Origin of the sequence: Lacticaseibacillus rhamnosus (assembly GCF_900636965.1) — a bacterium.
Lineage (GTDB): Bacteria > Bacillota > Bacilli > Lactobacillales > Lactobacillaceae > Lacticaseibacillus > Lacticaseibacillus rhamnosus.
Genome location: NZ_LR134331.1, coordinates 1,786,953 through 1,902,295, shown reverse-complemented (window position 1 = coordinate 1,902,295; position 115,343 = coordinate 1,786,953). Strand labels below are relative to the sequence as shown.

Annotated in this window: 89 protein-coding genes, 7 tRNA genes, 3 rRNA genes, 1 pseudogene and 1 riboswitch (2 of these 101 cut by a window edge); of the genes and pseudogenes, 75 read left to right on the top strand and 25 right to left on the bottom strand. The window is 47.4% G+C overall.

Translation table 11 applies throughout. The annotated features are described in order from the left end of the window. On the bottom strand, nucleotides 1–712 hold the 5' end (the start) of the coding sequence (locus tag EL173_RS09670; protein ID WP_005693027.1) for a helix-turn-helix domain-containing protein. The gene continues 815 nt to the left of window position 1, outside the view; 712 of the gene's 1,527 nt are visible here — the first part of the coding sequence; it begins with the start codon at nucleotides 710–712; its stop codon lies off the left edge, out of view. Between the two features lie 378 nt (nucleotides 713–1,090). Between EL173_RS09670 and EL173_RS09665 the strand changes: the two genes are divergently transcribed. The 9 genes from EL173_RS09665 (at nucleotide 1,091) to EL173_RS09620 (ending at nucleotide 10,828) form a co-directional block, all read left to right on the top strand. Then, nucleotides 1,091–2,668, top strand: a complete 1,578-nt coding sequence (locus EL173_RS09665; RefSeq protein ID WP_014571417.1) for a helix-turn-helix domain-containing protein — start codon at nucleotides 1,091–1,093, stop codon at nucleotides 2,666–2,668. Nucleotides 2,669–3,110: 442 nt separating this feature from the next. Continuing rightward, nucleotides 3,111–4,394 (top strand): serine--tRNA ligase, encoded by a 1,284-nt coding sequence (serS, locus tag EL173_RS09655; RefSeq protein WP_005693031.1) that lies wholly within the window; start codon nucleotides 3,111–3,113, stop codon nucleotides 4,392–4,394. A 384-nt stretch (nucleotides 4,395–4,778) separates the two neighbouring features. Then, nucleotides 4,779–6,348 (top strand): 16S ribosomal RNA (locus EL173_RS09650). 89 nt (nucleotides 6,349–6,437) lie between these two features. Next, nucleotides 6,438–6,511 (top strand) — tRNA-Ile (locus EL173_RS09645). Between the two features lie 34 nt (nucleotides 6,512–6,545). Next, nucleotides 6,546–6,618, top strand: a tRNA-Ala gene (locus tag EL173_RS09640). A gap of 163 nt (nucleotides 6,619–6,781) precedes the next feature. Then, nucleotides 6,782–9,699, top strand: a 23S ribosomal RNA gene (locus EL173_RS09635). Between the two features lie 196 nt (nucleotides 9,700–9,895). Further along, a 5S ribosomal RNA gene (gene rrf / locus EL173_RS09630) occupies nucleotides 9,896–10,012 on the top strand. The 16S, 23S and 5S rRNA genes sit together here with 3 tRNA genes alongside, the layout of an rRNA operon. Nucleotides 10,013–10,019: 7 nt before the next feature. Then, a tRNA-Asn gene (locus EL173_RS09625) sits at nucleotides 10,020–10,092 on the top strand. A gap of 211 nt (nucleotides 10,093–10,303) precedes the next feature. Continuing rightward, nucleotides 10,304–10,828 carry a hypothetical protein gene (locus EL173_RS09620; RefSeq protein ID WP_005687690.1) on the top strand — a complete coding sequence of 175 codons (525 nt, stop codon included), beginning with the start codon at nucleotides 10,304–10,306 and terminating at the stop codon, nucleotides 10,826–10,828. A gap of 66 nt (nucleotides 10,829–10,894) precedes the next feature. Here the strand turns inward: EL173_RS09620 and EL173_RS09615 are convergent, their stop codons facing one another. The 5 genes from EL173_RS09615 to EL173_RS09595 form a co-directional block, all read right to left on the bottom strand. Further along, nucleotides 10,895–11,383, bottom strand: coding sequence for a MucBP domain-containing protein (locus tag EL173_RS09615; protein WP_015764546.1), 489 nt, complete (start codon nucleotides 11,381–11,383; stop codon nucleotides 10,895–10,897). 36 nt (nucleotides 11,384–11,419) lie between these two features. Further along, nucleotides 11,420–12,058 carry an NAD(P)-dependent oxidoreductase gene (locus EL173_RS09610; RefSeq protein WP_005687692.1) on the bottom strand — a complete coding sequence of 213 codons (639 nt, stop codon included), beginning with the start codon at nucleotides 12,056–12,058 and terminating at the stop codon, nucleotides 11,420–11,422. 365 nt (nucleotides 12,059–12,423) lie between these two features. After that, nucleotides 12,424–12,496: transfer RNA gene (locus EL173_RS09605), tRNA-Thr, on the bottom strand. Nucleotides 12,497–12,500: 4 nt separating this feature from the next. Further along, nucleotides 12,501–12,572: transfer RNA gene (locus EL173_RS09600), tRNA-Glu, on the bottom strand. A 201-nt stretch (nucleotides 12,573–12,773) separates the two neighbouring features. Beyond that, nucleotides 12,774–13,292, bottom strand: a complete 519-nt coding sequence (locus EL173_RS09595) for an AAA family ATPase (protein WP_005689944.1) — start codon at nucleotides 13,290–13,292, stop codon at nucleotides 12,774–12,776. Nucleotides 13,293–13,586: 294 nt separating this feature from the next. On the opposite strand from EL173_RS09595, the gene EL173_RS09590 reads away from it, so the two are divergent. From EL173_RS09590 to EL173_RS09560, 6 genes and pseudogenes are all read left to right on the top strand, one after another. Beyond that, nucleotides 13,587–14,285: an SGNH/GDSL hydrolase family protein gene (locus EL173_RS09590; protein WP_223390971.1), complete on the top strand. Its 699-nt coding sequence runs from the start codon at nucleotides 13,587–13,589 to the stop codon at nucleotides 14,283–14,285. 209 nt (nucleotides 14,286–14,494) lie between these two features. After that, entirely contained in the window at nucleotides 14,495–14,986 is a 492-nt protein-coding gene (locus EL173_RS09580) for a FeoA family protein (RefSeq protein WP_005689941.1), read from the top strand. Further along, a pseudogene (feoB, locus tag EL173_RS09575) lies at nucleotides 14,973–17,082 on the top strand (ferrous iron transport protein B). Before EL173_RS09580 ends, feoB begins: the two are co-directional and overlap by 14 nt. Before the next feature lie 54 nt (nucleotides 17,083–17,136). Next, on the top strand, nucleotides 17,137–17,307 hold the full coding sequence (locus tag EL173_RS09570; protein ID WP_005689935.1) for a FeoB-associated Cys-rich membrane protein: 171 nt from the start codon (nucleotides 17,137–17,139) through the stop codon (nucleotides 17,305–17,307). A gap of 205 nt (nucleotides 17,308–17,512) precedes the next feature. Beyond that, complete coding sequence (locus EL173_RS09565) at nucleotides 17,513–19,165, top strand: phosphoenolpyruvate carboxykinase (ATP) (protein ID WP_005689934.1); 1,653 nt, start codon at nucleotides 17,513–17,515, stop codon at nucleotides 19,163–19,165. A 237-nt stretch (nucleotides 19,166–19,402) separates the two neighbouring features. Beyond that, nucleotides 19,403–19,720, top strand: a complete 318-nt coding sequence (locus tag EL173_RS09560; RefSeq protein ID WP_005687704.1) for a thioredoxin domain-containing protein — start codon at nucleotides 19,403–19,405, stop codon at nucleotides 19,718–19,720. A gap of 167 nt (nucleotides 19,721–19,887) precedes the next feature. Here EL173_RS09560 and EL173_RS09555 read toward each other — a convergent pair whose 3' ends face one another. Continuing rightward, the gene (locus EL173_RS09555) at nucleotides 19,888–21,024 is read right to left on the bottom strand and encodes an alpha-L-fucosidase (protein ID WP_005689930.1); all 1,137 of its coding nucleotides are present in this window, start codon (nucleotides 21,022–21,024) and stop codon (nucleotides 19,888–19,890) included. 217 nt (nucleotides 21,025–21,241) lie between these two features. After that, on the bottom strand, nucleotides 21,242–22,672 hold the full coding sequence (locus tag EL173_RS09550; RefSeq protein WP_014571416.1) for an MFS transporter: 1,431 nt from the start codon (nucleotides 22,670–22,672) through the stop codon (nucleotides 21,242–21,244). A 576-nt stretch (nucleotides 22,673–23,248) separates the two neighbouring features. Here EL173_RS09550 and EL173_RS09545 point away from each other — a divergent pair. From EL173_RS09545 to EL173_RS09520, 6 genes are all read left to right on the top strand, one after another. Then, nucleotides 23,249–23,671: a hypothetical protein gene (locus EL173_RS09545; RefSeq protein ID WP_005689926.1), complete on the top strand. Its 423-nt coding sequence runs from the start codon at nucleotides 23,249–23,251 to the stop codon at nucleotides 23,669–23,671. Between the two features lie 49 nt (nucleotides 23,672–23,720). Next, on the top strand, nucleotides 23,721–24,095 hold the full coding sequence (locus tag EL173_RS09540) for a hypothetical protein (RefSeq protein ID WP_005687711.1): 375 nt from the start codon (nucleotides 23,721–23,723) through the stop codon (nucleotides 24,093–24,095). A gap of 206 nt (nucleotides 24,096–24,301) precedes the next feature. Continuing rightward, complete coding sequence (locus tag EL173_RS09535; protein ID WP_014571415.1) at nucleotides 24,302–26,620, top strand: ABC transporter ATP-binding protein/permease; 2,319 nt, start codon at nucleotides 24,302–24,304, stop codon at nucleotides 26,618–26,620. A 288-nt stretch (nucleotides 26,621–26,908) separates the two neighbouring features. Continuing rightward, nucleotides 26,909–28,375, top strand: coding sequence for a peptide MFS transporter (locus EL173_RS09530; protein WP_020752256.1), 1,467 nt, complete (start codon nucleotides 26,909–26,911; stop codon nucleotides 28,373–28,375). A 47-nt stretch (nucleotides 28,376–28,422) separates the two neighbouring features. Continuing rightward, nucleotides 28,423–29,256, top strand: coding sequence for a metallophosphoesterase (locus EL173_RS09525; RefSeq protein WP_005689921.1), 834 nt, complete (start codon nucleotides 28,423–28,425; stop codon nucleotides 29,254–29,256). A 101-nt stretch (nucleotides 29,257–29,357) separates the two neighbouring features. Next, a tRNA-Tyr gene (locus EL173_RS09520) sits at nucleotides 29,358–29,438 on the top strand. A gap of 115 nt (nucleotides 29,439–29,553) precedes the next feature. Here the strand turns inward: EL173_RS09520 and EL173_RS09515 are convergent. Then, nucleotides 29,554–31,044, bottom strand: coding sequence for an AcpB/EbpR/MafR family transcriptional regulator (locus tag EL173_RS09515; RefSeq protein WP_019728381.1), 1,491 nt, complete (start codon nucleotides 31,042–31,044; stop codon nucleotides 29,554–29,556). A 275-nt stretch (nucleotides 31,045–31,319) separates the two neighbouring features. Here EL173_RS09515 and EL173_RS09510 point away from each other — a divergent pair, with 275 nt between their 5' ends. The 15 genes from EL173_RS09510 to EL173_RS09435 all read left to right on the top strand — a co-directional run bounded on the left by EL173_RS09510 (nucleotide 31,320) and on the right by EL173_RS09435 (nucleotide 55,745). Then, complete coding sequence (locus EL173_RS09510; RefSeq protein WP_015764543.1) at nucleotides 31,320–38,093, top strand: DUF1542 domain-containing protein; 6,774 nt, start codon at nucleotides 31,320–31,322, stop codon at nucleotides 38,091–38,093. Between the two features lie 255 nt (nucleotides 38,094–38,348). Continuing rightward, nucleotides 38,349–40,334 (top strand): S9 family peptidase, encoded by a 1,986-nt coding sequence (locus EL173_RS09505; protein WP_005689918.1) that lies wholly within the window; start codon nucleotides 38,349–38,351, stop codon nucleotides 40,332–40,334. A 2-nt stretch (nucleotides 40,335–40,336) separates the two neighbouring features. Then, a complete protein-coding gene (proC, locus tag EL173_RS09500; protein ID WP_005689917.1) occupies nucleotides 40,337–41,134 on the top strand; it encodes a pyrroline-5-carboxylate reductase in 798 nt (265 codons plus the stop codon). Nucleotides 41,135–41,231: 97 nt separating this feature from the next. After that, nucleotides 41,232–42,377: an N-acetylglucosamine-6-phosphate deacetylase gene (gene nagA / locus EL173_RS09495; protein WP_005685381.1), complete on the top strand. Its 1,146-nt coding sequence runs from the start codon at nucleotides 41,232–41,234 to the stop codon at nucleotides 42,375–42,377. 25 nt (nucleotides 42,378–42,402) lie between these two features. Continuing rightward, complete coding sequence (locus tag EL173_RS09490) at nucleotides 42,403–43,104, top strand: GntR family transcriptional regulator (RefSeq protein ID WP_005685382.1); 702 nt, start codon at nucleotides 42,403–42,405, stop codon at nucleotides 43,102–43,104. 471 nt (nucleotides 43,105–43,575) lie between these two features. Further along, the gene (locus EL173_RS09485) at nucleotides 43,576–45,039 is read left to right on the top strand and encodes a nicotinate phosphoribosyltransferase (protein WP_024305650.1); all 1,464 of its coding nucleotides are present in this window, start codon (nucleotides 43,576–43,578) and stop codon (nucleotides 45,037–45,039) included. Nucleotides 45,040–45,052: 13 nt separating this feature from the next. Further along, a complete protein-coding gene (locus tag EL173_RS09480; RefSeq protein ID WP_005689912.1) occupies nucleotides 45,053–46,249 on the top strand; it encodes a serine hydrolase domain-containing protein in 1,197 nt (398 codons plus the stop codon). Beyond that, a complete protein-coding gene (nadE, locus tag EL173_RS09475; protein ID WP_005689910.1) occupies nucleotides 46,249–47,076 on the top strand; it encodes an ammonia-dependent NAD(+) synthetase in 828 nt (275 codons plus the stop codon). Before EL173_RS09480 ends, nadE begins: the two co-directional genes overlap by 1 nt. 111 nt (nucleotides 47,077–47,187) lie before the next feature. Continuing rightward, a complete protein-coding gene (locus EL173_RS09470; RefSeq protein WP_014571411.1) occupies nucleotides 47,188–48,348 on the top strand; it encodes a serine hydrolase domain-containing protein in 1,161 nt (386 codons plus the stop codon). A 514-nt stretch (nucleotides 48,349–48,862) separates the two neighbouring features. Next, on the top strand, nucleotides 48,863–51,526 hold the full coding sequence (locus tag EL173_RS09460) for a cation-translocating P-type ATPase (RefSeq protein WP_014571409.1): 2,664 nt from the start codon (nucleotides 48,863–48,865) through the stop codon (nucleotides 51,524–51,526). Between the two features lie 60 nt (nucleotides 51,527–51,586). Next, nucleotides 51,587–52,024, top strand: a complete 438-nt coding sequence (locus tag EL173_RS09455; protein ID WP_005689905.1) for a hypothetical protein — start codon at nucleotides 51,587–51,589, stop codon at nucleotides 52,022–52,024. A 384-nt stretch (nucleotides 52,025–52,408) separates the two neighbouring features. Beyond that, on the top strand, nucleotides 52,409–53,404 hold the full coding sequence (gene trpX, locus EL173_RS09450) for a tryptophan ABC transporter substrate-binding protein (protein WP_005689903.1): 996 nt from the start codon (nucleotides 52,409–52,411) through the stop codon (nucleotides 53,402–53,404). Then, entirely contained in the window at nucleotides 53,401–54,300 is a 900-nt protein-coding gene (locus tag EL173_RS09445) for an ABC transporter permease (protein ID WP_005689902.1), read from the top strand. The genes trpX and EL173_RS09445 overlap by 4 nt, the downstream gene beginning before the upstream one ends. Continuing rightward, nucleotides 54,293–55,045 carry an ABC transporter ATP-binding protein gene (locus EL173_RS09440; RefSeq protein ID WP_005689900.1) on the top strand — a complete coding sequence of 251 codons (753 nt, stop codon included), beginning with the start codon at nucleotides 54,293–54,295 and terminating at the stop codon, nucleotides 55,043–55,045. The genes EL173_RS09445 and EL173_RS09440 overlap by 8 nt, the downstream gene beginning before the upstream one ends. 247 nt (nucleotides 55,046–55,292) lie before the next feature. Continuing rightward, nucleotides 55,293–55,745 carry a SprT family protein gene (locus EL173_RS09435; RefSeq protein ID WP_015764538.1) on the top strand — a complete coding sequence of 151 codons (453 nt, stop codon included), beginning with the start codon at nucleotides 55,293–55,295 and terminating at the stop codon, nucleotides 55,743–55,745. On the opposite strand, the gene EL173_RS09430 is transcribed toward EL173_RS09435, so the two are convergent. Beyond that, on the bottom strand, nucleotides 55,742–56,206 hold the full coding sequence (locus EL173_RS09430; RefSeq protein WP_005685396.1) for a GNAT family N-acetyltransferase: 465 nt from the start codon (nucleotides 56,204–56,206) through the stop codon (nucleotides 55,742–55,744). The two genes, EL173_RS09435 and EL173_RS09430, sit on opposite strands and share 4 nt — an antisense overlap. Before the next feature lie 112 nt (nucleotides 56,207–56,318). Next, nucleotides 56,319–56,404: transfer RNA gene (locus tag EL173_RS09425), tRNA-Leu, on the bottom strand. 502 nt (nucleotides 56,405–56,906) lie between these two features. Here EL173_RS09425 and EL173_RS09410 point away from each other — a divergent pair. Beyond that, nucleotides 56,907–57,512: an ECF transporter S component gene (locus EL173_RS09410; protein ID WP_005689892.1), complete on the top strand. Its 606-nt coding sequence runs from the start codon at nucleotides 56,907–56,909 to the stop codon at nucleotides 57,510–57,512. Nucleotides 57,513–57,616: 104 nt separating this feature from the next. Continuing rightward, nucleotides 57,617–58,786 (top strand): M20 family metallopeptidase, encoded by a 1,170-nt coding sequence (locus tag EL173_RS09405; protein ID WP_046783046.1) that lies wholly within the window; start codon nucleotides 57,617–57,619, stop codon nucleotides 58,784–58,786. Nucleotides 58,787–58,882: 96 nt separating this feature from the next. Here the strand turns inward: EL173_RS09405 and EL173_RS09400 are convergent, their stop codons facing one another. Beyond that, complete coding sequence (locus tag EL173_RS09400; RefSeq protein WP_005689888.1) at nucleotides 58,883–59,716, bottom strand: aldose epimerase family protein; 834 nt, start codon at nucleotides 59,714–59,716, stop codon at nucleotides 58,883–58,885. A gap of 453 nt (nucleotides 59,717–60,169) precedes the next feature. On the opposite strand from EL173_RS09400, the gene EL173_RS09395 reads away from it, so the two are divergent. Together EL173_RS09395 and EL173_RS09390 are read left to right on the top strand one after the other, a co-directional pair. Further along, nucleotides 60,170–60,733 carry a restriction endonuclease gene (locus tag EL173_RS09395; RefSeq protein WP_005685400.1) on the top strand — a complete coding sequence of 188 codons (564 nt, stop codon included), beginning with the start codon at nucleotides 60,170–60,172 and terminating at the stop codon, nucleotides 60,731–60,733. A 33-nt stretch (nucleotides 60,734–60,766) separates the two neighbouring features. After that, complete coding sequence (locus EL173_RS09390; protein WP_005689886.1) at nucleotides 60,767–61,597, top strand: sugar phosphate isomerase/epimerase family protein; 831 nt, start codon at nucleotides 60,767–60,769, stop codon at nucleotides 61,595–61,597. Here the strand turns inward: EL173_RS09390 and EL173_RS09385 are convergent. Continuing rightward, the gene (locus EL173_RS09385; RefSeq protein ID WP_005689885.1) at nucleotides 61,594–61,893 is read right to left on the bottom strand and encodes a hypothetical protein; all 300 of its coding nucleotides are present in this window, start codon (nucleotides 61,891–61,893) and stop codon (nucleotides 61,594–61,596) included. The genes EL173_RS09390 and EL173_RS09385 overlap by 4 nt on opposite strands. A gap of 593 nt (nucleotides 61,894–62,486) precedes the next feature. On the opposite strand from EL173_RS09385, the gene EL173_RS09370 reads away from it, so the two are divergent. The 4 genes from EL173_RS09370 (at nucleotide 62,487) to spxB (ending at nucleotide 68,484) form a co-directional block, all read left to right on the top strand. Further along, entirely contained in the window at nucleotides 62,487–63,668 is a 1,182-nt protein-coding gene (locus EL173_RS09370) for a thiolase family protein (RefSeq protein ID WP_005689883.1), read from the top strand. A 12-nt stretch (nucleotides 63,669–63,680) separates the two neighbouring features. Continuing rightward, complete coding sequence (locus EL173_RS09365; RefSeq protein ID WP_005689881.1) at nucleotides 63,681–64,925, top strand: hydroxymethylglutaryl-CoA reductase, degradative; 1,245 nt, start codon at nucleotides 63,681–63,683, stop codon at nucleotides 64,923–64,925. A gap of 19 nt (nucleotides 64,926–64,944) precedes the next feature. Next, complete coding sequence (locus tag EL173_RS09360) at nucleotides 64,945–66,117, top strand: hydroxymethylglutaryl-CoA synthase (RefSeq protein WP_005689879.1); 1,173 nt, start codon at nucleotides 64,945–64,947, stop codon at nucleotides 66,115–66,117. Between the two features lie 612 nt (nucleotides 66,118–66,729). Continuing rightward, the gene (spxB, locus tag EL173_RS09350; protein ID WP_014571406.1) at nucleotides 66,730–68,484 is read left to right on the top strand and encodes a pyruvate oxidase; all 1,755 of its coding nucleotides are present in this window, start codon (nucleotides 66,730–66,732) and stop codon (nucleotides 68,482–68,484) included. A gap of 61 nt (nucleotides 68,485–68,545) precedes the next feature. Here spxB and EL173_RS09345 read toward each other — a convergent pair whose 3' ends face one another. Continuing rightward, nucleotides 68,546–69,025, bottom strand: coding sequence for a nucleoside 2-deoxyribosyltransferase (locus EL173_RS09345; protein ID WP_019728578.1), 480 nt, complete (start codon nucleotides 69,023–69,025; stop codon nucleotides 68,546–68,548). Between the two features lie 110 nt (nucleotides 69,026–69,135). Continuing rightward, nucleotides 69,136–70,503 (bottom strand): 23S rRNA (uracil(1939)-C(5))-methyltransferase RlmD, encoded by a 1,368-nt coding sequence (gene rlmD / locus EL173_RS09340; protein ID WP_005689872.1) that lies wholly within the window; start codon nucleotides 70,501–70,503, stop codon nucleotides 69,136–69,138. A 77-nt stretch (nucleotides 70,504–70,580) separates the two neighbouring features. Here rlmD and EL173_RS09335 point away from each other — a divergent pair, with 77 nt between their 5' ends. Then, a complete protein-coding gene (locus tag EL173_RS09335; RefSeq protein WP_005685411.1) occupies nucleotides 70,581–70,961 on the top strand; it encodes a hypothetical protein in 381 nt (126 codons plus the stop codon). 6 nt (nucleotides 70,962–70,967) lie between these two features. On the opposite strand, the gene EL173_RS09330 is transcribed toward EL173_RS09335, so the two are convergent. Further along, nucleotides 70,968–72,488: a helix-turn-helix domain-containing protein gene (locus EL173_RS09330; protein WP_014571405.1), complete on the bottom strand. Its 1,521-nt coding sequence runs from the start codon at nucleotides 72,486–72,488 to the stop codon at nucleotides 70,968–70,970. 71 nt (nucleotides 72,489–72,559) lie between these two features. On the opposite strand from EL173_RS09330, the gene recX reads away from it, so the two are divergent. The 3 genes from recX (at nucleotide 72,560) to EL173_RS09315 (ending at nucleotide 74,913) form a co-directional block, all read left to right on the top strand. Further along, a complete protein-coding gene (recX, locus tag EL173_RS09325; RefSeq protein ID WP_005689870.1) occupies nucleotides 72,560–73,357 on the top strand; it encodes a recombination regulator RecX in 798 nt (265 codons plus the stop codon). A gap of 477 nt (nucleotides 73,358–73,834) precedes the next feature. Continuing rightward, nucleotides 73,835–74,371, top strand: coding sequence for a nucleoside tri-diphosphate phosphatase (ntdP, locus tag EL173_RS09320; RefSeq protein ID WP_015764536.1), 537 nt, complete (start codon nucleotides 73,835–73,837; stop codon nucleotides 74,369–74,371). 23 nt (nucleotides 74,372–74,394) lie between these two features. Then, the gene (locus tag EL173_RS09315; protein WP_005689868.1) at nucleotides 74,395–74,913 is read left to right on the top strand and encodes a hypothetical protein; all 519 of its coding nucleotides are present in this window, start codon (nucleotides 74,395–74,397) and stop codon (nucleotides 74,911–74,913) included. 107 nt (nucleotides 74,914–75,020) lie between these two features. Here the strand turns inward: EL173_RS09315 and EL173_RS09310 are convergent, their stop codons facing one another. Then, nucleotides 75,021–75,455 carry a GNAT family N-acetyltransferase gene (locus tag EL173_RS09310; protein ID WP_005714043.1) on the bottom strand — a complete coding sequence of 145 codons (435 nt, stop codon included), beginning with the start codon at nucleotides 75,453–75,455 and terminating at the stop codon, nucleotides 75,021–75,023. 76 nt (nucleotides 75,456–75,531) lie between these two features. On the opposite strand from EL173_RS09310, the gene EL173_RS09305 reads away from it, so the two are divergent. From EL173_RS09305 to EL173_RS09295, 3 genes are all read left to right on the top strand, one after another. Continuing rightward, complete coding sequence (locus tag EL173_RS09305; protein ID WP_005685419.1) at nucleotides 75,532–76,710, top strand: AI-2E family transporter; 1,179 nt, start codon at nucleotides 75,532–75,534, stop codon at nucleotides 76,708–76,710. Between the two features lie 74 nt (nucleotides 76,711–76,784). Beyond that, nucleotides 76,785–78,131: a hemolysin family protein gene (locus tag EL173_RS09300; RefSeq protein WP_019728515.1), complete on the top strand. Its 1,347-nt coding sequence runs from the start codon at nucleotides 76,785–76,787 to the stop codon at nucleotides 78,129–78,131. A gap of 67 nt (nucleotides 78,132–78,198) precedes the next feature. Beyond that, nucleotides 78,199–79,773 carry a peptide chain release factor 3 gene (locus EL173_RS09295; RefSeq protein ID WP_005689866.1) on the top strand — a complete coding sequence of 525 codons (1,575 nt, stop codon included), beginning with the start codon at nucleotides 78,199–78,201 and terminating at the stop codon, nucleotides 79,771–79,773. 166 nt (nucleotides 79,774–79,939) lie between these two features. Here the strand turns inward: EL173_RS09295 and EL173_RS09290 are convergent, their stop codons facing one another. Together EL173_RS09290 and EL173_RS09285 are read right to left on the bottom strand one after the other, a co-directional pair. After that, nucleotides 79,940–80,233, bottom strand: coding sequence for a DUF1827 family protein (locus tag EL173_RS09290; protein WP_005685422.1), 294 nt, complete (start codon nucleotides 80,231–80,233; stop codon nucleotides 79,940–79,942). A gap of 346 nt (nucleotides 80,234–80,579) precedes the next feature. After that, complete coding sequence (locus tag EL173_RS09285; protein ID WP_015764535.1) at nucleotides 80,580–82,808, bottom strand: ATP-dependent Clp protease ATP-binding subunit; 2,229 nt, start codon at nucleotides 82,806–82,808, stop codon at nucleotides 80,580–80,582. A 219-nt stretch (nucleotides 82,809–83,027) separates the two neighbouring features. Between EL173_RS09285 and EL173_RS09280 the strand changes: the two genes are divergently transcribed. From EL173_RS09280 to nrdG, 19 genes are all read left to right on the top strand, one after another. Further along, nucleotides 83,028–83,219 (top strand): hypothetical protein, encoded by a 192-nt coding sequence (locus tag EL173_RS09280; protein WP_005685424.1) that lies wholly within the window; start codon nucleotides 83,028–83,030, stop codon nucleotides 83,217–83,219. A 144-nt stretch (nucleotides 83,220–83,363) separates the two neighbouring features. Further along, the gene (locus EL173_RS09275) at nucleotides 83,364–83,630 is read left to right on the top strand and encodes a phosphocarrier protein HPr (protein WP_003566007.1); all 267 of its coding nucleotides are present in this window, start codon (nucleotides 83,364–83,366) and stop codon (nucleotides 83,628–83,630) included. Next, entirely contained in the window at nucleotides 83,630–85,354 is a 1,725-nt protein-coding gene (gene ptsP, locus EL173_RS09270) for a phosphoenolpyruvate--protein phosphotransferase (RefSeq protein WP_005685430.1), read from the top strand. The genes EL173_RS09275 and ptsP overlap by 1 nt, the downstream gene beginning before the upstream one ends. A gap of 598 nt (nucleotides 85,355–85,952) precedes the next feature. Next, nucleotides 85,953–87,374, top strand: coding sequence for a sugar porter family MFS transporter (locus EL173_RS09265; RefSeq protein ID WP_014571401.1), 1,422 nt, complete (start codon nucleotides 85,953–85,955; stop codon nucleotides 87,372–87,374). Nucleotides 87,375–87,894: 520 nt separating this feature from the next. Then, nucleotides 87,895–87,992: riboswitch (TPP riboswitch) on the top strand. Between the two features lie 41 nt (nucleotides 87,993–88,033). Next, on the top strand, nucleotides 88,034–88,639 hold the full coding sequence (thiT, locus tag EL173_RS09255) for an energy-coupled thiamine transporter ThiT (protein WP_014569766.1): 606 nt from the start codon (nucleotides 88,034–88,036) through the stop codon (nucleotides 88,637–88,639). A gap of 238 nt (nucleotides 88,640–88,877) precedes the next feature. After that, on the top strand, nucleotides 88,878–89,366 hold the full coding sequence (gene purE, locus EL173_RS09250; RefSeq protein ID WP_005685433.1) for a 5-(carboxyamino)imidazole ribonucleotide mutase: 489 nt from the start codon (nucleotides 88,878–88,880) through the stop codon (nucleotides 89,364–89,366). Next, nucleotides 89,359–90,474: a 5-(carboxyamino)imidazole ribonucleotide synthase gene (gene purK / locus EL173_RS09245; protein ID WP_005689860.1), complete on the top strand. Its 1,116-nt coding sequence runs from the start codon at nucleotides 89,359–89,361 to the stop codon at nucleotides 90,472–90,474. Before purE ends, purK begins: the two co-directional genes overlap by 8 nt. Then, complete coding sequence (gene purC / locus EL173_RS09240; protein ID WP_005689858.1) at nucleotides 90,468–91,196, top strand: phosphoribosylaminoimidazolesuccinocarboxamide synthase; 729 nt, start codon at nucleotides 90,468–90,470, stop codon at nucleotides 91,194–91,196. Before purK ends, purC begins: the two co-directional genes overlap by 7 nt. Continuing rightward, nucleotides 91,189–91,449, top strand: coding sequence for a phosphoribosylformylglycinamidine synthase subunit PurS (gene purS, locus EL173_RS09235; protein ID WP_005685436.1), 261 nt, complete (start codon nucleotides 91,189–91,191; stop codon nucleotides 91,447–91,449). Before purC ends, purS begins: the two co-directional genes overlap by 8 nt. Beyond that, a complete protein-coding gene (gene purQ, locus EL173_RS09230) occupies nucleotides 91,446–92,132 on the top strand; it encodes a phosphoribosylformylglycinamidine synthase subunit PurQ (RefSeq protein WP_005689854.1) in 687 nt (228 codons plus the stop codon). Before purS ends, purQ begins: the two co-directional genes overlap by 4 nt. Continuing rightward, complete coding sequence (gene purL / locus EL173_RS09225; protein WP_014571399.1) at nucleotides 92,119–94,335, top strand: phosphoribosylformylglycinamidine synthase subunit PurL; 2,217 nt, start codon at nucleotides 92,119–92,121, stop codon at nucleotides 94,333–94,335. The genes purQ and purL overlap by 14 nt, the downstream gene beginning before the upstream one ends. Beyond that, entirely contained in the window at nucleotides 94,311–95,765 is a 1,455-nt protein-coding gene (gene purF, locus EL173_RS09220; protein ID WP_005689851.1) for an amidophosphoribosyltransferase, read from the top strand. The genes purL and purF overlap by 25 nt, the downstream gene beginning before the upstream one ends. After that, nucleotides 95,762–96,772 carry a phosphoribosylformylglycinamidine cyclo-ligase gene (gene purM / locus EL173_RS09215; protein WP_005689849.1) on the top strand — a complete coding sequence of 337 codons (1,011 nt, stop codon included), beginning with the start codon at nucleotides 95,762–95,764 and terminating at the stop codon, nucleotides 96,770–96,772. The genes purF and purM overlap by 4 nt, the downstream gene beginning before the upstream one ends. After that, a complete protein-coding gene (purN, locus tag EL173_RS09210) occupies nucleotides 96,769–97,338 on the top strand; it encodes a phosphoribosylglycinamide formyltransferase (protein WP_005685443.1) in 570 nt (189 codons plus the stop codon). Before purM ends, purN begins: the two co-directional genes overlap by 4 nt. After that, nucleotides 97,339–98,862, top strand: a complete 1,524-nt coding sequence (gene purH, locus EL173_RS09205; protein ID WP_005689845.1) for a bifunctional phosphoribosylaminoimidazolecarboxamide formyltransferase/IMP cyclohydrolase — start codon at nucleotides 97,339–97,341, stop codon at nucleotides 98,860–98,862. A 164-nt stretch (nucleotides 98,863–99,026) separates the two neighbouring features. Next, the gene (gene purD / locus EL173_RS09200; protein WP_005689843.1) at nucleotides 99,027–100,268 is read left to right on the top strand and encodes a phosphoribosylamine--glycine ligase; all 1,242 of its coding nucleotides are present in this window, start codon (nucleotides 99,027–99,029) and stop codon (nucleotides 100,266–100,268) included. Nucleotides 100,269–100,484: 216 nt separating this feature from the next. Next, complete coding sequence (locus EL173_RS09195) at nucleotides 100,485–100,931, top strand: CopY/TcrY family copper transport repressor (protein WP_005689841.1); 447 nt, start codon at nucleotides 100,485–100,487, stop codon at nucleotides 100,929–100,931. A 1-nt stretch (nucleotide 100,932) separates the two neighbouring features. Further along, nucleotides 100,933–103,143: a heavy metal translocating P-type ATPase gene (locus tag EL173_RS09190; protein WP_369904482.1), complete on the top strand. Its 2,211-nt coding sequence runs from the start codon at nucleotides 100,933–100,935 to the stop codon at nucleotides 103,141–103,143. A 220-nt stretch (nucleotides 103,144–103,363) separates the two neighbouring features. Then, nucleotides 103,364–103,942, top strand: a complete 579-nt coding sequence (gene nrdG, locus EL173_RS09185; protein WP_005714022.1) for an anaerobic ribonucleoside-triphosphate reductase activating protein — start codon at nucleotides 103,364–103,366, stop codon at nucleotides 103,940–103,942. 150 nt (nucleotides 103,943–104,092) lie between these two features. Here the strand turns inward: nrdG and EL173_RS09180 are convergent, their stop codons facing one another. Beyond that, nucleotides 104,093–105,196 (bottom strand): sensor histidine kinase, encoded by a 1,104-nt coding sequence (locus tag EL173_RS09180; protein ID WP_005689837.1) that lies wholly within the window; start codon nucleotides 105,194–105,196, stop codon nucleotides 104,093–104,095. 9 nt (nucleotides 105,197–105,205) lie between these two features. Further along, entirely contained in the window at nucleotides 105,206–105,880 is a 675-nt protein-coding gene (locus tag EL173_RS09175; protein ID WP_005685451.1) for a response regulator transcription factor, read from the bottom strand. Between the two features lie 466 nt (nucleotides 105,881–106,346). On the opposite strand from EL173_RS09175, the gene EL173_RS09165 reads away from it, so the two are divergent. Together EL173_RS09165 and EL173_RS09160 are read left to right on the top strand one after the other, a co-directional pair. Further along, complete coding sequence (locus tag EL173_RS09165) at nucleotides 106,347–107,117, top strand: ABC transporter ATP-binding protein (protein ID WP_005689833.1); 771 nt, start codon at nucleotides 106,347–106,349, stop codon at nucleotides 107,115–107,117. Next, nucleotides 107,101–109,176, top strand: a complete 2,076-nt coding sequence (locus tag EL173_RS09160; protein ID WP_126298226.1) for an ABC transporter permease — start codon at nucleotides 107,101–107,103, stop codon at nucleotides 109,174–109,176. Before EL173_RS09165 ends, EL173_RS09160 begins: the two co-directional genes overlap by 17 nt. Nucleotides 109,177–109,349: 173 nt before the next feature. Here EL173_RS09160 and EL173_RS09155 read toward each other — a convergent pair whose 3' ends face one another. Then, on the bottom strand, nucleotides 109,350–109,853 hold the full coding sequence (locus tag EL173_RS09155; RefSeq protein ID WP_005685455.1) for a hypothetical protein: 504 nt from the start codon (nucleotides 109,851–109,853) through the stop codon (nucleotides 109,350–109,352). 68 nt (nucleotides 109,854–109,921) lie between these two features. On the opposite strand from EL173_RS09155, the gene EL173_RS09150 reads away from it, so the two are divergent. The 3 genes from EL173_RS09150 (at nucleotide 109,922) to EL173_RS09140 (ending at nucleotide 112,273) form a co-directional block, all read left to right on the top strand. Further along, entirely contained in the window at nucleotides 109,922–110,659 is a 738-nt protein-coding gene (locus EL173_RS09150; protein ID WP_005689829.1) for an MBL fold metallo-hydrolase, read from the top strand. Between the two features lie 250 nt (nucleotides 110,660–110,909). Next, entirely contained in the window at nucleotides 110,910–111,308 is a 399-nt protein-coding gene (gene spxA, locus EL173_RS09145; protein ID WP_005685459.1) for a transcriptional regulator SpxA, read from the top strand. Between the two features lie 281 nt (nucleotides 111,309–111,589). Continuing rightward, nucleotides 111,590–112,273 (top strand): adaptor protein MecA, encoded by a 684-nt coding sequence (locus tag EL173_RS09140; RefSeq protein ID WP_005685460.1) that lies wholly within the window; start codon nucleotides 111,590–111,592, stop codon nucleotides 112,271–112,273. An 83-nt stretch (nucleotides 112,274–112,356) separates the two neighbouring features. Here the strand turns inward: EL173_RS09140 and EL173_RS09135 are convergent, their stop codons facing one another. The 3 genes from EL173_RS09135 to EL173_RS09125 form a co-directional block, all read right to left on the bottom strand. After that, nucleotides 112,357–114,174 carry a glycerophosphoryl diester phosphodiesterase membrane domain-containing protein gene (locus tag EL173_RS09135; protein ID WP_005689824.1) on the bottom strand — a complete coding sequence of 606 codons (1,818 nt, stop codon included), beginning with the start codon at nucleotides 114,172–114,174 and terminating at the stop codon, nucleotides 112,357–112,359. After that, complete coding sequence (locus tag EL173_RS09130) at nucleotides 114,171–115,112, bottom strand: dihydroorotate oxidase (RefSeq protein ID WP_005685462.1); 942 nt, start codon at nucleotides 115,110–115,112, stop codon at nucleotides 114,171–114,173. Before EL173_RS09130 ends, EL173_RS09135 begins: the two co-directional genes overlap by 4 nt. 165 nt (nucleotides 115,113–115,277) lie before the next feature. Beyond that, nucleotides 115,278–115,343: the final stretch of a hypothetical protein gene (locus EL173_RS09125; RefSeq protein WP_005689820.1), read on the bottom strand. The gene runs 117 nt beyond the window's last position; only the last 66 of its 183 coding nucleotides appear in the window; its start codon lies beyond the right edge, outside the window; its stop codon occupies nucleotides 115,278–115,280.

Sequence of the window (115,343 nt, the reverse complement as noted above, 5' to 3'; positions counted from 1 at the left end):
GTTGAAAAGGCGGATAGTCGTTAAAGATCCGATCAAATGCCTCATTACCGGTGACAAAATGATTACCGCTGATACGGACGCGGCAGATAGCCCAAAAAAGGATTTCTTCAAGAATATCAACCGGATTCGTTTTGGCGTTCGGCAGGGCCATGTATTCCTGCACAATCTGATGTTCATCCAGAACCTTAAACGGCCAATCGACGCCATGATAGCCAAGCCAATAAAAGTCAAACAGGAAAAGCCGGATGCGGCTCTCCTGGCCAATAAAGCCTAAATCGCTAAAAGAAAGTTTTAGTTGAAATCGTTTGAGTAATTTGCGTAAGGCAGCGGTTTTACGGACCAAAGTCGAGCGACTGATAAAATGGGCTTGGCAAAACTTTTCGGTTGATGGGTGATTGGCTTGCACGATATAGTCCACAAACTGAAAAGCGATAGCATGTTTCAGCAGGTAAAGATGATAATCGTCGACAGTGACATCAATTTCCATTAAAAGATTAATTTGACGGCGCTTTAACTTTTCCGGATGGACCGTTAAACCAGCCATATCCCGAAACAGTTCCTGTAAAATGTTATAGCCTTGCTGATATGAAAGGTCTAGGTGGCGACTGAGGGTATTGATGGTATAGGTCTGGACGGTGCTGTCCTTGATAGCCGAAAACATTTGAAACTTCTGCAAGTCAGCGCGGTCAAGAAAAGTTTGCTCATAAAGCATCGCGTACCCTCCAATCTGTAGCAATTAAAACCCCTTCACCTCTAATTATACCAAAGAATGACAAAAGCGATGCGACTCTCGTGAATGATTGAGCTTTCGTAACCTTAAGTAAGTGAATCAAATGACCGGCAGATTCACAAGTTGGTATAGCAATAAGCCAGACAGGGGTAAGAAGCTGATTATGCGTCTTCAGTGAAGTATAATCGAGATATCTAGAAATTCCTATTAAATTTACGCCTGATTCAGACTTACAGGCGTAGTATCACGCGTGCTGGTCTAAGAAGACGAGGACTCATGGGCTGCTACTTCAAGTCTTTATACCACGCGTTTCCAAATGAATGGATTACCCAACACAGAAGTCTACGCGAAGGAGATTTTATGAAAGACAATCATGACATTTTCTTATCAATGTCCGATGCTGAAAAGCTGAGTTTGTTTCGGACCATTATTGACGTCAGAGAAGCCCAGACACCGGTTAAAAAGCGGGTGAAAGCGTATCGGGATCACCGGCTATTGGTTAGTGAAGTTAACCTTAAACAAGTTGCGGCAATTACCAATCGTAATTATGGCAGCGTCTATAACACGTATAATGGCCTGATGCATTCGCTGGAAGCAATGATTGGCCGCGAACATGCGTCGGTCAAAACATTGCTGGGAATACCGGTTGATGAGTTTCGCTATTATTTGGTTAAACAGTCAAATCCGTATCATTTTTTGGATGCGGTTTTGTATCAGCGATATGAAGACTTTGATGACTTTTTAAGAGCCTGTGACAGTTCTAAAGCGACCGTGTTAAGACATTTGAAAGTCATTCGCGGTTACGCCCGGCAAAGTGGCGTCCAATTTTCTTACGAGACACTTTCCTTCGTGGGAGCCGAATTGAATGTCAGATTGTTCATCACCATTGCTTACTGGTTGGCAACGAACGGTGTCGCTTGGCCATTTGAAAACTTATCCCATGACCGTGCAGGCGAAATTTTAGATGATTTGTTGGTTGTGTTTGACAGTGGCAAGGTCAACAAGATTACGCGAGAATTGTTGATGTATTATATTGCGGTGGCTCACCAGCGTATTTTAAGCGGCCATGTTTTGTCACATGAAGCCGGTTCAAAAGTTTTGCAATATCCTGTCCCGAATCTCTTTAGTGATGCTGCTTTGAGCCTGCTGGATAAGTCGAAGCGGTTGCAGCACCTGACAACGCAGCAGCAACAAAGTGAAAGTGATGCCTTGTATTTCCTTTTTAATTTTGCCCCGCTGTATATTATTACGGATGGTCAGGTAGAACAACGAATCATTGCCCGCTACAATGACTATAATCCGGAAATCTATCAACTTATTAACGGTTTCTTTACGCGTTTTCCGTATAACTTTAAGCTTGATATCCATTTGCCGGATGATACTTATAATTTGTTATTTGCCAATATGCTAAGCGTGACCGTCAGCGTGTTAGCGTTCAACAAAGACTTCACGACCAGCTTGTTGGCGGAGTTTAGTGCCAATATGCAGCAAACCAAAGATGACCCGGACTTTTATCAGCAGGTTAAAGTAACCCTCAATGAGGTGATTGATAGTCAGCAGCTGACATCATTTGTTGGCTGCCGCGATGTTTTGGCAGAAGCGTTTTATCGCAATCTGCATCAACTACTGGTTCAATTTCAGCCCCAACAAAAAGTATTGGTTGCGCCGGTCATTGAACAAACGGTGACGGGATACATTGATTTATTGGCTTTTTTACATGCTGTGCCGTTTGTTGAGTTGGCTTCACCGGATGCCGACCTTAAAGATGTTGACCTGATTATTACGACTTCGGTTGGTGCCATTAAGGATGCAGCAGGACAAACCCAGATCTTCCCATGGCACATCAATGTCACGAACGATCATTATGGGCATCTTTATAGCCTTTTGCGGGAACTATGGGACGGGAAAACCCTCAAAGATGCGCGATTTATCTATTGAAAATGACGCATCGTTTTGCTAATTCTTTTAATGAAAACTGCTCTCGATGCTTGTCTAAACACGAAAGATGCGGTAATCTAACAACGTATAGTAAACACGTCTGAAGCGCCTAATGGATGTTTTAGAGAGTTAGCGGGTGGTGCAAGCTGACATATCATCCTCATTCCAGCGCCTTAGTGGGCAGTGATGAACTGCACGGTGACAACCGTTATCAGCCTCAAGAGGGTGGCGTTATGCGCCAAACTTGGGTGGTACCGCGGAAAAAGCCTTTCGTCCCATTAGAGATGAAGGGCTTTTTGTGTGCACTGAGCACTCAGACGGGTTTTCGATTAGAAATAAGTATAGCAGTCCAAAGTTGGCCAAAGAGGCGCACCCTAGCGATGGCAAGCACTGGGAAAGTCGGCCTTTTGTGAACTGCCTGATACTTTTGAAGGAGGATAATATGTTAGATCTCAAGTTGATTCGGCAAAAGCCGGAGTGGGCAAAAAAGAAGTTGGCTGCTCGCGCGATCAAGGGTGAGGAAATCGATGAATTAATCGCCCTTGATGAGAAACGACGTAAGGTAACAGTTCAAACCGAGGAGTTAAAGGCAAAGCGTAATGAAGTTTCCGGCCAGATCGCGGTGATGAAACGGAACAAAGAAAACGCTGACGAGCAAATCGCGGCTATGCGTGAAGTTGGTCAAAAAATCAGCCAGTTAGATAAAGAATTAGCAGAACTGAATGAAAAAGTCACCTATATTCTGGTTCGGTTACCTAACTTTCCGGCTGATGATGTCCCGATGTCACTAAATGAAGACGACTCGCGTGAAGAATATAAATGGGGCAACATTCCTCATTTCGATTTTCAACCGAAACATCACTGGGATATCGGCGAGAAACTAGGTATTTTGGACTTTGAACGGGCGGCCAAAGTATCAGGTAGCCGCTTTGTCTACTATAAAGGTGCAGGTGCGCGACTAGAGCGAGCCGTTTATAACTTCTTCTTGGATGAACACCAAAAAGAAGGCTATGAAGAAATTATTCCACCATATTTGGTTAACAACGATTCAATGTTTGGCACGGGTCAATTTCCTAAGTTTACTGATGCAACGTACACCATCACAAACGATGGGGAGCCATTAACCATGATTCCAACCGCAGAAGTGCCGCTGGTCAATTATTATCGCGGGGATATTATGGATGCTGCCAAATTGCCGGTTAACTTCACCGCACTGACACCAGCCTTTCGTTCCGAAGCAGGAAGCGCAGGCCGGGATACTCGTGGATTAATCCGGATGCATCAATTTAACAAGGTCGAAATGGTCAAGTTTTGCAAACCCGAAGATTCCTGGAAAGAATTAAAAAACTTGATTCACGATGCAGAGGACCTGTTACGCAAGTTGGGCCTTCCGTATCACGTCATCACCTTAGCCAGCAACGATGCCAGCTTTACGAGTGCTAAAACAAACGATCTTGAAGTGTGGTTCCCGGCACAGGATCGCTATCGTGAAATTTCGAGTTGCAGTAATTGCACGGATTTCCAGGCACGTCGAGCACAAATCCGTTATCGCGATGATGATGGCAAGCTGCAATTTGTTCATACACTCAACGGCTCAGGCCTTGCAGTGGGACGGACCGTCGCTGCCATTCTTGAAAATTATCAGCAAGCCGATGGAACGGTTAAGATTCCTGACGTTCTGGTTCCCTACATGCACGGCCAAACTGCAATCAAGCAGGAAGATTAATAGCAAAAAGTGCATCTTTATGCAGCGAATTGTTAATAATTCGCTGCATTTTTCTTTGAACGTTCGGCTTAGAAATTCTTATTAAAACCTCATTTAAAAAGTGTTGACGCGGCTTGGCAAAGTTGCTATCATATTCTTCGTTGTCAAATTGTTAATTGCTTATCGCATTCATCAACTGCATGTTTATTCAAAAAAGATGTTGACATGCATTGGTGATCATGATAATCTATAAAAGTTGTTTTTTGACAAGGTAGTCCTTTGAAAACTGAACAAAGTTTCGTTTAAATGTGCAGGGTCCTTGATACTTCGGTATCGAGGCAAAAAGTAACATTTGCGAAGTCAATTCGCTAGAACAACAAATCGAGCTATTCGAACAGCTCATATTTATATGAGAGTTTGATCCTGGCTCAGGATGAACGCTGGCGGCGTGCCTAATACATGCAAGTCGAACGAGTTCTGATTATTGAAAGGTGCTTGCATCTTGATTTAATTTTGAACGAGTGGCGGACGGGTGAGTAACACGTGGGTAACCTGCCCTTAAGTGGGGGATAACATTTGGAAACAGATGCTAATACCGCATAAATCCAAGAACCGCATGGTTCTTGGCTGAAAGATGGCGTAAGCTATCGCTTTTGGATGGACCCGCGGCGTATTAGCTAGTTGGTGAGGTAACGGCTCACCAAGGCAATGATACGTAGCCGAACTGAGAGGTTGATCGGCCACATTGGGACTGAGACACGGCCCAAACTCCTACGGGAGGCAGCAGTAGGGAATCTTCCACAATGGACGCAAGTCTGATGGAGCAACGCCGCGTGAGTGAAGAAGGCTTTCGGGTCGTAAAACTCTGTTGTTGGAGAAGAATGGTCGGCAGAGTAACTGTTGTCGGCGTGACGGTATCCAACCAGAAAGCCACGGCTAACTACGTGCCAGCAGCCGCGGTAATACGTAGGTGGCAAGCGTTATCCGGATTTATTGGGCGTAAAGCGAGCGCAGGCGGTTTTTTAAGTCTGATGTGAAAGCCCTCGGCTTAACCGAGGAAGTGCATCGGAAACTGGGAAACTTGAGTACAGAAGAGGACAGTGGAACTCCATGTGTAGCGGTGAAATGCGTAGATATATGGAAGAACACCAGTGGCGAAGGCGGCTGTCTGGTCTGTAACTGACGCTGAGGCTCGAAAGCATGGGTAGCGAACAGGATTAGATACCCTGGTAGTCCATGCCGTAAACGATGAATGCTAGGTGTTGGAGGGTTTCCGCCCTTCAGTGCCGCAGCTAACGCATTAAGCATTCCGCCTGGGGAGTACGACCGCAAGGTTGAAACTCAAAGGAATTGACGGGGGCCCGCACAAGCGGTGGAGCATGTGGTTTAATTCGAAGCAACGCGAAGAACCTTACCAGGTCTTGACATCTTTTGATCACCTGAGAGATCAGGTTTCCCCTTCGGGGGCAAAATGACAGGTGGTGCATGGTTGTCGTCAGCTCGTGTCGTGAGATGTTGGGTTAAGTCCCGCAACGAGCGCAACCCTTATGACTAGTTGCCAGCATTTAGTTGGGCACTCTAGTAAGACTGCCGGTGACAAACCGGAGGAAGGTGGGGATGACGTCAAATCATCATGCCCCTTATGACCTGGGCTACACATGTGCTACAATGGATGGTACAACGAGTTGCGAGACCGCGAGGTCAAGCTAATCTCTTAAAGCCATTCTCAGTTCGGACTGTAGGCTGCAACTCGCCTACACGAAGTCGGAATCGCTAGTAATCGCGGATCAGCACGCCGCGGTGAATACGTTCCCGGGCCTTGTACACACCGCCCGTCACACCATGAGAGTTTGTAACACCCGAAGCCGGTGGCGTAACCCTTTTAGGGAGCGAGCCGTCTAAGGTGGGACAAATGATTAGGGTGAAGTCGTAACAAGGTAGCCGTAGGAGAACCTGCGGCTGGATCACCTCCTTTCTAAGGAAACAGACTGAAAGTCTGACGGAAACCTGCACACACGAAACTTTGTTTAGTTTTGAGGGGATTACCCTTTCTACACGCCTATCGGGCCTATAGCTCAGTTGGTTAGAGCGCACGCTTGATAAGCGTGAGGTCGATGGTTCAAGTCCATCTAGGCCCATCAAGCGTTCGCTTGTTAATTGAACAACCCTTATGGGGGATTAGCTCAGCTGGGAGAGCGCCTGCTTTGCAAGCAGGAGGTCATCGGTTCGATCCCGTTATCCTCCATTGGCCGTCAGGCCGATCGTTGACGTTAGTTGGCGATTCTTTGTTCTTTGAAAACTGGATATCATTGTTGTAAATGTTTTAAATTGCCGAGAACACAGCGTATTTGTATGAGTTTCTAATAATAGAAATTCGCATCGCATAACCGCTGACGTAAGTCAGTACAGGTTAAGTTACAAAGGGCGCACGGTGGATGCCTTGGCACTAGGAGCCGATGAAGGACGGAACTAATACCGATATGCTTCGGGGAGCTATAAGTAAGCTTTGATCCGGAGATTTCCGAATGGGGGAACCCAGTACACATCAGTGTATTGCCTGCAAGTGAATACATAGCTTGTTGGCGGCAGACGCGGGGAACTGAAACATCTCAGTACCCGCAGGAAGAGAAAGAAAACTCGATTCCCATAGTAGCGGCGAGCGAAGTGGGAAGAGCCCAAACCGAGAAGCTTGCTTCTCGGGGTTGTAGGACTGGACATTGGAGTTACCAAAGTTCGACGTAGTCGAAGTCAGCTGGAAAGCTGCGCCATAGAAGGTGAAAGCCCTGTAAACGAAACGGCGGACTCTCCGTCCAGGATCCTGAGTACGGCGGAACACGTGAAATTCCGTCGGAATCCGGGAGGACCATCTCCCAAGGCTAAATACTCCCTAGTGACCGATAGTGAACCAGTACCGTGAGGGAAAGGTGAAAAGCACCCCGGAAGGGGAGTGAAACAGTTCCTGAAACCGTGTGCCTACAATTAGTCAAAGCCCGTTAACGGGTAATGGCGTGCCTTTTGTAGAATGAACCGGCGAGTTACGTTTGCCTGCGAGGTTAAGATGAAAAGTCGGAGCCGGAGCGAAAGCGAGTCTGAACAGGGCGCTTCAGTAGGTAGATGTAGACCCGAAACCAAGTGACCTACCCATGACCAGGTTGAAGGTGTGGTGAAACACACTGGAGGACCGAACCCATGTATGTTGAAAAATGCTGGGATGAGTTGTGGGTAGCGGTGAAATTCCAAACGAACTTGGAGATAGCTGGTTCTCTCCGAAATAGCTTTAGGGTTAGCCTCGGAGGATGGATCATGGAGGTAGAGCACTGTTTGAACTAGGGGCCCGTCAAGGGTTACTGAATTCAGATAAACTCCGAATACCATTGATCTTACTCCGGGAGTCAGACAATGAGCGATAAGGTCCATTGTCGAAAGGGGAACAGCCCAGATCACCAGTTAAGGTCCCTAAATTTATGCTAAGTGGAAAAGGATGTGGCGTTGCACAGACAACTAGGATGTTGGCTCAGAAGCAGCCACCATTTAAAGAGTGCGTAATAGCTCACTAGTCGAGTGGCACTGCGCCGAAAATATACCGGGGCTAAGCATAATACCGAAACTGTGGGTGCACCCGTCAGGGTGCGCGGTAGGAGAGCGTTCTAAGGGCGTTGAAGGTCGATCGTGAGGACGGCTGGAGCGCTTAGAAGTGAGAATGCCGGCATGAGTAGCGAAAGATCAGTGAGAATCTGATCCACCGTATGACTAAGGTTTCCTGGGGAAGGCTCGTCCTCCCAGGGTTAGTCGGGATCTAAGGCGAGGCCGCAAGGCGTAGTCGATGACAAGCAGGTTGAGATTCCTGCACTAGTTTATTTTGTTTAAGCGATGGAGGGACGCAGGAGGCTAAGGAAAGCGCACGGCTGGAAAAGTGCGTCCAAGCAGTAAGTCCGGTAGCGAGTGAAATGCTTGCCGCCTTAAGGACAAGCTGTGATGGGGAGCGAAATTAAAGTAGCGAAGTTCCTGATGTCACACTGCCAAGAAAAGCTTCTAGTGAGAAATAAACTACCCGTACCGCAAACCGACACAGGTAGTCGAGGAGAGTATCCTCAGGTGAGCGAGCGAACTCTCGTTAAGGAACTCGGCAAAATGACCCCGTAACTTCGGAAGAAGGGGTGCTGACCGCAAGGTCAGCCGCAGTGAATAGGCCCAAACAACTGTTTATCAAAAACACAGGTCTCTGCTAAATCGTAAGATGATGTATAGGGGCTGACGCCTGCCCGGTGCTGGAAGGTTAAGAGGATGAGTTAGCGCAAGCGAAGCCCAGAATTGAAGCCCCAGTAAACGGCGGCCGTAACTATAACGGTCCTAAGGTAGCGAAATTCCTTGTCGGGTAAGTTCCGACCCGCACGAAAGGCGTAATGATTTGGGCACTGTCTCAACGAGAGACTCGGTGAAATTATAGTACCCGTGAAGATGCGGGTTACCCGCGACAGGACGGAAAGACCCCATGGAGCTTTACTGTAGCTTGATATTGAGTGTTGGTACCGCTTGTACAGGATAGGTAGGAGCCGTAGAGATCGGAACGCTAGTTTCGATGGAGGCATTGGTGGGATACTACCCTAGCTGTATGAACACTCTAACCCGCGCCACTAATCGTGGCGGGAGACAGTGTCAGGTAGGCAGTTTGACTGGGGCGGTCGCCTCCTAAAATGTAACGGAGGCGCCCAAAGGTTCCCTCAGAATGGTTGGAAATCATTCGCAGAGTGTAAAGGTAGAAGGGAGCTTGACTGCGAGACTGACAAGTCGAGCAGGGACGAAAGTCGGGCTTAGTGATCCGGTGGTTCCGTATGGAAGGGCCATCGCTCAACGGATAAAAGCTACCCTGGGGATAACAGGCTTATCTCCCCCAAGAGTCCACATCGACGGGGAGGTTTGGCACCTCGATGTCGGCTCATCGCATCCTGGGGCTGTAGTCGGTCCCAAGGGTTGGGCTGTTCGCCCATTAAAGCGGTACGCGAGCTGGGTTCAGAACGTCGTGAGACAGTTCGGTCCCTATCCGTCGCGGGCGCAGGAAATTTGAGAGGAGCTGTCCTTAGTACGAGAGGACCGGGATGGACGTTCCGCTGGTGTACCAGTTGTGCCGCTAGGCGCATCGCTGGGTAGCTATGAACGGAAGGGATAAACGCTGAAAGCATCTAAGTGTGAAGCCCCCCTCGAGATGAGATTTCCCATTCCTATATGGAAGTAAGACCCCTGAAAGATGATCAGGTAGATAGGCTGGAAGTGGAAGTGCAGCGATGCATGGAGCGGACCAGTACTAATCGGTCGAGGACTTAACCAAGTAAGAGCGCGAGCAGTCGCGATTAGAAACCGGAGCATAAGCGGGCCTGAGCGTGATGGCCGTTCTTTGGCCATTGCGGTCAGGGTCCTTATGCGGAGGTTTCTGCGACTGGGAGCGCGTTTCGATGAAATACGTTAAGTTCCGGCAAAAACAACAACAATGATAGCCAGTTTTGAGAGCGCAAAGTTCTCATAAGTGTGGTGGCGATAGCAAGAAGGATACACCTGTTCCCATGCCGAACACAGAAGTTAAGCTTCTTCACGCCGAGAGTAGTTGGTGGGAAACTGCCTGCGAGGGTAGGAAGCTGCCACGCTGTTTATTCCGGTTTAGCTCAGTTGGTAGAGCACCTGACTGTTAATCAGGTTGTCGTCAGTTCGAGCCTGACAACCGGAGCTCATAAAGGCATCCATCAATGAGTGGATGCCTTTTTTCTATATTATTTTCAGAAGGGTAAATGGTCTCGTAACTTTGGCTTGTATTAACCTATGATTCCGAGTCGGGAAATTTAACAACGAGTGGCTACTAAAGTTCACTAGCTTGACCGCCTCTGTGTGAATTGGCATCATGTTAATATGAGTCCTTGTAAGTGAAGGGAGTGTCATTTTTGGATAAACGATTGCAAATACGTCAGCAGAAAAAGCATCGTCATCGTGGCTTGAAAATTTTTTCGATTGTCGCGGGTCTTATTGTACTAATGGCTGTGTGCGGGATCTTTTTCTTTCCGCAGATTAATAACACGATTCGCAATGTCACTGGTAACGACACACCAGCTGACAGTGCAGTTAAAGCACGGATTGTGTCAGGTATTACTGCTCAAAAAACCGGCAACCCGGCAACAGATGCTGTTTTACAGCGAGCAGCTGATACGATAAAAGAAACGAAAATGAGTACGATTATGAAAGCTGCGCAGGATCAGGACCAGGCAGCTACATTGCTGCAAAAGGCGACGGGTGTTAATCAGGATCAAGCAAAGTTAGCTGCAACTGTTCTCTTTAAAGAACAGTCGGTGACACCGATTCGCCAGGCAATTGCTTCTGGTGATTATTATCAGGCCTATCAAGATGCCAAGTCATTGCAACAACAAGGTGATACGAGTTCATTGCAGAGTATCTTAACGGGCCAGCAATAACATAAAATAGCTTCGATCATGACAGATTAACAGTCAGATCGAAGCTATTTTATTGGAATTGTTGCCTTAGGTTGGCTGGTACGTAAAAATCAGCTCGTTATGTGATCGGATTAATCGTCCTGTGACAGTTTTATCGGACATCACCATGCCCCCGGGAAGCAATGCGTGGTGATAATGAAACCCTGAAAAGTTCGGTGCGGTAAGCTTGAATTGATGACCGGTTTTGGTGTGTAGAACTTGCACATCACGAAGCGGTTTTTGGTGACTATCAAGGTATTTAATCACAAGTGTGGCTGGCTTAGGTTGGTGGATGAGCGAGTCGGCAGTTGTATAGACAAAGGTAAGCTCCGGGGTTTCGCCGCTCATGGTGCCAGCCACAGTCGGATCCTTAACATGTTGTCCATTAGGAAGGATTGCTTTTTGAAAATCATAGCCAATCAATGGCGGTGCGGTTAGGCGAAAATGATGGTCTCTCGAGTTCATTAAGTGATTATCCGGACCTAGTGCTTTACCGTTTTCATCAACATAATGAACAGTTAGTCTGACTTGTATCAATTGATCCTCATCCTTTTTGAACTTGAAAATCACTTATCAAGCATTGCGGGCAGTAAAGCGTGCTTGCTTAATCGTTGGCTGCTCTAATTCATCCAGCAGTGCTACTGCTAATGTGCCGCTATTTAATACCGACTTTCCCTGACTGTCTTTTAAAAGGGTATTGTCGCCGCGCACGTATTCGGTTGCCGGACCATGTTGAAAAATCATACTTGGTGAAATACCAAGCCAGTTAACGTTGTCAGTCCATTGCAACAACTGATATTCTCTGAGCTGATTCTTGGGCGTGTTGATGAAGGAAGGAGCGTGGGGGTCTTTCTTTAACAAGTCATAGAGACGTCCTCCGTCAGTTTCTAGGCTGCCAGCACCGAGAATAAAAACGATGCGTGGGGAAGTAGTCTCGCGCAGTTCATGAATCAGGTGGTCGGCTAAGTCGATGTGCAGATAGGCTTGGTCCACGGTGGTGCCAAAAGCATCGACGACAACATCATAATTTTGTAATTCGTTGTGCGTAAGTGTAAACGCGTCTTGCTGTATTAATTCCGCGTCTGGTGGTAAAATGCCAACTCCCTTGTCTGGGTGGCGAACATAGCCAGTCACCTGATGGCCGCGTTTCAAGGCTTCTTTAAAAATAGCCGACCCCGCATTGCCGGTAGCACCAATAATCGCAATTTTCATGTATCACAACATCCTTTCGTGGCGAGTCGTTTCAATGTTTATGATACACTTACTAAAAGTAGATAGACAATTAAACAAGTCTAAAGTTAGTCATCTTTTTCCGCAAATTTGTTTAAATACTAGAAAGTTAACAATACAACGGTAAGGACAATTGACATCAACATATAGAACTAATCCACATTCAGAGTGATTTGTTTTTGTGAAATTGGTGATGACTCATACCACCTTGTAAGCCCTTAATAGTGGCCTTTTTGAAAACTAAACGGCCATTGGCGCAAAAATGATGGTTTTCCGGACCAGAACTTGATTAAAAAAATCGCAGACGTACTGGTTTTACCAGTGCATCTGCGATTTAAGTTGTATGATGCCGGCTAGGTGACTCGAACACCTGACCCTCGGTTTACGATACCGATGCTCTACCAACTGAGCTAAGCCGGCATAATGACCCGTACGGGATTTGAACCCATGTTACCGCCGTGAAAGGGCGGTGTCTTAACCACTTGACCAACGGGCCATCGCTGAACAACAAGTAAGATTATACAGGAGCAGTATTGCGCTGTAAAGACTTTTTGTGCGACAAAATTATTTTAGATTTTTTAGATTCTACAGAGACGTTTGTGAATTTAGAAAAGATTCTAAAATGCCACAAAAGTTTTGTACAAGGCTATAAATCAGTTTGACCTTACATTCGGCGATCACTACAGCAGGAATCAGCTTAATGGGATAGTTTGCTGATCATTGCCGCAGTTTGGGCGGGGACAAGAGCCGTTGTATCCAACTTAGTGCTATTGACGGTTGTATACTTTGGCAATCGCGCAATGGCCTTCGGAATAGCATCCGCCGTTCGAATGCCAGCGTGAATATCAGCAGTAATATTTCGCTTTAATTTCTCTGCACTGGGCATCAGCGATACATTTACCACTTGAACATTTTTCAGCATTAAACCACCCAAAACATCATCAATGATTTCTTGTTCGTCCATTACCCAGCAAAACACAATATTAATCAAGTCCGGTGCTTGAATAAACGCGTTCAGTAAATGGTGGATATTATCCATTACCATCGCTTTGGTCGCATCATTCACCACAAATGGATCCATTGCCCAACACCAGTCACCGTCTAGCATCACCGCTTGAGGCAACCGCTTAACCAGTTGTTCGCTAACGGCTGTCTTACCGGCTCCCATAGGTCCGCCAATCAAATATAGTGTTTTTGTCACGCTGGTCATCTCCATTTTTAAAAAAGAGTGCTAACTGTTAACCAGCTAGTTGCTTTTTAGTATATCAGTTCTTAAGGTAAAACGTGCCAAAAAAATCGTAGATAGCTGCTTCTATTTGAGACGTTAAATGTAGCCGAATTCTAAAAGTGCCAGAGTCTAAAAGTCCTTTTTTCGATACAATTTTCGACCCTGTTAGGCGCTTATATATGCTATGATCAAACGGTAACAAAATGATCGAAGGGGTGCGAGATGCATAGACAAAGAACGCATTTAACAAAAGGGTGGCTTTGACCGGTTGTCTTACTAGCTGTGGTCTTGATCGCTGGAGGTATCTGGTTTGGACTTAACCAGCAGGCTCAAGCAAGGGCGCAGCAGGCAGCCTCATCATCGCGGGTTAAAGCGCGTTCGGTTGCGCGTTCACGCTCGGCTGCCAAAGCCAGTCAAGCCGAGGCGTCATCCCGAAAGGCAGAAGACCCGGTTTATAAAGATTTTGCTGATGAAGGGCTTAGTTATCATCAGGTTCAAGTCGCTAAAAAGATGCCGATCACAGCAGTCGGGGATTCAGTGATGCTGGGTAGCGCTTATCTGTATAAAGAAATCTTCCCCAAGGTTGATCTGGATGCAACGGTTAGTCGTCAAATTTATCAGGCGCCAGAGCTTTTTAAGTCACTCGCGGCGTCTGGTAGATTAGCCGATACGGTTATTATTGGGTTGGGGACGAATGGAACCTTTACAGATGAAGCTTTTCAGTCGATTATGACCAGTATTGGCAGTAAGCGACAGGTGTATTGGATCAATGTTCGTTCTGATGCCGAGTGGACAAATGAAGTTAATCGTGATCTTGTGAAAATGGCAAAACGTTATTCGAATTTACATATTGTCGATTGGTATGCTGCTTCGGCGGAACACGATAATTGGCTTACAGCGGATAAAACCCATCCGACAACTGAGGGGCAGCTGCATTACGTTGCGACAGTTGCTAAAGCGGTTTTAGCGAAGTCAAAGTAAGGATATAAACGAGTTCGGTTGGCGAAAATGTTGGCTTTGTATGACGATGAGGTTTGTTGATGGTCGTTTGATTCTGGAACAGGTGGAACAGGTTTCCGGACGCAGGAGTTTGCGTGGAAGGCCTCGCACGCAATGGTCAAAGGCGGCCGCTTACATTCCGATCCCTAACCGCGCTGGGTCGCGCTCACTCATTTTTGGAGGTGGTTTATATGCAGGCTTTGCTCGATATTAATCAGCCTGGTGCTTATCTATTGATGAGTGTCGGGGGAAGTGCTGCTTTGCGGCGCCATCTTGCTGAAATGGGACTTGTGATTGGTAAGAAGCTGACGGTGGTGCAGCCGGCAAATAAAGCTACCGGGTTGGTTATTTTTTTCCAAGGACAGCGATTGGCGATTAGTGATGAGATTGCCGGTTTACTCGTGGTGCAGCCGTTTGCCATGGATGACCATCAGCCTGCTGTTGCGTTGGGGGAGTTAGCTTTGAATCAAGTGGGCCTGATTCGCACGATTAAGGGTGATCCCCCGTTGCGTCATCGCTTGATGGATATGGGATTGACAAAGGGAACACTGGTTAAGATTCACCAAATTGCGCCTTTAGGTGATCCGATTGAGCTTGCGGTTCGCGGTTATAAGCTGAGTATTCGCAAGCAAGATGCAGCTCATGTGTTCGTAACGGAGGTGGGTGCCGATGGACATGCATGAAACTTTAGCACTCGTAGGAAATCCTAACAGTGGTAAAACAACTTTGTTTAATGCGCTGACCGGTTCTAAACAGCATATTGGTAATTGGCCCGGAGTAACCGTCGAACGCAAATCAGGCCGGCTAAAAGCCAATCATGCCTTGGTGCTAGAGGACTTACCAGGTACGTATTCTTTGTCGCCATACAGCAGCGAAGAAATTGTGACCCGCGATTTTTTGCTCGACAATCAACCGGATCTGGTGATAAATGTCGTTGATGCCACCAATCTTGAACGTAACCTGTATTTAACGTTGCAAGTGATGGAGACTGGTCGGCCGTTGATTGTGGCGCTGAACATGATGGATGTGCTGGAAAAAAACGGCCATCGCAGCATTAATTTGAAAAAATTAAGTTATGCACTCCAAGTACCCGTTATTGGCACGAATGCAACTAAAACTGCCGCATTGCAGGAACTGGTTCAGACCATCCAAGCACCGCTACCGAAGCCGTATACTTTTCCCGAGTATGATCCGCGACTCGAATCAGCCTTGACGATGCTGGCAGAAGTTATTGGCGATCGTGTTCCCCAAGAACGGGTGCGGTGGTATGCAATCAAGATTTTTGAAAACGATCCGCAAGTCATGGAAAAATTGGCTTTTTCACCTGCAGAGCAAAAACAGGTCACGGAGATTTTACATACGGCGGAGCATATTTTTGAAGACGCCAGTGACAGCATCATTGTCAACGCACGATATGACTTCATTGCGCGGGTGATTGCCATGTGTGGTCGATCAAGATGATTTTGTGATGTCGATGAGTGATCGGATTGATCGGATTGTGACGAATCGCTATCTGGCTTTACCGATCTTTGTTGTCGTCATGTGGGCGGTTTATTATCTTTCAATTCAGACGATTGGAACCATAGGCAGCGATTATCTGAATGATACGGTGTTTGGCAGCTGGCTTCCGAGTGTGGTCGGCGGGACGTTGAAAAGCTGGGCAGTTGCACCATGGTTATCCGGTTTAATCGTGGATGGTTTAATCGGTGGCATTGGGTCGGTTTTAGGTTTTCTTCCTCAGATTATCATGTTGTTTTTGTGTCTGGGCATCCTTGAAGACTGTGGCTATATGGCGCGCATTGCTTTTGTGATGGATCGGTTGTTCCGACGTTTCAATTTAAGCGGAAAGAGTTTTATTCCGATCCTGATTGCGACTGGCTGCGGCGTTCCGGGAATTATGGCGACCAGAACTATTGAAAGTGAAAAGGATCGACGCATGAGTATCATGTTGACCACGTTTATGCCATGTTCGGCAAAATTAACCGTGATCGCATTGGTGAGCGGCACATTTTTCCCCAACAATAGCTGGGGGGCGCCGTCAGCGTACTTTATGGGGATTGTCGCGGTTGTTTGTTCCGGCATCTTCTTGAAGAAAACCGCCTTGTTTGCTGGACCGCCTGCACCATTTGTGATGGAGTTACCAGCGTATCATTTGCCCCGGCTGACCAACCTTTATCGCAGTGTGATGTCGCGCGCACGGGCATTTGTGCATAAGGCTGGAACGATTATTTTTCTGTCATGTGTTTTGTTGTGGTTTTTGTCGAACTTTAATTTCACTTTGCAGATGGTTCCGGAAAATCACAGTATGCTACGTGCAATCGGCGGCATATTGGCACCGCTGTTTGCGCCATTGGGTTTTGGTGATTGGCATGCAACGGTCGCTACATTAGCCGGCTTGATTGCAAAAGAAAATTGCGTCGGAACCTTGCACATTAGTTTTGGTGCTAGTGGTTCCGGGAGCTTTGCCCAGACGTTACGCGCGACTTATCCAGCGATGGCAGGGTATGCATTTTTGATGTTTAACCTGTTGTGCGCGCCATGTTTTGCGGCTATTGGAACGATGTATAAAGAATTTGGCGATGCGCGGTGGACATGGCGGGCTGTTGGCTATCAAACCGGGGTGGCGTACTTGTTGACCATGTTGGTTTATCAAAGCAGCCTGATTTTCACTGGCCAAGCAGGTGGGTTGAGCATCGTATTAGTAGGGCTTGCAGCAGGACTCATCATTTACGGTTTGTGGCTCAAGCGCCCAGTACCGGCAATGGCTGCGAGCTATTGAACCAGTCATGATAGAAAACTTGGTTGTAATTTAAATATACGAGGAGTCTTGAACATGGCAACATGGATAATTGGTAGCTTAGTTGTGTTGACGATTGCAGTGGTTTTGTACCGGACCTTTTTCCGTAAAAATAGAGCGGGCGGCTGCAGCCAGTGTGAAGATATTGGCTGTCCTTTAATTGATCATGCTAAAGTGATGCAGGCCAACAAGCAGCGTAAAGCTTAGGCGACGGGATTTATCCAACCCTACCCGTAACGGTTGTTGGGTGATGCTTACGGCTTAATTTTTAGCTGCAGCGGCTATTTTAAAATTCGCGTTGTTTACGACAAGTCTGTATAATCAGGTTGTGAAAGCCTTTTCAAATGGATGAAGTTCGGGTTTTCTTTTGGTGAATTTTGAGGAGAATCCGAGCGGTTAGGGGGATGCAACCATGACGAGTAAGCAGAAGTTTCCAGTCAGTGATGTGACAGCAACAAGCGGCTATTTTTCCGCGCTCAAGGCAACGGTCGAAACAGCTTTTTATGGTAACAATGTTCAGGCGGTGACGACGATTGCGGCAGCCTATGCATTGGCTAAAAAAGCACCTGGTGTCATCGTAACCGATTTGCCGGTTCAACATGCCAGTGAGCTTGGATTGCCTGAAGATGCCCGCGTTCTGGTTGCAAATGACGGACAGGTGGTGGGGCGCACGGCAGCCGCACGTCGTATCATCGGCCAGCCCGGGGTTGATACTGCTGAGCTGACGAAAATTGCACGCGAGGCGGTCTTTGCAGGTACACGCAAATCATTTTTGAGTGGACATGTGGTTGTTGGCTTGTCGGCTGATTTCGCAGTTGAGGCGCATTTGATGGTGCCGGAAACCTACGCCAACAACCTTTACACTTATTTGCTGAACTTTCAGATTAAAACGCCTGAAGCAACGCAGCAATATGAGCAGTCGCGGCCGCTTCCGGAAGATGATCTTTATCTTTATGCTGATCCTGACTGGCATCATCCGGATTATCCGGACGGCTTGGCAATTTTTGATCCGTTGCATAATGCCGCCATTATTTTAGGCTTGCGGTATTTTGGCGAATTGAAGAAGGGAACGCTGACACTGGCTTGGGCAACCGCGCATCGAAACGGTTTTGTTGCCTGTCATGGCGGGATGAAGCAGTATCAGCGACAAGATGGTACCTTCACGATGGCAGCGTTTGGCTTGTCAGGCTCCGGCAAGTCCACCATCACCCTGACCAGTCATGGTGACCGGTATCCGGTTAAGGTGTTACACGATGATGCGTTTGTCATTGATCGGCAGACCGGTGCGACCACCGCGCTTGAACCGGCATATTTTGATAAAACCCAGGATTATCCAATGAGCGACCCGAATACGCGTTATTTTCTAACGGTTCAAAATGTTGGCGTTACGCTGGATGATCACGGTAAGAAGACGTTGGTGACCCAAGATATTCGTAACGGGAATGGTCGGACCGTTAAATCGCGTTATGTGACGCCTAATCGGGTGGATCATTTGGTGGAGAGCGTTGACGCTATTTTCTGGATCATGAAAGACGATGCTTTACCACCGGTTGTCAAAGTGGAGGATCCAAGCTTAGCCGCAGCCTTTGGGGCAACTTTGGCCACTAAACGCTCCACAGCCGAAAATGTGCGTGCCGATGTCGATCGGGAACAGTTGGTCATTGAACCGTTTGCCAATCCTTTTCGTAGTTATCCGCTGGGAGAGGATTATCAGGATTTCTATGATTTGTTCCAGCAACGCGGCACGGCTTGTTACATTCTTAATACCGGTTTTTTTCAGGGACAAAAAGTCAAACCAAGCGATACATTGGATGCGATTGCTGCGATTGTGGATGGGACGGCGGCGTTTAAACCATTTGGCCCATTGCCTGCCATGCGCTATTTGAGCCTGCCGAATTTTGCGGTGGACTTTAGCAATTCGGCTTATCGGGCCTTATTACGGCAACGATTGGATGATCGCTTGACGTTTTTAGCCGATAAAGCAACCGTCGCTGACGGGTATGATCGCTTACCGCTTGCGGCAACTCAGGCTTTGGAAAAAGTCGCGGCTGCCTTAGTTGAATGATCATAATCAGATGCCTATAAAAGTGGCTCGCCCAGGAGCAACGAACGGCGTATCAAGGGGAACCTGCTTGCCATTCTTGAAAATGCTGGTACGGTTGGTTTCCAAACAGCCATGTGCGCACTGAATTTGATGAGTTGACATTGCAAAAATAGGCGGAATAAGGGATAGTAGAAACAAAATGAGACATGCGCTTTAGACCCAGATCGAGGATAAGCATGAGTAAGGGAGGAAATGCGTATGGCTATTCACTTTGTGGTATATGAAAAGCCCCAGTGCGAATCGTGCCGCTTGACGAAACGCTGGTTGCTGGCTCATCATCAGCATTTTCGCACTACGAATCAGCGCGGTGAATCGAACTTGGTGGATACGAGTGCGGAAGATCCGTTGAAACGTGCTTGGAGTGCCCAGAAAGTCGTTAAGTTTCGAGCGGATGGTTATGATCGGTTTCCGGTTGTCCGTGTGCGTGACGATGAGACCGGGGATGTGCTGGCTACTTGGAGCGGCTTTCATCCAGAAGCATTGGCAAGCTGGGCGGCGATTAATCAGCTGAGTTAACTGGTTTTAACGCCATGATCAAGCGCACACTGCTGAAGGGCTGGTTCAATAATCTGAATTAAAAAACGCTAGGAATCGCATCGTCTGACTGTGGCCGATGTTCCTAGCGTTTTTTGTTGTGGTGATGACTGAACATAGCTCGGTTTAATCCGTTTTGGATTGGAGCGTTAACGATCGCTAAGTTGCTGCAGTATTTTCATCTGGTACGGTGGAATGTTGCCATAGCGATCGGGGCCGACGTTAAGTAGTAAGCGGCCACGTTTAGGATGGAGTGTTGCGATCAGCTTTTTGACTGCGGCGGTTGTGATGTAGTCTTTAGATTGGCTGAATTGGTTGTAGCCAAAACTTTTATCCATACCGCGAGTCATTTCGAAGTAGCGCTTATTTTCCTTCCAGTCACTGTTATATTCCAGTGTCCGATAATCGTAATATTTGAGCTCGCCGACATCACCGGGATGTTTGCGTTCTTGGTTCATGACGTACTTTGCGGCGATATTAAAAACCGCCCGCCCTGGCTTATTGCGCAGCCAGTTGGGAAATTGGCGCCAGCGGTCATTGACTAAGCCGTCAGGAACCTGATCGTAGTAATACCTGAATAAATCAGGCAAACCCGGATCGTCAGGATAGCCGATGTCACTCCACAAAATATCCGAGTGATAGCGGTCAATCAGTTCATGCCAGTGCGCCCGTGCGTACTGGTTATAAATTTTTGATCGGTCATTTCCTAACATCAGTGAACCGTAATCAGCGATGGGCACGTGCGGGAAGGTCCAGTCTAACAATGAAGAATAATAAGTACCGAAATGCATGCCGCGGGCGCGAACTGCCTGTGCTAATTGGCCAACGAAATCAAAGTCAAGGTGATAATCAGGTTGATACGGATTCGCTACGTCGGTGTCATACAGCACAAATCCGTCATGATGCTTTGTCACAATGACCACATACTTCGCGCCGGCATTGGCAAAGGCATCCGCCCAGGCATCAACATCGACTTGCTGGGCACTTTGCTTAAACGTTTTGGCAAAGTCCGAGTAAGGCGCATTGCCATAATGTTCACGATGGTAACGGGCAGCGGGGCTGTCAGGAAACAAGATACTGTTGGCATACCATTCCGCATACGGTTGATTAGCAAAAAAGAACTTCAGCGGCTTACTTTTGATGAAAGTATCATAATCCGGCACATTGGTCGGTGCAAAAGCCGGGACACTATAAAGCCCCCAGTGAATCATAATGCCGAAATCTGCTTGTTTAAACCAAGCAGGGGGATCGTCGCGGTGAATGTTGACAGGTGATGGTTTAACCATAAACTATACCTCCAGTGAGCGCGAGCCGACTTCTGCGCCGGGGAGCGCGTTATGATGTGAGCGTGAGCCAGCGCGGGAGAAAACGGAGTGTAAGCGGCCTTGGACGTGATGGCCGGGCTTTGGCCATTGCGCCCAAGGTCCTTACACGCAGGTTTCTGCGCTGGCGAACGCGTTAATGTGAGCGTGTAATAGCATGCTCAATTCAAGTAACTAACAATTAGACCCGCTTATTTTTCTGACTTGCAGCTGCAGTTTTGGCGGCCAATTCCGCATACATCTGGGTCCGTGCCTCACCTTGCAATGGGTATTGCTTCGTTAAAAGATAAGCTACAAGCGAAAAGACTGCAGGTAAACCGAATAAAACCACCCCCAGGCTTTTAAGCAAACTGTCGGGAATGCGGGTGGCTTTTTCCAGTATTTGCGCATTATAGCCAACTAACAATAAGGCTAATCCAACGCCAATTGTTGCCAAACCCGACTGCAGCTTTTGGAGAAACATGTTAACCGCATTGATCGTTGCTTCCATTCCCGAATTGAGTTTAAGTCGATTATAATCCATGGTTTCCATGATGATGAGGTTAGCTGGCACAAATTGGGCGCCGGCTAGGGTCATGACAATTCCGATAAGAAGATAGAAAAGCCAAGGATTATGAATGACCTGAAATTCGTTGATCGCAAACATGATTAGCAGAAACGGAACCATTCCCAAATAGCAGATTTGAACGCCTCGAAGTGCTGACATATATTTCATGGCTTTTTGGGAAATTAACGTACCGCCGATTAGGGTGACTAAGGTCAGGAGCCCGAAGTACATGGACTGAATACCTAAGTTGGCAACGCCGAATGCGTACTTAATGTAGTAAAGCGATGTTGCCGTCAGTAACGCCCAGACAAAGCCGCCAACAAAAGTGAAATAGAGATTGACGCGAAATGGCTTATTGATTTTTACCATCCGGCCGACATCACGTAACTTTGGCGGCTTGGTTCCTTCCGCAACAGGCCCTTCTTTGACCATGAAGCCGCCAATTAACGAGATGATTAAAAATGGAATGATGATCAAATCTACGGTCAATGGAATATTTGGACTTTTTTTAGTTCCCAAGAAGCTGGCAATCGCCATAAAAAACGCGAAGACCACACCGACAACATTGCTGGTAATTCGTGGCCAGGAAATTAATTTAGCCCGAATTTCCTGATCAGCGGACATGGTGCTGGTCAGCGGAACCGTGACGATAATGGTTGCTGAAAACATAAATAAGAAATAGGTGATGTAGAGGTAGACTTCTTTGCCGAAATCACTTAAGTTTTGGGGAATGTGAAACAACATCATTCCCAAAATGCCGGTAAAAAAGGTGCCAATCAGAACATACGGTTTAAATTTCCCCCAACGAGTTCGGGGTGAAATGTCAATCAAATAGCCAGTCCAAAGGTCATTGATGGCATCCCAGAGCCGTCCGACGAATAATAGCGTGGTGGCGACTGCCGCTGCTTTGCCAGGGACGTTGGTGTAAATCCCGGAGTAATCGGTAATAAACATCATCAAAACAGCAGTATAAAGATAATACGCGGTTGTGCTGATCAACCCCATGGCATTAACGCCGAAGAAAGTCCGTGAATCTAAGGGGTAATTCTTTGGATAACCCTTCAATGTAAAATCCTCCCAAGAATCAAATAAGTGCGGTGACAAATTAAAAAGGTTTTCGCAACTCGATTTTTGAGTTTTGACCATAAGATTTTTAACTTGCAGGCTTCTTGACTCGATTATAGGTGATGTTTTTAAAACATGCTATTAACTGCCTCGAATTGTAAACATCTTCGTTTTATAACCGACCCTGCAATTAGAATCTTTATGGCTGGGATTTGCACGGTTGTTGGAAAATATTAAAATATAAATGCAAAATATCCAAAAAATATTTTCGTTATCTTATTTTTAATGCAAGTAGATACTAAATGGCTGCCTTCAAGAAATCACCCTGTCAAGACAGGGTGATAAGGCATAGATAAAACAAGTTTTCACAAATAGATACATTGCGTGCAATGTCAGGGAAAACGGTTTTCACAGACTGGTGTCATGTCTGCAAATCCCAATAATAATGGCCTTTGTAGCGGTTATATAACGTTAGGTATTTAAATATTAGCATATAATTATATTGATTATAAGCCATTAACAAGTATAATTAAGTCTGTAAGTTGATGAACTCACAAGATTAGGAGGGACTTTTAAATGTATGCAGTAAGCAATGAACCTAGTTATGTTGAAGTAATTAATCAAAATCTGGAACGCCTTCTCGTGTTTGAGACTGTTTTTAAAGAGTACGTCCACACATGCAAGAACATCGAGAAAGGAAATTGCTATGCAAGCGAAAGTCTCGACCGCTTGCGACTTTATTTCACCAAAAATGTCATTAAGTTCTGTAATTTCGTAGATAGTGTCAATGCCGAGTCAGCACCATGCAACTATGCTGCCTTTCATAAGGTACTGGTAAGTGGTCTTTGCGGTATTCGCAGCGGCGTTTTGAATATGTTGCAGGCGATCGACACGGATCAGGTAGATCATGAACGATTTGCGGCCGGATTAGCGGAACAGCAAGCAGCTCGGGCTCAAATCGATTCGGCTTTTTCCAAGATTCTTGATCCGATCTTTTAGTCCGCGTTCTTGCGTCAATGTGGCATAATTGAGGCAAGGGGGTGACGACTTGGCAATTTGGCGCATGATGTTTGCACGGCCGCAGTTTAAGCATCAGGAAATTAAACGAATGGTCGATGAACTCAATCAAGACGGTAACTTTGGCGGATTACCCATTCATCGGATCAGCCTCACGCGACAAACAAAAGAGCTGATTTACGTTGACTTGGATTTTGAGCTAACAACCGGGTTGACCCAACCCCTATTTGAGCAGATGGCCAAGTACATTCTTGTTTCAGTTGCTGGATTGGCGCATGCACCGCAACCCATTTACTTAATGGCAATGGCAAATCCTTTTTCAAAATTAAATATCAGTTATTACATCTATCCGGATCATAGCTTGGACTTAATCTATTGGCAGCCGCTGATGAAAGTCCAATCCTGAACCAGACGGATGGCGTGACTGAATTGACCGAATCGGCAAGGTATTGTGTGATGATTCGGTCTTTTTTTCGCCAAAATGGTTGCCAAGTCGGGACTGATTTTCATTTTGGGCTTTAGACCGATTATCAAGTGCTGGGTAAGTATGCTAAGATATGGCAAGTTATTTCATTTCGGCGCGTTGTCACTTGTTGTAGAGGAGAATGGTCTTTGCTAGAGCTAAAGCATATAAAAAAATATTACCAAACCGGTGATTACACCACGAAAGCACTTGATGATGTTTCGGTGCAGTTTCGGGAGCAGGAGTTTGTGGCCATCCTTGGTCCCAGCGGCTCCGGTAAAACAACGCTACTGAACGTGATCGGTGGCCTTGATCGTTATGATTCAGGCGACTTATTGTTACATGGCCGGTCAACTAAAAACTTCAAAGAATCTGATTGGGATGCTTATCGTAACAACTCGGTTGGCTTCATTTTTCAGAGCTATAACTTAATCATGCACCTTAGTATTTTGGAAAATGTTGAGTTGGGACTCACGTTGAGCGGGGTTTCTGCCAGTGAGCGGCGCAAAAAGGCTGAGGCAGCGCTGGTTAAGGTTGGTTTGAAAGAACACATGGGGAAACAACCCAACCAACTGTCCGGTGGGCAAATGCAGCGGGTTGCGATTGCGCGGGCGATTGTTTCGGAACCGTCAATCTTGTTGGCCGATGAACCGACTGGCGCGTTGGATACCGAAACCAGTCAGGAAATCATGCAGTTGATTGCCGATTTGTCGCGGGAACGTTTAGTCGTTATGGTCACCCACAATCCGCAGCTGGCGCATGATTATGCCCAACGGATTATTGAATTTAAAGACGGTAAAATTCTATCTGATTCAAAGCCATATGATGTTGAGGAGCAAACCGGACACTTTGATTTACGCCGCACTAAAATGAGCTATCTGACGGCTCTGAAGTTATCTTTTACCAATATCATGACGAAGAAGGGTCGTACTTTTCTGACGGCATTCGCATCAAGTATCGGGATTATCGGGATAGCAGTGGTCCTGGCCCTTTCTTCGGGTTTTCAAAAGCAAATCGACAACACGCAGTCAGAGACGTTGGCGCAATTTCCTATTACCATTTCGTCTACTGCCGTGAACTTGACAGCAGGGGCGGAAGATAATACGAAAACGTCCACCTTTAAGACGACTAAAACGGTGGAAGCCAAGCAAAGTGCCAGTGATAAAGCACAGCACACCAACAAACTTAATCAAAAGTATATCGACTATGTGAATGGCATCAGCAAGCGATTGACGAATAATATCGGTTATACGTATGGCACCGGAATGAATTTGTTGCGTAATGTCAACGGAACGGTGAAGCCGGTTCAATTTTCAACTGCCAAACCGACGAGCAATCAAGCGCAGCGGAGTTTTTCCAGCGCAAGTTCATCTGTTTATCCCGTAGATCGTGAAGGCAAGACAAGCTACCTCAAGAAGAACTATGAGGTTGTCGCCGGTAGCTATCCGAAATCCGACAATGACGTCATTTTAATTGTTGATCGGGACAATTCGACTAATATCAATGCGCTGAAAAACCTTGGCTTCTCAGTTAAAAATGGTCAAAAAATCAAATTTGGCGACATTGTCGGGACGAAGCTAAAGGCGATTGCCAATGACCATTATTATCAAAATGTGGGCGGCAGCGTCTATGTACCAACTAAAAATTACGCTGATGCCTATAATCAAAATGGTAATCGGGAGCTGACCGTAACCGGTGTTTTGCGAACCCGTTCCAAGACGAGCGATGGTCTTTTGAGCCAAGGTTTTGCTTATTCTGATCGGTTGACCAAAGATTTAGTGGCAATGAATAAGAATTCGGCAGTTGTCAAAGCGCAACGAAATAGTGACGTTAATATTTTCACCAATCAAAGTATTGATGATGCCACCAAGGATCAACTGATTACCGGATTGGGCGGATCGGAAACGCCTACGCAGATCACGATTTATCCAACTAGTTTCAAGGATAAGGACAAGATCTTGAGTTATCTCGACAAGTTCAACCATGGTAAGAAAAAGGCCGATCAGGTGGTTTACACTGACTTGGCTGGCACTATTTCGAGCATGACAGGCGGGATCATGTCAGCCATTACCATTGTCCTGGTTGCTTTTGCAGGGATTTCACTGGTAACTTCGATGATCATGATTGCGATTCTAACCTATACGTCAGTACTTGAGCGAACCAAAGAAATCGGCGTCTTGAAGGCATTAGGTGCGCGTCGAAAAGATATCACCCGGGTTTTTGATGCTGAAACCATCATTCTAGGGGTCAGTTCAGGGATACTGGGCATTATCATTGCCTGGTTGCTGACGTTCCCGATCAATGCGATTTTGTACGGCATGACCGAACTGCCGAATGTTGCGCAGTTGAATCCCGTGCATGCGGTGATTCTGATTCTAATCAGCACGATCCTGACCGTCCTCGGCGGCCACATTCCAGCGCGTATGGCAGCAAACAAAGATGCAGCGATTGCCTTACGAGCTGACTGATGTCTATAAAGATTAACAATTGATCGTTTATCAAAAAAGCAGTGGTGTCTGCAGTGGGCACCTCTGCTTTTTGCTTTACCGAGGAAGAAGATCTCCTTTGAGCGTCAAAAGCTGGGGAGCCTAGGTTTAAAAATGCTATGAAGGCATAGAAGCCTCAGTCATGTTTACGGTTTCATTTGTCTTCATGCCAAAATACCTCTATAATGATTACTTATCAATTGGCATTTTGAGGGAAGTGTCATGAGAGCAGCTAGGAGGATCATTTCCTAGCGAGAGGATGTATTTCAATTGGATAATTCAAAGAACCGCACGTTTATGGGTCATCCCCGCGGGCTATTAACGCTGTCGATGACCGAATTCTGGGAGCGGTTCAGCTATTACGGTATGCGGGCGATCTTAATCTACTACATGTACTATGCGGTAGAAAAAGGCGGTCTGGGATTCGACCAGCCCACAGCCTTATCGATTATGTCGATTTATGGATCACTGGTTTATTTAAGTGCCACAATTGGCGGGTTTATCAGCGATCGCTTGCTCGGGTCGCGGCGAACTGTCTTTTGGGGCGGTGTCCTCATCATGCTCGGACATATTGTGTTGTCTTTGCCAATTGGCGCGGTGGGGTTATTTGGCTCCATTGTGCTGATTGTTTTAGGGACGGGACTACTTAAACCAAATGTCTCGGAAATGGTTGGCAGTTTGTATCCTGAAGAAGATTTGCGCCGAGACTCCGGTTTCAGTATCTTCGTCATGGGGATTAACTTCGGGTCGTTGATTGCACCGATCTTTGTGCCGTGGATGGCTGACAAGTTTAACTTCCACGCTGGTTTTTCGTTGGCAGCGATCGGTATGTTTATTGGCCTGATCTTTTATGTCATTGATGGGCGTAAATATATTAATCCGGCTGACAATACGGCGCCTGACCCGTTAAAGCCGGAAGATATTCGGCCGCTGGTGATGCGCGTCGTGGGTGCGTTGGTGGTTGTCGCGGTTATTTTAGCCGTGATGGCAAGCCTAGGTGCTTTGACGATTGCAAACGTTATTAGTTTGATCACCATCGTTGCGATCGGCTTGCCGGTTTGGTACTTTATTTTGATGATCCGCAGCAAAAAGGTGACCAAGACTGAGCGTTCACGTGTCATTGCGTATATCCCGCTGTTCTTAGCCGCGATGATCTTTTGGGCGATTGAGGAACAAGGCTCGGTTGTTTTGGCTTTGTTTGCCGCCCAACAGACTAAATTGGACTTTGGATTCTTTAAAATCCTGCCTGGGAATTTTCAGACGTTGAATCCGTTATTCATTCTGTTATATGGTCCATTGTTTGCCTGGTTATGGATGAAACTCGGTAAACGCCAACCGACCTCGCCCAAGAAATTTTATCTGGGCTTGATTTTTGCCGGCGCGTCGTACTTATGGATGGTCATTCCGGTCCTGTTATTTGGCAGCAGTGCTAAGGTTTCACCTTTGTGGCTGGTGATGAGCTGGGCAATTGTGGAAATTGGCGAAATGCTGATTTCACCGGTTGGACTTTCAGTTACGACTAAATTGGCACCTAAAGCTTATTCATCGCAAATGATGAGCATGTGGTTCTTAGCTGATGCATCGGCGCAGGCCGTGAATGCGCAAATTGTGCGTTTCTATACACCAAGCCATGAAGTTGCCTATTTTGCTGTCGTTGGCCTGGTTTCAGTTATCTTTGCGATTGTACTGGTCTTTTTCACGCCGCGCATTGAAAAGCTGATGCAAGGGGTTAATTAAGCGGGTGATAGACTGGCGCGCACCGGTAAATTAACGGAGGTGTGGTGATGGTAAAAGTTGCGATCAGTGTGGATAACCATTTTGATGTTAATCATGTTGATGGTTTCGAAATGTTGAAACACCAAGCAGCCTATCTCGTTGAACATGGCTATCAAGTCTACGTCAATGCCGGTGATACGTATAACGATTTCACGAAAACGCTGGCGTACTATCAGGCATTGCAACGGGAAGTCGGCGATCAAGTGATTATCCGCTTTTTAGCTGGTAATCACGACATGGTTAAGGGTGCGACCTATGCTGAAATTCAGTCAGATGTTGACCCGCTTTATTTACACGAAAAGGTTTTGTCAGTCCCGGGAACGAATGCGGTTATCGTTGGAAACAACGGTTGGTATGATTATTCACTTGCGCAACTTGGAAAGTCGAAAACGTCGGCTGAATATGCGCAGTGGAAGCGAGCGTTTTGGATCGACAGCGCCATTGACTCACCGATAAGTGACTTAGAGCGGATGCAGCGGGTGCTTGATACCACCAAAGCGGCTTTGGTGGCCAATCGCGGCAAACGGATCATTTATGCCACGCATTTTGTGCCGATTCTCGGTGCGATGGTGTACGCAGTTGATCGCCTGTCATGGCAGATGGCTACCGCGTTAATGGGATCGGCAAAACTAGGCGATCTGCTGACAAATCGGGCCAGTGCCGTGGTGTTTGGCCACGAGCATTTTCGCGATGCCCCTAAGCTGCTAGGCAAGACAACTTATTATCATCAACCGCTGGGCTATGGTCTTAAACGCCTTTTTGAATGGCAAAGTACCGACTGGCTGACGGAATGGCGCGACACATTAGTCACATTGGAAGTGCCCGCAGCTTTGACAGATTAAGCAAAAAATTAAGTATCGGAGGTTATAAAAACCACCTGAAAATGGTTGATTTTTATAACCTCTTTTTGTACACTATTAAAGTTGATTTATATCAATCGCATGGAGGAGTAGCGAAGAGGCTAAACGCGGCGGACTGTAAATCCGCTCCTTCGGGTTCATAGGTTCGAATCCTATCTCCTCCATTTCATAAATATCGGATTGACATCGGACCGATCAGAAGCAAAAGGCCGTTTGACATAGCGATTTTGTCAAACGGCTTTTTGTATGCGCTCGGTTCCGTGAAAAGTCGTTGGGAGCTTACGATACGGAACTTTCCAGACTTTTGGCATTAATAATCCGATTATAAGCAGCCAAAATATTATCGAAGTCTTCCGGCGTGGGATGAGGCTGAATGGCGACCACCTGGCAATTTGGCAAATTGAGTAAAGGGAGATTGGTAATGATCAGGTCAAATTGGCGGGCAACGGTTTTTAACTCTGCTAAGGTACTGGCCGGAACAAGCTCGAGTTTGAGGTTTGAACGTAAATGGTAATTGAGTTCATTCAGCAAAAAGTGACTATGCTCAAAACTCGTATTGAAGAAGAGCCCAGTTCGGACTTTCGGGGCTTTTTGCTCTAATTGCAGCGGCAGTGTTTCCCATGATGTCACCAAAGTAAATAACAGCTTGGTGATGAAAGCATCATCGATTCGAACGTTGACTTTTTCATTTCTCAGTGCAGTAACCAGTGTCTGTCTGGCGTGACGAATAAAAGTCTTGCTAAATTGATTCATGCTCGCAAAGAAAGCCTCGCTCGGACTGTACAGGATTTTTGGCGGGCCCCACGTATATTCGATGGCGTTATACAAGCGCAGTAGAACTTGTTCGCGATTTGGCAACGATAAATGTTCAGTTGCAACGATCATGTCAAGAAAATGCGTAAGTGCGCGATGGATCGCGCGAATTTCAGCATCCTGATGTGTTTTAGTGAGCAGATCGGCGTAAGACCAAGCATTTCGCGGATTAAAAAAGAGATAAAACAGATGCGAGAAAACTAATGAGGAGCAGTCAATCTTATAGCAGCGTGCAATTGATTGGCGTAGTTCTGGCGAGAAGGTTGCATTTTCAATTGCCGGGGTCGCATTTTCAAACGTGTGCCCGCGACTGTTGCGTTTGAGGCAAACGAAGATCGTCGCGCGTAACTTGTTGATAAAGGAAAAAGACTGATATCTGGGGGTTGTCAGTGTCGGATAATGTGCGAAAAACTCTGAGATGATGGCATCAATCAGTTTTAATTCATCCTGTGGCAGAAAATCATCGATAAACCAATACCTTTCTAGAAAATAGGTGTAATAAAAAAAGTGGATCTTCTTTTCGTCGCCAATAATGTCCAGAGATTGCGTGTCAATATGAAAGCCATAGTGCGGTAGAATCTGGTTCAAAACTTGGATATGGCGCTTTAATGTTGATTCACTAATATAAAGTGCTTCAGAAAATTGAGCGATCGATAAAAAGTGTTGTAGAAAAATTTGCTCTAATATCAGAAAACGCGTGGACTGACGATAAATAGCTGAATAGATATATAAGGGATTGTGTGCTGAGTCATAAGTCAATCGAATTCCATACCGTTGGCTACTTTCGATTTTTGCCGGTGCAATATATTGATTAATAGTACCGATGTTTTGGGGGATCGTCCGGGCAGGAATCCGCGTTTCCTCAGCCACCCGATTAATGGTCATCCAATCCTTGTCAAGCAGAAAACTAATGATGTCGTAATGCTTGAGTAGGCTACTTTCTAACAGCTCTTCCATAACCCTACCTCCCCAAGTAGTTTGTTGCCGTCAAAATTTGCCTAACGTTAGGCAAGTTTTGAACTAGAACCAATCATTGATTTATTTATACTAATGTCATATTGCATAAGCATTGTTGGGTTCACTATAAATTATAGAGAGATAATGCTTGTTGTTTCAATTATTAAGCACCAGCCACTCAAAATATAATAATTTATATCAAACATTTTGAGAATAGGCAGGGATTACGTTAATTGTTTGCTGTTTTGGGTTTAATAAAGGGGAGGCATGTTGAAGTGAAAAAGGGGAGACTGATATTACTATTAGCCACGGGACTGATTTCAATGGGTCTTTGGGATTCAAGCGGTGTCGTATTGGCAGCGAATAAGCCCCAGGCTGGTGATATCCATTTGGGTGGTGCCGATGGTTCGAGCTATAGGAAGCTTATAAATAGCATCACATTCCAATATAGCAACGACGCCGTGGTATATGACGAAGGTACGGATACCTTCAAAATTCCAATTCGGTTCGGCTCGCTTGAATCAGACGGTTTGGATCGATACTTGGAGTTTGGGTATTCGTTTAACGATGCCTTAGAAGGAAAAATTAAGCGGGTTGTGATTTCACCTGATGGGCTGGTCCCAGCGGTTATTACAAGTCTTAACGCGAACAGAGAATTTGCACGGCGCTGGGATGGTAGTGATGGTAAAAGCGTTAGTCACCAACTAGGTGGACGAGCAGATGCCGTCATCTACATGCAGGCGCATAAGATTATGCCTGAGGATTGGATTGCCGTTCGGATGGAAACTAATCGAGTGGAAGGGAAGCACCCTGTTCACCCGGCATTTCGATCCACTCGCATTCTTGAGTACAACGATTTCGGCCCTGCGCTCAATGCCAAACTTTTAGAAGCCATGAAGAAAAAGGCGATTGATGACACGGCCAAGGATCCTAAACCGGTTCAAGAAGAAGTTAAAGAAAAAGTCGACCCCATCACGGTTGACGAGGACTTTGACAAGCTCATTCAGGAAATCGTTTTAAACGCGCATAAGGAACAGGCTAAACGAGATATTGATGCCGAAGCCGCCAAAGTCAGCGCTGAAATTGAGCAGGATCCGACCTTAACGGCAACGGAAAAGGCAAAGCAAAAAGATGGCGTTGCAGCCGAAGCAACCAAGGCCAAGGCGGCAATCGACCAAGCGCAAACCGAAACAGGGGTTCAGCAGGCGCGAGATGCCGGCATTGCAGCAATCGATGCCCAACATCAGCCTGGAACCGGACTCAACGTGCGCCGAGAAGAAGCTAAGCAGGCGATTGATGCCGAAGCGGCTAAAGTGACTGCTGAGATTGAGCAGGATTCAACCTTAGCTACTAGCGAAAAAGCGGCCCAAAAGCAAGGAGTTGCTGATGAAGCCGCGAAAGCCAAGACGGCGATTGATCAGGCCCAAACGATTGAAGCCATCGATAAAGCTAAAGATGATGGGATTAAAGCAATTGATGCCCAACACAAGCAAGGCGCTGACTTCGATACGCGTAAAGCTCAAGCCAAAGACGCCATCGATGACGAAGCGGCCAAAGTCAAGGATGCTATTGATCAAGACCCAACTCTGACGAGCAAAGACAAAACGGCCCAGAAGCAAGACGTTGGCGATGAAGCTACCAAGGCTAAGACCGCCATTGATCAAGCGAAGACCATTGATGGGGTGATCCAAGCGAAAGATGATGGCATCAAGGCAATTGATGCCCAACATCAGGCAGGTACCGATTTGGCGACCCGTAAAGATAGTGCTAAACAAGCGATCGATGATGAAGCGGCCAAAATAACTGATGCCATCAACCAAGATGACACGCTAACCAGTGCCGAAAAGGAGACCCAGAAGCAGGCAGTAGCTGACGAAGCGGCTAAAGCCAAAGCAGCGATTGACCAGGCTCAAAACGCAGATACCATTCTTCAGGCCCAAGCTGACGGGATTAAAGCCATTGATGCGCAACATCAAACTGGCACAGAGTTAGATACCCAGAAAACCAAGGCTAAGCAGGCAATTGACAAGGAAGCAACCAAAGTTTTAACGGCGATTGATCAAGACCCGACTTTGACCAGTGCTGAAAAAAAGGCGCAAAAGCAAGGCGTTGCCGATGAAACTGCTAAAGCCAAGACCGCAATTGATGCGGCGCGGAATGCTGATGAAATCGCCAAAGCGCAAGAAGATGGGATTAAAGCCATCGATGGGCAACATCAGCTGGGCGTGGACTTAGCGAAGCGCAAAGCCGATGCACAAGCGGCCATTGACGCAGAAGCTACCAAAGTTGGCGAAGCGATTGATCAAGATCCTACTTTAGCGAGCCAAGAAAAGGCGGCCCAAAAGCAGACCGTTACTGCTGCAGCAAGCAAGGCTAAAGATGCCATCGCCAAGGCGCAGGATGCCGATGGTGTAATTCAGGCTGAAAAAGCAGGCATTCAAGCCATTGACGATGCGCATCAGTCAGGCACCCTTTTAGATACGCGCAAGGCTGATGCAAAAAAAGCCATTGATGCCGAAGTTACTAAAATTAATGAGGTCATTGACCAAGATGTCACGTTAACCAGCGCCGAGAAAGCCACTCAGAAGCAAACGGTTGCAGATGAAGCAGCCAAAGCCAAGACGGCGATTGATGCAGCTAAGAATGCGGACACTATTGATCAGGCCAAAGCATCCGGCATCCAAGCCATTGATGCCGTCCATCAAAGTGGCACCCTTTTAGACACCCGCAAGGAAGATGCCAAAAAGGCGATTGACGCGGAAGCAGCTAAAGTGATTGCGGCTATTGGCCAAGATGTGACCTTGACGCAAGCGGAAAAACTAACGCAACAGCAAGCAGTCGCTGATGCAGCAACGCAAGCTAAGGCTGCCATTGACGCCGCTAAGAATGCCGACGCGGTGGACCAAGCCAAAGCGGATGGTATCAAGGCCATTGATGCCCAACACCAAGCCGGGTTGGCGTTGAACGAACGCAAAGAAGCAGCCAAAAAGCTAATTGCGGAAACCGCTGATAAGGTGCAGGCCGCGATTGATCAGGATGTGACGCTGACCGCGACCCAGAAAGCAGCGCAAAAACAGGCGATTACCGCGGAAGTCACTAAAGCCAATCAAGCCATTGATGCGGCTGGCAATGCTGACGCGGTCGATCAAGCTAAAAATGCGGGAGTTAAAGCAATTTATGACCAGCATCAATCCGGTCAGGCACTCGCCGATCGGAAGCGTGATGCCAAGCAGGCGATTGATGCCGAGGCGGCAAAAGAAACAGCTGCCATCGATCAGGATGCAACTTTAACCGCGAACGAAAAAGCAAGCCAGAAACAGGCGGTTGCGGATGAAGCAACTAAAGCTAAAGCAGCGATTGATGCGGCTAAACAGGCTGATACAGTCGACCAGGCCAAAACTGGCGGGGTTAAAGCGATTGACGCCCAACATCACGCTGGCCAAGCAGTTGCCGATCGTAAAGCCGCTGCCAAGCAAGCCATTGATGCCGAAGCGGCTAAAGTAACGGGCAACATTGATCAAGATGAAACCCTCACAGCGGCAGAAAAAGCGGCGCAAAAACAGGCAGTTGCAACCGAAGCCGATAACGCAAAGCAAGCGATCGACAAAGGGCAAAATGCTGACGCCGTTGACAAAGCTAAAACAGACGGCATCAAAGCGATTGACGCTCAGCACCAGTCTGGGCAAGCAATTAAAGCGCGCCAAAATGACGCCAAGCAGGCTATTGATGCTGAAGCCGCAAAAGTAACCAAAGCGATTGACCAAGATCCAACTTTAACCGCCGCTGAAAAAAAGGCACAGAAACAAGCAGTCACAGATGCGGCAACTAAAGCTAAAGCTGCTATTGATGCTGCGTTAGTGGCCGATGCGATTGATCAAGCACTGGCAGATGGGATTAAGACGATTGATGCCCAACACCAGTCTGGTATAGCATTGGATAAGCAAAAGGCGGTGGCCAAACAAACAATTGATGCCGAAGCGGCCAAGGTTAGTGAAGCGATTGATCAGGATGTCACTTTGACAGCCGACCAAAAGGCTACACAAAAGCAGACCGTGGCAGATGAAGCAACGAAAGCAAAAGCGGCCATTGACCAAGCCTCTGACGCCGATGGAGTGATTCAAGCAACAACTGCTGGCGTTAAAGCCATTGACGCGCAACACCAGTCCGCAACGCCATTTGATACGCAAAAGCAGCAAGCCAAACAGGCCATTGATGCTGAAGCGGCCAAAGTAAGTAAGGCGATCGATCAAGATGTGACGTTAACGGCAACGCAAAAAGCTGACCAGAAGCAGGCTGTGATCGCTGAGGCAGACAAAGCCAAAAAGGCCATTGACGCAGCTGGTAATGCTGATGGCATCAAGCAAGCTGAAAGTGATGGTATCAAAGCAATCGACGCTCAGCATCAGTCCGGTCAGGCACTCGCAGATCGGAAAGGTGATGCTAAAGCTGCCATTGATACCGAGGCGGCAAAGGAAACAGCTGCTATTAATCACGATGCAACTTTAACCGCGAATGAAAAGGCAAGCCAGAAACAGGCGGTTGCCGATGAAGCGACTAAAGCCAAAGAAGCGATTGATGCGGCTAAGCAGGCTGATGCAGTCGACCAGGCCAAGAATGACGGGATCAAAGTGATTGACGCCCAACATCACTCCGGGCAATCTCTTGACAATCGGAAAGCCGATGCCAAGCAGGCCATTGATGCTGAAGCAGCCAAGGTGACGGCAGCGATTGATCAGGATAACACGTTGACCAAAGCCCAAAAAGCTGCCCAGAAACAAGGGGTTGCGACAGAAGCCGACAAAGCTAAGCAAGCCATTGATGCTGCCGGGGATGCCGATGCTGTCGATCAAGCAAAGACAGCCGGGATTCAAGCCATCGATGCTCAGCACAAAGCCGGTAAAACCATTGATAGCCGTCATGATGACGCTAAGCAAGCGATTGATGACGAAGCGGCTAAGGTGATTAAAGCGATTGACCAGGATCCAACTCTGACCGCTGCCCAAAAAGAAGCACAAAAGCAAGCGGTAGCAACTGAAGCCGATAAAGCTAAAAAAGCAATTGACGCTGCAGGCGATGCGGATGCTGTAGATCAGGCAAAAACAGCCGGCATCAAGGCTATCGATGAGCAACACAAGTCAGGACAAACAGTTGATGCACGAAAAGATGACACCAAAAAGGCCATTGATGCTGAAGCCGGTAAAGTTACTGATGCAATTGATCACGACGCCACTTTGACGGCTGCTCAAAAAGAAGCGCAGAAGCAGGCAGTTGCTGATGAGGCTGATAAAGCTAAAAAAGCGATTGATGCAGCTGGAAATGCGGATGCTATTGATCAGGCAAAATCTGCTGGTATCAAGGCAATTGACGAACAACACAAGTCAGGACAAAGCATCGAGACTCGTAAAGATGACGCTAAGAAAGCTATTGATGGAGAAGTTGCTAAGATAACTGATGCGATCGATCATGACCCAACACTGACCGATGCTGAAAAGGCAGCACAAAAGCAGGCCGTCATCGCTGAAGCTGACAAGGCCAAGAAGGCAATTGATGCAGCCGGTGATGCTGATGCCGTTGACCAGGCACAAAAGGCTGGCATCAAGGCGATCGACCAGCAACACAAATCCGGGCAAGCACTAGCAACCCGGAAAGATGCTGCTAAGAAAGCCATTGATGAAGAAGCTGCTAAAGTAAGCGAAGCCATTGACCATGATGTAACGTTGACGGACAGCGAAAAGGGCACTCAGAAGCAAGCTGTTGCTGACGAGGCCAAGAAAGCTAAGCAGGCGATTGATACTGCCGACAATGCTGATGGCGTTGATCAAGCAGTGACCAAAGGCATTCAGATCATTGACGCGCAGCACCAGTCCGGCCAAGCGCTCACCGATCGTAAGGCTGCTGCGAAAAAAGCCATCGATGCCGAAGCTGCAAAGGTAGGCCAAGCTATTGAGCAGGATCCAACACTGACAGCAACAGAAAAGAAGCGTCAAAAACAAGCCGTTGCAGACGAAGCAACAAAGGCCAAAGCGGCGATTGATACTGCTGCTAATGCTTCAGCGGTTGACCAAGCAAAAAATGCCGGTATTAAGGCCATTGATGCTCAACACGTCTCTGGTAAAGCTTTTGACCTAAGCAAAGACGAAGCTAAGAAAGCGATTGATGCTGAAGCTACCAAAGTTCAAGGTGAAATTGATCAGGACCCGACTTTGACCGCTACTGCCAAGAAACAGCAAAAAGAGGCAGTGACGACAGAAGCCGGTAAAGCAAAACAGGCAATTGATCAGGCTAAAAATATCGAGGAGGTTACGACCGCCAAAGACGCCGGTATCAAAGCAATTGACGCGCAACATCAATCAGGTACAGCAGTTGCAACCCGTAAAGATGACGCTAAGAAAGCCATTGATGAAGAAGCTGCTAAAGTCATCAAGGCAATTGATCAAGATCCAACATTGACTGACGCAGAAAAAACGGCGCAAAAGCAAGCAGTTGCAACAGAAGCTGACAAAGCGAAAAAAGCCATTGATGCGGCAAAAGGTGCCGATGCAGTAGACAAAGCCAAAGCAGCTGGTATCAAGGCCATTGATGCCCAGCACCGCTCCGGTCAAACCATCGCGGCGCAAAAAGATGCGGCCAAAAAGGCAATTGACGACGAAGCTGCTAAAGTCATCAAGGCAATTGATCAAGATCCAACATTGACTGATGCAGAAAAGGCAGCGCAAAAGCAAGCAGTTGCCGCAGAAGCTGATAAAGCAAAGAAAGCGATTGACGCAGCTGGTAACGCTGATGCGGTGAACCAAGCCAAAGCAGCCGGTATTAAGGCGATTAACGATCAACATCGTGCCGGCAAGGGACAAAAAGTCACCAAAGCAACACCTTTGCCAACGACTAAGGCACCTGAGAAGCCTGCAGCACCTAAAACAAAAGTTATCACTTCAACAGAAGGCAACCTTCCGAAAACAGGGGAGCAACAATCTCTGTGGATGGTGATCCTAGGTGCGTTGCTGAGTCTGTTCTCAGGATTGTTGTTCGCCAAAAAGAAAGCATCACATTAGGCGTTGAGATCAAGGTTCTTAAGCTCAAGAAGTTGCAGTTATGAATGATAGGGAAACCTCATCATAGAAAGTTGATTTTCGGAAACTGACAGCCGGCAAGTGAGACGTTTTGTCTCATTTGTCGGCTGTTTTGCTGGCTATACCTGTTGATGATTTTTAAATATTTGATTCATTTTTAAATTCAGCGGTCCAGTTGATTGACATGGTATAGCCCAACCGCTACGCTTAAAGCATGACAAAGAAGGGTGTGAGTGTATGGCAATTGCAGCAACGGATCTTTTTAAATTGGTATCGCTGTCGTATCCAATTGCAACAAATCGCGGTTTTTTTGTTCAGGAGAATCGAATTTCAGAAGAAGATAATACTTATTATCAACGCATTTATTTGGTCAATCGCCGCGGCCAAAAAACGACTTACGGGTTTGATCAGAAGCACGATCGTCATCCGCAAGTCAGTCCGGATCAGCAATGGCTGGCTTTTCTTAGTCAGGCAGCTGACAAAACAACGCAAGTCTTCCTTCAGCGGATTGACGGGGGTGGCGCGCAGCAGTTTTCCAATGAAAAGGAAGGCGTGACCAATTTTGGCTGGCAACCTGACAGCAAGGCACTCTTGCTGCAGACAACGGTAGGCGCTAAACCGCAAATATCCGAGTCGGATGCGAAAAAACCGCAACCGGTAACGGTCACTCGCGCCCCGTATAAGCTGAATGGTGTCGGTTTGCTAAAGGAAAATGTCACTTATGAACTGCGAATTCAGCAACGGCGGCAAAAGACCAGCCACCTGATTATGAAGCGGCAACATGATTTTGACTTGGGAGCGATTTCGCCTGATGGGCAAAAAATTGCTTTTGCAGCCGAGCGGTTACCGGATGATCCTAATGATTTTAGTCAGGCGACTTATTTGTTCGATTTGACGAGTCAAAAAATCACAATGGTCAATGAACATTTACCACAAGCGGCACTGTCTCCTGAGGCGTTTTCGGCTGATGGGCAGCAGCTGCTGTTGGTGGGATCGGATAATCATTTGCCAAATGTCTCGCAGGATCATCTGTGGCACTATGATTTAACCAATCATGAATTGCAAGACGTTGCCGATGATGTAGATTTTGACATTCCCGGTTATGTTAATAGTGATTTTCAGCAGGATCTGTCCGGTAAAGTGGCCGACTTTGTGACGGCAGATTATTATCTGGCTCGTGGTTTCGATCATGGCAAAATGAGTCTGTATGCTGGCGGGCCTGACGAGCGGTTGACGCCTTTGATTGATGGTCGGCGTCACGTGACGGACTTTGCATTGACACCTGATCATCGTGGCGTGATTTTCACTGAGAGTACGATGACCATTCCGAGTCGGCTGGTTTATTTTGATTTGGCATCGGAAGAAGAGCAGGTTCTGTATGACCCGAATCGTCAGGTAACACGTCACTTGGGCTTAGTTAACCCTCAGACGTTTAATTTTCAACGAGACGGTTTTGAGATTGAGGGCTGGTATTTTCCACCGCAACAGGCGTCATCCTCGCATCCGGCAATTTTGTATGTCCATGGCGGCCCAGCAGTCGGATATGGCTATACCTTTTTCCATGAAATGCAATATTTGGCAGCAAAAGGCTATGGCGTGATTTGTCCGAATCCGCGTGGAGGGTTAGGTTACGGCGAGGCATTTACGGCCGCTGTCATTAAACATTACGGGCAAGGCGATTATGAAGATTGCTTGGCTGCGGTTGATGAAGCGCTAAAGCTCGATACAACAATTGATCCGCAACGTCTATTTGTCACTGGCGGTTCTTATGGCGGGTTTATGACTAACTGGATTGTGACCCATACGCATCGTTTTAAAGCAGCGGTAACCCAGCGTTCGATTTCCAATTGGCTGAGTATGTATGGTACCAGTGACATCGGTTATTACTTTACACCGTGGGAACTAGAGGGAAAGTGGACTGGCGATTTGTCAGATGTGCAAGGGCTTTGGGATTTTTCACCATTAGCTCACATTGATCATGCCAGAACACCGACGCTTGTGATGCACAGTGAAAATGATGAACGCTGCCCCATCGGCCAAGGCGAAGAGTTCTACATTGGCCTGAAACTGCATGGTGTTGAAACCAAGTTCATGCGTTTCCCAAAGTCAAATCATGATTTGTCCCGCAGCGGGTTGCCGAATTTGCGAGTGGCACGATTGCAGGCAATTGTGGATTGGTTTGACGCCCATCAAGCACAACCGCAGATGGCTAAAGGAGAATAAGAATGACAATTGGATTTATCGGTGCCGGTAATATGGCGCGGGCAATGATAAGTGGTTTATTGGCTAAAAAGGCAGTTGCACCAACAGATATTGTCTTACATGGCGGCCAGCCGCTTCATTATGAACCATATGCCGCCAAAATCGGTGCAAAAGCATTGGCTAGTAATCAGGCAGTTGCGGAGACTGCAGATATTGTTTTTCTGGCAGTATCGCCAAAATTAGGCGAACCGATTTTACAAGCGATTGGATCAACGTTAAAAAAACGGCATGTTCCGGTTGTCTCGATGCTAACCGGTGTTTCCGTGGCGACACTCGAGGAGGCATTAGGCAGTCACGATCAACCGGTTTTGCGGATTATGCCGAATGTTAATGTTGCGATTAATGCCGGGATGATTGCTTATGCGGCTAACGATGCGGTGGCTGGTCAATTAGATGGCCTTTTGGATTTGTTGAATGTTTTAGGAAAGACCGTGTCCTTGCCTGAGGAACAGTTTTCAACGTTTGTCGCTTTAGCTGGTTCATCTCCGGCGTTTATCTATTTGTTTATTGATAGCCTGGCGCGCGCGGGGGTCAAATATGGTCTGGAGAAGGATCAGGCAACGGCCATCGCTGCTCAGGCGGTGATGGGCAGTGCCAAAAATGTTCTCGCCAGCGATCAATCGCCCTTTGATTTGATCGATCAAGTGTCTAGTCCGGGTGGGACCACAGTTGCCGGGTTGTTGGCGATGGAAGAGGCTGGACTCATGACTGCGGTTGTCAAAGGCGTTGATGCAACGATTGCCAAAGATCGTCACGGTTGATAAAGGTGGCCGACCGGTTGGCTAGCTTGCAAGTCTGGTCTATACCGGTTATACTAATTGGTGATATTCGGGACTTTAAATAATTAGGAGTGGTATTGTGACGGTTACGGTATTGAAACACGCAACGATTTATACAGGATTAGAACGGATTGAAGACGGGTACATCCGCTTTGATGACAAGATTTTGGCAGTCGGCGATATGTTTGATTATCAAGCACAGGCTGGCGAACAGGTCGTTGACGTTCAAGGTAAAACTTTGATACCAGGATTCATTGATGTTCACGCACACGGCGGCTATGGGTTTGATGCCATGGATGGCGATGCTGATCAGATCGATCAAATGGCAACTAAAATGATGACTCATGAAGGGGTCACCACCCTTTTTGCCACCACCATGACGCAATCGACTGAAAACATTGATAAGGCGATGCGTGGGGTCAAGCAAGCAGCGGAACGCAATCGCATTATTCAAGGCGTTCATTTGGAAGGCCCGTTCATCAGTAAGGTCTTCAAAGGGGCACAACCAGAAGAATATATTAAGAATCCTAATATTGATCTTGTCAAACAGTGGCAGGAATTGTCTGGCGGCTTGGTTAAGCTGATTACGTACGCACCTGAAGATGAAGGCTCGCGTGAATTCGAAGACTACCTTTTGGCGCATAACATTGTCCCATCAGTTGGGCATAGCAATGCGACGCGGGAACAAATGCTAGCAAGTAAGGCGACCCACGTCACTCATTTGTACAATGCTCAGCGTGGTTTACGGCATCGTGAACCCGGCGTTACTGGCCATGCAATGCTGGAAGATAACATGTATTGTGAACTCATTTGCGACGGCTTCCACATTGTTCCGGATATGTTACGGCTCGCCTTTGATCAAAAGGGACCGGAACGCATCGAACTGGTAACGGATTCCATGCGTAGTAAAGGCATGCCAGAAGGTAAGAGCGAATTAGGCGGCCAAACCGTTTATGTTAAAGATAAGCAGGCTCGCTTAGCCGATGGGACACTTGCTGGTTCCGTTTTGATGTATAAGGATGCGTTTAAAAATGCCATGAGTTTCATGGACGCTTCCTTATTCGATGCAGTTGAAATGTCCTCTGTCAATCAAGCACGCGAATTTAACCTCACTTCAAAGGGAACACTTGAAGTTGGTAAAGATGCAGATATTAATATGTTGGATCGCAATCATGATTTGATCGCGACCTACAGTTATGGTGAGAAACACGATACGGAAGCTTAAACCATAAAAAGAGGAGGCGATGAGGATGGATGTGCCAGTTTATATTCAAATTCATAACGCCATTCGTGCTGATATCGAAGCCGGTAAATGGCGGGTAGGCGATCGAATTCCGTCTGAACGCGATTTAGCCGTCACGTTTAAGGTATCGCGAATGACATTGCGGCAGGCCATTCAAACGCTGGTGGATGAAGGCATTCTGGAACGACGGGTTGGCTCAGGGACGTATGTGGCTAATCAGAAGGTCCAGGAAAAAATGTCCGGTGTGACTAGCTTTACGGATCTGATGCAGGCCCAAGGCAAGGTGCCTTCCAGCAAAACGGTCTCATATCATGTCGCCCAGCCGACAAGTTCCGAGGTAGAGAAACTAAAACTGGCGCCTGCTGAACAGGTGTTGCGGATGGAACGAATTCGGTATGCCGATAAGGTACCGATCAGTTTCGAAACCGCAGCGGTGCCTTACGATCTTGTGAAAGGTTTTACCAAAAAAGAAATGACAGCCAGCTTTTACCATACACTGGAGAAAAAAGGCGGTTATGTTCTTGGCGGCGCACAACAAACGGTCAGTGCGATGTTGGCTAGCGAACGAATTTCTGAATACTTAGCCATCAAACGCGGCGATGCCATTTTACGGTTGCGTCAAGTTTCATTTCTCAAGGATGGAACACCGTTTGAATATGTACGTACTCAGTATGTTGGCGAAAGGTTTGAATTTTATTTAGAGCGTTAAAGTAATAAGGTGATCTGAGGTCAGAAAGCAGAAGCGATTTTGTTTTCTGGCTTTTTTGGGTTGGAGGGTGGAAGAAAAGCCTGCTTGCTGTAATGTTATTGCCAGCTTAGAAGCCGTGTGTAAGCGCCGTTCACGCTTTTACAATAACGCGTTCGCAGGCGCAGAGATCCGCGTATACGGACCTTGGACGCAATGACCAAAGCCCGGCCATCTCGCCCAAGGCCACTTGTGTTCTAGCTTACGCCCATAACGCGCTCACCGGCGCAGAAACCTGCGTGTAAGGACCTTAAGCGCAATGGCCAAAGCCCAGCCATCACGCTTAAGGCCACTTACACTCCGGTTTCTAACCGCGCCGGTTCGCGCTCTGCAATTATTGCCCACTTAGTATATAATCAATAGCTATATTATTAAATTAAATGCTCAATGCTTAACGATGGCTCCCATTAGTATGTCTCTGGAAGGGGAAAGATGATGACCACACAATTGGGTGAAGGATTGACACTCCACACCGATTTTTATGAATTGAATATGATGAACACTTTTTTTGAACGTGGAATCAGTGAACGTCATGCTGTTTTTGAAGTTTTCTTTCGTGAGTTGCCTTTTGGTTCGGGATTTGCGGTTTTTGCCGGGTTAGAGCATGTGATTGATTACTTGAATCATCTCAAGTTCTCGGAAACCGACTTGGCTTATCTTCAGTCCCAGACCGATTATTCGGATGCGTTTATTGATTATTTACGTCATTTTGAATTTACCTGTACCGTTCGTTCGGCGCTGGAAGGCGATTTGGTTTTTAATAATGAGCCGATTTGGCAGATTGAAGGTCCGCTGGCACAGGCGCAGTTGGTCGAGACCGCGGTTTTGAATATGATTAATTATCAAACGCTTGTGGCAACGAAAGCAGCGCGGATTCGTAGTGTGGCCGGTGCTGATCCGCTCATGGAATTCGGGACGCGGCGGGCACAGGAGACGGCGGCAGCTTTGTGGGGCACACGGGCGGCGTATATTGGCGGGTTTAATGCTACAAGTAACGTGTTAGCAGGTAAGGAATTTGGCATTCCGATCAGTGGCACGCATGCGCACTCATTGGTCCAGGCATATGGTAATGACTATGAGGCTTTTAAGGCCTATGCCGAAAGTAATCGCGACGTGGTCTTTTTAGTTGACACTTATGATACGTTGCGATCAGGCGTGCCTGCTGCGATCAAAGTCGCTAATGAGTTTAAAGATCGAATCAATTTTCTCGGCGTGCGCATCGACAGTGGTGATATGGCGTTTATTTCCAAGCGTGTTCGGCAGCAGTTAGATGATGCCGGTTATACTTCTGCCAAAATATACGCTTCAAACGACCTTGATGAAAACACCATCCAAAATCTGAAGATGCAAGGCGCCAAAATCGACATTTGGGGAGTCGGAACTCGCCTCATTACGGCTTATGATCAACCAGCGTTGGGTGCTGTGTTTAAGCTGGTATCGATTGAAGACAGCACTGGGCAGATGCACGATACGATCAAACTGTCTAATAATGCAGAAAAAGTCTCGACGCCTGGCAAAAAACAAGTCTGGCGAATTACGCGGCGTGATGATGGCAAGTCTGAAGGTGATTATGTGGCACTGGCAGACGAAGTGATTGATCCAGAGCGTAGTTTGTATATGTTTCATCCGAATTTTCCATATATCAATAAGACGGTTAAGAATTTTGAGGCCAAGCCGTTACTTCAACTTATTTATGATCAGGGAAAGCAGGTTTATCAAACCCCGCCGCTAGCCGACGTTCAGGCTTATGCAACGCGCAGTACCAACGCGCTGTGGGATGAGTATCGGCGAATTTTGAATCCACAAGATTATCCGGTTGATCTATCGCAGCGGGTTTGGGATAACAAGATGGATTTGATTAAAAAAGTGAAGTCTGCAGTGGCTGATCGCGAAGAATAATCGAGGAAATAGCGTGAGACAGACAAAAAAGCGGCGTTGGGGCCGGTGGCTGTTGTTAGGCCTTGTTATCGGGGTCATCGCCGGCATTGCGATTTATGGCAGTTATGATTATTTGTATGTTCGTCCGCAGATAGCCGCCAAGGAAGAGCGTGCGCGGCGTCAATATGAAACCGAGCTGAATCGCCATCGCGCAATTGAGCAGCGGCTGCAAAACCAGGCAAAAGCCGATACCGGTACCACTAATAAATTGATGCAACCAGTTGACTCGCCGGATGCTAAGCCGCTATTGGCAAAATTGCAGGCGGCGCATTTTAGCGGGACGGTTTTGATGATGCGCAAGGGTAAGGTCATACTTAATACCGGTCTGGGTTATGCGGATGTAGACTCGGGGCGCTTAAACGGTCCCGAGACACTGTATCAAATTGGTTCAATCCAAAAAGGACTGACGGCAGTGCTTTTGATGAAACTGGTTGAACAAGGCAAGGTGCGACTATCCGATCCGATCGGTCACTATTTTACCGGGATTCGTACTGGCAAGAAGGTGACATTGCGAATGATGCTGGATATGCGCAGCGGGCTAACGCTACCTCGTGCGCAACCGGCAAAACTTTCCGATGCCGGCATTGTTCGCTGGTCAATTGCCAACTTGAATTACGAAACACCTCGGTATGATTATCAACCGGTTAATTTTGTGTTATTAGCGGGTGTCATTGAAAAAGTTACCGGCCGCTTATATGCTGATTTGATTCAACAGGAAATTTTTAAGCGGCTAGCCTTGACTCATTCAGGATTCATGCCTGAATTATATCGTGAACAAAATCAGGCTTTTGGCTATAATGGTCCCAAGGCTGATCCGTATTCAAAGCGTTATATCGAGCCAGCATTGAGTTATAACCGCGAGTTGGGCACCGGTAATATTTATGCTAGTGCCGGTGACTTATATCAGATTATGGCCGGAATTAACCAAGGTAAAATTATTAGTCGATCCGCCGTCATGCAATTACGCGATTTAAGTCAAGGTCAATATACAGCCGGGGTTTATAATTTTGGCAGCTACACATTGACGCATGGCGTTGTGGCAGCACACTCGGCGGCAACGGTGATGGATAGTAGCGGGCAGAATGCAGTGGTTCTCATGGCTAATGCCGGTCAGATAACGCGAGATCTCGCACAAAGTCTATTTCTTGATATGATTAAAGGAGTGAAATAATGCGTCCATTACAAGCAGAAATTATTAAAGCATTAGGTGTCAAGCCAACGATTGATCCGGAAAAAGAGATTCGCCGGAGTGTCGATTTTTTAAAAGCCTATCTTAAGAAGAATACCTTTTTAAAAACTTATGTCCTTGGCATTTCCGGTGGGCAGGATTCGACGCTTGCCGGAACGTTAACCGAAAAGGCGATGCAGGAGATGCGGGCAGAAACCGGTGACGATACTTATCAGTTTGTAGCAGTGCGCCTGCCTTATGGTGAACAAGCCGATGAAGCGGATGCGATGGCGGCCATCGAGTTTATGCAAGCCGATGTGGTTAAACGGGTTAATATCAAACCAAGTGTTGATGCGATGGTAAGTGCTGTTGAAGCCAATGGTGCGGCTATTTCTGATTTCAACAAGGGCAATATTAAAGCCCGGATGCGCATGATTGCTCAGTATGCGATTGCCGGCAACATGGCAGGGGCCGTGATCGGAACCGATCATGCAGCTGAGGCCGTCACTGGTTTTTATACCAAGTTCGGTGATGGCGGTGCGGATCTGACCCCACTTTACCGGTTAGACAAACGGCAAGGCGCGGCATTGTTGAAGACGCTAGGGGCACCTGCTCATTTGTATCAAAAGGCGCCAACAGCCGACCTTGAAGACAATCGCCCGGCCTTGCCAGATGAAGTGGCGCTTGGGGTTAAGTATCACGATATTGATGACTATCTTGAAGGCAAACAAGTTAGCGACCAAGCTGCTGAAACCATCGAGCGTTGGTACCAGAAGACTGCTCACAAACGACATTTGCCAATCACTGTTTTCGATACATTTTGGAAATAACCCAAAAAACAGCTAACTTCAATGAAATTTTTGCTTTTATTGAGGGTCGTGGCTGTTTTTTTGTCTGCTTTTAAGGTATCTTTGATGAGCAATAAATGGGAGGATGAAAACGTGTTGCATCGTCGAAAAATGATTTGGGTGGGCGTTGTTTTGGGGTTGGCTGCATTGCTATTAGGTGGGACTGTTCTTGGCTGGCAGCAAGATCATTCAGCTTCACAACGTCAGGCACGGGTCAAGCCATCAAAGTATCGTGAAAAAGTAACGCGCAAAGATACGGCCAAGACACAAGCAGCGTTATTTGACGAAAAATTGGATCGTTCGGTTAAAACCAAAGCAGGCCAATCTTTTTCAGAGGCCTTGACCAATGACAAATTTATCGGCAGTGCTTTGGTGATTCAACATGGTAAGGTCATCTTCAACGGTGGTGTGGGTTACGCCGATCAAGCATCGCAGCGGCTTAATGGACCGACGACTTTGTTTCAAATTGGCTCGATTCAAAAAGCAATTACCGCAGTTGCCGTGATGCAGCTGGTTGAAGCTGGCAAGTTACGATTAGACGATCCGGTTAGCAAGTATTTGTCAGGCATCCAAACTGGCGATCAAGTAACATTGCGGATGATGATTGACATGCGCAGCGGTTTTGCCCTTAAGAAGTATCAACCTGCCGTGATGGGTGATATGGATATTATCCGTTGGGCCATTGCCAACATGACCTATTTGCCACAACAAAACTATGCCTATCAACCGGTGAACTATCTTTTACTAGCCGGTGTGATCGAGAAAGTCGCCGGGCGATCCTATGAACAACAAGTAAAAAACGATATTATTGAACGCCTAAAGCTTAAGCACACCGGCTTTTTACCGGCGATGCTGACAGATTCAAACCGTTCTTTAACGTATACAGGTCCCGTCACCAATCCTTATCAGACTTTTATCGGCGAACCGGAGTTATGGTATAACCGCGAGCTCGGTACCGGCAACATGTATACGACGACTGGTGATCTTTATCGGCTATTGCGCGGGATAGACAGCGGCAAAGTGATTACTTTGTCCGCTTTGAAGACGTTGCGCAACCGTGACGATGGCGTTTATACAGCCGGCATCTATAATCATCAAGATTTTTATTCAACTCATGGCGTTGTCGCTGGTCAAATGGCATCGACTGCAATCAGTCACGATGGTCAAAATGCGATCATCCTGTTAAGTAATTACAATTCACATGCGCTAAATTTGCATGATCTGGCAGTGCATTTATTTCAAACGTTGGGGTGAGTGAGCTTGATTAAAATCGAAAGGATCTTAGCTACAGTGGCTAAAGTCCGGCAATCATGCTTGAGGCCACTTTGTTCTGTTTTATGCCCATAACGCGCTCACCGGCGCAGAAACTTGCGTGTAAGGACCTCAAGCGCAATGGTCAAAGCCCGGCCATCACGTTTGAGGCCGTTTTGTTCTGTTTTATGCCCATAACGCGCTCACCGGCGCAGAAGTCTGCGTGTAAGGACCTTAAACGCAATGGCCAAACCCGGGCCATCACGTTTAAGGCCACTTACACTCCGACTTCTAACCGCGCCGGTTCGCGCTCACTACTCAGGAACTTGCGTAAGCCTGCCTAGACCTGATATACTTTACTCAACCTAGGGGAGTAACTAGCAGAGCATATCTGCGACAACGTCACCAACAAGGCTATGTCTGGTGTTGTCTTAAATAGTGAGACTTATGGATCTACTGCTGGTAGGCCATAAGTCTCTTTTTGGCTACCGGCCCAAAGAAAGAAGGAGGCACTATTTTGGCAAAGAAACCGCCATATGCATTAAGCAGTCAAGAAGTTTTGCAAGAAGAAAAAACGCAATTGACTGGACTATCTAAGGAAACCGCTCAGACTCGGTTAAATGAAAATGGGCCAAATGAACTCGCCCAGGCTGAAAAGAAGAGCATGTTGGCGCGCTTTTTGGATCAGTTTAAGGACTTTATGATTATTGTCCTGTTAGCTGCTGCTTTGATTGCCGGGTTCTTATTAAGTGAATGGGCCGATGCGGGTATTATTCTCGCGGTCGTCTTATTGAACGCGGTTTTCGGTGTTTTCCAAGAAAGCAAGGCTGAAGAGGCCATTGATGCGCTTAAAGAAATGTCCACTCCTAACGCGCATGTTCGTCGGGGTGATCAAGTACTCACGATCCCTAGCAGCCAGCTGGTTTTAGGTGATATTGTGTTGTTGGAAGCAGGGGATGTGGTACCTGCTGATTTACGGTTAGTGGAAAGTGCTAACTTAAAGATCGAAGAAAGCGCGCTAACCGGTGAAAGCGTACCGGTCGATAAGACCAGCGAACCGTTGACGGGTGCGGATGTTGGTATTGGTGACCGGACCAACATGGCCTTCATGAACAGTAACATCACCTATGGCCGCGGGGTTGGCGTTGTAGTCGCAACCGGGATGCAAACCGAAGTCGGCCGGATTGCCGGTATGATTAATTCTGCCGAGGAAACAACCACCCCGCTGCAAGAAAATCTCAAGAGTCTTGGGAAGACGCTGACGGTGATGATTCTTGTTATTGCTGTCATTGTGTTTGCAGTCGGGATTTGGCGTAATGCCGCCAGTTTACCGGAGATGTTCCTGACCGCGGTTTCGCTGGCTGTTGCCGCTATTCCGGAAGGGTTGCCGGCTATTGTCACGATCATTTTGGCATTGGGCACTCAAAAAATGGCAAAGCGGCATGCATTAGTGCGTAAACTGCCAGCAGTTGAGACTTTGGGTAGTACCGACATCATTGCCAGTGATAAAACCGGAACACTGACCCAAAACAAAATGACGGTTGAAAAAGTTTATTATGATGGCCAGTTGAACGCTGCCAGCGCAGGTATCCACGGTGGCAATCCTTTGATGACCATCATGAATTTTGCCAACGATACGCAGGTTCAAGATGATGGTCAATTATTAGGCGATCCGACTGAAACAGCGCTAGTTGCTTATGGTAAAACCCAGTCCTTTGATCTTACTAAGGAACTTGCTGCAGAACCGCGGATTGCTGAAGTACCGTTTGATTCCGAACGTAAATTGATGACGACGCTTCATCGCCGCCCGGATGGTAAAATCTTGGTTGCCACGAAAGGCGCACCGGACGAATTGCTTAAGCGGGTGACGAATTTAGCCACCGGTGATAACGTTGCGCCTCTGTCTGACAGTGAACGCGATGCCATTTTGAAAGCAAATAAAGACATGGCCACCCAGGCTTTGCGAGTACTGGGGATGGCTTATAAGGTAATCGATGCGGTTCCGGATACGGTTAACTCAGAAACTGTTGAACAACATCTGACTTTTGCAGGGCTCGTCGGGATGATTGATCCGGAGCGGCCAGAAGCACAAGCAGCGGTTGCGGAAGCTAAATCGGCTGGTATTCGGCCAATGATGATTACCGGTGATCACCGCGACACGGCCGAAGCGATTGCGGTCCGCCTTGGCATTATTGATCAAGGTGATGATGCTGCCGTTATTACCGGTGCCGAACTTGATCAACAAAGCGATGAAGAATTTGCTAAGAATGTCGGCAAATACAGCGTGTACGCACGGGTTGCACCAGAGCATAAGGTTCGAATTGTGAATGCTTGGCAGAAAAAAGGCAAAGTGGTTGCCATGACCGGCGATGGGGTTAACGATGCCCCTGCGTTAAAAGCAGCTGATATCGGTATTGGCATGGGTATCACCGGGACAGAAGTTTCAAAAGGTGCTTCGGACATGGTGTTGGCCGATGACAATTTTGCAACGATTGTGGTCGCGGTTGAAGAAGGCCGAAAAGTCTTTTCCAACATTCAAAAAGCGATTCAATATCTCTTATCGGCTAACCTTGGTGAAGTTTTGACCTTGTTCATGATGACAATGTTAGGCTGGGATATTTTAGCGCCGGTTCACATTCTTTGGATTAATCTGGTGACGGATACCTTCCCAGCGATTGCACTTGGGGTGGAACCGACTGAGCCAGGGATTATGAAGCAAAAACCGCGCGGGCGGAAGTCCAACTTCTTCTCTGGCGGCGTGGGCCCGGCCGTGATTTGGCAAGGGATTCTTGAAGGCTTGTTGACATTGGGCGTTTACTGGATTGCTATCACTTATCCGGTCCATAGCGGTGAAGCGGCGATGCATGCGGATGCTTTGACCATGGCTTATGCAACTTTAGGCTTGATCCAACTCTTCCATGCTTTTAACGTTAAGAGTATCCATCAAAGCCTGTTTACAGTGGGTGCATTCCGGAATAAAGCATTCAACTGGGCGATTCTGGCATCCTTCCTGTTGCTGGCAGTGACGATTCTGGTTCCGGGCTTTAACGGGCTTTTCCATGTCACCACCCTTGATTGGCATCAGTGGATAACGGTTCTTGGCGCGGGCGTGACGATGATTGTGATCGTCGAGATCGTGAAGGTGTTTGAACGCGCTCGGCGTCGACGTTTGGCTAAATAAAAAACAAAGTGGCAGGTCAGCACTGACAACCACGTGCTTAAGAGAGGATTCGTGCTTTTCATGAATAAGCAACAAATGAAGTTGGCGCATTATGGTTCGACCATTAATGATGTGGTGGAACAGATTCAGGCTAATCAAGATAAAATGGCACCATTGTTCGAACCGTTGCGAAAAGCAATTGATGCAGATCAGTTAGCTGAATATGATCGGGAGACCTATGAGGATACTCAGGTCGTTTTTCGTGAAGGAACCGCTCAGTACCAAAAGTTATTAACTCGGTTGCAACAAGTGGCAGTTCCGGCGCGACTGGCTGGGCCGCATCGTACGTTGGTTCATGACTTTGCGGCTTTTACCGCAGCGTGTGAAGCAATGACTGCCAGCTTAAAACCTGACTTAGAAGTAGATGTGCCCGCCTTTAATGCTTCCGAAAAGGCGCAGGATGAGACGATTCAGAAATTTACCAAGCAGATTCAAAAAATCTCGCTCATCTTGCAATGATTTTTCTTGACATGAAATGTTTACTCATGTACCTTTAATCTAACATCTCATCAAGTATAAACGAATGGAGGAAACCCACATGACAGCATTGCTTACCTTAAAGAACTGGCAAAGCCAACTTTAGGTAGGTTGCGGATGCAGCCTGCCAGACGCGCAGGTTGTGTCTATGTTGGCTTCCGATTTACTGTCCGCATAGATACCCAATCACGGGGCTATGCGGTTTTTTTATTGCCGCGACGGCCTGAACCTGTCGCGGTATTTTTATTGATACAAAAAAGGAAAGGTTAACCGCAAAGTAGCTTTAACCACGCGGAATATGTCGATATCACATTAAAGGATCGACATCACCAAAGCTATTGGAATATTCAAAATGGAGGCAAGCGCATGAAACGAATGCTTGGATTTATGATCATCATCTTTGGCTTTTTGGGTATTGCTTATTTTCAAAGTGGCACAACCGCGCAACAGACGCAGACAAAGCCGACTGTCGGCATTTTGCAGCTGACAACCCATCCGGCGCTTGATGCGATTCATAAGGGCATTATCGCCGGATTGAAAGATAAAGGCTACGTGGCGGGCAAGAATATCAAGATTGATTTTCAAAACGCGGAAAATGATCAGAGCAATCTGAAGTCAATGTCAGAACGCTTTACTGAGGAACATGCCGCTGCAACAGTCGGTATTGCTACGCCTGCAGCTCAAGCACTAGCCAATGTGAATCAAAAGACGCCGATCATCTTGGGGGCAATTACGGATCCAGTCGCAGCAAAGTTGGTTAAAAATGTTAAAAAACCAGGCGGCAATATTACCGGGGTTTCCGATCAAGCCCCGATTGCAGCTCAATTGAAACTTATCCGGCAGATCATGCCTGATGCGAAAACACTTGGCGTCATTGCGACTTCCAGTGATGATTCCGCACAAACCCAAGCCAAGATGGTGGCTAAACTAGGCCCCAAAGAAGGGTTCACGGTTAAACGGTATGCGATTAGCTCGACCAACGATCTTAACCAAGTGGCGACGCAAATGGTAAGCCAGGTGGACGCGGTGTTTGTGCCGACTGATAATACGGTGGCGAGCGCCATGCAAACTTTAGTGGCAGCGGCTAACGCACGAAAGGTTCCGATTTTTCCAACTGTGGATACCATGGTTAAACAAGGCGGGGTGGCAACGATCGGACTTAATCAATTTGATTTAGGTGTTGAAACCGGGCATATGCTGGCGGATGTTTTAAAAGGCAAAGCCAAACCGGCCACGACGCCGATCCACTTTGAAAAAACCGGCCGACTTATTTTAAATGAAAAACAAGCGCAGCAGTTGGGGATAACATTGCCGAGTTCGTTAGTGAAACAGGCAGACGCGAAAGGAACGGTGATCAAATGAGTTTAGGGGTTTCTGCAATTGGGCAAGGATTGTTATACGGTTTAATCGGACTAGGTCTCTTTTTAACATTTCGGGTGTTGGACTTTCCAGATATGACGGTTGAAGGAACATTTCCCTTTGGCGCAGCAGTGGCCGTCAGTGCGATTACTCACGGTATTTCCCCGATTATCGCAACCTTGCTCGCAACGGTAGCAGGGATGCTTGCCGGGCTGGTGACGGGGTTGTTAACTACCAAAGGCCGAATTCCGGTGCTACTTGCCGGGATCCTGGTCATGACCGGCTTATTCTCGATTAATTTACGGATTATGGGACGGGCCAATTTATCTTTGCTACATCAGGCTAATCTTTTCCAAGGATCGTTCTTAAAAGACTTGCCGCCTTACTTTAATAGCGTGGTTGTTGGTTTAATTGTTGTCGTCATCGTCGTCGGATTGTTGATGTTATTTCTGAACACCCAGTTAGGTCAAGGGTTCATTGCGGCGGGTGATAATCCGAATATGGCGCGGAGTCTGGGGATTAATCCTGATCATCAAATGGTTCTGGGCTTAATGGTTGGCAATGGGCTGGTTGGGCTTGCAGGTGGGTTGCTCGCTCAAAATAATGGCTATGCGGACGTGAACATGGGCATCGGGATCATTGTTATCGGGTTAGCTGCTATTATCATCGGCGAAGTTGTTTTCGGTGAGTTGACTTTGTCGCAGCGGTTGGTGGCAGTCATCTTAGGGAGCATTATTTACCGCTTTGTCTTGCTGGTTGTCTTGGCGCTAGGCTTCAATGCCGATGATTTGAAACTGATCTCGGCGGTCGTGTTAGCCATTGCCATCATGGTGCCGCAAATTGATCATCAATTACGATTACGACGTGTGTTGCAGAAAGGGGTGCAGATCCATGGCTGAATTAAAGTTGGATCACGTGACGGTTAATGTGCCAGTTGCAACTCAAGTCAAGACCTTGTTGCAAGATGTGACGCTGACGGTTAAGACAGGTGAATTCGTCACCGTTTTGGGTCATAATGGTGCCGGTAAATCGACCTTATTCAATGCGATTACCGGTGATCTACCAGTTAGCGGCGGCACGGTCACTTTGGCTGGCCAAACACTCAACGGGCGCCGTCCTGAGCAACGTGCTCGACACATTGCCAGAGTTTTCCAGGATCCGAAAATGGGAACCGCCCCGCGAATGACGGTTGCTGAGAATTTATTACTAGCCAGCCATCGTGGTCAGCGCCTAGGGTTACGTTCCCGGGGGTTGAATGCACAAAAAGCCCAGCTAAAGGCTTTGGCCGCAAAAACCGGTAATGGTCTGGCTGAGGCGCTTGATAAGCCAACGGAGCAGCTTTCAGGTGGACAACGGCAGGCCTTGAGCTTGTTAATGGCCACCATGCGCAAACCGGATTTACTGTTGCTTGATGAACACACAGCAGCCTTAGATCCCCACACCAGTCAGGCAATTATGGCGTTAACGAACGCGATCGTTTCGGAGCAACAGTTAACCTGTCTGATGATCACCCATCAAGTTGAAGACGCGTTACGCTATGGCAACCGGCTCATTGTGCTAGATGCCGGCCAGATTGTGGCAGACTTCGATCAAAAACGAAAAGCAGCATTGAAGCGTGCCGATGTCTTAGCCTTTTTCAATTAAGCGAGTGTGAAAAAGGTAGGCAAATTTGCTTGTGATGGCTCATTTGCTTGGTCAATGCGCAAGTTTCATGGTTAGAAAAAAGGAACGGTTCAGGTGGACGTCTGAACCGTTCCTTTTTGTAGTCTGATGAATAGTGAGATGAACATACTCAACAGGTATCGGATAGTCTCGCAAAGTAGCCTGATACAAATGGTGCAATTGGTGACGTGCTGATGTACACTATTGGCTCGGAGGTAACGATGAGACAATGACAAACCAAGAATTACAAGCACGTGTGGAAGCCATTTCTATGAGCGCATTTCACCAACCGTTCAACCACCAAGCCGTGTTTAATGCGCGATTGCGAACTACTGGCGGCCGGTTTTATCCTGCGACGATGAATCTGGATTTTAACCCCAAAATTTTTGCGCTTTATCCATCTGATGTCACGGATGGCATCATCAAGCATGAATTGGTGCACTACCATTTGTTCGCCCAGCATCGCGGCTATCAACATCGCGATCATGACTTCAAACAGTTACTGGCAGCAGTTGGCGGCTCGCGTTTTGCTCCGTCATTGCCGATGAACGGCCGACACTATGTTTATCAATGTACAAGGTGTGGCCGGCAATTTGTTCGGCGCCGACGGATTAATGTCAACCGGTACGCGTGCGGTGTCTGCCGTGGCAAATTACGACTGCAGGCAACACGAAATAACTAATTGAGCGGCTTTTGCAGGATTAAATTGACTGGCTGAAACCCGGCGCGGGCATAGACTTCTCGTGCGGTTTGATTACCGCTGAGGACGTTCAGTTGAATAAAAGAGGCTTGATGACTGGCAGCGAATGCCTCGACCGCTGTCATGAGGGTTTTGGCTAGGCCGTGATGACGATGATCCGGCGTGACAAACAAGTCAATCAACTGCGCAAAGTGTTGTGGAACGAATTCGGGGCTGTCCCCGGTTCGAGCTAAAACGACCAATGCAAAGCCGGTAAGTGTGCCTTGGCTTTCCGTGACGAATAGGCGAGCCAGATCATTCTGCAAGTAATCAGCAAAATACTGCCGATTGTCGGTGGTTAAGGGCCGGTAAGTATCCGGCGCCAATGCAGCCATCTCTTGAGTAAGCTGCTGATAAAGATGAACAATCGCCGGCAGATCGACAAATTGGGCTTCACGAAGCATCGAATGGGACTCCTTTCAGAGGCTTAATATTTTTCAAGCCGGGCCATGATCAGGTATAAAATAAAAAAGATCCGATCAACAGTAATACCTTGTTGATCGGATCTTGCTATGATGCGGGCAAGAAGACTCGAACTTCCATGAGCAAAAATGCTCACAAGATCCTTAATCTTGCGCGTCTACCAATTCCGCCATGCCCGCATGACTAATTAAGCACAAGAAATATTATAGGAAAACGTGAGATTAAAGTCAATAGAAATTTACTAAGCGCGAACCGGCGCGCTTAGAAACCGGAGTGTAAGTGGCCTTAAGCGTAATGGCCGGGCTTGGGCCATTACGCTTAAGGTACTTACACGCAGGTTTCTGCGCCGGTGAGCGCGTTATGGGCGTAAACTAGAACACAAGTGGCCTCAGGCGTGATGGCCGGGCTTTGGCCATTGCGACTGAGGTCCTTACACGCAGACTTCTGCGCCGGTAAGCGCGTTAAAAGGGCGTAAGCCAGAACACAAGCGGCCTCAGCGGTAGCTAACACTGGCGACCGCAAGCAATATTGTCAAATCAGGGACTATTGCCCCAACATGAGCCATACCTGAAGGCAATGGTCTGCTTTGATTGAATCAGCAACAGCAGAAAACACAATATAAACAAACGTAAACGTCTATAATTTGATAAAATTAGCTATAAACGATTAGGAGGTGTCAGCATGACACGTCGCGGAAAAGCTTATAACATTGCGATCATTGGTATTTTGGGAGCTTTGATTATTTTGCAAGCCTATATTCCAATGGTTGGTTATGTTCAGATTTTTCCCGCTTGGCCGGCTATTTCGACTATTCACTTGACCGTCATCATTGGCGGGATCGTATTGGGCTATGGCGGAGGTGCCAGCCTTGGCTTATTATGGGGATTAACGAGTCTGATTCGCGCTTATACATCAGCGGCTGACCCGGTAACTTTACTGCTTTTTCGCAATCCAATTATCGCGTTGGTGCCGCGAGTCATGGTTGGTTTGGTTGCAGCTTTTGTTTTTCATCAATTATTCAAACGCCACCAGAGTACGCTGGCTCAAACTATTAAAATGGTCATCGCCGGGGTTGCAGGCGCTTTAACCAACACATTGCTGGTGATCGGCTTTACCTGGTTGTTGTTTGCCAGCAAAGCCGCGCAAATCGTTCCAGGGGCCAATGCAACGAATTTAGGTTGGCTGTTGATTACTGCCTTGGCCATTAATGCGGTGGCAGAGGCGGTGCTCGGCGGGATTGTCACCCCAATCTTAGGTCAGGCATTGTTGCGCTTTAGAAGAAAATAAGGCTGCGTTAAAAGACTGGGTTGCGTGTTCGGAATAATGGTGTTGATAGCACCTGATGTGACTAGATGAACTCAGTCATGGTGGCGATTTGGATCGTTAAGATGATGTATTTTAAAAGTGGAGGCGGTAGTTTGACAGACGAGGAACAACAAGTTACTGATCTATTGCAGGCGATGGTTAGAATCCCCAGTGTGGCAGCAAAAGAAGGCCAAGTGGCGGACTTGATCGAAGCCTTTTTGGCCCCGGAACTAAGCGCAGGGTTGATTAAGCGTGAACGTATCAGTTATGCGCCGGGACGCGACAATTTAGTTTTGACGATTGGTGATTCTAATGCGCAGCGCTGGTTAGGGGTTGACGGGCACATGGATGTCGTGGATGCAGGCGATCCCAACAAGTGGCAGTTTCCTCCGTTCTCAGCCCAGATTGAAGATGGTAAATTGTATGGCCGCGGGGCGACGGATATGAAATCCGGACTTGCCGCTGCTGTGGTTGCGTTTAAGCAAATCGCGCATGAAGAGCTTGATCATGGCGTTCAGTTGATGGCAACCGTGGGCGAAGAAATCGATAACTACGGTGCCCGCCAACTTGCGGCTGCCGGTTATGGTGATCGGTTGACCGGTCTTTTGGTCGCAGAACCGGGAAACAGCAATGTGGATGCGGCTGAACGTGGCATTATTGACTATACGTTAACGGCTCAGGGCAAGGCGGCGCATTCTTCACGTCCAGATCTTGGGGCTAATGCCATTCACGGCTTATTTGCTTTTGCCAATGCCGCATTAACTGCCACCGCGCCGCTTCAAGCTAAAGATGATCCGATTCTGGGTCACGCTACCCACAACATCGATATTATCCATGGCGGGAATCAGATTAATTCATTACCGGAGTCTGCTTATTTACGCGGCAACATCCGAACAACCATGATTGCTGATAATGATGCGTTTATTGCCGCTTTGAAGCAGGCTGCTAAAACATCAGTACCAAAAGGGGTTCACCTATCACTTTCGATTGATTCGGTTTTAAGTGCCGCAGCGGCTGCACCCGATAATGCGTTAATTCAAAAAGTCCAGCAGGCACGGCAGCGGATCGGTTTGCAGCGCGGGGCTGTGGCCTATCGAACCGGCATAACCGATGCGGCCTTATTTTTCCACGATGGTTTGGACTTGGCTATTTACGGGCCAGGTAATGACACTTCGCACGAAACCGATGAATATGTTGACCTCCAAGACGTGTTCGACAGTATTAAGGTTTACAAAGATGTCTTTAAAAATTATTAGTGTCAACTAATACCAGTAGAAAAAGCCTTGTGACGGTGAGCAGCTCATTCAACGTCCAAGGCTTTTTGTAGCGATTAGTTTGGTTAGCTGATTGGATTAACGGTCTGGCGTACTGGCCTTAATCCTGCTCAACTGATATTCAGCGTGGTGTTGCCAAGTTGCGCCGGCAGCAAGTGTCCACGCGTTGCCGGTTAAATTGTTTTCGGGAGAAAATCCGATTGCAACATGAGGTTGTCCCAGAATGCCGTTAAAGTTGTTATCGGGTCCGATGTTAGCAAACGAGTCAATGCGGGTGGCCGGCGCATCGGTGGCATAGTGCAGTTGCCAGTCACCGGTGGCTAAGGAGAATCTATGTGCAGGCGAGATTTCTGGCTGTTGCTTGATGGTACTTTGCTGGTGGTCAATGGTTAACTGAGCGTGTAACATTGTTTGGGCGGGATCGGCTGTCAATAACCATGGCAATATCAATCGTGGATGAAGTCGGATTTCGGCAGTGGTTTTAACGGCCATATCGATGGTCCAGACATTGTCATTATTCAGTCGGTGCGTAACCATAAGGGAGCGCTCGCCCGGTTGTCCATCAGCGTTTTCAGGTAAATTTAGAGAAAAGGTAATGGCTAAGTCAGCCGTTTGACTGGTTTTCACCGCCCAATTCCAATTCTGCCAAGCTCCGGGGATCGTTTTAGGGTCATCTGGTGCAAGCGGACCGGTCATGGCGCCGAAAAGACCGGGTTGATGCAGATAGTCTTCTAAAGTGACGAATCCAAGCAATAAGTTAGGATCCAACCCAGTCGTAGTGGGCAACCGGACTTGCTGAACACGAGCGCCGAAAGTTAAAAATCGCAGCGTCATTTGCTGATCGTTAACTAATGTGTATTGCGTAATGCGCTCACTGCCAACTTTGGCAAAAATTTTGGCGCTTAGTTTCATGACGAAAACGCTTCCCTTCTCAATAAATTAAGCCTACAGAAAAATTACCTGAGTTTCAATGCAAACATGGCGTGAATCTGCTAGGCTTGATAAGGATCATGTATTTGATGGTGTGAAGATCGCGTGTGTCGCGGCGGCTTGCGGTCACCATAACGCGCTCCCCGGCGCAGAAGTCGGATCACGCTCACCATAACGCGTTCACCGGCGCAGGGATCGGAGTGTAAGGACCTCAGCCGCAATGGCCAAGCCCAGGCGCCATCACGCCCAAGGCCACTTACACTCCGATCCCTAAGCGCGCCGGTTCACGCTCATAACGCGTTCGCCAGCCCAGAAACCTGCACATAAGGACCTTGGGCGCAATGACCAAAGCCCGGTCATCACGCCCAAGGCCACTTATGCGCCGGTTTCTAACCGGGCTGGCTCACGCTCACTTAACTAGAAGGGTTTAGAAGCATGAGAATTTTACTTAAAAAGGCCTACCATTTGTTGTGGGGGTTGTTTGTATTGGCCCTTATTTATAGTTTTTGGGCCCGCACTATTTTGCCTCGGCAGTTGCGACCTTATGGCGATCCTGCCAGTTTTACTATTATTAGTTTATTTGTGGTGATCAATGCGTTGTTGCTGTACCATCATCATTTTCGGTTTCGAGATTTGAAGATGGAGAGCGTGGACATCATGGAAGGTGAGAAGTTTGAGGAATTTTGTGCCTATTTATTAAAACGCAATGGCTTCAAGCGTATTCAACTTACTCAGGCTTCGGGTGATCAAGGCATTGACATTATTGCACAAAAAAAAGGCCAGTCATTCGGCTTTCAATGTAAGCGATACACTGGCTTTGTTGGGAATAAGGCGGTTCAGGAAGTTTGGGCAGGGCATCATTATTATCAACTTGATCAAGCTGCGGTCATCACCAACAGTGAGTTTTCCGACTCCGCGATTGCCTTAGCTGACGACCTGGGGGTGATGTTAATTGATCGCAAGAAGCTTAAACGCTTGATGCGCAGATTACCGAGCTAGAATGGTCATTGCTTTTAAGGAGGTTGGCAATTCATGTTGTTGGGTTTAAAAGCCAGTACCGATGAGCGCCAGATTCGTGATCGATTGCAGTATCATCCTGACGTTTTTGAGTTTCACTTGACGGAAGCAGATTTTACGGCGAGTGGCTGGCAACATTTTTTGAAAATGGTTGCCTGGGTTCAAAGTCAGGTGCCGACTGTTGTTTTTCACCACCCGATGCGATTTCGTGGTCAGCGCAATGAGTTAGCGATGAATCCGACTAAATATCCAGCCAGGTATGACTTTCTGATGACCAGTTCCGTTAAGCTTATGACACTGGCTAAAAAAGTGAATGCCACGGCACTGATTCACGGTGGTTACCGCGTGGACACCCCCGGAGATTATGCCGGATGGCGTGACGTTGCAAAAGCACAAGATGTGGCATTGGCTCGCATGATTGCGTTTGCTCAAGAGGCGCCGGGACATGTGGTATTTGAAAACTCGATGTCGCCAATCTTTAGGTATGGCGATCCTGCGTTTGAGGCGCGTTTACTGCGCTGGCGGCTACCATTGGCTTATGATACTAGCCATACTTTTATCACGTTACGCGGGGATAATGAGCGACTTATCGCCAGTCTGCGCAACCTAAAACCATTAGTACGGCATTATCATTTGGTTGACTCAATGGGGCAGACGCATGACAGTTTACCTTTGGGAGAAGGTCGAATTGATTGGTACCGCGTTTTACCCCAGCTCAATCCTAACGCCAGCCGGATTTACGAAATCGGTTTGAAAAATCAGTTTGATTGCCAAGAAATGATAGCCAGTCACCATTATCTGGAAAAGGTTGCAGCAAAGTTGGCGGCGGCAAAACATCCGGCCTAGTTAAGCAAAAGACCAACTGGCCGGTGGATAAAGCCAAAAAGTGCACGGGTGCCGCCTGCATCTGCAAGATAAAGAAAACGTGATTGTAAGTCAGGCTGATTTAACAAAAGTTGTAATTCCCACACGCGTAATGGCGATTTTCGATCAGGTTTGGGCTTAAAGATTAATTGTGGCTGATCATTTTGGGTTTTCAAAATAAAATCATCAAAACGACTTGGTGCTGGTGTTGTATTTAACAGTACTGGGGCGTTTTTACTTTGGTCAGCGAGTAAGGCGAGCAAATCAATGACGCGCATCAACGGCACCTACTTTCTATGGCTAAAAGTTAAGGATTGGTGAAGACGGGTGTTACTTCCGAAAAGAATCGCATACAATTTAAACAGTTTAACATGAACTTATGTAGCTAGACATAAATGCAATCTCGGCTAAAGGGACCGGAATCTGGGCGATTAACGGTGCAAGCCACGATTTAGATGTTTTGTTTTTCGGACTGTGATAAACTATAACGGTTTTTCTGAGCGGGCATTGGTGTTATGTAGCGGTTGCTCAGGTCAGCGATGGGATCTTCTTCGATGTATTATAACGCATGTTTGAATTGGGTTCTTGACTGGGCGGCTCGCGCTCACCATAACGCGTTCGCCAGCCCAGAAACCTGCACATAAGGACCTTGGACGCAATGACCAAAGCCCGGTCATCACGCCCAAGGCCACTTATGCTCCGGTTTCTAACCGGGCTGGCTCACGCTCACCATAACGCGCTCCCCGGCGCAGAAGTCTGCGTGTAAGGACCTTGGACGCAATGACCAAAAAGCGGTCATCACGCCCAAGGCCACTTACACTCCGACTTCTAACCGCGCCGGCTCGCGCTCACATTTTGAAAAGGGGTTATTATGGAAAAAGTTGTGATTCTTAGTGCCAAGCGGACGCCGATTGGAAAGTTGGGCGGTGAGTTAGCAGGTGCTAGTGCAGTGGATTTAGGTGTTACTGCAGCTAAGGCGGCGATTAAAGCAGCACGGCTTGATCCGCAACAACTGGATCAAGCAATTTTCGGGAATGTTTTGCAGGCTGGATCGGGCCAGAATGTTGCGCGGCAGATTGCGTTGCATAGTGGCATGGCGACGAACTCCACGGCCATGACGATCAATGAAGTTTGCGGCTCTGGGCTAAAGGCAATTCGGTTAGGTCAGGCGGCGATTCAACTAGGTGAAGCTAACGCGGTACTTGTCGGCGGTACCGAGAGTATGAGTCAGGTACCGTATTATGCTGAGGCAATGCGGGCCGGGCATAAGTTTGGCGATACTGCGTTGGTGGATGGTCTTAGTCGCGATGGGCTAAACGATGCTTTTAGTCAGCAACCGATGGGGATTACGGCGGAAAATGTTGCCAGCCGCTTTCAGATCAGTCGTCAAGCGCAAGACGAGTTTGCACTGCGCTCTCATCTGCGTGCGGCCGCTGCTGCTGCAGAAGGCCGGTTTAAATCACAAATTGCACCGGTGACCATTTCCGGCCGACATGGCGATGTCACGATTGACACGGATTCGGCGATTCGACCGGATACATCATTAGCCCAGTTAGCAAAATTACCGCCAGTTTTTGAAGTTGGCGGTACCGTCACGGCGGGTAATGCTAGCGGGATTAATGACGGGGCGGCTGCATTGATTCTTATGGCGAAGTCAAAAGCCGAGCAGTTAGGCCTCCACTATTTGGCTACCATCACTGACTATACAGAAGTCGGGATTGACCCGGACATCATGGGTTATGCGCCTAAATTAGCGATTGACCAGCTAATGCAAAAAACCGGACAAACTTTAACAGCCATTGATCAAGTGGAATTAAATGAAGCATTCGCCTCGCAAAGTGTTGCCGTGATGCGTGACTTAGGACTGACTGACGAACAGGTGAATATCAATGGCGGAGCGCTTGCTTTAGGCCATCCCTTGGGAGCATCCGGCGCGCGGATTATGGTTTCATTACTGTATAATCTGGCCGAACGCAGGCAACAAACCGGTATCGCGGCGTTATGTGTCGGTGGTGGTATCGGTATGGCGATGCAAGTTACTTTGCATGATTAGGAGCAGATTAAAATGAAGTTTTATGAGCAAACGCCCGAAGCTAGGCGGCACCAACTTGTGCAAGAAGGGTCATTAACCAGTACAGATGCCGCTTTATTGGCTGCGGCACGCACGCTTCCTGATGCTACTGCGACTCGGTTGATTGAAAATGCAATTGGTGAATTTTCCTTACCGATGGGCATTGCGCGAAATTTAATGGTCAATGGCCAGCAACATCAAGTACCGATTGTTAATGAGGAACCCTCTGTTGTTGCTGCGGCCAGCAATGGTGCGCGAATGGTAGCGGAAAACGGCGGCGTTTTAGCGCATGTGGGTACCCATGAAGTGGTGGCAGAAGTGGTCTTAACTGATTTAGCAGATTTGAATACGGCTAGACAGATCCTTTTGGCCCATCAAGCAACGATCGCAGCTGTGGCCAATGCCGCCCATCCCTCAATGGTGCAGCGTGGCGGAGGCTTCCGCAACCTGACCGTGACAATCTTGGCCAACCGGTTTTTAAAACTTCGCCTGACGCTTAATCCTAAAGCGGCGATGGGCGCCAATTATGCGAATACGGTTGCCGAAGCTGTGGCAGATGCAGTGACAACCTGGGTGGATGGAACGGTTTTGGCCAGCATTTTAACTAACGCACCGAGCGAGTTAGTCACAGCAACTGTGAAATTGACACCGGCGACACTTGCCACAAAAACACTGTCAGGGGATGAAATTGCCCATAAAATTGTGCAGCTGAGCGATTTGGCATTTGTCGATCCAGAGCGCGCGGTGACGCATAACAAAGGCATTCTTAACGGTGTTATTGGGGCGGTCTTGGCGACGGGAAATGACACGCGCGCGGTTGCGGCCAGTGTTGGGGCGTTTGCCGCTGCGACTGGTCAGTATCAACCGTTATCACGTTGGTTGATGCGCGATGGCAAACTTGAAGGCTATCTGCAAATGCCATTGCCGCTGGGTGCTGTCGGAGGCGCGATCGGTGCATTACCATTAGCCCAGGCGGCCCGCCGTCTTGGAGGTTATCGCGACTTAGCCACCATGCAGCAGGTAATTGCCGCATTAGGATTAGTGCAGAATTTAGCGGCTTTGCGCGCATTAGCCGGCCCCGGCATTCAGTCAGGCCATATGAAACTGCAGGCCAATGCACTGGCGATTGCTGCCGGAGCTCAGGATCAGGAAGTACCTGCTCTAGTCGCCGCCTTACGCGCAGGTGAAATGGATCTGGCACATGCCAAAATGTATTTAGCAACGATTCGATCAAAATAGAAAGCAGGCCATTGAAATTATGAAAATCGGAATTGATGCCATCGAAATGGATACCCCGGACTTTTACGTCGATCTCGTAAAACTTGCCAAGGTTCGCGGTGATGATCCGAATAAATATACGATCGGCATCGGCCAAGACGAGCAGGCGGTTCCGCCATCTAGTCAAGACATTGTGACATTGGGAGCCAATGCCGCCGCAAAAGTATTGACGCCAGCATCACGTGCCAGTTTAGGCATGATTCTGGTTGGAACCGAAAGCGGGGTTGATGCTAGTAAATCCGCCGCCTTATTCATTCATGATCTTTTGGCACTGCCTGAATGGGTGCGGGCGGTTGAACTGAAAGAAGCTTGTTATGGCGGGACCGCTGCGCTTATGATGGCTCGTGATTATGTTGCGAGTCATCCTGATAAAAGTGTGCTCGTTATTGCGGCAGATATTGCGCGTTATGGATTAGCAACGGCCGGTGAAGTGACGCAAGGGGCCGGCGCAGTGGCGATGATTGTCAAAGCTGATCCGTGTCTGCTGACAATTGAACCGGATTCGGTTTATCGATCGGCATCAATCAACGACTTTTGGCGACCGGTTTACCAAGATACGGCGCTTGCTCAAGGAAAATACTCAACCGAACAATATCTCGCCTTCTTCAAGACAGTCTGGGAACGTTATCAGGCCGACCATCATTTAAGTGCACATGATTTCGCGGCAATGACATTCCATCTGCCATATACCAAAATGGGTAAAAAAGCATTGGATCTAGTGTTGCCAACCACCGATGACGCGAGTGCCCAGCGATTGAAAAACCGTTTTGAAGCCAGCACGCGTTATTGTCGGCGAATTGGCAATATTTACACTGGTTCGCTTTATCTGGGGTTGTTGTCGTTGCTGGATCATGATACGACGCTACAAGCCGGGGATCGGATCGGACTGTTTTCGTATGGTTCCGGTGCCGTCGCAGAGTTCTTCAGCGGCATTTTGCAACCACAATTTAAGGAACAACTACACGCCGCCGAACATGCCCAGCAACTAACTAAACGCCAAGAACTGCCTGTACCGGAATACGAAGCGGTCTTTAGCGATAAAGTCCCGTATGATGCCGATGACTATCGCCCTGATCCGGCATACTATCGTGGTCAGTTTATTTTGACCGGTGTCATTGGCCAGGAGCGGCACTACGAAAAACACCAATCGTGATGAACCGGGTGTAAAAGTTAAGGTAGTTTTGTCTGGTCAGAATTAATAAGCGCCAATTTTTTAGTTGATAATTATTTTCGGTCGGCGCCATGTAAAAGAGTCATAGAAAGCGAATGGACTTTTCCGATTAAATGGAATCGTTCATTCGTTTTTTGTGTGAGCGCGAGCCGGCGCGGTTAGGGATCGGAGTGTAAGCGGCCTCGAACGTGATGGCCGGGCTTTGGCCATTGCGTTCGGGGTCCTTACACGCAGATCCCTGCGCTGGGGAGCGCGTTATGAAGAAGCGCGAGCCGGCGCGGAACGCGTTAAAGCGAGTGATAACAATTAGAATCCGCCGTTATTTGAAATGGATAAAAATGGCCACGGAAATATTTAAGTCAAAATACAGTCTGCTAACAAACTATCTGGAACGAACAGGCTCTGTATCAGTCAGTTTGATTGACTGTTATTACCTTGGCGTGGGTATAATGACAATGACTAAAACGCTTTCCTTACTTTTAGCCGTGACTTGATCTCGAATCGAGTGAAAGGGTTTGCATTGTTATTGATTAATTGTTATACTCATAATCGTAAAGAACTTACAAAATGTAAGTAATAATGGAGGCAAGTGTCATGACAGAAAAAATCAATGCTGCAGACGCAATGATCAAGGTGTTAGAAGACTGGGGAATTCATAATATTTATGGATTGCCGGGCGGATCGTTTGATAGCACCATGAACGCGCTTTACAATCGCCGCCACACCATTAATTACGTGCAGGTTCGCCATGAAGAAGTGGGCGCATTGGCTGCGGCTGGCGAAGCAAAGGTAACGGGACGCATTGGGGCCACGTTTGGGTCAGCAGGTCCTGGTGCCGTTCATCTGTTAAACGGTTTATATGATGCGCAATACGATCATGTACCGGTATTAGCATTGGTAGGCCAGGTGCCGACTGCAGCCATGAATACCAACTATTTTCAGGAAATGAATGAAAACCCGATGTTCGCCGATGTATCGGTTTATAATCGGACTGCCATGACGGCTGCACAATTGCCGCACGTTGTCGATGAAGCCATCCGCCAAGCTTATAAGTATCAAGGCGTTGCTGTTGTGACCATTCCTAAGGATCTCGGTTGGCAGGAAATCGATGATAATTATGTTTCATCGGCTAATCTTTATCAAAAGCCGTTATTGCCTGAACCGGATCCGGAGCAAGTGGCAACCGCTTGGAGCATTTTAAAGGATGCCAAAAAGCCGATCCTATACGTTGGTAATGGTGCGCGTGGAGCTCGCGATGAAATCATTGCATTTTCCGAAAAAACGCATATCCCGATCATCACAACCGCACTGGCAAAAGGCATTGTGCCAGATGATTATAAGGCCAACATGGGATCTGCCGGTCGGGTTGCATCAAAGCCGGGGGTTGAAGTAGCCCGCGGCGCCGATACGGTTTTGTTCCTTGGCTCTGACTTCCCATTCCAGCCTTACTTTATCGCGCCAAATGCTAAGTATATTCAAGTCGATATTGATGCTAGCAAGTTTGGGCGGCGGCACACAGTTGATCTGGCGGTTTTAGCCGATGCCAAGAAATTCATCAAGGCATTGACCGAAAAGGCTGATGCCGTACCGGAAACTGCTTGGTATCGCGCTGCGGTTGCTAACAAGGCAAACTGGGCTGAGTGGATGACGTCATTTGAAGACGATCCGCAGACCCCATTGCGCGTTGAGCCGATCTTCAAACTTATCAACGAGATGGCCGACAAAGATGCGGTTTTCCAGGTGGACGTCGGTAACGTAACGATTAATGGCATGCGTTATTTGAAGGCCAACGATAATCAAATCTTTACGACTTCCGGCTGGTACGCAACGATGGGCTATGCTGTACCTGCTGCAATTGGCGCCCAAGCTGAATTCCCGGATCGGCAAGTGTGGTCAATTTCAGGTGACGGCGGGTTTGCGATGGTCATGCAGGATATTATGACTCAAGTGAAGTATCACATGCCGATTATCAACATTGTTTTGACCAATGAAAGTTTAGGCTTTATTGAAGCGGAACAAGACGATACCCGTCAGCCGCATTCAGGGGTTGATCTTATTGATGCTGATTATGGCAAGGCAGCTGAAGCGATGGGCGCACAAGGGTTTGAAGTTCATAATTTGGACGAACTCAAGGCGGCATTCGCCAAGGCCAAGGATCGTAAAGGCCCAGTTGTCATTGACGTGAAGATTTCCGATTTACGGCCAATTCCGGTTGAACAACTGGTTTTGGATAAGCAAACGCAGGATCCAGAAGCCGTTGACGCATTCGTTAAGAAGTATCATGCCGAAACCTTGATTCCTTTCCGACAGTTACTCGAGGATGCTGAAAAGACAACTGCAAATGTTTAATTGAATTAATTCAAAAAGCTTCCGCACCCCTAGTCAGTGAAGGGGACGGAAGCTTTTTTGATTATGCCGATGCGCGGGCTTGGATGGCTGCAATCAAGGCCGCTTCATCGGTGAAAATGGCACCGTTGAGCTTAATCAAGCCGGTCGTGTATAAGTTGAGATAATGAAATTGGTTTTCTGCCACTTCTTGCAAGGCGGCGAGCTTCTTGTGATTAGTAGCGCCCAGACGCCGACTGTCTGTATAGAGCCCCAGGATCGGAATATGTCGTGCATATGCCACACCAACTTCAGTCGCGACGCCATTGTCGATGACGGGTCCATCCAAAATGGCAATCATTAAATCAGCTGCCTCTAACCGCTGTGTGTCAGCTTCAGCAATCATCTTGGAGTCTGCGTACGCTTCTTTATTGTTGATGGCCGCATTTTCTTGAGGGACGTACAAATCGACTTTGGGAATGGCGGTGCGGATCTGGGCCGCTAGTTTGGCATTATAGTCAAAATCGGCGTGGCTAAACAGCGCATTGGCAAAATAAATTTTCATTGGAAAAGGACCTCACTTAGGATGATTGGAAAATGGCGATGATTCGTACAAACGTCAAGTTAAACCAGAACTGGGTATATAATCCCGAGTCAGGTGACAAGTGACTCAGATTAACGTCTGGTGAATTTGACAACAGCTTCACACCGCGCTGTTTGCGGAAACATGTCGATGCTTTGAATCCAGTCGACTTGGTAATGCTTGGCCAGCGGCACCAAATCCCGCGCCAACGTGGACGGATTACACGAGATGTAGGCAAACTTTTGCGGGTTAAGTTGCAATAGCGCATCAATAAATGGCCGTTCGAGTCCGGAGCGTGGTGGATCGACAATGACAGCATTGGGATGAATGCCTTCCTTGAGCCACTTAGGGAATAAGGTTTCTGCTTTACCGACAAAATAATGAGTGTTGTTAAAGCCGTTATTTTTGGCATTATCTTTAGCATCGGCAATTGCTTCAGGAATCGTATCCATACCGTAAATCGACTGGTGACGGTTAGCTAGGCTCATCCCCACCGTACCAATACCACAATAAGCATCAATCAGCGTGTCATCCGGCGCAAGTTGCAAGGCGTCTTTGGCAATGGCATAAAGCTGTTCGGTCTGTTTAGGGTTTAGTTGTAAAAAGGCTTGCGGTGAGAGCTGGAAAGTACGCCCGGACAAGGTTTCCTGAATATATGGCTGACCAGCCAGCAAACGACTTTCTTTTCCCCAAATCAGCGAGGTGCTACTAGGATTGATGTTTTGGGCGATGCTGACAACCATGGGCAGTTGGGCGGCAATAGCGGTGATCAATTGAGCTTGCTTTGGTAACTTGGCACTGTTGGTAATAAAGGTGACTTGAACTTGCCCAGTTGAAAAGGACTCGCGAACGACTAACGTTTTAACAATGCCGGCGTGCTTTTTCTCGTTATAAATGGGTATTTGAAGGTCTTCGAGTAGTTGACATAAAGTCTTCACCACCTTCATGGTCAGCGGTGCCTGGGTTAAAAAGTGCGTTAAAGGGATGAGACGGTGGGATCCAGGTGCGTATAAACCGGCGCGAACATGCCCATCAATTTCGCGAACCGGGAACTGGGCTTTGTTGCGATAGTGCGTTGGGTGCGTCATTCCGATAGTTGGTTTTAAATCATAATGTTGCCAGCCAAGCGGTTTGAATTTGGCCAGAGCTTGGGCGACAACATCGCGTTTGAATCGCAACTGCGCAGGGTAGGCAAGGTGGTTCAACTCAACGCCGCCGATTTGCCCAAAAAGCGGTTCCGTTGGGGTGACCCGATCCGGTGAGGCTGATCGAATTTTGTGTGTCTTTGCTTCAAGATAACGATCGTGAATGGCTGTGACTTCGGCGACGACCACTTCGCCGGGAAGTGCACCGGTAACGAAGGTGATCTTGCGTTGATAGTATCCGATTCCGGCGCCATTAATATCCAGACGCTTGATCGTTAAAGGAAAACGTTGACCGATTTTAACCTTGGTTGCCATGAAATACTCCTTTACGCTGACAAATGGTGACGATACCCGAGTGATTCTAGTATAATGAAGATTCGGGAGGATTGACTGTGAAAATTAATTATTCGAATAGTATGAGCAAAAAAATGACGGCGACTGTGTGGCAAAATGAAACCGCGCACATCATGCATGTTGGTGAAACACTGGATTTGAAAGTTCAACGTGGTGATAAAATCACATATAAAGTAGGCCGCTTGAATACGGTGCACACGATTGATTATCAAAGCCCGGACGCCAAGTTTGAAATTCAGGTTAACCGCAGTTTGCAAAATGCCTATTTTGTGGTGATGTTTCTGATGGTTGTCTTTTTATGGTTTACGCGCACCAGTAATTTGAACAATACGCTACTGATTACCGCTGTCATCCTTGGACTAGCCGGTTATGAAGCGCTGGTTTATTTTGTGGGGTATACGGCTAAACCGTTGCATTGAGGTAATTTAGGAGCGAGCGGTTGATCGATGCTGGCGTTGTAATTGTTTGAGTCGCTGATAAAGGTGAAAATAATCCAAATCAGTCGGTTCCGGCATCCAGGTGATCAAGGGTGTCGTGGGATCAAACGGGTGGCCCAAACGCGGGATCACCCTTTTTGGTTTGGTAATACTGGTAATGATCAAGTCGGGTTTGACCGCTTCAACTGGCGGAACAACCCGAATAAAACCCAAATCGTTCAAAAAGTCCAATAAGTCGCGCTTGGCAAATGAGTCATGTTCAATCAAAACGTTGACAATCATTTGCATATCATGGTTGAGTTCAGGATAGTTATCGCTGACCAGTAAATAGAGCCCGCTAATAAATTGATCGGGGAAATCTGCAAATACTGACTCTGGCATTGACTTGGGAATTTGCTTTAGATAACGCTGAATAGCAGTTGCCAACGTGCTGCTATCGGCTTCGTCATACAACGATTGCGCAAAATCAAGACGCTGACTAAAGCGGCCATTAAGGACATATTCATTAAAGCTGAGCCGATACAGATTTGCAATCATCACTTGGCTTTCAGCGATGGGCTGGCGGTCGGTTTTTTTAAGCTGATCATTTAAATGGTCAACCAATCCGGTCACAAACCGATTGACGAGATTGTCGGTTTCTCCAAAATGAGTGAGCAATTGGCGGTCGATTTTCTGTGGCTGGCGGGTGACCGTCATAAAATAAAGCCGCATAAAATAATAAAACTGCTTTTCGGCCTTCAGCTGCGAGTCAGATAAGTTCGGAAATTGTTCTGATGTAAAAATCAGATCAGGCAGGTCCTCATGTCCGGAAAATAGCAATTGCATTCGGCGATTAGGTAATAAGGGATGACCTTGTTTAATCCGCATAAGTTGAATGGCAAGCACAACCAGCGCTTCTTTTGACATTGGTTCAACGGGCATTAGTAAAAAGTCCGGATCAGTTTGATTGATGACGGTCAGCAAAGTTTTGGCTTGCTTTTCTTCTTCAGCCGAAAAAGGCCAACCAGCTCCACGATAAGCGAGCATAAAAAAAGTAAACATTGCCAGACGAATATGAAGTTCATCGCCTTCGATCGCCCAAGTCGTACTGTTAAGGTTAACGCCATTATCAGCTAGATAATCACGAAATGGCGTGATGCGTCGTCTTAAGGTGGAGACGCTGGTTTGATGTACCTCTTTAAATGTGTGAAAATCAGGGTGCGGGTTTTTAAACACATCATCAAAGAAGACAAACGGCAGACTTTCTTTAAGTAACGCAAACCGATATTGATTAATCGTGACATTGCCTAAAAATTGCGCAAAATTAGCCTCGTCGATTGTTTCGGCGGGGATCATTTGATTTAACTGAACCAAAACGGTCTGGAATGCCGTGTAGGTCTGAGAATACGATAACCCAGTGGCGCGGCTTAGTGCATTGATCGATAAGGTTGTTTGTGGCAAGGTCTTCATTGCCCGAAATAGCTGGTAGTTGATAAGACTATGACGGTCAAAGAAACTGGCTTCAAACATAACTAACCTCCATATATTTATGAAAAGTATAACATAACTGACAGTATGATTAGAGAGGCGGTCAAAGTAACATGGCACAAATCACCAAGATAACGGCACAAAAACGGCGTGGTCGGTACAATATTTTTTTGGACGGCCAATATGCGTTTCCAGTCAGTGAAACAACGCTGGTGACTTACCACCTAGCCAAGGAAATGACGCTCACGGAAGATATGATCGCGCAGATTAAAGTCAGTGAAGTCGTCGCAATGGGCTTGGAGATTGGGCTGAATTATATCACGCATCAAAGTCGAACCCGTCAAGAAGTTCGGGAACGGTTGGAGAAAGAACAACTGCCAGAAGATGTGATCGGACAAATTTTAACCCGTTTGACGGAGCTGGGTTTTTTGGATGATGTCGACTATGTGAAACGCTATCTGGAGGCCGATCTCAAAATGGGTGACACCGGTCCGCGGGTCGTTCAATACAAGCTTCGCCAAAAAGGCATTGCTACGGAGCTGTTAGCCGATCAGCTGGCAGGCATCGAATCAGATGAGTGGACGGCAGTTGCCGTTCGCGCCGGGCAAAAGAACTTAAGGCATCATCAAAACCGCGCGTACAAAGATCAATTGCAGCGGCTGCGCGTGAACCTGATGCAAAAGGGATTTGATGAGGTGACCATCCAGGCAGCCATCGCAAAACTCGATCCGCAGCCAGACCCGGAAGCCGAGTTGGCCATGCTAAAGACAGAGGCGGAGAAACAGTGGCGCTTAAAGCAACGCTATGATGAGCGCACCCGTAAGCAGAAGGTTAAGACGGCGTTGTTCCGGAAGGGGTTTGATTTGGCCGCGATTGATGATGTATTAAGTGAGCTGGTGGATGAATCGTAAAACGGCTGAGGCGAAAGGCTGCTGTTGGGGAGGAGGCCAGCTTCTGATCCAAACGGTACTCACCGCCCTCCATTCAGACATGTTTTGCTGTTAGTCTAAAGTTTTTTGCGCATGTGGCCTCAGACAAGGGAGCATCAGTTTACACGATTCTGAGTCACCTTGTTCAATATTAGGATAGAAAGCAAGAGCTGGCGGAGCGGTGGCGGGCTCAGTGGTGAAATTGGTCTTAAGCGGAGTGGGCTTCTCCGCTTTAGACCAAGGCCGAGCTTCGAAACCGCGGTCTTTGCGGGTTCGAAGTCGTGCCCACCACGTTCCAGCCCAGCCACCGCGGAGCCAGCTCGGAGTATCGGAAATCACATAATGAGAGTAGAACCGAGGAAAAGTTGACACTTACCGCCGTCCGACTTACTTACGCGCTGTCGTATTTTCATGAGGTTTGTTATAATGAAACACGGAATTTTAGAAAGCGGGTTAAGTATGCGAATCCCTAAAGAAGGCGAATCGTTCGCCATTCAGAGTTATAAACATGATGGCAGTTTGCATCGTACCTGGCGTGATACGATGGTTCTTAAAACCAGTGAAGATGCCTTAATCGGCTGTAACGATCATACATTGGTGACCGAATCAGATGGCCGCCGGTGGTTAACGCGAGAACCGGCGATTATTTTCTTTCATAAACATTATTGGTTCAATGTCATTGCCATGATTCGTGAAGGCGGCGTTTCTTACTATTGTAATCTGGCCACCCCGTTTACGATGGATCAGGAAGCATTGAAGTATATTGATTATGATCTGGATGTGAAGGTTTTTGCTGATGGTGAAAAACGCCTTTTAGATGTCGATGAGTATGAAGCGCATCGGAAATTGTGGCATTATCCTGCAACAACGGATCGAATCTTAAAGGCAAACGTCAAAGTGCTTGTCGATTGGATTAATCACGGTAAAGGACCATTTTCGCAGGCATACGTGGATTTATGGTATCGGCGGTATATTCAGCTTGCACATCGGATTTAGTCCACTAGGTTTTGGAGGGCAACATGAAAGAGATTCCACAACAGCCAGCACAATTGTTGGCAGGGCACGCATATACAACCGAAGATAGCGACCAACTGGGGACGTTTGCACCGGCGTGGGCGGATTTTGAACACCAGTTTGGTTTTAAAACACTGGATCAGTTGACTAAAACACCTAATCGAACAGCTTTGGTTGTTTTTTCGCCGTACAATACCTTTATTTATTGGGTTGGCAGTTTGTTACCGGTTGACGTCAAAGTGCCCCAAAATTATGAGTGTTTTAAACTGCCAGCCGCAACTGCCGGGCAGGTGAAGCAGTCTGCCGATCGCGTGCTCATGAAAGAATTGCCGTTAGCGACCAGCTTTAATCAAGGGTTACACGTTATTGAACAAGCAGGATACCCGCTTCCGGAGCGGCTTGGGCAAACGGATCATCCTTACTATCTGGAAAGTTATCGCTTGAACGGTGGTAAGGTTGCCGAGGTGGCTTATCGCCTGTACATCAATCCGCATCAGCTAACCGGGGTTGATGAATATGAATAAAAAAACAAGCACGAACTAAGCGGCTTGTCAGGGTGTGCTTCTAAGAAAATCAAATTAGAAGCGTATTTTTTTCACATTCGGATGGTTTAATCAAATCATACACAAGGTTACGTAAGCTGTAATTGCATTTCGCGATGACGGATTCCGGCGTCTAGAAATTCAGGCTGGTCGGTTAGCTGAAAGCCCAATGTTTTATAAAAACCGATTGCCTGCAGTTGTGCTCCGAGCTTCAGGAACGCAACGTTTTGCTCGCGGGCATAGGCAATAATTGCATTTAAAACCATTTTTCCAAGCCCGTGTTTGCGGTAGGCCTTTTCGACGGCAACACGCTGGACGTGATAACCGGTTCCTTCTGGTAAAATCCGTGCTGTTGCGACCGGTAAGCCAGCATCGTAGACGACAAAATAAGTGGCTTTGCCTTCATCCGCGTCCACTTCCAGATTTGCCGGAACGTGTTGTTCTTCCACAAATACATGGGTTCTTATCTGTACGCTGTCGTGATGAACCTGAGAGTCTAAGTCTGTTGTTGATTTTACTTCCAATACGTCAGCCTTCTTTCCGTTTTGATAAATTGTTTGCTATTATAACACTAGTGAGAAGACGTTGGGGAGGTCGATTATGTTCGATAAGTTACGCCATTCAAAATTAATGTTCTGGTCAGTCGAATTGTTAGTCTTAATTTTTGTCGTGATCGGCTTAACGCAGGTTTCTTTTTTATTTGCACCGGTCGCGACTTTCTTTTCAACGTTACTGATCCCGATCATTTCGGCGGGATTCTTGTTTTACCTGTTTAACCCGATTGTGAAGTTATTACAGCGATTGCATATCAGCCGCAATGTTTCGATTTTACTGATTTTCTTAGTTGTCATTGGTGCGATTGTTTTGATTGTCATGGCGGTGTTACCGAACCTGATCTATCAGATAACCCAATTCGTGACGAATATCCCCGACTTCTTAAAAGGTGTCCGCACATTTATCAGCAAAGCATCGCATTATACTTGGTATCAGCGGTTAAACATCGGTAAATATGTTGCGAGTTTGCAGATTTCCCCAAGTAAACTGCTGAGTCAGGTACTTGGCGGTTTTTCAAGTGGCCTGCCTGGGGTGATTGGCTCGTTGGCAAGTACCGTTATCAGTATTATTACGATTCCGGTGATGCTCTTTTATTTTCTCAAAGATGGCGAAAATTTCGTTCCAAGTATTCAGCGCTTGCTGCCGCGGCGTTATCATGCTGAAGTGGCTACTGTCTTTACCCGACTTAACGCGACCTTATCGCATTACATTGGCGGGCAGGCGATTGAATGTTTGTTCGTTGGTACGTTCACCTTTATCGGCTACTTGATTATCGGCATGCCGTATGCGTATCTGCTTGGTTTTATTGCCGGTGTTGTTACCATTATTCCTTATTTAGGCCCCTACATCGGGATTGCGCCGGCTTTGATTATTGCTGCTACTGAAGGATGGACTAAAATGTTGCTCGTGGTCTTGGTTGTCGTCATTATTCAGATGACGGATGGCAATTTTATTTATCCTAATGTCATTGGCCGCTCGCTTGATATTCATCCGTTGACCATCATTATTTTACTGATGGTAGCGGGGAATCTGTGGGGCTTGCTGGGCACCATTCTTGCCGTGCCGACTTACGCTGTCATTAAGACGGTCATTACTTATTTATATGAGCTGTATCGTTTTCACCAGGAGCATAAGAATGACGAGGATTTTGATGAGGACCATGAATTGTCACTTGAAGCCCCGACGCACGCTGACAAGCCTGATTCAGAATTGAAAAAGAAATAAGGTCTTGCTATACTAAAGTGATCGAACTACGGGGATGAGTCCCCGTTTTTTTTACGAAAGGTTGTGGATTCGAAATGGGCAGTGACCCGGACGGCCAGATATGGGGACAGTTAATCCTCATTGTGCTGTTAACATTAATCAATGCAGGATTTGCAGCCGCAGAAATTGCGGTTGTCTCAAGTTCACGTGCTCGAATGCAGGCACAGGCTGATAAAGGTGATCGCAAAGCCGCCAAGCTAGTTGTCATCATGAAGGATTCAAGTCATTTTCTGGCTACCATTCAAGTCGGAATCACCTTTGCCGGTTTCTTTGCCTCGGCTTCAGCGGCGACGACATTAGCCGATAAGGTCGCTCCGATTTTTGGGTCCTGGTCGTTTGCACACGAAGCGGCAGTGATTTTAGTGACGTTGATTTTGTCGTATTTCTCGCTTGTTTTCGGGGAACTTTATCCTAAGCAGGTGGCGCTTCAGATGACGGAACGGGTTGCCAAGATCAGCGTCACCCCGATTAGTTGGCTGGCAACGTTAATGCGCCCGTTTGTCTGGCTATTATCCGCCTCGACTAAATTGCTGATGAAGCTGACCCCCATGGAGTTTAGTCATGAAGGCGAGTCCGTTACCCGAGAAGAAATGGTTGCCATGATTGAAAATGGTCGCAATGCCGGCGCAATTGAACCGGACGAGTACCAAATGTTTGAAGGTATCATCTCGTTGTCTGATACGATGGCGCGTGAAGTCATGGTGCCGCGTACGGATGCGTTTATGATTGATGCCAAGGAACCGGATCAAAGCGCTATTGATGCAATTTTGAATAACATTTATTCGCGAATTCCAGTTTATGAAGAAGACAAAGATCACGTTATTGGGATCGTTCATATTAAAAATCTGCTTAAGGAAGCCCGGCGTGTTGGCTTTGACCAGGTTAAGATCGAATCGGTGATGATTGAGCCGGTGTTTGTCCCGGAGACGATCCCCGTTGACGTGTTGTTGACTGAAATGCAAACCAAGCAACAACAGATGGCCATTCTTTTGGATGAGTATGGCGGGGTCGTTGGCATTGTCACGATTGAAGACTTGTTGGAAGAAATTGTCGGCGATATTGATGATGAATCCGACCAGGCTGAAAAGCTATACACGAAACAAACCGACCACGACTTCATTGTTTCGGGACGGATGCCGATTTCGGAATTTAATGAGCTGTTTAAAACTAACTTAGATGCACCGGATGTTGACACGATTGCCGGTTATGTGCTCACTCAACTTGGGGCCATTCCTTCGACCCATCATAGTGAAAAGCTCGAACTGGCTCCGGGGGTGCGGCTTGCCACTGGTAAAGTCGAAGGTTCTCGGCTGGTCAATGTGCATATTCATTTAAGTGAGACGCCGCCTTTAGAAGTTGTTTCCAAGGAGGCGGATAGTTAGCGATGCCAGCACTGAGAGTTAAAAGTATGTTGGCAGTCGTAGTGTTATTTTTGGAAGGAAACAGATTATGAAACCACAAGAACGAGCACAAGAAGTAGCAAAACGGCGAACGTTTGCGATTATCTCACATCCGGATGCCGGGAAAACCACCATTACGGAACAGCTGTTGTTATTTGGCGGTGTCATCCGCCAAGCCGGTACCGTTAAAGGACGGAAATCCGGTCATTTTGCCAAATCTGACTGGATGGAAATTGAAAAGAAACGTGGGATTTCCGTCACCAGTTCCGTCATGCAGTTTAATTATCAAGGTAAGCGCATCAATATTTTGGATACGCCGGGGCATGAGGATTTCTCTGAAGATACGTATCGAACGCTGATGGCAGTTGACGCGGCAGTGATGGTGATTGATTCTGCTAAAGGGATTGAAGCACAAACGAAAAAACTGTTTAAGGTTGTCAAACAGCGCGGCATTCCAATTTTTACCTTCATGAACAAGCTGGATCGTGATGGCCGCGAACCTTTGGACTTAATTGCCGAGCTAGAAGACTTGCTCGGAATCGAAGGGTATGCGATGAACTGGCCGATCGGTATGGGTAAAGGGTTAAAAGGATTATATGATCGCGTCAATAATCGGATTGAATTGTACCGACAGGAAGGTGCCGATCGCTTTTTGCCGCTTAACGACAGAGGCGAACTGGATGCCAGCGAGCCTTTGACCCAAGATTCGATTTATACGCAGACGCTGGATGATATTGAGTTGCTCAACGATGCCGGCAATCAGTTTAATCTCAAGAAGATCATGGCTGGCGATCAAACACCTGTCTTCTTTGGTTCCGCGTTAACCAATTTCGGTGTCGAAACCTTTTTAAATAGCTTTGTTAAGTACGCGCCTGAGCCAGGGCCAAAGAAAACTGCTCAAGGTGGCGAAATCAAACCGACTGATCCGGAATTCTCGGCATTTGTTTTTAAGATTCAGGCGAACATGAACCCGGCTCATCGCGATCGCATTGCATTCGTGCGGATTGTCTCTGGTGAATTTGACCGGGGGATGGACGTTATCTTGCATCGCACAGGTAAAACTATGCGGCTAAATAATTCGACTGAGTTTATGGCCGACAGCCGCGAAACGGTTTCTACAGCGGTAGCAGGGGACATTGTTGGTTTGTATGATACCGGTAATTTTCAAATTGGCGACACCATTTACCAAGGGAAAACGCCGATTCAGTTTGAGAAGTTGCCGCAGTTTACGCCGGAACTGTTTATGCGTGTAACCCCGAAGAATGTGATGAAACAAAAGTCGTTCCACAAAGGTATGCAACAACTGGTTCAAGAAGGTGCTGTCCAATTGTATAAGACTTATCACACCAATGAATACATTTTGGGGGCTGTCGGCCAGTTGCAATTTGAAGTTTTCCAATTTCGGATGCTGCATGAATATCATTCTGAAGTGGTCATGACGCCAATTGGCTCCCGCATTGCTCGCTGGATTGACCCTGAGCAAATGGACGAAAAGATGAGTAGTTCCCGTAACCTGCTTGTTGAAGACGTTCACGGCGATCCGCTATTCTTATTTGAAAATCAATATGCAGAGCGCTGGTTTGCTGACAAGTATCCGGATGTCAAGTTAACGGCGAAACTATAATCAAAAGCAGGCATCAAAAAAGCGGCCATTTACGGTCGCTTTTTTGATGCCTGTGCTTCCGGACTGACCGGCCAACAGGACTTGGAGTACTAGTAAGTGAAAATCTTATCGGTATGAGGATCAACAGCCGACCTCACCTAAAAAGTTATCTGATAATGACAGCGGCTTATTCTGCCTGGCGCTCAAGCTTGGGAACCGTGACCTCTGCTAGGTGGTGTCCCATAATTGGCGTTACATCACCGATTGATTTCTTTAGCAAGCGATCTAACGTGAAGGCAATTTCTTCACGCTGGATGTTGCGGCGTTCATTGGTGAATAATAGCTCAATATGCGAAGGGGCCTCTGTATAAACAACTGTGGTTTGACCGAGTGAAAAGACTTTGACGAGTCGGGCATCGGTACCGCTCAGCTGCTGGTTTACCAAATTTCTGAAGCTGTTGGTTACGTTAATTAATCGCATGGTCATGCCCTCCATTTCTCTCCCTACTGGTTTTATTATAAAACAGTTTAAGAAAAAATAATATTATTGACATCGTGATGACTGGACGGAATGGATACAACTACGCTCGTTGAGGTCCACTAACTTTAGCTTTCTAGGCGTATATTCAGTAAGCAAAAGCGCTGATCGCTGCTGCACTGACAAGAAAAGAGCGTGAACTTTTTATTTTGATAGTTGATCCTGGAAGCTGCGGAATAAAAAAACCGGTTCAAGCAATTTATGCTTGAACCGATTTAGTGCGAGCCTCATTTACGACCACGATAACCAATTGGTCGCACTGAGAACGTTTCAATCTTCAACAATCGGATTATTTCTTGGCTGTTTTTGAAGAGGCTTCTGCCTTGGCTGGTTCGCCAACTGTGATTTCTCCGTTGCTGATCCTTGCTTCAAGTTCCTTGGCATTAGGATGGTCGAGGTAAAAGTCAGCCACACGGTCTTCAATCTGTTCCTGGATAACCCGACGCAATGGCCGTGCCCCCATGGATGGATTGTAACCCAGAGTGACAAGCTTTTCCTTGACGGGATCGGTGACATGAATCGTTAATCCCTGACTCTTGAGATTGTTGTTAGTGTCATTAATCATCAGTGACACAATCTTCAATAGGTCGTCTTTAGAAAGCGGCTTGAATTCAACAATGTCATCAAAGCGATTCAGGAATTCTGGTTTGAAGTAGTTACCCAGCTGATCCAGCACACTGTGGGTTTTACCGCTTAACGTTGCACCAAAGCCTACGTTAGCTTCCGCATCAGTTGATCCGGCGTTAGAAGTCATGATGATGATAGTATCTTTGAAGGAAACAGTTCGACCTTGTGAATCGGTTAGGCGGCCGTCATCCAGAATCTGCAGGAACATGTTCATGACATCCGGGTGGGCTTTTTCGATTTCATCAAGCAGAATCAAACTGTATGGATTGCGCCGAACTTTTTCAGTTAGCTGGCCGGCTTCTTCATAGCCGACATAGCCTGGCGGTGACCCGATGAGCTTAGAGACGCTGAACTTCTCCATGTATTCCGACATATCAAACCGAATCATGGCATCTTCAGAACCGAATAGTTCTTTCGCGAGCTGTTTTGCCAGTTCCGTTTTGCCGACACCGGTTGGTCCGACAAAGAGGAATGAGCCAATTGGTCGCCCGGTCTTATTGAAGCCGATGCGATTGCGCCGAATTGCTCGAGCAACTTTATCAACTGCTTCATTTTGACCAATGACGTGTTGCTCAAGGTCACTGGCGAGATTCTTCAGTTGCGCCTGTTCCTGAGCTTTGAGTTCACCGACTGGAATGTTTGTCTTTTCTTCAACAATTTTTTCCATGTCTTTTTCGGTAACTGTTGGGATTTCATTATCTGGCAGGTTGGATTGCTTTTTGGCCATGTCTTCTAACTTGGTGACCTGATCACGATAGAAGGCGGCTTTTTCATAGTCTTCCTGCTTGAGTGCGGCTTGCTTTTGCTTTTCGGCATCAGCAATCTTAGCTTTAATGGTCTCAGGATCCACGGTTGCAATTGTCAGGTTCTTGCGTGAACCGGCTTCGTCTAACAAGTCAATGGCTTTATCAGGGAGGAAGCGATCCTGAATGTAACGATTGCTGAGGGTTGCCGCAGCTTCAATCGCACCTTCCGTGTATTTCACATGGTGGAAGTCTTGATAGCGCGGTTGCAGACCCTTCAGAATTTTAATGGTTTCATCAACGCTAGGCTCTTCAACCATCACTGGCTGAAGGCGCCGAGCAAGGGCAGAATCTTTTTCAATCTGACGGTATTCGTTGCTGGTCGTTGCCCCGACTAGTTGTAATTCGCCACGAGCCAATGCGGGTTTCAAGACGTTGCCGGCGTCCATCCCGCCTTCAGCATTACCGGCACCCACAATTTCGTGGATTTCATCAATAAATAGGATAATATTCTTATTTTGCTTCAGTTCGTCAATCAGTTGTTGCATGCGCTGCTCGAATTGACCGCGAATGCCTGTGCCTTGAACGAGTGAAACGACATCAAGGCGAATTACATGGCGATCCTGCAACTTGGCTGGAACGTCACCATTAGCAATCTTTAAGGCCAGTCCCTCAACAACCGCGGTTTTGCCGACCCCGGCTTCACCGATTAAAACTGGATTATTCTTGGTCCGGCGATTCAGAATTTCAATCACGCGTGAAATTTCCTTATCACGACCGATGACTGGATCAATTTGACCTTTGCGTGCCTGTTCAGTGAGATCAACACCAAACTGACCTAACAAGCCTTTACCGCCGTTGCCATTGCGGCCATTGTTGCCGTTGCCGCCGCGTCCTGCCTGGGTAGGCGGAACCTGTGCGTTTGGCTGTTGCGGTTGATCCATTCCCTGATTCATCGCACGGAAAATATCATCTAAGCTTCCAAACCCAAATGGATCGGATGCGTTGGTTGGATTCATATTTCCTCCTGCTTGTTTCTTGAGTAATTGATAACAGTTCTGGCAAAGATTGATTTCTTGCCGAGTACCATTAACAACGGTTGAAAGATGAATAGTGGCTGGATTCTTATGACAGTTTTCACATAACATTTTGTCACAACCTTCCTGTCTAATTAGGTGCCACATAACGGTCAAAAAGGTTTGACCTTTCTTGACCTATGGCAATAGTATACACCCTCATTACCAGAATGCAAGCACTCTAACCGCAAGAGTGCTAAAAAGATGCAAAAATTTCAGTGATATCAGGCCTTAGCGCTTTTTCAATGCCTACTTTTATGCTACCCTTATGAAGTGAGGTGAGGCAAATAGATGACTCAGGATTATGTCGCTTTAATGGATGAGTTAAAGACTGGTCAGCGTGACAAGATCACGGTGACGCCGGAAACGTTTATGGCGTTTCGGTCGGCATGGACAAACTATCCCGATCGTGAAGAGATTGTGGGGATGGCCAAACGCGATGGTGTCATCGAGTACCATTACCGGTCGGTCGATTCCCGCTAAGTAAGTGCCAAATCTCATGTGGCGCTTGTGATAGGCTGAAAAAAATGGTAAGGTTTACATGAATTGTTTTGGGTACGAGTACGCACACAAACTATTCGGAAAAACACTAGAAAAATCTAGTTAATACGAAGGAGCAGATCAGTCATGGAAAAACGCGAATTTAACATTATTGCAGAAACCGGGATTCACGCACGTCCGGCAACCTTGTTGGTACAAGCAGCTAGCAAGTTCAACTCAGATATCAACTTGGAATATAAAGGTAAGAGCGTTAACTTGAAGTCCATCATGGGTGTTATGAGTTTGGGCGTTGGTCAAGGTGCCGATGTTACAATCTCTGCTGAAGGCGCTGACGAAGCCGATGCAATCGCTGCAATTACGGACACAATGAAAAAGGAAGGCTTGGCTGAATAATGGCTGAACATTTGAAGGGAATCGCTGCTAGTGATGGGATCGCCACAGCGAAGGCCTATTTACTGGTTCAACCTGATTTATCATTTGACAAAAAGACGGTTGATGATCCTTCAAAGGAGATCGACCGGCTAAAGCAGGCACTTGATCAAAGTAATGATGAGTTAAAGGTTATTCGAGCAAAGGCCGCTGAATCGCTTGGCGAAGAAGAGGCACAAGTTTTTGATGCCCATATGATGATTTTGGCTGATCCTGACTTTACGGGTCAGATCGAGTCCAAGATCAAAGATGAAAAAGTCAATGCTGAACAGGCATTGAAAGAAATTTCTGAATTCTTCATTCAGACTTTTGAAGGCATGACGGATAATCCATATATGCAGGAACGTGCTGCCGATGTTCGCGATGTTACCAAACGGATCATGGCACATTTGTTAGGACGTACACTGCCGAATCCGGCATTAATTGACGAAGAAGTCATTATCGTGGCTCACGATTTGACGCCTTCTGATACTGCCCAATTGAACAAGAAATATGTTAAGGCCTTTGTCACTGACATCGGCGGACGGACAGCGCACAGTGCGATTATGGCACGGTCGCTGGAAATTCCAGCCGTTGTCGGTACGGACGATGTCACTAAGAAAGCGACCAACGGGGAAACGATCTCCGTCGATGGTTTGACTGGCGAAGTTGTCATTGATCCGACTGCTGATGAAGTTGCCAAATTCAAGCAGGCTGCTGAAGCATTTGCCAAGCAAAAAGCTGAATGGGCGCAGTTGAAGACAGCCAAATCGGTTACCGCTGATGGTAAGCACTTTGATGTTGCTGCTAATATCGGGACACCAAAAGATCTTGATGGGGTCTTGGCGAATGGCGCTGAAGGTATTGGTTTGTATCGGACTGAGTTCTTATACATGGATTCTGCTGAACTACCGACTGAAGACGATCAGTTTGAGGCCTACAAGAAGGTTCTTGAAACGATGAATCCAAAGCCGGTTGTTGTTCGCACCATGGATATTGGCGGGGATAAGCACTTGCCATATCTGCCATTACCGCAAGAACAGAACCCATTCTTGGGTTATCGTGCGATCCGGATCAGTCTTGATCGTCAGGATATTTTCCGGACTCAGCTGCGTGCGTTGTTGCGTGCGTCTGCTTTTGGTAACTTACGGATTATGTTCCCGATGATTGCGACGATTGCCGAGTTCAAACAGGCTAAGCAGATCTTTACTGAAGAAAAAGAAAAGCTGGTCAAGGATGGCGTGAAGGTTTCCGACAACATCCAACTTGGCATCATGATCGAAATTCCTGCTGCAGCTGTTTTGGCTGATCAGTTCGCCAAGTATGTTGACTTCTTCTCAATCGGTACCAACGATTTGATTCAATATTCGATGGCTGCTGATCGTGGGAACGAACATGTTTCATACTTGTATCAACCATATAACCCATCCATCTTGCGACTGGTTAAGCATGTTATTGACTCAGCGCATAAGGAAGGCAAATGGGCTGGTATGTGTGGTGAAGCAGCTGGCGATCCAATCATGGTTCCATTATTGCTTGGTATGGGACTTGATGAATATTCCATGTCTGCAACTTCTGTTCTTAAGGTTCGCAGCTTGATGAAGCGGCTTTCCACCGAGGACATGGCCAAGATGGCTGACGTTGCGTTGAATGAAAATATTTCAAACGACGAAAACGCTGATCTGGTTAAGAAGACTACCGGACAATAAAATGTATTGATTTAAAGAAGCTGTCAATCCTTTCTAGGGTTGACGCTTTTTTGTTTGGAATTGAAAAATTGGTTGTGATCTCTTGACGGAAGATGGGGCACAAGTCTGGATTGTGGCGTTCTGAAACGCGTTCGCCAGCCCAGAAACCTGCACATAAGGACCCTGAGCGCAATGATCAAAGTTCGGTCCTCACGCTCAAGGCCACTTATGCTCCGGTTTCTAACCGGGCTGGCTCACGCTCTGAAACGCGTTCGCCGGCGCAGAAGTCTGCGTGTAAGGACCTCAGTCGCAATGGCCAAGGCCCGGCCATCACGTCTGAGGCCACTTACACTCCGACTTCTAAGCGCGCCGGCTCACGCTCTTGTTGAAACGCGTTCGCCAGCCCAGAAACCTGCACATAAGGACCTTGAGCGCAATGGCCAAAGCCCGGCCATCACGCTCAAGGCCACTTATGCTCCGGTTTCTAACCGGGCTGGCTCACGCTCTGCAGATTTTTCAGAAAAGTGCTATGGTTATTATGTAAACTAAATGGTCGAGCTGCGATGCGGATCTTTGCTAGTAGGTATGGCGGTTCACCTAGTCGATGAGGGGGAATTGCATGTATTTGCAGAATCAAACAAAGACAGGCTTGCGTCAACGACACCATTCGTTGATGAGCGCACGTGTTCGTTTAAGGTTAGTTGCCCTGATTTCAACAATGGGTGGCCTTCTTTTTGGCTATGACACCGGCGTCATCAATGGTGCCTTGCCATTTATTTCCAGTGAACTTCACTTGGCTCCGGGTCAGCAAGGCTGGGTGACCAGCAGTTTGACACTTGGGGCAGCATTTGGTGCTGTTTTAGTGGGGCGTATTAGTGATCGTTATGGACGCAAACGGTTAATTGCTGGATTAGCCGGATTATTTTTTCTGGCAACGCTTGCTTCGTCAATGGCGCCAAGTGCTATTTGGCTGATTGGGGCAAGATTGATTCTAGGATTAGCGGTTGGTGGCGTTTCCGTGTTAGTGCCAAGTTTCTTAGCCGAAATTGCGCCAACAAGCCATCGCGGGCGGCTGGTGACCCAAAATGAATTGATGGTCGTCACCGGTCAGTTGCTTGCGTTCATCCTTAATGCCGTGTTAGGGACAAACTTTGGTGATATGCCTGGGATTTGGCGCTGGATGCTTGTGTTGGCGGTTATTCCTGCTATTGTCTTGGGAATCGGCATTTATTTTGTCCCGGAGTCGCCACGGTGGTTAGTCATGAAAGGGCGACAGGCAGCTGCAAAGGCGAGCTTGTCGGTTCTTCGTGCACCGCAAGAGGTTCCGCGAGAACTTGATCATTTGGAGCAAACCATTGCGGCCAGCGCGAAACACAAGAAAGTCCGGGTCACGGCGCTTAAGGTTAAGTGGATTCGGCGGCTAGTGCTAATCGGAATAGGATTGGGCGTGATTCAGCAGATTGCCGGGATCAATGTCATGATGTATTACGGTACCTCGATTTTGCAAATGACCGGATTTGGTCGTAATAGTGCCTTAATCACCAATATTGCCAATGGGGTAACTGCAGTTGCAGCAACCCTTGTCACCTTACAGTTGCTAAAGCATGTTCCGCGGCGTCCATTGCTGATCATCGGCTTAATCGGGACTAGTATTGCAATTACTGGCGTGACCTTCGCGAGCCGCTTACCTGCAGGCTCTTCATGGCGCGCATTTACAACCATCACCATGATGATGATTTTTCTAGCGTTCTTCCAAGGCGCTATTAGCCCGATGACGTGGTTGCTTCTATCCGAAATTTTTCCCGAGCAATTACGCGGTTTGGGAATGGGAACGGCGACATTTTTCCTGTGGCTCGCTAATTTTGCGGTCGGCGTTCTTTTCCCGATCGGCTTGGCAGGCATTGGTATGTTTTGGACTTTTGTTTGTTTCATTGGCACCAATCTCGTTTCTTTGCTGTTTGTCATTTTGTGTGTGCCGGAGACAGCAGGAAAATCTTTGGAGACACTTCATCGGGATGAAAAAATTCGTCTGAGTCGGTAGCTTTGAAGTTGAGCTGAAAATTTTTGGTGAGGTGTGCGGTGTGTTTTGATGGTGAGACCGGTTGCTTTGTGAATTTGGAAAATGCGTTTACCATAACGTGCTTCATGGCGCAGAAAGCTGGATGTATGGATCACACTGCAATGGTTAAGAGGAGGCCATCACGCTCAAAGCTGCTTATGCTCCGGTTTCTAAGCGCTCCAGTAAACGCTCATAAACGCGTTCGCCGGCGCAGAAGTCTGCGTGTAAGGACCTCAGCCGCAATGGCCAAAGCCCGGCCATCACGTCTGAGGCCGCTTATGCTCCGGTTTCTAAGCGCTCCAGTATACGCTCATAAACGCGTTCGCCAGCCCAGAAACCTGCACATAAGGACCTTGAGCGCAATGACCAAAACCCGGTCATCACGCTCAAGGCCACTTATGCTCCGGTTTCTAACCGGGCTGGCTCACGCTCTGTTCTGGACAAAATGTTTGCGCTTTTTATAAAGTCTGGTACGATGACAATGTATCAATTAATTAGATGAACCTTCACAAAGGGGAGCCATTGGCTGAGAGCGGGGAGACCCGGACCCTTCGAACCTGTTCGTTAGTGCGAGCGTAGGGATTTGTGAATGTCGGAAACGACCTTCTTTGTGAGTGGGGATTCACTGGGAGGCTTTTTTTATGCAACAACATAAGCGTCTGGTTGTGATTTTGGAAACAGCGATTATTGCGGCGTTTGCAATGGCGTTGACTTATATTCCGCATACAACCGGTGTTTCGGCGATTGAATTGAACTATGGGTTGATTCCGATCGCGGTTTTGGCGATGCGGCGCGGGGCAATTCCTGCAGCGTGGGCCGGGTTTGTATGGGGGATTCTTGATTTGATCCTCCGCGGCCTTAGTGGTGGCAGTGTTTTGAATCCGGTTCAAGGCTTTTTGGAATATCCAATTGCCTTTACGCTGGTTGGCTTGATGGGCTTGACTTTTGCATCATTTCAAAAGGCTGTCCGCGGCGGTGAGAAAGTAAAAGCTAGCGGCTATGCTTTTGCTGGCATTATTGTCGGAACCTTTGCTAAGTACTTCATTCATTTCATCGCTGGAGTTGTTTTTTGGGGCAGTTACGCACCAAAAGGCATGAATGTGTGGATTTATTCACTGATCGTCAACGGTGGATCGGCTTTGTTCAGCACCGTTTTGGCAATCGTGGTTGTTGGTATTTTACTCACGGTGGCACCACAACTGTTTATAGCAAAGGATGGTAAATCACTTTCCACTAAAGCAGCCTAAAACAATTAGTTTGTTAAGGCGCTGTCGGGGGATAAGTGTGCTCTCAAAATAAGTTAGCTTTAGAGATGAGATTGTCTCTAAGGCTATTTTTTTGCTTTAAAAAGCTGGAGTTCTCGACCAGGTTTGAGCAAAACACGAACATTAAAACGAATAATATGCGTTATAGTTCTATTTTAGTGTTGAATGTTGTTGCTTAACGTGCTATTCTCAAAACATCTTAAAGAAAGCAGGGGACGAGATGCAAAAAGTAGCCGTGGTCATGGGATCAAGTTCAGATTGGCCGACCATGCGACAAGTTGCCACACAGTTAGAGGCGCTTGATATTCCTTATGAAAAGCACGTGATATCAGCTCATCGGATGCCGGACCAGCTGGCGGCATTTGGCAAACATGCTGCTGATCAAGGTTTTGGCGTGATTATTGCGGGTGCAGGTGGTGCTGCCCATTTACCGGGAATGTTAGCGGCTAACACGCTGCTACCGGTCATTGGTGTTCCAATCAAAACACGAACATTAAATGGCGTTGACAGCTTGTTGTCGATTGTGCAAATGCCAGGAGGTGTGCCAGTTGGAACGATGGCAATAGGTGATGCCGGCGCTGTGAACGCTGCTTTGTACGCGGCATCAATCCTCGCTTTGCAAAGTCCTGAATTAAGTCAGCGGCTGGCGGCCTTCCGTCAGGCACAAACGCAACGGGCTGAAGAAAGTGAGGCCACACTTAATGATTGATGTGGTTACCTCACCTGCCACGATTGGGATTATCGGTGGCGGTCAGCTTGGACGTATGTTAACCCAAAGTGCCAAGACAATGGGCTATCGAGTTGGCATTTTGGAACCGACGCCGAATTCACCAGCCGGTCAGGTAGCAGACTTTCAAATCACGGCACCATACGACGATCAAGCGGCACTGACAAAGTTGGCTAAAGAATCGGACGTTTTAACCTATGAGTTTGAAAATGTTGATTTAGCAGCTTTGGAAGCAGTACGTGATTTAACCCGAATCCCTCAAGGAACAGCTATTCTTGCAACAACCCGCGATCGCATCAAGGAAAAAACATTCCTGCAGACGCATGGTGTACCGGTCACCCCCTTTGTGGCAGTCGATCGGCCTGAGGCGTTGACAGCGGCCATTGAGAAAATCGGCTTGCCAAGCATCTTAAAAACCACGACTGGCGGTTATGATGGTCATGGTCAGCAAGACATCAACACCATGGCTGATGTACCCGCAGCCGAGCAGTTGCTAGCCCACGGTCCCTGCATTTTGGAAAAACGCCAACAGTTTGACCGTGAAGCTTCGGTGATGATTACCCGCGATGGCCGCGATCAAGTACGGGTATTCCCGATTGTTGAAAATCGCCACAAGAACCACATCTTGCATCTCACACTAGCACCGGCACCTCATATCTCACCGGTTTTGGCTGAAAAGATTGATGATCTGGCGACTAAAATCGCACTTGGACTCGACTTACGCGGAGTTCTTGGGGTCGAACTCTTTCTCGAAGGTGACAATGTCGTTGCAAATGAATTGGCACCACGCCCACATAACTCCGGCCACTATTCGATTGAAGCTTGCAACTTTTCCCAGTTTGACGCTCACATTTTAAGTATCTGCGGACTACCGATTCCGCCGATTACCTTAAAGCAGCCAGCGGTGATGCGAAACCTGCTTGGCGATGATCTCACCCAAGCCAAGGCAAAATGGCCGCAACATCCAGAATGGCACATGCATGATTATGGAAAAGCCGAGATCCGTCCTGGCCGTAAAATGGGCCACATCACGGTGACCGATGCGCGCGATGTTATGGACATACTTAAACAAATGGAGGCAGCATGGTGAAAAAGACCACATTACTATATACCGGCAAGGCCAAGCAGGTTTTTGCAACAGATGATCCGGATGTTTTATGGATGACGTATACGAATCAGGCCACAGCATTAAACGGCGAGAAAAAGGCGCAGATTGCCCACAAAGGTGAATTGAATCGCGCCATCTCGACCTTGTTGTTTAAAGAATTGACGGCAGCCGGAATTCCTACGCATTATATTGATTCTCCCGATGCCACTACCATGATTGTTAAAAAGGCGACCATGCTGCCGTTAGAAGTTGTGGTGCGCAATTACGCGTCCGGACATTTTGTGACCAAGTTCAATGTCAAGCCGATGATGAAGCTTGATCCGCCAATTCATGAATATTATTACAAGTCGGATGAATTAGGCGATCCGTTCATGAACGAAGCCCAGATTTTTGCTTTACACGAAGCGACCCCGGAACAGCTCAAACAAGTTCGGGCTTTGACTGATCGCGTGAATGCTTATCTGACCAAGCGTTTTGATGAAGTCGGGATCACGTTGGTTGATTTTAAACTTGAATATGGCACGTTAACGGATGGCACTTTGGTCTTAGCCGATGAATTGTCACCGGATAACTTCCGTCTGGTTGATCAAAAGACCGGTGATTCGCTTGATAAAGATGTTTTCCGCCAAGCGCGCGGTCCCTTAACCCCTGTTTATGAAGAAGTGCTTGCCAGGTTACAAGAAAAAGGAGCGGCTCATGTTTAAAGCTAAAGTTTATGTGACGTACAAACCCTCTGTATTAGACCCAAAGGCAGAAGTTATCAAGACTGCTTTGACCCGCATGGATTATCACAATGTAGACGATGTGTTGTACGGCAAATATTTTGAATTAAAGCTGACCGGCACCAAAGAAGCGGTAGAAAAGCAAGTCGATACGATTTGCGATCAGTTGCTTGCCAATGTCAACATGGAAACTTATCGCTTTGAATTAGAACCCATTACGGAGGATGAGGCATGAAAGCGGCCGTTATTTCTTTTCCCGGATCTAATTGTGACTTGGATTTACAGTGGGCCGTTCAGACCATTGCCGGTGCTGAGTGCGAGCTGATCAAGCCGAGTCAAACCGATTTAAGTCGTTATGATGTGGTGATGGTGCCAGGTGGTTTTTCTTACGGTGACTATTTACGTAGCGGTGCGATTGCCCGGTTTTCGCCAGTGATGACGGCGTTGAAAGCTTTTGCCGAAGCAGGCGGCTATGTGTTGGGCATTTGTAATGGCTTTCAGATTCTGACCGAAGCGGGTCTGCTGCCGGGCGCTTTGCAATGGAATCGGGATTTGAATTTCATTTGCGAACCGGTGACGTTGCTTGTCGATCGCGCGGATACAGCATTTTCCAATCAATATCAGGTTGGTGAACAACTGACATTGCCGATTGCACATGGTGAAGGAAATTATTACGCCGATCCCAAGACGCTGGCAGCTTTGGAAGCCAATGGTCAGGTCGTTTTCCGGTATGCTGACAATCCCAATGGCAGTCTTCATGATATTGCCGGGGTGACGAACGAAGCCGGTAATGTTTTAGGCATGATGCCGCATCCGGAACGCGCCGTTGAAGCATTACTTGGCGGTACGGATGGCCTAGGCGTTTTCAAGTCATTGATGCAACAAACGAAAGGGGTCCATGTCCGTGACGCACGTTGAGATGAGTCCAGAAGCCATCGCTGAAAAGAAACCGTATTTGGCTTTGGGATTGACGGAAGATGAGTATCACCGGTTTGCTGAGTTGATTGGTCATCAGCCAAATGATACCGAAATCGGATTAGCAAGCGGCATGTGGAGTGAACACTGTGCGTATAAATACAGTAAGCCGATTTTGCGCCAGTTCTGGACCAAAAATGACCGCGTTTTGATGGGACCTGGCGAAGGTGCCGGTGTAATTGATATCGGCGAAGGCAAGGCAGTGGTATTCAAAGCCGAAAGTCATAACCATCCGTCCGCGGTTGAACCTTATGAAGGCGCAGCGACGGGTGTTGGCGGCATTATCCGCGACATTTTCTCGATTGGGGCTAAGCCTGTTGCCATGCTGGATTCATTGGCCTTTGGTGATCTCAACCTCCCGCACACGCAGCATTTAGTTGATCGCATCGTGGCCGGTATCGGTGGCTATGGGAACGCAATCGGCATTCCCACGGTCGGCGGAGAAACCAATTTTGATCACACTTATTCCCGCAATCCACTGGTCAATGCGATGTGTGTCGGCATTATGGATAAGGATCAGATCCAAAAAGGCAAAGCGGCAGGAGTCGGTAATGCACTGATTTATGTCGGTGCCAAAACCGGGCGTGATGGGATTAACGGCGCTAGTTTCGCTTCTGGTGATTTTTCCGATGAAGAGGCGGCTGATCGTTCGGCGGTTCAGGTAGGCGACCCATTCATGGAGAAACTGTTGATGGATGCGTGCCTGGAAATTACGCAGGATCATCAACAGGCACTAGTCGGTATTCAGGACATGGGCGCGGCTGGTTTAGTGTCTTCCAGTGTTGAAATGGCTGGCAAGGCGAATAGCGGCATGGAAATGGATCTTGACTTAATTCCACAGCGTGAAGCCAATATGACGCCATTTGAAATCATGTTATCAGAATCGCAGGAACGGATGTTGTTGTGTGTGCGGGCCGGTTTTGAACAGGAAGTCCTTGATGTGTTTGCAGCGTATGATTTGGACGCTGCAGTTGTGGGACATGTGATTGAAGGCCATCAATATCGACTTTATCATCACGGCAAATTGGTTTGCGATGTTCCAGTCAGTTCATTGACTGATGATGCACCGATTTATGAGCAAGTCGGCAAAATGCCAGCGCGCTTAGCTGAACCGGCACCTGATTTTGACCCGATTGTGACTGATCCGGTGGCGACTTGGAAAGCCATGATGGGCACGCCGACGATTGCGGATAAGTCTTCATTGTATCGGCGTTATGATGCACAAGTCCAAACGAATACGGTTGTCTTGCCTGGTAGCGATGCCGCGGTGATTCGCATTCGCGGGACCCATCGCGCTCTTGCCATGACCACCGATAGCAAAGGCCGTTATCTGTATTTGGATCCAAAAGTCGGTGCGGCCATGAGTGTTGCCGAAGCGGCGCGCAATCTGGCGGCCAGCGGTGCGGAACCTTTAGGGATTACCGACTGCCTGAATTTTGGGGATCCGACCAAGCCGGAAGCGTTTTATGAACTTGCCGAAGCAGCTAAAGGTATCATTGCTGCGACTAAAGCCTTTAACGCACCGGTGATTTCCGGAAATGTTTCGCTTTATAACGAGACTAATGGCAAAGCAATCTATCCAACGCCGATGATTGGGATGGTGGGGCTGATTGAAGATCTCAGCACCATTACCACGGCGAATTTCAAACATGCAGATGATTTGCTTTATCTTGTCGGCGAAACCCACGGCGATTTCAATGGCAGCGAATTACAGAAATTGCAAACCGGTGAAGTTGCCGGGCGGTTGTTCGACTTTGATCTCGATGCGGAAAAGGCCAATCAGCAATTTGTATTAACGGCGATTCGGCAACACCTTGTGACAGCAGCCCACGATTTAAGCGATGGTGGCTTGTTAGTGGCGTTGGCTGAAATGGGCTTTACGAACCAGCTGGGCGCGCAAGTTAAGGTCGATTTGCCGACGAGTTGGGGCTTTTCCGAGACTCAAGGGCGGTTCTTAGTCACCGTTGCTCCTGAAGATCAAGCAGCGTTTGAGGCGCTAAATGGACCGGCTGAGTTAATCGGGCGGGTACAAGCAGCCCCGCAATTTGACGTCACCACGGTTAGTCATCAATTTTCGGTTCCGCTTGAAGAATTGCAAACTGCATTTGAGGAGGCACTCCCATGCTATCTGAACCAAAAGGCTTAAATGAAGAATGCGGTGTTTTTGGTATTTGGGGCAATCCCAATGCTGCGAGCATTACCCATCTGGGCTTGCATACGCTGCAACATCGCGGGCAAGAAGGGGCCGGAATTGTCGGCTTAACTAAAGATGGTATGCGGCGCCATTATGGTCTGGGCTTGCTCAGTGAAGTGTTCACCAATACCGATCAATTGACACCGTTGATGGGGCGGGCAGCTTTGGGTCACGTGCGCTACTCGACAGCAGGCGGCCGCGTCTTGGAAAATATACAGCCATTGCTTTTTCGGTTTTCTGATGAAGCCATTGCATTGGCGCATAACGGCAATTTAACCAACGCCATCAGTTTGCGGCGTGAGTTAGAAAGTCAAGGGGCCATTTTCCAATCCACCTCGGACACTGAGGTTTTAATGCATTTGATTCGGCGTCAGGTTGGCCAACCGTGGCTGGTTCAACTTAAAAAGGCACTGAATGAAGTTCACGGCGGGTTCGCCTTTGTCTTGTTAACCGAGCATGGCTTATACGCAGCGGTTGATCCGCATGGTTTCCGGCCAATGGTGGTTGGGGTCATGCCAGATGGCGGCTATATTGTTTGTAGCGAAACCGCGGCGTTGGATGCAGTAGGGGCTGATTTTGTCCGTGACATCCAACCCGGTGAGCTGATTACGATCGATGACGATGGCTTGCATTTGGATCACTTCACCACCAACACATCGTTAGCGGTTTGCTCGATGGAGTATATCTATTTTGCCCGTCCGGATTCAGACATCCACGGCATCAATGTTCACCAGGCGCGGGTGCGGATGGGTGAGCGGTTGGCAAGGGAACAGCCGGCAGATGCGGATATTGTCGTTGGGGTGCCCAACTCATCCCTGTCAGCAGCGATTGGTTATGCCAAAGCCAGCGGAATTCCTTATGAAATGGGCTTGGTGAAGAGTCAGTACGTTGCTCGGACATTTATCCAACCCACGCAGGCGTTACGCGAAAAAAGCGTCAAAATGAAACTCAGCGTGATCAAACCGGTTGTTGCCGGAAAACGCATTGTGTTAGTTGATGACTCGATTGTTCGCGGCACGACTTCTAAGCAAATCGTTAAATTGTTGAAAGAAGCCGGCGCCGCTGAAGTGCATTTGCGAATTGCCAGCCCGCCACTGCGCTTTCCTTGCTTTTATGGGATTGATTTTCAGACAACTAGTGAATTATTTGCGGCTAATCATAGCGTACCGGAAATGCGCGATTTACTGGATGTCGAATCGCTAGGCTTTCTTTCGACACAAGGCTTGGAAGAAAGCGTCGGATTGCCAACGACGGCTCCTAATGGCGGTTTATGTGTCGCCTACTTTACAGGCAAATATCCAACTGCTCTTGATGATTATGCACCGGCGTTAAATAAGGAAGTCGCATCACTCAAAGTTAATGTAGCGGAGGTTAGCGCATGACAGATTATAAGGATGCCGGCGTCGACATTGAAGCCGGCGATGCAGCCGTAAAACGTATTGCAACGTTAGCCAAAGAAACAGCCAATGACAATGTTTTGGCCAGTGTTGGCGGTTTTGCTGCCGCTTATCGGTTGCCATCCGTGCCGCAGCCAACCTTGATTAGTGCGACAGACGGGGTTGGTACCAAACTGTTGTTGGCATTGCAATGTGATGCGCATGAAACGGTGGGGATTGATTTGGTCGCAATGGTGGCCAATGATTTGCTCGCATCCGGTGCCCAGCCATTATTTTTCCTTGATTACATGGCCGTTGATCATCTTGATGTAACCCGGGCCGAAGCGGTTGTTCGCGGGATTGCTTATGGCTGTCAGCAGGCGGAAATGGCGTTGATCGGTGGGGAAACCGCTGAGATGCCGGATATGTACCCACAAAATCATTATGATCTGGCCGGGTTTGCGGTTGGTTTGGTTTCCGAACAGAATCGTTTGCCTAAGGATGTGGCTGCTGGTGATGTCTTGATTGGCTTGCCAAGTTCAGGCGTACACAGCAATGGTTACTCGCTGGTGCGTAAATTGTTAGCTGAAACTGATTTAGGGAGTCAGACGCTTGAAGACGGATCGGAAGTCATGCAGGCGTTGATGCGGCCAACCAGAATTTACGTTAAGCAGGTGCTGCCGCTCATGCAACAAGGTTTGATCCACGCCGCAGCGCATATTACCGGCGGCGGTATTACCGAGAATCTACCGCGGGTGATACCGGCAGGATTGTGTGCGCAGGTTAATCCCCAGGCATGGCATCGACCGGAGTTATTTGATCGCCTGCAACATGCCGGGCATTTGAGTGAAACCACGATGCGGACAACGTTTAATTTGGGCATCGGGATGATTTTGGTCGTCCCGGAACATGCAGCCACCACGATTCAGGCGGCGTTACCAAGCAGCAAAGTCATCGGTCACGTGGTTGCTGATCCAAGCGCCAAAATACAATGGCAGGTGGCAAGCAAATGAAAAGTCTAGCTGTCTTTGCGTCCGGAAATGGCACAAATTTTGAAGCCTTGGCAAACGCCGCGCAGGCTGTAGACAGTCACTATCAAATTGCGGTCTTAGTCTGTGATCAAATGCAAGCACCGGTGATTCAAAAAGCGGCTGCTCGTCATATTCCGACTTTAGTTGTGAACTTTAAGGACTATGCGAATAAAGCGGCGGCCGAAACTTATATTTTAAGCCAGTTGCCGCCTGTAGATGCATTGATTTTAGCGGGTTATATGCGGATCATCGGGCCAACCTTGCTAAATGCTTTTCCCAAGCGAATTATCAATTTGCATCCCGCGCTGCTGCCTAGTTTTCCCGGACGGCAGGGCATTAAAGATGCGTTTGATTATGGCGTCAAAGTGACCGGCGTGACGGTTCATTACGTAGATGCCGGAATCGACACCGGCGAAATCATCGCACAGGATCCGGTCCGCGTAAGCCCGGGGATGACGCTGGCACAATTAGAAGCAGCCATTCACCATCAGGAACATCAAACTTTTCCCGCAACTGTCAAGCAACTCATTGAAGAAGGAGCGATTTAAGTGAAGCGTGCATTATTAAGTGTCTCTGATAAAACTGGTTTGGTACCTTTTGCAAAAGGTCTGGTTGAACGCGGTTTTGAACTGATTTCAACCGGTGGTACCCATCGCGCACTGGCTGAAGCTGGGGTTGCGGTGACCGGCGTAGAAGCAGTAACCGGTTTTCCAGAAATGCTCGATGGTCGAGTTAAGACACTGCATCCTAAGATCCATGCCGGCATCTTGGCGCGGCGGGATGATCCTGCCCATATGCAGGCACTAGCAGATCATGATATTCAGCCAATTGATGTGGTTTGTGTCAATCTTTATCCGTTTGCCGCGACCATTCAGCGTGCGGGTGTGACGCGTGCCGAAGCGATTGAACAAATTGATATTGGTGGCCCGTCTGCGTTACGTGCGGCAGCTAAAAATAGTGACAGTGTCTGGGCCGTGGTTGATCCAGCAGATTATGCGGATGTTTTAGCCGGACTCGATCAAAATGATGCTGATTTGCGGCAACGGTTGGCAGCCAAAGTCTTCTCCGTCACTGCAGCTTACGATGCTCAAATCGCCCATTACTTAGATCCAGAGCCATTCCCAGAGCAATTCACGCCAACTTATCACAAACGGCAGGACTTGCGTTACGGGGAAAACAGCCATCAACAAGCTGCCTTTTATGTTGAGCCGAATCCTGATCCAACTAGTCTTGCCGCTGCTAAGCAATTACACGGTAAAGAGCTTTCTTATAACAATATCAAGGATGCGGATGCAGCATTGGCAATGTTGCGGGAATTCAAACAACCGGCAGCCGTGGCCGTTAAACATATGAACCCATGCGGCATTGGCTTGGGCGATACGCTTGAAGCCGCTTGGGACAAGGCATATGCCGCCGATCCGATGTCCATTTTTGGCGGCATCATTGCTTTGAATCGGCGGGTTGATCTTGCCACTGCCGAGAAAATGCATAAACTTTTCCTTGAGATCATCATGGCACCGGCATTTGATGATGATGCCTATGAGATTCTGGCGAAGAAGAAAAATGTGCGCTTATTGACGATTAATACTGCTGATACGCCAGAAGAATTGGGAACAGAAACGACTTCAATTTATGGTGGGTTGTTGATTCAAACACGTGACGACAAAGCTGAGACACCAGCCGATATGACAGTGGTAACGGAGGTCAAGCCGACTGAAGCTCAACTCAAGGCATTGGCATTTGCGCAGACGGTGGTCAAACATGTTAAGAGTAATGCGATTGTCGTGGCACAGGCTGATCAGACGTTAGGGATTGGCGCCGGTCAAATGAATCGGATTGGCTCGGTTGAATTGGCGTTAACCCAAGCGCAGCAAAACGACAACTTTGCCGGTGCGGTCATGGCCAGCGATGCCTTTTTCCCGATGGATGATTGCGTGGATTACGCGGCTAAACATGATATTAAGGCGATTATTCAACCGGGTGGCAGCATTCGGGATAAGGATTCAATTGCGAAGGCCAATGAATATGGCATTGCGATGGTGACAACAGGGGTTCGGCATTTCCGGCATTAAGCGGGAGCCGGTTCACGCTCACTTTCTATAACGCGCTCCCCAGCCCAGAAACCGGAGTGTAAGGACCACAGCCGCAATGGCCAAGAGCGGGCCATCACGTCTGAGGCCGCTTACACTCCGGTTTCTAACCGGGCTGGCTCGCGCTCACTTTTTAGGAGGTTTTTATGAAAAAAGTCCTGGTTATCGGTGGGGGTGCGCGTGAAAGTGCCCTTGCTTTGAAATTTAGTCAGTCGCCACAAGTGGATCATGTCTACGTGGCGCCGGGCAATCCGGCGATGGAGCTGCTTGGTGTCGAGCCGATTGGTATTAAAGAAAAAGAGGTCCCGGCTTTAATCAAGTTCGCGCAAACGCATCAGATTGATTTGACGTTTGTCGGTCCTGAAGTGCCCTTGGCAGCAGGGATTGTTGATGATTTTCAAGCAATCGGGTTGCCGATCTTTGGCGTCACGCAAAAATTAGCTCAACTTGAATCAAGTAAAACGTTCGCCAAAGCGTTTATGCATCGCCATCATTTACCGACCGCGGCCAGCAAGACGGTTCACAATGCGATTGAAGCACATGCCGAAGCAACTTTGATGGGTTTACCGCTTGTTCTGAAAAAAGATGGCTTGGCCGCTGGTAAAGGTGTTGTCATTGCCAATGATGCAGCGACACTTGATGATACGATCGAACAGTTTTACGCCGGCCACCCGGATGCCACGGTTTTGCTTGAGGAATATCTCGCTGGCGAAGAAGCTTCCGTCATGGCACTTTTTAATGACCAAAAGCGCGTGATCTTGCCGTTGTCTCAGGATCACAAACGGCGCCACGCTGCTGATCGTGGACCTAACACAGGTGGAATGGGTGCGATTAGTCCGTTGCCACAATTTAAGCCCGATCAAGTCCAGGCGGCTCAGTCCTTGGTGGATGCCACATTGGCAGGTATGCACCAAGATGGTTTAAATGGACACGGGGTTATGTATATTGGGCTGATCTTCACTAAAGAAGGACCCAAGATTCTTGAATACAACATGCGTTTCGGTGACCCTGAAACTCAGGTATTATTGCCACAGATCGAAAATGACTTTTATCAGCTTGTGAGCGACTTGTTGGATGGCCAGCAGCCAACGCTGAAATTGAATGGCCTAGCCTATGCCTGCTTTGTCGCGGTGAATCCCGATTACCCGCGGGCAAACCTGAAAACCGTTCCCGTCATTGTGCCAACAAATTGGCCAATCGGTACTTGGTTGCCAGCAGGGGTAGAGCGAACCGACAATGGTTGGATCAGTGACGCCGGGAGAATTTTTTCGGTTGTTGCCGGGGCCGCTACCTTACCTGAGGCAGTTGCCAAAGCCAAGCATGACTTGGAAAGTATTCAAGGGGTGCTGGATTATCGGACCGACATCGGCTTTCATGCCTTGAAGTGATAACTGCCGCTAGTTTTATGTAAAAAGCAAATAAACAAGCACCGAAGACCAATGCCACCGTCTTCGGTGCTTGTTTATTTGCAGAAAACAGCTAGGCCCAGATTTGGCACTTAAGCGGCCTATTTTCAGAAATAGTTTAATTATGAGTTGACAATCATCGTTTACAGTTGTAAATTATAAGTGTCGAAAGATTACAAGTGTAAACGGAGGCCAAGGATGGAAACACCGAAAGTTGAAATCTCCCAGTCGGAATGGGAAGTTATGCGAATTATTTGGACGCTTGGACCATTAAAAAGCAGCACCATTGCGGCGATTCTTGCTGATAAAATGGCGTGGAAGATAGCGACCACCAAGACCTTTTTGGGAAGACTCGTCAAAAAGGGTGCGCTGGTCACCGAAAAGCAAGGGCGCGAATTTTTATATCATGCAACAGTTGGTGAGCAAGCCTCAATGGATGCAGCCGTTGCGGAGTTATTTAGTCATCTTTGTCAAATGAAGATCGGTACGACCGTGAATCATTTGGTAGCGCAAGTGACGCTTTCCAAGAAAGATATTCAAGCAGTGCAGCAAACTTTGGCGGCTAAATTGCCTGGTGCACCGACAACGGTTCATTGTAACTGCTTACCAGACGGCTGCAAGGAGGCAATTGATGAAGAAAGATAATATGAACCCTTCACAAAAAATGAAAGAATCAGCTAATGACAAAGGACAGATGCAAATGAGTGATCACGACCAGATGCATGCCGGGAAAATGACGGATATGTCAATGGATCACGAACATATGCATCAGCAAACGGATATGGCATCTATGCAAATGAGTCACCACGATATGGGCCATATGGCGATGGATCACAGTGGTATGGATATGCACATGGATCATGGCAATATGGATCATGGTGGTGGGCATATGATGCATATGGGCAATTTGAAGCAGAAGTTTTGGGTCAGCCTCATTGTCATGATCCCCGTGCTGTTATTGGCGCAGTTTATGGGCATGAATATTCATCTCGGGGTCATTGAATTGCCGATTGTCTTTCCGGGGTCTGATTGGGTCGTTCTTGTTTTGTCGTCTTTTCTGTTTTTCTATGGCGGCTGGCCGTTTTTGACCGGCGCAAAGGCAGAATTGCAACAGCGACAACCGGCGATGATGACGTTGATCGCGATGGGCATCACGGTGGCGTACGGTTATTCGCTTTATGCGTTTTTGATGAATAACTTTATTGCGCCTAATGGGATGGTCATGGACTTCTTTTGGGAATTGGCAACACTGATCGTGATCATGCTGCTTGGCCATTGGATCGAAATGAATGCCGTTATGGCTGCAGGTAACGCGGTTGAGAAGTTGGCGGCGTTGTTGCCGAATCAGGCACATGTGGTTCATGGTGATCACGTGATGGACATGCCATTATCAGAAGTCCAGGTTGGCGCGCGATTACGGGTATTAGCAGGTGAACAAATGCCGGCTGATGGCCAAGTTGTCAGTGGCAATAGCAGTGTCAACGAATCATTAGTGACTGGGGAAGCTAAAGCTATTCGCAAGGCTGAAGGTGACCAGGTGATTGGCGGTTCCGTCAATGGTGATGGCGTCATTGAAATCAAGGTCACCGGTACGGGCGAAAGCGGCTATCTGTCGCAAGTCATGAAGTTAGTTCAAAGTGCGCAAGCCAATAAAAGTAAAGCCGAGGGTATGGCAGATAAAGTGGCCGGCTGGCTTTTCTACGCCGCATTGGCAGTTGGGTTACTTGCTTTCTTCCTGTGGTTGCCAAGCGGGGCGGCAGTGGCGTTTGAACGAATGGTCACCGTCTTTATCATTGCTTGTCCCCATGCACTCGGGTTAGCAATTCCGCTGGTCATTGCACGCAGTACCAGTATTGGCGCAACGAATGGACTGCTAATTCGTAATCGCCAGGCACTTGAGACTGCGAAGCGGGCGCAGTTTATCTTGATGGACAAAACCGGAACGTTGACAGAAGGCAAATTCACCGTTGCCAAAACAATTGCCTTTACCGGTCACGATCAAACGCAGGTACTGTCTGTCATGGCTGCTTTGGAAAATCATTCCGAACACCCGCTGGCAACCGGGATTAAAGCTGCCGCCAAGCAACAGGCGTTAAACCTGCCGGATGCGAAAAACGTTCAAGTCTTAAAAGGCATCGGTCTGGAAGGCGAAATCGATGGCCAACGTTATACGATCGTCAATGCCCGGTATCTAAAAGATCATCACTTGGCTTATGATGAAGCGCAGGCTGATCAATTAGCAGGGGCCGGTAACTCACTGGCTTTTCTGATCCAGGATGATCAAGTTCTAGGGATGGTTGCAGAAGGCGATCAGCTGAAGCCGTCAAGCAAGTCGTTTGTCGCCGCGTTGAAGCAGCAAGGAATTACACCGGTCATGCTGACTGGTGATAACCACGAAACCGCCAAAAAAGTGGCCGATCAACTCGGCATCACTGATTTTCAAGCCGAATTAAAGCCTGAAGACAAAGTGGCGCAAGTCGAAGCTTATCAAAAACGTGGCGTTGTGATGATGGTCGGCGATGGCGTTAATGATGCTCCTAGTCTAGCGCAAGCGGATATCGGAGTCGCCATTGGTGCCGGAACCGATGTGGCCATTGATACTGCCGATGTTGTGTTGGTTCATAGTGATCCAGCCGATATTCTTAACTTCTTATCTTTGGCTAAAGCAACCAATCGTAAAATGGTTCAGAATCTTTGGTGGGGTGCCGGCTACAACATCCTGGCCATTCCACTGGCGGCAGGTATTTTAGCACCAGTTGGCTTCATTCTCAGCCCGGCTGTTGGTGCCGCGATTATGTCGTTATCAACCATAGTGGTGGCGTTAAATGCCATGACACTGCATTTGAAGCGCGCGTAATCGTATTTAAAAACAGCATCCATACCGGCCTACTATCAAGATATAGATAATAGGCCGGTATTTTGTGTACAATCGATACTACATCTTGTGGTCAAAAGATGATACGATGAAAAAGACTTATTCGTTGGCGTTCATTTTTGAAGCGTTGATTGAATCAAGAACACGCACGGTTGCGCTTTAACGTGACTAACGCAACCTGTTAAGAAAGGCAGATCTTATGATGACCACAGCTCGTTTACCGCAGAATCCGCAACCGAAAGAATGGCTTGCCAGTGAACTTTCACAACAACGAATTGCTGATTACAAGCCGTTTAATTTTGTTGATGGGGAAGGGGTTCGGTGTAGTTTATATGTCTCGGGCTGTCGCTTTGCCTGCCCGGGTTGTTACAATCGTGTTGCCCAGAATTTTCGGTATGGTCAGCCATACACTCAGGAACTGGAAGATCGGATTATTGCGGATCTGGGTCAGTCATATGTTCAAGGCTTGACCTTGCTAGGCGGCGAACCTTTCTTGAATACTCAGGTCTGCATTCGTCTTTGCCGCCGGATTCGCCAAGAGTTTGGGCATGATAAGGATATCTGGAGTTGGAGCGGTTACACTTACGAAGAACTCATGCAGGATTCCGAAGACAAGTTAACGTTACTGAGCCTCATCGATATATTGGTGGATGGGCGTTTCCTATTGGCAAAAAAAGACTTAACACTGCAATTTCGCGGCAGCTCCAACCAACGGATTATTGATGTACCGGCAACCCAGGCGGCGGGTGAGATCAAGCTTTGGAAAAACCTCATTCGATAATAGTTTGACCCCAATTAAAGTCGCCGCCGCTGGTGGTTGGGTTCTTTGCTGCAAACAAAATATAGACAGATAAAAAAGCGAGTAGCTAGCCACAAGACAACAATGACGGTCGTGTGCTTAGCTACTCGCTTTATCGTTAAAGAAGATGTCCTACTCATTTTGGTTGGATGAATCAGATGTATCTGTTGTTTGATGAAGTGCCTTTTTGGGATGTTCAACGGTTTGACCAGCATCATTGTAATAGCTGACATATGGAAAATGAATGGTGACCGTTGTGCCTTGATTGATCACGGACGTCAACGTTAAGTGATGCCCTAACTTTTCGGCCAACTTTTCTGCTAAGAATAATCCCAAACCAGTCGATTTATGATTTGACAGGCGTCCATTGCTGCCGGTAAAGCCTTTTTCAAAAACGCGATGTTGCTCGTCTTTAGGGATGCCGATGCCGTTGTCGATGATCATCAGCTGGGTTTCCTTGCCGGTGTCGCGAATGGTTGCCTGGATGCGCCCACCTTCTGGGGTATACTTGACTGCATTGGAAATGAGCTGTGCCAAAATAAACCGTAGCCATTTGTTGTCCGTTAAGACGGTTTGGTCATCGCCGTTCAGTTTAAATGACAAACGTTTGTTAATGAAGCCATTACGTTGATTGGCAACAACGTCATTAATCAGCGGTTTCAATTGCGTATTATGCAGCAAGTAATCTTTCGAAAAGCTGTCAAGTCGGGAATAGTATAAGACCTGCTCAACATAAAACTCGATTTGATCCAGTTGTAAATTGAGGTTATCCAGCTTGTCATCGGGAACTTGGCCCTCAAAACTTTCGGCAAGCAATGAAACCGCGGCCAACGGTACTTTAATTTCATGTACCCACGAGTCAATGAAATCTTTTTGGTCTTGATGTTGAGCCAAAAGCGCGGTAATTTGTTGCCGATGCAAGGTCAGAATTTTGTTGTAAGTATCCGAGACAACCTGTTCCAGTCCGGATTGACCCCCTGGTAGCGGCCAATCCAAAGCAGCATCTTCAGCATTCTGGCGCGCCTGCAAGCGAGCAGCAAACTGGCGAATACGGACAAAATGGGCGATAAAGAAGGCACTTGCAACCAACGTGACGAGTAAGACCGCATACCAGACCGTTGCCAATTTAACGCGGTGTTGCGGATCCAGCCAAACGATGATGGCAGCTAAACCGACGCATAAAATATAGCCGCCAATCGCCCAAATATGGTCTTTAAAATAATCGCGAAAACGCATGGCTGCCTCCTAGGGAACGATATAGCCTTGCCCGACTTTAGTCTGAATATAATCTTTCAATCCTGCTTCTTCGATTTTTTTACGCAAGCGGTTAACGTTGACCGTGAGCGTGTTATCGTCCACAAAGCGTTCATCTTGCCAGAGGTCGCGCAAAAGTCTTGACCGGCTGACAATTTGGCCATGTTGCCGCATCAGAATTTGAAGTAATTTATATTCGTTCTTCGACAGATTGATTTCCTTTTCGCCAATTTGGGCCATGCCGTTTTTTAGATTCAGCATGAGTCCATTGTGTTCAAGGACATCGGTTCCTTGATCGGCATAATTATAAGTTCGCCGCAACAGCGCATTGATTTTTGCGATGAGGACTTCCATCGCGAAAGGTTTATTCAAAAAGTCGTCTGCACCCATGTTCATTGCCATCACCATATCCATATTGGTGTTGCGACTTGAGATGAAAATAACCGGCACCTTTGAGACTTCACGAATCTTTTGGACCCAATAATAGCCGTCAAAAACCGGCAAATTGATATCTAATAAGACTAAATGTGGTTTTTCCTGCAGAAAATCATCGAAGACAGCGTTAAAATCAGTCACAACGACAGGCTCAAACTGCCACTTCTTGAGGTTGTCAGCGATAAGACCGCTAATTGTCTGATCATCTTCTACAATCATGATTTTAAACACGCGACCAACTCCATTCCTGAACTTATCGTACAAGTTTTGTGGCCGAGACACAAACAAAAGTGAGCGCGAGCCGGCGCGCTTAGAAGTCGGAGTGTAAGTGGCCTTAAGCGTGATGGCCGGGCTTGGGCCATTGCGCTTAAGGTCCTTACACGCAGACTTCTGCGCCGGGGAGCGCGTTATGGACGTAAGTTAGAACATAAGTGGCCTTGGCCATTGCGCCCAAGGTCCTTACACGCAGACTTCTGCGCCGGGGAGCGCGTTATGGGCGTAAGACAGAACATAAGTGGCCTTGGCTATTGCGCCCAAGGTCCTTACACGCAGATCCCTGCGCCGGCGAGCGTATTATGGTGAAACGTTATCGAAACTTTTTCTGATGTCTTTAATCCTTCCCGTTTAGAACATTTGAAGGTCGCACTGGCATGTTGAATGTGGCGGTTTTTGGTATGATGATGACGGAGGTAAGCCCATGGCAATTTTGGAAGTATCTAATTTAAGTAAGATTTTCGGCCAGCGCCACGATCGGGTTCGGGCCTTAAACGATCTTAGCTTTCAGGTTAAGGCAGGTGAGTTTATTGGCATCATGGGTCCTAGTGGTGCGGGAAAATCAACCCTTTTGAACATTTTGGCAACTATTGAAACGCCAAGTACGGGGAAGGTTAGGATTGCCGGCCATGATCTAGAGGCGCTTAATGAACGGCAGCAAGCTAAGTTTCGCCGTGATCACCTTGGTTTTGTTTTTCAAGACTTTAATTTACTAGATGATATGACGGTTGCCCAAAATGTCTTATTACCACTGACGTTGCAACATCATGTGCAGCCTGACCGGGCCGAACGGTTACAAATGGTGTCAAAACACCTTAATCTGGATGCTTTGTTGAACGCTTTTCCGGGTGAGCTTAGTATGGGGCAGCGGCAACGGGTAGCAGCAGCGCGTGCCGTGATTACACAACCCAGTCTGTTGCTAGCCGATGAGCCGACTGGCAGCCTTGATTCGCTGGCAGCAACAGAATTTTTGCGTTATTTACGCCAGTTGAATCAGCAAGAGAAAACGACTATTTTAATGGTCACGCATGATCCATTTACGGCTAGTTTTGCGAGCCGGATTATTTTTATTAAAGATGGTGCCTTTTTTGCCGAAGTAACCCGTGGCAAGTCGCGAGAACAATTTTTTGATCGCATCATTGATATGGAAGCGACCGTTAGTGGGGGAGGCCATTCACGTGTGGGAACAGATTAAAACGAATCTGATTCGGCATCGGCACGAGGACGGCCTACAGATACTGATTGCTGCCTTGATTAGTGCGATTATGTACGCGATCGGTGCAGTTGCCAATAATCGGTTAATTTTAAGTGATGCCAGTAAGCGACTTGGTAGCTTGGATATTGTGCCGAGCCTGTTGATGATTGTCATGATGGTGTTGGCACTTTTTTCAATCAGTTTCCTGCTTTATTTGAATAGTCTGTTAATTGGCCGGCGTGATCAGGAAATTGGCTTATACCGTCTTTTAGGATTATCAGGCGCCAAACTTGGGCTGATTGTCTTTCTTGAAAGTGTGATGATCGGCATAGTGGGCCTGTTTGTCGGGGCTTTGCTTGGCTTGATTTTATCGCCATTGCTAGGGATGGTGTTGATCCGGTTAATGGCATTGCACACACCCATCGGCTTTATGTTTTCTTTGTCCGCATTAATGGACGTCTTGACGTTGATGGGAGTTGTTTATCTTTTAGTCGGTGCGATCAATGCGATTTATGTTCGCAGTCCGTTACGCCAGTTTATTCGCCAGCAAGATGTCCCGGCACCACCAAAACCGCAAACCCGCTGGCGCTTCTGGGTCGGTATTTTTGGCTTTTTGTTGTTGGTCGGCAGTTTGTTGACGATGTTGCGTTTGCTTCCAATTGGCGGTCGCTTGATGCGCATACTCTCCTGGCTTCCGGGACCGATTGTGTTACCACTCTTTTTATTGTTGGTGATCGGCGCCTTATTGCTCGGGTTGTTTTTGGTTTTTGCTTATTTCCTGCCGGGACTGGTAGCCTGGTATCAAAAACGGCACGAGATGCAAACCCATAATGCGAGCGGTATTTCCCGACATCTGATTATTAAGCGCCTGCAGGGGAATGCTCATTCGTTGTGGTTAACCACGTTGCTGTGTGCGATCACCATTACCATGCTAGGTAGTTCAGTCATGCTTTTTCAATATAATCAGGATTTGGTTTTACGTGAGATTCCGACAACCATAGTCGCATCAGGTGTCGGTGTTGATAATGTGACCGATATTTTGAAACAGGCAAAAGTCAAACCGAAGCAGGCGATGACGATTCCTTCAAAGCTGGTTTATGCTGAAATTCGTCTCCGTAATCAGATTGGTGAAGTGCGTAAACAGCCGGGGGTCTATAATGTGGTTGCGTTACGTGATTACCAGCGCGCGGCTAAGATTCAACGGGAATTAGGACCGATTCGGTTGCATTCACAAGAGGCTAAGTTGATGCTTCCGACCAGAAGCGGCTTTCGGCCAGTTGGCGCCAGACGTAATCCGAACCGCGCCATTATCCTGCCTGGCAGTGATACATCGTTACGTCTGACGCAGACGACCAATCTTTTTCCAACCGGAAGCAATAATTATTTTGACCGTGGTCTGTTGGTGACCAATCGAACCTTTGATATGTTGAATGGAACGCCGGATCGCTTGTATATGGCTAAATTGCCAAAAACAAAAGCTGCCAAACGCGCACTTACCTTGCTGCAGCATTTGGGCAACAGTAAGAATCTGGAAGAGTTTGTTAATATTGGCATACAACAGCGTGAAGGCGATGATTTAACGGTGACGGATCGAGCGAGCACCAACATGGTATATTGGCGCAACCCCATTGGTCTTCAGGCGGCCGAGCAGAATTTCGTCAGTACCTTATATGGGTTCTTACTATTTTTGATCTTATTGCTTAGCGGTGTATTCGTCGTGGCAACCGGAAGCATCTTGTTGTTGAATCAAGTGATCGCGGTGCGGCAGGAAATTCGCCATTTTCAGATTCTGAAACAGTTAGGGATGGATCCTCATCAGATTCGGGTCACGCTTTATCGCCAGGCTGCAGTTATTTTTGCTGTTCCGCTCATCTGCGGTATTCTGATCGCCTTATGTGTCATTAGTGTGATGACCAATTATCTTGATAATCCACCCTCGCGCTATTTAGGCGTCATGATTGGCATTTACGCAGCATTTGATTGGCTCTTTTACGAAGCAACCGTTCATGTGATGGTTCGCATGATCGATTTACCGATTGGGCGGTGGCGAACTGAATGAATTTCTGGCATGGAAAAACACCAGCATGTTTGAATCGCCAAAACCCAGTCTGTAAAGCCGGACGCTGAATCTTGGTGGCAAACTTCTGGTGTCGAGTAGCTTGGTGCGGGTTTAAATTTTTCATTCCATCAAACGCAGCAACCGCTACGAAAATGATTTGGCGGTTGACACTGTCACTTTTTGTGCGGGTCGATCACGGTATAACCGGCCTCATGAAAACCATTGGCAGAGGCAGCACGGCGAATGAATTCCTTGACTGATGCGAGTGCCGGCGTATTCTTGAATTCGTAATAGTCATTGCTCGTTTGCCAGACTGACATCACCAGGAAATTGTCCGGATGTTTGGCTTCCTGCGCTAGTAAAATATGATTTTCGCCCAACAAAATATCATGATTATCGATCAGTTGTTTAATTTTGGATAAGAAGACTTTGACGTCATCCGTATCAAGGTTAAAGTACATGAAATGCACATAGCCGCTTTGCTCGGTTTTCCCTAGGCTAGCTAAAATTTCATAGCGTAGGGGAGCACTGAATGTGGCTTGACCGCTGGGATCGAAAATCATATAGTCTAGACCGCTTTGTGCTGGTTTCAAGAGTTTTAGTTGCGGATCATGGCGTTCATCAAGCAATTTAGTCAGAAAAGACTTGCTGCCGAAAACCGTTTGTATTGTGGACATAACGACCACCTCCACTTTTATTATAAACTTCTTGGCGGCATTTCACTTTGAAAGGGAGGAAAAACTAAATGAAATTAACAGTTTTAGGTTATCTCGGCGGCTATCCGGATGCCGGACATGCAACGAGTACTTATTTAATTGAAAGTGGCGACTATCACTTACTGATGGATTTAGGTAGTGGCGGTTTGCTGGCATTGGAAAAGGTTTTTGACCCATTGCAATTGGACGCGGTTTTGTTGACGCACTATCATCATGATCATACGGCGGATGTCGGCGTTTTGCAGTACTTCTATCAACTGCGCAAGGGGAACAAAAAAGTGTCGCCATTGCCAATTTACGGGCACACAAAGGATCCTTTGAACTTTGGGAGCTTAACGTTTGGTTCGTTTACGCAAGGGATCGGTTATACCGGAGACAGCACCTTACATTTAGGGCCGCTTACGTTAACCTTCCTGGAGACACAGCATCCGGTCCCGGCGTTTGCGGTACGGATTAAAGAAGAAGGCACCAACAAAGTACTTGTGAATACGAGTGATACGCGCTATTTTTCTGGATTGGTTCCCTTTGCTAAGCACGCTGACCTGTTGATGGCAGATACCAATTTCCTTGCCGATCAACCAGCGCCACGATGGCATTTGACCGCTCCAGAAGCCGGAACGTTAGCAAAAGAAGCGCAGGTGAAGCGTTTACTCTTAACGCATTTGCCCCAACAGCTAGATCTTGTCACTTTGAAGGATCAGGCACAAGCAGTAGCGGGTGGTATACCAATTGACGTTGCCGGGGATGACTTGACAATTAATGTCTGATAGTGATGATAACTGATCGTTTAAAATGAGAGGAAAATGTTAAAAATTTAGTTATTATAACTTGGGGTATTTATTACAATTAAACTTATAAAGACGTTGATAGATCGCGCAATATCAAGACTTTGAACGCAGAATTTTCATCATTTGGAAAATTATTTTTCTAAATGTGATTGCGCCGCTTTGAGGCAATCTCGTATACTATACCTGTAGTTGAGAAAGATACCTCGTCAAAGAAAAGGAGCGAGCGCTCATGGTTATTTTATATACATCCCCAAGTTGCACATCTTGTCGGAAGGCGCGCGCCTGGTTAAAGGAAAATAAGATTCCATTCCAAGAACGAAATATTTTTTCTGATCCATTGAATGTTGATGAAATCAAACGGTTATTGATGATGACCGAAGAAGGAACTGAAGAAATTATTTCAACACGTTCAAAGATCTTCCAGGAGCTCGGCGTTAATATTGATGAACTGTCAACGGGTACTCTGATTAAGTTAGTGGCGAAATATCCAGGTCTGTTACGGCGACCGATCATGATGGATGACAAACGCCTTCAGGTTGGCTATAACGAGGATGAAATCCGCCGCTTCTTGCCACGATCTGTTCGGACTTTGGAATTGCAACAGGCGCAATTATTGGCTGGATTTTAATGATTAAATTACTGACATTTTTACAAACACTTGCTTGATGAGCGCTTTTGTTGCTCAAGTGGGGAAGGAAAAAAGAACTGCCTTGGCACAATGGATCGCCGAGGCAGTTCTTTTTGCGTACAAAATGAGTGCGATTTTAAGATTTCAAAGCTTGCGACTTGATCATAACAGGTACGTGCGGTAGAATGCCGTGAAGTACGAAATCTGCTATAATGTAGTAAGTGGTCATGTGATGAACCACAAAAGTCAGGGTTCCGTGACTAAAGTGAGGTGCAGCAATCATGGAAATGGAACGGATTAACGCAAATACGATCCGGGTCATGTTAGGCAACGATGATCTAGCGCAGCGGGGAATTACCGTGCTGGATTTGCTTGGTAATCACAAGCAGATTGAAAGCTTCTTCTATAGTATCCTCGATGAAGTCGATAAAGATCATACGTTTGCGACAAACGAGGCCGTGACGTTTCAAGTCATGCCAAGTCAGTCCGGACTCGAGTTGTTGATCAGTAAGAACGGACAAAAGAATGATGATAGCGACACCGGTTCTGATGGTGATAGTGCGGATACCCAGGTACCGGATTATATTCGCCAGCAGCTGCAGGGGTTAGATGCCAACGATCAACATGATCAGCAAGCTGTTGACGAAGGCGGTTATATTGATGCTGCCAAAGCACCACAAACCGAATTAGTCTTAAAATTAAAGGATTTTGAAGATTTCATCAGCCTTGCTCAGACGCTTCGCTTGGAAGGCGGTAAGAGTGATCTTTATCGTTACAAGCAAAACTACTACCTTGTTTTGACTTTCTATCCAAACGAAATTTCATCTAATGAAGCGCACGATGAAATGGCAGTCGCACTGGAATTTGGTGATCGGTCACCGTTGTCATCTGCGGTTTTGTCGGAGTACGGCAAACGATTGATGGAAACCAGCGCATTAGAAACAGCGCGGTATTACTTTAAGTAAAGATGGTTTAAAAAACCCGCTCAAATGAGTGGGTTTTTTCGTGTTCTTAAACTTAGCATCTCTAAAAACATGACGCGAATCATTTAAAACGGACTATTATCCCCAGAGGAGAAACTGGTCATGTAATTCAGCAGCTGATCGGCATAACTAGGGTGATCGTTCATCTGACGTAAGGTCGTCTTAAGTGTTGCCAGTTGGTCAGTGATGATCCCATCTGCATCCATAAACGTCATTTTCTGCATATCATCGCTATCGTTGACGGTCCATGCATAAATCGCCTGATGCCGTGCATGGGCTTGATCAGTCACGGTCGTTGAAAGGGTGGTTGATTCTAACGTATAACCGCTTGCTGGCGTTGCAGGGAAAACCAGTGTATATGGCAGAATAAAGAACGTCTTGAGTGTCGGGACCTTCTTACGCAGAGTGGTGACCACATGATAGTCGAGCGAATGAACTTGATCATGATCTGCCAATAAGCGTTGCGCATATCGCTGGATAAAATGATCCATCATTTCTGGGCTGTCATAGGGGGTTGTTTTGATTTCAACCAATAATTTCTGATGGACTGCTTCAGCGGCGGCCAGATAGTCATCGAAACTAGCGACTTTGGCGGCGTGCCCATTTTCACGCGCGGTTAGCTGTGTTAGTTCAGCCAAAGTTAAATCATGCGGCCGAGCATTACGTCCGGTTAATGCGCTTAGATTTTCATCGTGCATCACAACAAATTGGTGATCTTTGGTTTCGTGCAAATCCATTTCGACATAATCGGGTTTTTCCTTAGCAGTGGCTTCCAACGCCGGGATCGTATTCTGCACGCCATTTTCGTTGTCAACTCCGCGATGTGAGATGGTTAATGGCTGGGTCGTTAAGGCTCCGGTTAGATAAGCGTGGTAAAAAGCACTGGTGCTAGCGACAACCAGCAAAATTAGCGCTAAAGCACTGAGACGAAAAAGTACCGTCCGCCGCCGTTTCGACACTGGCGCATCAATCGTTTGCACGGAAATGAGTTGAAAAGTTTCTGCTTGGGCGGTTGCTAATTGATACAGCATGACAGTAAAGAAAACCGTGATCAGCAAAAGTGTGACCTGCAATAAACCAAGATTAATGGTTGCACCTAATAATGACCACTGCTGCCATTGCTGGTCTAGGTATGTCTGAAACCCATATAATCCAAGGATCAGCAACACCGTCAGCACCATCACCGGAATGACAATGAGGATGATTGAAAAGAGTGTTCGCCAAGCCTGACCGCGTGTTGCTTGCCAGCTGCGAACAACCGTTGCTGCGGGATGCTCATCACCAAGGATTAAAGCTGGTAAAAGTGGTAATAGGCGCACAGCCAACCAGGTGCCAATTAGATATAACAAAACAACCAGAATTGCAAAATACCAGCGGTCCAAAATGAAATCAATGATGAAATCGGGAATCGTCAATTTGGCCAATAAACTGGTTTTAAACACGATACTCGAGAATGGAAAAACCAAAACAAAATAGGCAATCAAAATCATAATGGTTGTGGGCGTCAAGCGGCGGGTCTTTTTGATCGTTGCTAAAGCCAGCTGGCGAAAATTTAAATGCGTCTGCCGGTGAATGTTTTGAATGCCGAGAATTAGAAACGCAAACTGCCAATAGACGAACAGCAGTAATAGCAAGCCAATTAGCAAGAGTAAGACGGCGGTACCTGGCTTTTCCACGATAATCGTGCCTAAGTTGGTTAAAGTGATGTAGGGAACATTTCCTAGACGCAGGATTTGTTGCGCACTAAAAGTCAGCAGCGGGATAATTGCCAGCCCGACTGCGAGATTGGTTACGCTGATTAGTAGAAAGTAGGCGCCCCAGTGATGGGCAAAGTCTTTGGTGTTTCGGGTAAACAAAGACCAGACTTTGATTTTTTTCTTCATGATAAGGTTTTGAGTTGTCCTTTGAAGTCACTAATTTGAGTGTAGCCTTTTGTCTGCATAACCGCCGCTAGCTCTCGTTTGAGGCGGGTGAACACCGCTGGCCCTTCTTCTTGTAAGAGGGTACCGACTTGAACCAGACTAGCTCCGGCAAGGATTAAGTCATAAGCATCGCGGCCATTGGTGATGCCGCCGGTGCCGATGATCTGAATTTGCGGGTTAAGTCGTTGGGCAAAAGCGCGAACGTTGGCAAGGGCGATTGGCTTAGCATAAGCACCGCCGACACCACCGAAACCGCCTTTTGGTTTGATTAAAACAGTATCGGTTTCTGGATCGATCATCAAACCATTACCCAGACTATTGATGGAGTTGACAAATTTCAACGGGAACTGATTTAAAATAGCTGCCATTTGGTCAAACTGAGCCAAATCGAAATACGGCGGCAACTTGACCCCGGCTGGCTTAGTGAAGAAGCTAAACAGGTTAGTCAAAACTTCTTGCGTACGGTCAAAATCATAACCGGTTTGCGGCTTACCTGGCACATTGGGGCAACTAAGATTAAATTCAACCAGACCGTTAAAATCCGAATCTTCAATCGTGTGTGCCATCGCCAGATTTTCTTCCATCGACAAACCGGCAACTGAAATGAAAATGGGCTGATCAGGGTGCGCTTTTTGAAAATTCAAGGCGTAGTTGAGGTAGTAATCCAAGCCTTCGTTAGGTAAGCCCATGGAATTGATTGAGCCTAGTTCCAGACGGGCATAGCGTGGACTCGGGTTACCTAGCCGCTTTGCTTGGGTTGCACTTTTGGTAACCAAGGTGCCGGCATCGCTTTGCACCAGTTCGTCTAATTCTTGTTCGGTGTAACAGCGAACGCCGCTTGCATTCATAAATACATTATCAAATTTAAAGCCATCAATACTTGTACGCAGATCAGTCATAAATTCGCCCACTCCTTCAATATTTGCTGTTCCCATTTAAGCATAGAAAAGCCTCAGAAACCAGTCACTCACCCCGGCGTAACCAAAAAAGCGCCCTTAAACTTCTGTTCGTGAAGTTTAAAGGAACGTTTTGAGTTATATGCAAATTCATGATCAGGCGGCATGCTAGGTGAAGGCATTAAGGATTAACGCCGCCAACGCAATGCCACCGCTAATTAGTGTCAAACGCCG

Coding starts and splice junctions, on each gene's coding strand:
- EL173_RS09665 (WP_014571417.1), top strand. CDS start 1,091: ATGAAAGACAATCATGACATTTTCTTATCAATGTCCGATGCTGAAAAG.
- serS (WP_005693031.1), top strand. CDS start 3,111: ATGTTAGATCTCAAGTTGATTCGGCAAAAGCCGGAGTGGGCAAAAAAG.
- EL173_RS09610 (WP_005687692.1), bottom strand. CDS start 12,058: ATGAAAATTGCGATTATTGGTGCTACCGGCAATGCGGGGTCGGCTATT.
- EL173_RS09595 (WP_005689944.1), bottom strand. CDS start 13,292: ATGGAGATGACCAGCGTGACAAAAACACTATATTTGATTGGCGGACCT.
- EL173_RS09580 (WP_005689941.1), top strand. CDS start 14,495: ATGCAGGCTTTGCTCGATATTAATCAGCCTGGTGCTTATCTATTGATG.
- EL173_RS09570 (WP_005689935.1), top strand. CDS start 17,137: ATGGCAACATGGATAATTGGTAGCTTAGTTGTGTTGACGATTGCAGTG.
- EL173_RS09565 (WP_005689934.1), top strand. CDS start 17,513: ATGACGAGTAAGCAGAAGTTTCCAGTCAGTGATGTGACAGCAACAAGC.
- EL173_RS09560 (WP_005687704.1), top strand. CDS start 19,403: ATGGCTATTCACTTTGTGGTATATGAAAAGCCCCAGTGCGAATCGTGC.
- EL173_RS09555 (WP_005689930.1), bottom strand. CDS start 21,024: ATGGTTAAACCATCACCTGTCAACATTCACCGCGACGATCCCCCTGCT.
- EL173_RS09545 (WP_005689926.1), top strand. CDS start 23,249: ATGTATGCAGTAAGCAATGAACCTAGTTATGTTGAAGTAATTAATCAA.
- EL173_RS09525 (WP_005689921.1), top strand. CDS start 28,423: ATGGTAAAAGTTGCGATCAGTGTGGATAACCATTTTGATGTTAATCAT.
- EL173_RS09515 (WP_019728381.1), bottom strand. CDS start 31,044: ATGGAAGAGCTGTTAGAAAGTAGCCTACTCAAGCATTACGACATCATT.
- EL173_RS09505 (WP_005689918.1), top strand. CDS start 38,349: ATGGCAATTGCAGCAACGGATCTTTTTAAATTGGTATCGCTGTCGTAT.
- proC (WP_005689917.1), top strand. CDS start 40,337: ATGACAATTGGATTTATCGGTGCCGGTAATATGGCGCGGGCAATGATA.
- EL173_RS09490 (WP_005685382.1), top strand. CDS start 42,403: ATGGATGTGCCAGTTTATATTCAAATTCATAACGCCATTCGTGCTGAT.
- EL173_RS09485 (WP_024305650.1), top strand. CDS start 43,576: ATGACCACACAATTGGGTGAAGGATTGACACTCCACACCGATTTTTAT.
- nadE (WP_005689910.1), top strand. CDS start 46,249: ATGCGTCCATTACAAGCAGAAATTATTAAAGCATTAGGTGTCAAGCCA.
- EL173_RS09455 (WP_005689905.1), top strand. CDS start 51,587: ATGAATAAGCAACAAATGAAGTTGGCGCATTATGGTTCGACCATTAAT.
- trpX (WP_005689903.1), top strand. CDS start 52,409: ATGAAACGAATGCTTGGATTTATGATCATCATCTTTGGCTTTTTGGGT.
- EL173_RS09445 (WP_005689902.1), top strand. CDS start 53,401: ATGAGTTTAGGGGTTTCTGCAATTGGGCAAGGATTGTTATACGGTTTA.
- EL173_RS09440 (WP_005689900.1), top strand. CDS start 54,293: ATGGCTGAATTAAAGTTGGATCACGTGACGGTTAATGTGCCAGTTGCA.
- EL173_RS09435 (WP_015764538.1), top strand. CDS start 55,293: ATGACAAACCAAGAATTACAAGCACGTGTGGAAGCCATTTCTATGAGC.
- EL173_RS09430 (WP_005685396.1), bottom strand. CDS start 56,206: ATGCTTCGTGAAGCCCAATTTGTCGATCTGCCGGCGATTGTTCATCTT.
- EL173_RS09410 (WP_005689892.1), top strand. CDS start 56,907: ATGACACGTCGCGGAAAAGCTTATAACATTGCGATCATTGGTATTTTG.
- EL173_RS09405 (WP_046783046.1), top strand. CDS start 57,617: ATGTATTTTAAAAGTGGAGGCGGTAGTTTGACAGACGAGGAACAACAA.
- EL173_RS09400 (WP_005689888.1), bottom strand. CDS start 59,716: ATGAAACTAAGCGCCAAAATTTTTGCCAAAGTTGGCAGTGAGCGCATT.
- EL173_RS09395 (WP_005685400.1), top strand. CDS start 60,170: ATGAGAATTTTACTTAAAAAGGCCTACCATTTGTTGTGGGGGTTGTTT.
- EL173_RS09390 (WP_005689886.1), top strand. CDS start 60,767: ATGTTGTTGGGTTTAAAAGCCAGTACCGATGAGCGCCAGATTCGTGAT.
- EL173_RS09385 (WP_005689885.1), bottom strand. CDS start 61,893: ATGCGCGTCATTGATTTGCTCGCCTTACTCGCTGACCAAAGTAAAAAC.
- EL173_RS09370 (WP_005689883.1), top strand. CDS start 62,487: ATGGAAAAAGTTGTGATTCTTAGTGCCAAGCGGACGCCGATTGGAAAG.
- EL173_RS09365 (WP_005689881.1), top strand. CDS start 63,681: ATGAAGTTTTATGAGCAAACGCCCGAAGCTAGGCGGCACCAACTTGTG.
- EL173_RS09360 (WP_005689879.1), top strand. CDS start 64,945: ATGAAAATCGGAATTGATGCCATCGAAATGGATACCCCGGACTTTTAC.
- spxB (WP_014571406.1), top strand. CDS start 66,730: ATGACAGAAAAAATCAATGCTGCAGACGCAATGATCAAGGTGTTAGAA.
- EL173_RS09345 (WP_019728578.1), bottom strand. CDS start 69,025: ATGAAAATTTATTTTGCCAATGCGCTGTTTAGCCACGCCGATTTTGAC.
- rlmD (WP_005689872.1), bottom strand. CDS start 70,503: ATGGCAACCAAGGTTAAAATCGGTCAACGTTTTCCTTTAACGATCAAG.
- EL173_RS09330 (WP_014571405.1), bottom strand. CDS start 72,488: ATGTTTGAAGCCAGTTTCTTTGACCGTCATAGTCTTATCAACTACCAG.
- recX (WP_005689870.1), top strand. CDS start 72,560: ATGGCACAAATCACCAAGATAACGGCACAAAAACGGCGTGGTCGGTAC.
- ntdP (WP_015764536.1), top strand. CDS start 73,835: ATGCGAATCCCTAAAGAAGGCGAATCGTTCGCCATTCAGAGTTATAAA.
- EL173_RS09315 (WP_005689868.1), top strand. CDS start 74,395: ATGAAAGAGATTCCACAACAGCCAGCACAATTGTTGGCAGGGCACGCA.
- EL173_RS09305 (WP_005685419.1), top strand. CDS start 75,532: ATGTTCGATAAGTTACGCCATTCAAAATTAATGTTCTGGTCAGTCGAA.
- EL173_RS09300 (WP_019728515.1), top strand. CDS start 76,785: ATGGGCAGTGACCCGGACGGCCAGATATGGGGACAGTTAATCCTCATT.
- EL173_RS09295 (WP_005689866.1), top strand. CDS start 78,199: ATGAAACCACAAGAACGAGCACAAGAAGTAGCAAAACGGCGAACGTTT.
- EL173_RS09290 (WP_005685422.1), bottom strand. CDS start 80,233: ATGCGATTAATTAACGTAACCAACAGCTTCAGAAATTTGGTAAACCAG.
- EL173_RS09285 (WP_015764535.1), bottom strand. CDS start 82,808: ATGTTATGTGAAAACTGTCATAAGAATCCAGCCACTATTCATCTTTCA.
- EL173_RS09280 (WP_005685424.1), top strand. CDS start 83,028: ATGACTCAGGATTATGTCGCTTTAATGGATGAGTTAAAGACTGGTCAG.
- EL173_RS09275 (WP_003566007.1), top strand. CDS start 83,364: ATGGAAAAACGCGAATTTAACATTATTGCAGAAACCGGGATTCACGCA.
- ptsP (WP_005685430.1), top strand. CDS start 83,630: ATGGCTGAACATTTGAAGGGAATCGCTGCTAGTGATGGGATCGCCACA.
- EL173_RS09265 (WP_014571401.1), top strand. CDS start 85,953: ATGTATTTGCAGAATCAAACAAAGACAGGCTTGCGTCAACGACACCAT.
- thiT (WP_014569766.1), top strand. CDS start 88,034: ATGCAACAACATAAGCGTCTGGTTGTGATTTTGGAAACAGCGATTATT.
- purE (WP_005685433.1), top strand. CDS start 88,878: ATGCAAAAAGTAGCCGTGGTCATGGGATCAAGTTCAGATTGGCCGACC.
- purK (WP_005689860.1), top strand. CDS start 89,359: ATGATTGATGTGGTTACCTCACCTGCCACGATTGGGATTATCGGTGGC.
- purC (WP_005689858.1), top strand. CDS start 90,468: ATGGTGAAAAAGACCACATTACTATATACCGGCAAGGCCAAGCAGGTT.
- purS (WP_005685436.1), top strand. CDS start 91,189: ATGTTTAAAGCTAAAGTTTATGTGACGTACAAACCCTCTGTATTAGAC.
- purQ (WP_005689854.1), top strand. CDS start 91,446: ATGAAAGCGGCCGTTATTTCTTTTCCCGGATCTAATTGTGACTTGGAT.
- purF (WP_005689851.1), top strand. CDS start 94,311: ATGCTATCTGAACCAAAAGGCTTAAATGAAGAATGCGGTGTTTTTGGT.
- purM (WP_005689849.1), top strand. CDS start 95,762: ATGACAGATTATAAGGATGCCGGCGTCGACATTGAAGCCGGCGATGCA.
- purN (WP_005685443.1), top strand. CDS start 96,769: ATGAAAAGTCTAGCTGTCTTTGCGTCCGGAAATGGCACAAATTTTGAA.
- purD (WP_005689843.1), top strand. CDS start 99,027: ATGAAAAAAGTCCTGGTTATCGGTGGGGGTGCGCGTGAAAGTGCCCTT.
- EL173_RS09195 (WP_005689841.1), top strand. CDS start 100,485: ATGGAAACACCGAAAGTTGAAATCTCCCAGTCGGAATGGGAAGTTATG.
- EL173_RS09190 (WP_369904482.1), top strand. CDS start 100,933: ATGAACCCTTCACAAAAAATGAAAGAATCAGCTAATGACAAAGGACAG.
- nrdG (WP_005714022.1), top strand. CDS start 103,364: ATGACCACAGCTCGTTTACCGCAGAATCCGCAACCGAAAGAATGGCTT.
- EL173_RS09180 (WP_005689837.1), bottom strand. CDS start 105,196: ATGCGTTTTCGCGATTATTTTAAAGACCATATTTGGGCGATTGGCGGC.
- EL173_RS09165 (WP_005689833.1), top strand. CDS start 106,347: ATGGCAATTTTGGAAGTATCTAATTTAAGTAAGATTTTCGGCCAGCGC.
- EL173_RS09155 (WP_005685455.1), bottom strand. CDS start 109,853: ATGTCCACAATACAAACGGTTTTCGGCAGCAAGTCTTTTCTGACTAAA.
- EL173_RS09150 (WP_005689829.1), top strand. CDS start 109,922: ATGAAATTAACAGTTTTAGGTTATCTCGGCGGCTATCCGGATGCCGGA.
- spxA (WP_005685459.1), top strand. CDS start 110,910: ATGGTTATTTTATATACATCCCCAAGTTGCACATCTTGTCGGAAGGCG.
- EL173_RS09140 (WP_005685460.1), top strand. CDS start 111,590: ATGGAAATGGAACGGATTAACGCAAATACGATCCGGGTCATGTTAGGC.
- EL173_RS09135 (WP_005689824.1), bottom strand. CDS start 114,174: ATGAAGAAAAAAATCAAAGTCTGGTCTTTGTTTACCCGAAACACCAAA.
- EL173_RS09130 (WP_005685462.1), bottom strand. CDS start 115,112: ATGACTGATCTGCGTACAAGTATTGATGGCTTTAAATTTGATAATGTA.